At 65.7% G+C, this 112,168-nt stretch carries 102 protein-coding genes, 1 tRNA gene and 1 other RNA gene; 51 read left to right on the forward strand and 53 right to left on the reverse strand.

The features are described 5' to 3' along the window. The 3 genes from ASC78_RS08235 to ASC78_RS08245 all read left to right on the forward strand — a co-directional run. On the forward strand, positions 1–181 hold a 181-nt coding region (locus ASC78_RS08235), incomplete at its 5' end, for an aldehyde dehydrogenase family protein (protein WP_055799130.1). Between the two features lie 120 nt (positions 182–301). Further along, positions 302–1,087, forward strand: a complete 786-nt coding sequence (gene xth / locus ASC78_RS08240) for an exodeoxyribonuclease III (protein WP_055799134.1) — start codon at positions 302–304, stop codon at positions 1,085–1,087. A 5-nt stretch (positions 1,088–1,092) separates the two neighbouring features. Then, complete coding sequence (locus ASC78_RS08245; RefSeq protein ID WP_235505028.1) at positions 1,093–1,602, forward strand: hypothetical protein; 510 nt, start codon at positions 1,093–1,095, stop codon at positions 1,600–1,602. Positions 1,603–1,634: 32 nt separating this feature from the next. Here the strand turns inward: ASC78_RS08245 and ntrC are convergent, their stop codons facing one another. The 16 genes from ntrC to ompA all read right to left on the reverse strand — a co-directional run bounded on the left by ntrC (position 1,635) and on the right by ompA (position 18,048). Beyond that, positions 1,635–3,164: a nitrogen regulation protein NR(I) gene (gene ntrC / locus ASC78_RS08250; protein ID WP_055799141.1), complete on the reverse strand. Its 1,530-nt coding sequence runs from the start codon at positions 3,162–3,164 to the stop codon at positions 1,635–1,637. Between the two features lie 23 nt (positions 3,165–3,187). Further along, positions 3,188–4,267 (reverse strand): nitrogen regulation protein NR(II), encoded by a 1,080-nt coding sequence (gene glnL, locus ASC78_RS08255; RefSeq protein WP_028260054.1) that lies wholly within the window; start codon positions 4,265–4,267, stop codon positions 3,188–3,190. A 3-nt stretch (positions 4,268–4,270) separates the two neighbouring features. After that, entirely contained in the window at positions 4,271–4,774 is a 504-nt protein-coding gene (locus tag ASC78_RS08260) for a hypothetical protein (RefSeq protein ID WP_055799144.1), read from the reverse strand. A 134-nt stretch (positions 4,775–4,908) separates the two neighbouring features. Further along, positions 4,909–6,324: a type I glutamate--ammonia ligase gene (gene glnA / locus ASC78_RS08265; protein WP_055799147.1), complete on the reverse strand. Its 1,416-nt coding sequence runs from the start codon at positions 6,322–6,324 to the stop codon at positions 4,909–4,911. Between the two features lie 146 nt (positions 6,325–6,470). After that, positions 6,471–7,271, reverse strand: coding sequence for a competence/damage-inducible protein A (locus ASC78_RS08270; RefSeq protein WP_055799150.1), 801 nt, complete (start codon positions 7,269–7,271; stop codon positions 6,471–6,473). Beyond that, entirely contained in the window at positions 7,268–8,143 is an 876-nt protein-coding gene (locus tag ASC78_RS08275) for an EI24 domain-containing protein (RefSeq protein ID WP_055799153.1), read from the reverse strand. The genes ASC78_RS08270 and ASC78_RS08275 overlap by 4 nt, the downstream gene beginning before the upstream one ends. Before the next feature lie 39 nt (positions 8,144–8,182). Beyond that, entirely contained in the window at positions 8,183–9,157 is a 975-nt protein-coding gene (locus tag ASC78_RS08280) for a sterol desaturase family protein (RefSeq protein ID WP_055799156.1), read from the reverse strand. A 10-nt stretch (positions 9,158–9,167) separates the two neighbouring features. Next, the gene (locus ASC78_RS08285; protein ID WP_200934288.1) at positions 9,168–9,914 is read right to left on the reverse strand and encodes a polysaccharide deacetylase family protein; all 747 of its coding nucleotides are present in this window, start codon (positions 9,912–9,914) and stop codon (positions 9,168–9,170) included. Between the two features lie 70 nt (positions 9,915–9,984). After that, positions 9,985–10,992: a YncE family protein gene (locus ASC78_RS08290; protein WP_055799163.1), complete on the reverse strand. Its 1,008-nt coding sequence runs from the start codon at positions 10,990–10,992 to the stop codon at positions 9,985–9,987. A 45-nt stretch (positions 10,993–11,037) separates the two neighbouring features. After that, positions 11,038–11,805 (reverse strand): pseudouridine synthase, encoded by a 768-nt coding sequence (locus tag ASC78_RS08295; RefSeq protein WP_055799165.1) that lies wholly within the window; start codon positions 11,803–11,805, stop codon positions 11,038–11,040. A 140-nt stretch (positions 11,806–11,945) separates the two neighbouring features. After that, complete coding sequence (gene ggt / locus ASC78_RS08300; RefSeq protein ID WP_055799169.1) at positions 11,946–13,682, reverse strand: gamma-glutamyltransferase; 1,737 nt, start codon at positions 13,680–13,682, stop codon at positions 11,946–11,948. Positions 13,683–13,729: 47 nt separating this feature from the next. Further along, a complete protein-coding gene (locus ASC78_RS08305; protein WP_055799171.1) occupies positions 13,730–15,325 on the reverse strand; it encodes a methyltransferase regulatory domain-containing protein in 1,596 nt (531 codons plus the stop codon). 145 nt (positions 15,326–15,470) lie between these two features. After that, positions 15,471–15,855, reverse strand: a transfer-messenger RNA (tmRNA) gene (gene ssrA / locus ASC78_RS26970). Positions 15,856–15,867: 12 nt separating this feature from the next. Continuing rightward, positions 15,868–16,536, reverse strand: a complete 669-nt coding sequence (locus ASC78_RS08310; RefSeq protein ID WP_055799174.1) for an HAD-IA family hydrolase — start codon at positions 16,534–16,536, stop codon at positions 15,868–15,870. After that, positions 16,533–17,264, reverse strand: coding sequence for a bifunctional 2-polyprenyl-6-hydroxyphenol methylase/3-demethylubiquinol 3-O-methyltransferase UbiG (gene ubiG, locus ASC78_RS08315; RefSeq protein WP_055799177.1), 732 nt, complete (start codon positions 17,262–17,264; stop codon positions 16,533–16,535). The genes ASC78_RS08310 and ubiG overlap by 4 nt, the downstream gene beginning before the upstream one ends. A gap of 127 nt (positions 17,265–17,391) precedes the next feature. After that, complete coding sequence (gene ompA, locus ASC78_RS08320; RefSeq protein WP_055799178.1) at positions 17,392–18,048, reverse strand: outer membrane protein OmpA; 657 nt, start codon at positions 18,046–18,048, stop codon at positions 17,392–17,394. Between the two features lie 225 nt (positions 18,049–18,273). Between ompA and gyrA the strand changes: the two genes are divergently transcribed. The 21 genes from gyrA (at position 18,274) to mnhG (ending at position 40,763) form a co-directional block, all read left to right on the forward strand. Continuing rightward, positions 18,274–20,919 (forward strand): DNA gyrase subunit A, encoded by a 2,646-nt coding sequence (gene gyrA, locus ASC78_RS08325; protein WP_055799181.1) that lies wholly within the window; start codon positions 18,274–18,276, stop codon positions 20,917–20,919. A gap of 20 nt (positions 20,920–20,939) precedes the next feature. Then, entirely contained in the window at positions 20,940–21,506 is a 567-nt protein-coding gene (locus ASC78_RS08330) for a DUF2059 domain-containing protein (protein ID WP_235505029.1), read from the forward strand. A 1-nt stretch (position 21,507) separates the two neighbouring features. Beyond that, a complete protein-coding gene (gene serC / locus ASC78_RS08335) occupies positions 21,508–22,644 on the forward strand; it encodes a 3-phosphoserine/phosphohydroxythreonine transaminase (protein WP_055799187.1) in 1,137 nt (378 codons plus the stop codon). Between the two features lie 24 nt (positions 22,645–22,668). Next, positions 22,669–23,790, forward strand: coding sequence for a prephenate dehydratase (pheA, locus tag ASC78_RS08340; protein ID WP_055799190.1), 1,122 nt, complete (start codon positions 22,669–22,671; stop codon positions 23,788–23,790). 14 nt (positions 23,791–23,804) lie between these two features. Further along, entirely contained in the window at positions 23,805–24,686 is an 882-nt protein-coding gene (locus ASC78_RS08345; protein ID WP_055799193.1) for a prephenate dehydrogenase, read from the forward strand. A 1-nt stretch (position 24,687) separates the two neighbouring features. Continuing rightward, complete coding sequence (locus ASC78_RS08350; protein WP_055799196.1) at positions 24,688–26,700, forward strand: bifunctional 3-phosphoshikimate 1-carboxyvinyltransferase/cytidylate kinase; 2,013 nt, start codon at positions 24,688–24,690, stop codon at positions 26,698–26,700. Between the two features lie 229 nt (positions 26,701–26,929). Further along, positions 26,930–28,618: a 30S ribosomal protein S1 gene (gene rpsA / locus ASC78_RS08355; RefSeq protein ID WP_055799200.1), complete on the forward strand. Its 1,689-nt coding sequence runs from the start codon at positions 26,930–26,932 to the stop codon at positions 28,616–28,618. A 71-nt stretch (positions 28,619–28,689) separates the two neighbouring features. Further along, on the forward strand, positions 28,690–29,016 hold the full coding sequence (locus ASC78_RS08360; protein WP_019654766.1) for an integration host factor subunit beta: 327 nt from the start codon (positions 28,690–28,692) through the stop codon (positions 29,014–29,016). A gap of 52 nt (positions 29,017–29,068) precedes the next feature. Beyond that, positions 29,069–29,410 carry a LapA family protein gene (locus tag ASC78_RS08365; RefSeq protein ID WP_055799203.1) on the forward strand — a complete coding sequence of 114 codons (342 nt, stop codon included), beginning with the start codon at positions 29,069–29,071 and terminating at the stop codon, positions 29,408–29,410. Next, positions 29,400–30,578: a lipopolysaccharide assembly protein LapB gene (gene lapB / locus ASC78_RS08370; RefSeq protein WP_055799208.1), complete on the forward strand. Its 1,179-nt coding sequence runs from the start codon at positions 29,400–29,402 to the stop codon at positions 30,576–30,578. The genes ASC78_RS08365 and lapB overlap by 11 nt, the downstream gene beginning before the upstream one ends. Positions 30,579–30,724: 146 nt before the next feature. Further along, on the forward strand, positions 30,725–31,087 hold the full coding sequence (locus ASC78_RS08375; protein ID WP_055799211.1) for a ComEA family DNA-binding protein: 363 nt from the start codon (positions 30,725–30,727) through the stop codon (positions 31,085–31,087). A 211-nt stretch (positions 31,088–31,298) separates the two neighbouring features. Beyond that, positions 31,299–32,267, forward strand: a complete 969-nt coding sequence (locus ASC78_RS08380; protein WP_055799214.1) for a TRAP transporter substrate-binding protein — start codon at positions 31,299–31,301, stop codon at positions 32,265–32,267. A gap of 35 nt (positions 32,268–32,302) precedes the next feature. After that, on the forward strand, positions 32,303–32,836 hold the full coding sequence (locus ASC78_RS08385; RefSeq protein ID WP_055799217.1) for a TRAP transporter small permease: 534 nt from the start codon (positions 32,303–32,305) through the stop codon (positions 32,834–32,836). 21 nt (positions 32,837–32,857) lie between these two features. Beyond that, a complete protein-coding gene (locus ASC78_RS08390; protein ID WP_055799219.1) occupies positions 32,858–34,171 on the forward strand; it encodes a TRAP transporter large permease in 1,314 nt (437 codons plus the stop codon). A 23-nt stretch (positions 34,172–34,194) separates the two neighbouring features. Then, entirely contained in the window at positions 34,195–34,572 is a 378-nt protein-coding gene (gene crcB / locus ASC78_RS08395; RefSeq protein ID WP_055799221.1) for a fluoride efflux transporter CrcB, read from the forward strand. A 76-nt stretch (positions 34,573–34,648) separates the two neighbouring features. After that, positions 34,649–37,591, forward strand: a complete 2,943-nt coding sequence (locus ASC78_RS08400) for a monovalent cation/H+ antiporter subunit A (RefSeq protein ID WP_055799224.1) — start codon at positions 34,649–34,651, stop codon at positions 37,589–37,591. Beyond that, the gene (locus ASC78_RS08405; protein WP_055799227.1) at positions 37,591–37,944 is read left to right on the forward strand and encodes a Na+/H+ antiporter subunit C; all 354 of its coding nucleotides are present in this window, start codon (positions 37,591–37,593) and stop codon (positions 37,942–37,944) included. Before ASC78_RS08400 ends, ASC78_RS08405 begins: the two co-directional genes overlap by 1 nt. Before the next feature lie 41 nt (positions 37,945–37,985). Further along, positions 37,986–39,644 (forward strand): monovalent cation/H+ antiporter subunit D, encoded by a 1,659-nt coding sequence (locus tag ASC78_RS08410; RefSeq protein ID WP_055799671.1) that lies wholly within the window; start codon positions 37,986–37,988, stop codon positions 39,642–39,644. After that, positions 39,641–40,132 (forward strand): Na+/H+ antiporter subunit E, encoded by a 492-nt coding sequence (locus tag ASC78_RS08415; protein WP_055799230.1) that lies wholly within the window; start codon positions 39,641–39,643, stop codon positions 40,130–40,132. The genes ASC78_RS08410 and ASC78_RS08415 overlap by 4 nt, the downstream gene beginning before the upstream one ends. Beyond that, on the forward strand, positions 40,129–40,407 hold the full coding sequence (locus ASC78_RS08420; RefSeq protein ID WP_055799233.1) for a K+/H+ antiporter subunit F: 279 nt from the start codon (positions 40,129–40,131) through the stop codon (positions 40,405–40,407). The genes ASC78_RS08415 and ASC78_RS08420 overlap by 4 nt, the downstream gene beginning before the upstream one ends. Continuing rightward, positions 40,404–40,763 carry a monovalent cation/H(+) antiporter subunit G gene (mnhG, locus tag ASC78_RS08425; RefSeq protein ID WP_055799235.1) on the forward strand — a complete coding sequence of 120 codons (360 nt, stop codon included), beginning with the start codon at positions 40,404–40,406 and terminating at the stop codon, positions 40,761–40,763. Before ASC78_RS08420 ends, mnhG begins: the two co-directional genes overlap by 4 nt. Before the next feature lie 21 nt (positions 40,764–40,784). Here the strand turns inward: mnhG and ASC78_RS08430 are convergent, their stop codons facing one another. Genes ASC78_RS08430 through ASC78_RS08460 form a run of 7 tightly spaced genes read right to left on the reverse strand, consistent with a single transcriptional unit; the run spans position 40,785 to position 48,485 of the window. Next, on the reverse strand, positions 40,785–41,807 hold the full coding sequence (locus ASC78_RS08430; RefSeq protein WP_055799238.1) for an XdhC family protein: 1,023 nt from the start codon (positions 41,805–41,807) through the stop codon (positions 40,785–40,787). 16 nt (positions 41,808–41,823) lie between these two features. Further along, positions 41,824–42,477 carry a CoxG family protein gene (locus tag ASC78_RS08435; RefSeq protein ID WP_055799241.1) on the reverse strand — a complete coding sequence of 218 codons (654 nt, stop codon included), beginning with the start codon at positions 42,475–42,477 and terminating at the stop codon, positions 41,824–41,826. A 33-nt stretch (positions 42,478–42,510) separates the two neighbouring features. Continuing rightward, a complete protein-coding gene (locus ASC78_RS08440; protein WP_055799243.1) occupies positions 42,511–43,725 on the reverse strand; it encodes a vWA domain-containing protein in 1,215 nt (404 codons plus the stop codon). A 25-nt stretch (positions 43,726–43,750) separates the two neighbouring features. Next, on the reverse strand, positions 43,751–44,653 hold the full coding sequence (locus ASC78_RS08445; protein WP_055799247.1) for an AAA family ATPase: 903 nt from the start codon (positions 44,651–44,653) through the stop codon (positions 43,751–43,753). Positions 44,654–44,711: 58 nt separating this feature from the next. Next, entirely contained in the window at positions 44,712–45,503 is a 792-nt protein-coding gene (locus ASC78_RS08450; protein WP_055799250.1) for an FAD binding domain-containing protein, read from the reverse strand. A gap of 21 nt (positions 45,504–45,524) precedes the next feature. Then, positions 45,525–47,975: a xanthine dehydrogenase family protein molybdopterin-binding subunit gene (locus ASC78_RS08455; RefSeq protein WP_055799253.1), complete on the reverse strand. Its 2,451-nt coding sequence runs from the start codon at positions 47,973–47,975 to the stop codon at positions 45,525–45,527. A 12-nt stretch (positions 47,976–47,987) separates the two neighbouring features. Then, entirely contained in the window at positions 47,988–48,485 is a 498-nt protein-coding gene (locus ASC78_RS08460) for a (2Fe-2S)-binding protein (protein ID WP_055799257.1), read from the reverse strand. Between the two features lie 183 nt (positions 48,486–48,668). Between ASC78_RS08460 and ASC78_RS08465 the strand changes: the two genes are divergently transcribed. Beyond that, positions 48,669–49,811, forward strand: coding sequence for a helix-turn-helix domain-containing protein (locus ASC78_RS08465; RefSeq protein WP_082517484.1), 1,143 nt, complete (start codon positions 48,669–48,671; stop codon positions 49,809–49,811). A 4-nt stretch (positions 49,812–49,815) separates the two neighbouring features. On the opposite strand, the gene ASC78_RS08470 is transcribed toward ASC78_RS08465, so the two are convergent. From ASC78_RS08470 to ASC78_RS08520, 11 genes are all read right to left on the reverse strand, one after another. After that, positions 49,816–50,193 carry a nuclear transport factor 2 family protein gene (locus ASC78_RS08470; protein ID WP_055799676.1) on the reverse strand — a complete coding sequence of 126 codons (378 nt, stop codon included), beginning with the start codon at positions 50,191–50,193 and terminating at the stop codon, positions 49,816–49,818. Between the two features lie 122 nt (positions 50,194–50,315). Continuing rightward, complete coding sequence (locus ASC78_RS08475; RefSeq protein WP_055799261.1) at positions 50,316–51,173, reverse strand: extracellular solute-binding protein; 858 nt, start codon at positions 51,171–51,173, stop codon at positions 50,316–50,318. Then, the gene (locus ASC78_RS08480) at positions 51,170–51,889 is read right to left on the reverse strand and encodes an ABC transporter ATP-binding protein (RefSeq protein ID WP_055799264.1); all 720 of its coding nucleotides are present in this window, start codon (positions 51,887–51,889) and stop codon (positions 51,170–51,172) included. The genes ASC78_RS08475 and ASC78_RS08480 overlap by 4 nt, the downstream gene beginning before the upstream one ends. Next, positions 51,886–52,644 carry an ABC transporter permease gene (locus tag ASC78_RS08485; RefSeq protein ID WP_055799267.1) on the reverse strand — a complete coding sequence of 253 codons (759 nt, stop codon included), beginning with the start codon at positions 52,642–52,644 and terminating at the stop codon, positions 51,886–51,888. The genes ASC78_RS08480 and ASC78_RS08485 overlap by 4 nt, the downstream gene beginning before the upstream one ends. Positions 52,645–52,735: 91 nt before the next feature. After that, complete coding sequence (locus tag ASC78_RS08490; RefSeq protein WP_055799270.1) at positions 52,736–54,208, reverse strand: M81 family metallopeptidase; 1,473 nt, start codon at positions 54,206–54,208, stop codon at positions 52,736–52,738. After that, entirely contained in the window at positions 54,205–55,461 is a 1,257-nt protein-coding gene (locus tag ASC78_RS08495) for a Zn-dependent hydrolase (protein WP_055799272.1), read from the reverse strand. Before ASC78_RS08495 ends, ASC78_RS08490 begins: the two co-directional genes overlap by 4 nt. 33 nt (positions 55,462–55,494) lie before the next feature. Then, positions 55,495–56,205: an ABC transporter ATP-binding protein gene (locus ASC78_RS08500; RefSeq protein WP_055799276.1), complete on the reverse strand. Its 711-nt coding sequence runs from the start codon at positions 56,203–56,205 to the stop codon at positions 55,495–55,497. 87 nt (positions 56,206–56,292) lie between these two features. Then, the gene (locus tag ASC78_RS08505; RefSeq protein WP_055799278.1) at positions 56,293–57,063 is read right to left on the reverse strand and encodes an ABC transporter ATP-binding protein; all 771 of its coding nucleotides are present in this window, start codon (positions 57,061–57,063) and stop codon (positions 56,293–56,295) included. Beyond that, a complete protein-coding gene (locus ASC78_RS08510) occupies positions 57,060–58,022 on the reverse strand; it encodes a branched-chain amino acid ABC transporter permease (RefSeq protein ID WP_055799281.1) in 963 nt (320 codons plus the stop codon). Before ASC78_RS08510 ends, ASC78_RS08505 begins: the two co-directional genes overlap by 4 nt. A gap of 8 nt (positions 58,023–58,030) precedes the next feature. Then, positions 58,031–58,891, reverse strand: a complete 861-nt coding sequence (locus ASC78_RS08515; protein ID WP_055799286.1) for a branched-chain amino acid ABC transporter permease — start codon at positions 58,889–58,891, stop codon at positions 58,031–58,033. Between the two features lie 32 nt (positions 58,892–58,923). After that, positions 58,924–60,129 carry an ABC transporter substrate-binding protein gene (locus ASC78_RS08520; protein WP_055799287.1) on the reverse strand — a complete coding sequence of 402 codons (1,206 nt, stop codon included), beginning with the start codon at positions 60,127–60,129 and terminating at the stop codon, positions 58,924–58,926. Between the two features lie 187 nt (positions 60,130–60,316). On the opposite strand from ASC78_RS08520, the gene ASC78_RS08525 reads away from it, so the two are divergent. Next, entirely contained in the window at positions 60,317–61,102 is a 786-nt protein-coding gene (locus ASC78_RS08525) for a FadR/GntR family transcriptional regulator (protein WP_235505030.1), read from the forward strand. A gap of 154 nt (positions 61,103–61,256) precedes the next feature. Here ASC78_RS08525 and ASC78_RS08530 read toward each other — a convergent pair whose 3' ends face one another. After that, a complete protein-coding gene (locus ASC78_RS08530; RefSeq protein ID WP_055799290.1) occupies positions 61,257–62,225 on the reverse strand; it encodes a LysR family transcriptional regulator in 969 nt (322 codons plus the stop codon). A 108-nt stretch (positions 62,226–62,333) separates the two neighbouring features. Here ASC78_RS08530 and ASC78_RS08535 point away from each other — a divergent pair, with 108 nt between their 5' ends. The 3 genes from ASC78_RS08535 to ASC78_RS08545 all read left to right on the forward strand — a co-directional run bounded on the left by ASC78_RS08535 (position 62,334) and on the right by ASC78_RS08545 (position 66,341). Further along, positions 62,334–63,689, forward strand: a complete 1,356-nt coding sequence (locus ASC78_RS08535) for an aspartate aminotransferase family protein (RefSeq protein WP_055799293.1) — start codon at positions 62,334–62,336, stop codon at positions 63,687–63,689. A 71-nt stretch (positions 63,690–63,760) separates the two neighbouring features. Continuing rightward, positions 63,761–64,867 (forward strand): substrate-binding domain-containing protein, encoded by a 1,107-nt coding sequence (locus tag ASC78_RS08540; protein WP_055799296.1) that lies wholly within the window; start codon positions 63,761–63,763, stop codon positions 64,865–64,867. 34 nt (positions 64,868–64,901) lie between these two features. After that, positions 64,902–66,341, forward strand: coding sequence for an MFS transporter (locus ASC78_RS08545; RefSeq protein WP_055799299.1), 1,440 nt, complete (start codon positions 64,902–64,904; stop codon positions 66,339–66,341). Positions 66,342–66,357: 16 nt separating this feature from the next. Here ASC78_RS08545 and ASC78_RS08550 read toward each other — a convergent pair whose 3' ends face one another. After that, on the reverse strand, positions 66,358–67,632 hold the full coding sequence (locus ASC78_RS08550) for an SUMF1/EgtB/PvdO family nonheme iron enzyme (protein ID WP_055799302.1): 1,275 nt from the start codon (positions 67,630–67,632) through the stop codon (positions 66,358–66,360). Between the two features lie 134 nt (positions 67,633–67,766). On the opposite strand from ASC78_RS08550, the gene ASC78_RS08555 reads away from it, so the two are divergent. From ASC78_RS08555 to ASC78_RS08565, 3 genes are all read left to right on the forward strand, one after another. After that, a complete protein-coding gene (locus ASC78_RS08555; protein WP_055799306.1) occupies positions 67,767–68,306 on the forward strand; it encodes a TRAP transporter small permease subunit in 540 nt (179 codons plus the stop codon). An 87-nt stretch (positions 68,307–68,393) separates the two neighbouring features. Further along, positions 68,394–69,932 carry a TRAP transporter large permease gene (locus ASC78_RS08560; RefSeq protein WP_055799308.1) on the forward strand — a complete coding sequence of 513 codons (1,539 nt, stop codon included), beginning with the start codon at positions 68,394–68,396 and terminating at the stop codon, positions 69,930–69,932. A 6-nt stretch (positions 69,933–69,938) separates the two neighbouring features. Next, positions 69,939–70,409 carry a hypothetical protein gene (locus ASC78_RS08565; protein ID WP_055799309.1) on the forward strand — a complete coding sequence of 157 codons (471 nt, stop codon included), beginning with the start codon at positions 69,939–69,941 and terminating at the stop codon, positions 70,407–70,409. A gap of 94 nt (positions 70,410–70,503) precedes the next feature. Here the strand turns inward: ASC78_RS08565 and ASC78_RS08570 are convergent, their stop codons facing one another. The 4 genes from ASC78_RS08570 to ASC78_RS08585 all read right to left on the reverse strand — a co-directional run bounded on the left by ASC78_RS08570 (position 70,504) and on the right by ASC78_RS08585 (position 74,777). Further along, positions 70,504–71,586 (reverse strand): TRAP transporter substrate-binding protein, encoded by a 1,083-nt coding sequence (locus ASC78_RS08570; protein WP_055799312.1) that lies wholly within the window; start codon positions 71,584–71,586, stop codon positions 70,504–70,506. A gap of 112 nt (positions 71,587–71,698) precedes the next feature. Further along, positions 71,699–73,555: a 1-deoxy-D-xylulose-5-phosphate synthase gene (dxs, locus tag ASC78_RS08575; RefSeq protein ID WP_055799681.1), complete on the reverse strand. Its 1,857-nt coding sequence runs from the start codon at positions 73,553–73,555 to the stop codon at positions 71,699–71,701. 38 nt (positions 73,556–73,593) lie between these two features. Continuing rightward, on the reverse strand, positions 73,594–74,514 hold the full coding sequence (locus ASC78_RS08580) for a polyprenyl synthetase family protein (RefSeq protein ID WP_055799315.1): 921 nt from the start codon (positions 74,512–74,514) through the stop codon (positions 73,594–73,596). Beyond that, on the reverse strand, positions 74,511–74,777 hold the full coding sequence (locus ASC78_RS08585; RefSeq protein ID WP_012746712.1) for an exodeoxyribonuclease VII small subunit: 267 nt from the start codon (positions 74,775–74,777) through the stop codon (positions 74,511–74,513). Before ASC78_RS08585 ends, ASC78_RS08580 begins: the two co-directional genes overlap by 4 nt. A gap of 292 nt (positions 74,778–75,069) precedes the next feature. Between ASC78_RS08585 and ASC78_RS08590 the strand changes: the two genes are divergently transcribed. From ASC78_RS08590 to ASC78_RS08625, 8 genes are all read left to right on the forward strand, one after another. Beyond that, positions 75,070–76,209 (forward strand): aromatic ring-hydroxylating oxygenase subunit alpha, encoded by a 1,140-nt coding sequence (locus ASC78_RS08590; protein WP_055799318.1) that lies wholly within the window; start codon positions 75,070–75,072, stop codon positions 76,207–76,209. 22 nt (positions 76,210–76,231) lie between these two features. Beyond that, positions 76,232–77,149: a DMT family transporter gene (locus tag ASC78_RS08595; RefSeq protein WP_055799322.1), complete on the forward strand. Its 918-nt coding sequence runs from the start codon at positions 76,232–76,234 to the stop codon at positions 77,147–77,149. Positions 77,150–77,186: 37 nt separating this feature from the next. Beyond that, positions 77,187–78,095 carry a sulfurtransferase gene (locus ASC78_RS08600; RefSeq protein ID WP_055799325.1) on the forward strand — a complete coding sequence of 303 codons (909 nt, stop codon included), beginning with the start codon at positions 77,187–77,189 and terminating at the stop codon, positions 78,093–78,095. Next, on the forward strand, positions 78,092–78,676 hold the full coding sequence (locus tag ASC78_RS08605; protein ID WP_055799329.1) for a DUF2796 domain-containing protein: 585 nt from the start codon (positions 78,092–78,094) through the stop codon (positions 78,674–78,676). Before ASC78_RS08600 ends, ASC78_RS08605 begins: the two co-directional genes overlap by 4 nt. 4 nt (positions 78,677–78,680) lie before the next feature. Next, positions 78,681–79,427, forward strand: a complete 747-nt coding sequence (locus ASC78_RS08610; RefSeq protein WP_055799331.1) for an ABC transporter ATP-binding protein — start codon at positions 78,681–78,683, stop codon at positions 79,425–79,427. Between the two features lie 10 nt (positions 79,428–79,437). After that, positions 79,438–80,700: an ABC transporter permease gene (locus tag ASC78_RS08615; RefSeq protein ID WP_055799335.1), complete on the forward strand. Its 1,263-nt coding sequence runs from the start codon at positions 79,438–79,440 to the stop codon at positions 80,698–80,700. 4 nt (positions 80,701–80,704) lie between these two features. Continuing rightward, the gene (locus ASC78_RS08620) at positions 80,705–81,343 is read left to right on the forward strand and encodes a DUF3299 domain-containing protein (RefSeq protein WP_055799337.1); all 639 of its coding nucleotides are present in this window, start codon (positions 80,705–80,707) and stop codon (positions 81,341–81,343) included. A gap of 149 nt (positions 81,344–81,492) precedes the next feature. Next, positions 81,493–83,442, forward strand: coding sequence for a DUF3300 domain-containing protein (locus ASC78_RS08625; RefSeq protein WP_055799344.1), 1,950 nt, complete (start codon positions 81,493–81,495; stop codon positions 83,440–83,442). Positions 83,443–83,460: 18 nt separating this feature from the next. Here the strand turns inward: ASC78_RS08625 and ASC78_RS08630 are convergent, their stop codons facing one another. Further along, the gene (locus ASC78_RS08630; RefSeq protein ID WP_055799347.1) at positions 83,461–84,207 is read right to left on the reverse strand and encodes a helix-turn-helix domain-containing protein; all 747 of its coding nucleotides are present in this window, start codon (positions 84,205–84,207) and stop codon (positions 83,461–83,463) included. Positions 84,208–84,409: 202 nt separating this feature from the next. Here ASC78_RS08630 and ASC78_RS08635 point away from each other — a divergent pair, with 202 nt between their 5' ends. Continuing rightward, on the forward strand, positions 84,410–85,579 hold the full coding sequence (locus tag ASC78_RS08635; protein WP_055799350.1) for an NAD(P)/FAD-dependent oxidoreductase: 1,170 nt from the start codon (positions 84,410–84,412) through the stop codon (positions 85,577–85,579). Positions 85,580–85,593: 14 nt separating this feature from the next. On the opposite strand, the gene ASC78_RS08640 is transcribed toward ASC78_RS08635, so the two are convergent. The 5 genes from ASC78_RS08640 to ASC78_RS08660 all read right to left on the reverse strand — a co-directional run bounded on the left by ASC78_RS08640 (position 85,594) and on the right by ASC78_RS08660 (position 89,639). Further along, on the reverse strand, positions 85,594–85,809 hold the full coding sequence (locus ASC78_RS08640; RefSeq protein ID WP_055799353.1) for a hypothetical protein: 216 nt from the start codon (positions 85,807–85,809) through the stop codon (positions 85,594–85,596). A 124-nt stretch (positions 85,810–85,933) separates the two neighbouring features. Next, positions 85,934–86,872 carry a ZIP family metal transporter gene (locus tag ASC78_RS08645; RefSeq protein WP_055799684.1) on the reverse strand — a complete coding sequence of 313 codons (939 nt, stop codon included), beginning with the start codon at positions 86,870–86,872 and terminating at the stop codon, positions 85,934–85,936. Between the two features lie 99 nt (positions 86,873–86,971). Next, on the reverse strand, positions 86,972–87,871 hold the full coding sequence (locus tag ASC78_RS08650; protein WP_055799356.1) for a dienelactone hydrolase family protein: 900 nt from the start codon (positions 87,869–87,871) through the stop codon (positions 86,972–86,974). A 120-nt stretch (positions 87,872–87,991) separates the two neighbouring features. Next, positions 87,992–88,738 carry an aspartate/glutamate racemase family protein gene (locus ASC78_RS08655; RefSeq protein WP_055799359.1) on the reverse strand — a complete coding sequence of 249 codons (747 nt, stop codon included), beginning with the start codon at positions 88,736–88,738 and terminating at the stop codon, positions 87,992–87,994. A 13-nt stretch (positions 88,739–88,751) separates the two neighbouring features. Continuing rightward, complete coding sequence (locus ASC78_RS08660; protein ID WP_055799362.1) at positions 88,752–89,639, reverse strand: transporter substrate-binding domain-containing protein; 888 nt, start codon at positions 89,637–89,639, stop codon at positions 88,752–88,754. A 230-nt stretch (positions 89,640–89,869) separates the two neighbouring features. Here ASC78_RS08660 and ASC78_RS08665 point away from each other — a divergent pair, with 230 nt between their 5' ends. Continuing rightward, complete coding sequence (locus ASC78_RS08665; protein WP_055799365.1) at positions 89,870–91,090, forward strand: D-amino acid dehydrogenase; 1,221 nt, start codon at positions 89,870–89,872, stop codon at positions 91,088–91,090. Between the two features lie 14 nt (positions 91,091–91,104). Here ASC78_RS08665 and ASC78_RS08670 read toward each other — a convergent pair whose 3' ends face one another. The 3 genes from ASC78_RS08670 to polA are packed head-to-tail and all read right to left on the reverse strand — an operon-like array spanning position 91,105 to position 96,158. Further along, the gene (locus ASC78_RS08670) at positions 91,105–92,007 is read right to left on the reverse strand and encodes a LysR family transcriptional regulator (protein WP_055799367.1); all 903 of its coding nucleotides are present in this window, start codon (positions 92,005–92,007) and stop codon (positions 91,105–91,107) included. A 7-nt stretch (positions 92,008–92,014) separates the two neighbouring features. Next, positions 92,015–93,301 (reverse strand): M20/M25/M40 family metallo-hydrolase, encoded by a 1,287-nt coding sequence (locus ASC78_RS08675; RefSeq protein WP_055799370.1) that lies wholly within the window; start codon positions 93,299–93,301, stop codon positions 92,015–92,017. Positions 93,302–93,335: 34 nt separating this feature from the next. Continuing rightward, positions 93,336–96,158 carry a DNA polymerase I gene (polA, locus tag ASC78_RS08680; protein ID WP_055799687.1) on the reverse strand — a complete coding sequence of 941 codons (2,823 nt, stop codon included), beginning with the start codon at positions 96,156–96,158 and terminating at the stop codon, positions 93,336–93,338. 98 nt (positions 96,159–96,256) lie between these two features. On the opposite strand from polA, the gene ASC78_RS08685 reads away from it, so the two are divergent. The 3 genes from ASC78_RS08685 to ASC78_RS08695 are packed head-to-tail and all read left to right on the forward strand — an operon-like array spanning position 96,257 to position 98,556. Then, the gene (locus tag ASC78_RS08685) at positions 96,257–96,625 is read left to right on the forward strand and encodes a hypothetical protein (RefSeq protein WP_055799377.1); all 369 of its coding nucleotides are present in this window, start codon (positions 96,257–96,259) and stop codon (positions 96,623–96,625) included. Positions 96,626–96,668: 43 nt separating this feature from the next. Continuing rightward, the gene (locus ASC78_RS08690) at positions 96,669–97,715 is read left to right on the forward strand and encodes a homoserine kinase (RefSeq protein WP_055799380.1); all 1,047 of its coding nucleotides are present in this window, start codon (positions 96,669–96,671) and stop codon (positions 97,713–97,715) included. Positions 97,716–97,725: 10 nt separating this feature from the next. Beyond that, positions 97,726–98,556, forward strand: coding sequence for a BPSS1780 family membrane protein (locus ASC78_RS08695; RefSeq protein ID WP_055799383.1), 831 nt, complete (start codon positions 97,726–97,728; stop codon positions 98,554–98,556). 20 nt (positions 98,557–98,576) lie between these two features. Here the strand turns inward: ASC78_RS08695 and ASC78_RS08700 are convergent, their stop codons facing one another. The 3 genes from ASC78_RS08700 to ASC78_RS08710 all read right to left on the reverse strand — a co-directional run bounded on the left by ASC78_RS08700 (position 98,577) and on the right by ASC78_RS08710 (position 106,404). Then, complete coding sequence (locus ASC78_RS08700; protein ID WP_235505031.1) at positions 98,577–100,046, reverse strand: DUF3999 domain-containing protein; 1,470 nt, start codon at positions 100,044–100,046, stop codon at positions 98,577–98,579. A gap of 59 nt (positions 100,047–100,105) precedes the next feature. Continuing rightward, the gene (locus tag ASC78_RS08705) at positions 100,106–103,864 is read right to left on the reverse strand and encodes a DUF2339 domain-containing protein (protein ID WP_055799389.1); all 3,759 of its coding nucleotides are present in this window, start codon (positions 103,862–103,864) and stop codon (positions 100,106–100,108) included. Positions 103,865–103,995: 131 nt separating this feature from the next. After that, positions 103,996–106,404 carry a UvrD-helicase domain-containing protein gene (locus tag ASC78_RS08710; RefSeq protein ID WP_055799391.1) on the reverse strand — a complete coding sequence of 803 codons (2,409 nt, stop codon included), beginning with the start codon at positions 106,402–106,404 and terminating at the stop codon, positions 103,996–103,998. A 206-nt stretch (positions 106,405–106,610) separates the two neighbouring features. Here ASC78_RS08710 and ASC78_RS08715 point away from each other — a divergent pair, with 206 nt between their 5' ends. Further along, positions 106,611–107,588 (forward strand): GMP reductase, encoded by a 978-nt coding sequence (locus ASC78_RS08715; RefSeq protein WP_055799393.1) that lies wholly within the window; start codon positions 106,611–106,613, stop codon positions 107,586–107,588. 28 nt (positions 107,589–107,616) lie between these two features. Here ASC78_RS08715 and ASC78_RS08720 read toward each other — a convergent pair whose 3' ends face one another. After that, complete coding sequence (locus ASC78_RS08720) at positions 107,617–108,483, reverse strand: alpha/beta hydrolase (RefSeq protein WP_055799395.1); 867 nt, start codon at positions 108,481–108,483, stop codon at positions 107,617–107,619. A gap of 89 nt (positions 108,484–108,572) precedes the next feature. Here ASC78_RS08720 and ASC78_RS08725 point away from each other — a divergent pair. From ASC78_RS08725 to ASC78_RS27420, 5 genes are all read left to right on the forward strand, one after another. Beyond that, positions 108,573–108,648, forward strand: a tRNA-Ala gene (locus tag ASC78_RS08725). Between the two features lie 321 nt (positions 108,649–108,969). Beyond that, positions 108,970–110,658 carry a sensor histidine kinase gene (locus ASC78_RS08730; RefSeq protein ID WP_055799397.1) on the forward strand — a complete coding sequence of 563 codons (1,689 nt, stop codon included), beginning with the start codon at positions 108,970–108,972 and terminating at the stop codon, positions 110,656–110,658. 19 nt (positions 110,659–110,677) lie between these two features. Next, positions 110,678–111,370, forward strand: a complete 693-nt coding sequence (locus tag ASC78_RS08735; protein WP_055799400.1) for a LuxR C-terminal-related transcriptional regulator — start codon at positions 110,678–110,680, stop codon at positions 111,368–111,370. A 253-nt stretch (positions 111,371–111,623) separates the two neighbouring features. Further along, a partial coding sequence (locus tag ASC78_RS27935) for a response regulator transcription factor (RefSeq protein WP_268810388.1) occupies positions 111,624–111,847 on the forward strand: 224 nt, incomplete at its 3' end. 1 nt (position 111,848) lies between these two features. Continuing rightward, positions 111,849–112,052: a response regulator transcription factor gene (locus ASC78_RS27420; protein WP_268810389.1), complete on the forward strand. Its 204-nt coding sequence runs from the start codon at positions 111,849–111,851 to the stop codon at positions 112,050–112,052. Positions 112,053–112,168: the final 116 nt, after the last annotated feature.

The following is a 112,168-nucleotide window of genomic DNA, read 5'->3' on the forward strand; positions in this document are numbered from 1 at the left end:
TGCCACGCACTTCAAGCGCCACAGCCAGGCGGGCATGGTGATGGTGAACCTGCCCACGGCGGGGGTGGACTACCACGTGCCCTTTGGCGGGCGCAAGGGGTCGAGCTACGGGCCGCGCGAGCAGGGCAAGTATGCGCAGGAGTTCTTCACCACGGTGAAGACGGCGTATACGCTGGCTTGAGGCGTATCGCGACGGGGAGAGCGATCTCCTGCGGGCCTGGAGCGGGTGTAACCAGGTTTTTCGAATGCTTTTGCTAAGCTGGCGACCCTTCGCGGCCGATCGCCATCACTTTGCATCTTCATGAAAATAGCCACTTGGAACGTCAACTCCCTCACTGCACGCCTGCAGCATGTGCTCGACTGGCTGATCGCCAATCCGGTCGATGTGCTGTGCCTGCAGGAGCTCAAGATGAGCGACGACAAGTTCCCCCTCGACGTGCTCAAGTCCGCCGGTTACGAGGCGGCCGTGTTCGGCCAGAAAACCTATAACGGCGTGGCCATCCTGAGCCTCGCGCCAATGCATGACGTGGCCAGGAACATTGGCGGCTTTACCGACGACCAGTCGCGCGTGATTGCAGCCACCATCGAAACTCCGTCGGGTCCGCTGCGGGTCGTGAATGGCTACTTCGTCAACGGCCAGGCGCCCGGTACCGAGAAGTTCGAATACAAGATGGGTTGGCTGCGCGCCTTGCGCGAATGGCTGCGCGCTGAAATGGCGGCTCATCCGAACCTGGTTCTGCTGGGCGACTTCAACATCACGCCGGAAGACCGCGACAGTTTCGACCCGATCGGCCTGAAGGAGACGATTCATCACACGACCGAGGAGCGCGAGCATTTCAAGGCGCTGCTCCAGCTCGGCCTGGCGGACAGTTTTCGCCTCTTCGAGCAGCCAGAGAAAAGCTATTCGTGGTGGGACTACCGGATGCTCGGCTACCAGAAGAACCGCGGCCTGCGGATCGATCACATCCTGGTGAGCGAGCCCCTGGTGCCGCGCGCCAGGGGTTGCATCATTGACCGCGTGCCGCGCAAGTGGGAAAAACCAAGTGACCACGCCCCCGTGGTGCTGGAACTCGACCAAGGCGCCTGATGACCATGAACATACGCACACTCGCAACCCTTGCAGCCGCACTGGCGCTCGCCGCCTGTTCGGCGCTCAAACCGGCGGACAAGGCCGGCGACGGCAAGCCGGGCCCTTCTTCTGCACCCGACGAGGTGGCCAGCCCCAAAGCCGATGTCCCTAGCGTTCGCCTGATCACCGCGCAGACTCCCGTCGTGCGGGCCTATCGCAAGACGGGGGCTCGCCAGATCTACAACGCCTATCCGCAGCGCATCTACAAGGGGAAGATTCCTCCGCTTGTCTACGCGGTGGTGGTGGTCGAGACCGATCTGGACGCCAACGGCAACGTGAAGAACGTGACGTTCAGCCGCGTGCCGAGCCATGCACCCGAGGTGCCGCCCAAGATTGCGGAACTCATCAAGGCGGCCTCGCCGCTGCCGAGCCCCGGGCGCCTAGGCGGGCATACGTACGTCGACACGTGGCTCTGGGACAAGAGCGGGAACTTCCAGCTCGATTCGCTGACGCTGGGGCAGCGAAGCCGGTAACTAGGTTCGCCCCCAGTCTTCGCGCGAAGGCTTTACTCGATCCCCAGTTCCTGGATCTTCCGGGTGATGGTGTTGCGGCCGATGCCCAGCTTCTGGGCGGCTTCGATGCGGCGGCCGCGGGTGTTGGCGAGGGCGGTGAGGATCAGGCGCGATTCGAAGCGGCGGGAGAGCACGTCCCAGACGTCGGTGCGGCCGGCTGCGAGCAGCGCTTGAGCTTCGATCTCGAGTCCGCTTTCCCAGCTGCTTGCGCCGACGAGGCCTTCGGCGGGCTCTGAAAGGGCTGCTGCCGGCGCCGTTTCGCGCTCGGGGCTCATTGGTGAAAGCTGCGGGGCGGGTTGCGCGGTCGTGGCGACACCGGCTGCCTCCGGGGCTTGAACTTGCGTTCCGCCTGCCGCGGCCATGACTTCGGGCGGCAGGTCCTTGGCTTCGATGAGTTGGGCCGGGGCCATCACGGTCAGCCAGTGGCAGATGTTCTCCAGCTGGCGCACGTTGCCCGGGAAGCCGAAGGCGGCGAGCTTGGCCAATGCGGCGTCGGAGATGCGCTTGGGTTCGACGCCGAGCTGGCGCGCGCTCACCTGCAGGAAGTGGCGCGTGAGAGCGGGCACGTCCTCGCCGCGCTCGCGCAGGGCCGGCAGCCGCAGGCGGATCACGTTGAGGCGGTGGAACAGGTCTTCGCGGAAGCCGCCGAGCTTGACGCGCTGCTCCAGGTCCTGGTGCGTGGCCGCGATGACGCGCACGTTGGCCTTGACCGAGTTGTGGCCGCCCACGCGATAGAAATGGCCGTCGCTCAGCACGCGCAGCAAGCGCGTCTGCAGGTCGAACGGCATGTCGCCGATTTCGTCGAGAAAGAGCGTGCCGCCCTCGGCCTGTTCGAAGCGGCCGCGCCGCATCGTTTGCGCTCCGGTGAAGGCGCCGCGCTCGTGGCCGAACAGTTCGCTCTCCAGAAGGTCCTTGGGAATGGCCGCGGTGTTGATGGCCACGAAGGGGCCGTTGGCGCGCGGCGAATGCTTGTGCAGCGCGCGGGCCACCAGTTCCTTGCCCGAGCCCGATTCGCCGGTGATGAGCACCGTGACGTTGCTTTGCGAAAGGCGGCCGATGGCGCGGAACACGTCCTGCATGGCCGGTGCCTGGCCGAGCATTTCGGGCGCGGCGACCATGCGCTCCTCGGCCACTTCCTCGCGCTGGCTTTCGTCGACCGCGCGGCGGATGAGCTCGACCGCTCGCGGCAGGTCGAAAGGCTTGGGCAGGTATTCGAAGGCGCCGCCCTGGAATGCCGACACGGCGCTGTCGAGGTCGGAGAACGCCGTCATGATGATGACCGGCAGTCCGGGGTGCTTGGCCTTGATCTTGTCGAGCAGGTCGAGCCCGGAGCCGCCGGGCATGCGGATGTCGCTCACCAGGACCTGCGGGCCCTGCTGCTCGTCGTCTTCGGCGAGTTCGAGCGCGGCCAACACCTCGCGCGTGTTGGTGAAACTGCGCGTGGGCAAGTCTTCGCGCAGCAAGGCCTTCTCCAGCACGAAGCGGATCGATTGGTCGTCATCAACTATCCAGATCGGCTTCATGCATCTCCTTGTTGCCGTGGCTGCTAGGGCAGCGGTATCAATATCTTGAAATCGGTCCGGCCCGGGACGCTGTCGCACTCGATCACGCCGTGATGCTGTTGCACAAAGGTTTGTGCGAGCGTCAATCCAAGCCCTGTCCCGCCTTCCCGGCCCGATACGAGCGGATAGAAGATGCGGTCCTTGATCGTGTCCGGCACACCCGGTCCATTGTCGATGACATGCAATTCCAGTGCCAATCGATACCACTGCTTGTTGAATATCACTTGCCGGGCGATTCGCGTCCGGAAAGTGATCTGGGCATCGCCGGCGGCGCGGCGCTCCGCCAGGGCCTGCGCGGCGTTGTGCACGATGTTGAGCGTGGCCTGGATGAGTTGCTCGCGGTCGCCGCGAAACTCGGGAATCGACGGGTCGAAGTCGCGCTCGATGTGCAGGTCGCGCGGAAACTCCGCAAGGATGACGGAGCGCACGCGCTCGCACACTTCGTGGATGTTCACGTCGCCCACCACGTGCGGCCTGCGATGCGGCGCCAGCAGGCGGTCGACCAGCGTCTGCAGCCGATCGGCTTCATGGATGATGACTTGCGTGTACTCGATGAGGTCGCGCGACTCGACCTCCATCTGCAGCAACTGCGCCGCGCCGCGAATACCGCCCAGCGGGTTCTTGATTTCGTGCGCGAGGTTGCGGATGAGTTCCTTGTTGGCCTGCGCCTGATCGAGCAAGCGTTCTTCGCGGTCCTGGCGCACCTGCTGTTCGAGCGGCGACATCTCGATGATGAGTTCGCCCGTCTTGTCGCCCTGTGCGAGCGTGACCTGCACCGGCATCAGTTCGTGGTTGACCCGGCGCAGAAACGCCTCGTAGCGCAGCGTGGCGAAGTCGTTGCTGCGCGCGCCATCGATGGCGGTGCGCAGCACGTGCGGCTCGTGAAAGCAGGCTCCGAACTGCGAGCCTTCGAGCGTTCGGCGCGACGTGCCCAGCGCGTCTTCGAGCGCCGCGTTGGCAAATAGCACCGAGCCATTGGTGCTGACCACCGCAATCAGCGTCGACAGCAGGTCGAAGGACTGGAAGCGCAGGCCGGCGCCAGTCGCCTTCTTCCCGAACACCATGGCTTACTGCCGGGCCGGCAGGCGGCCGAGTTCGCGGCGGATACCGGCGATGTCGCTCTCGTTGCGCGCCAGTTCGGCTTTCATTCCAGCCACGCGATCGAGGTACTTCTGGTAGTTGCGGCCTTCGCTGCCCTGCTTTTCGGGCTCGCCGTTGTTGTATTCCTTCTGCAGCTCCGCCTGGCGGGCTTCGGCCTTCTTGAGCTCAGCCTCGAGCACGGAGCGGGCTTCGCCGTCGCGGGCGCGCTGGTCGACGCCCTCGACACGCGGGCTGCCGGCCGGCGCCCGGGTGGCGGCCGGCGCGGAACCGCTGCTCGCGGACCCGCCGCCCGAAGGCTTGGTGCCCTGCACGACGGTGACGTTGCCGCCTTCCAGGACCTTGCAGCCTTTTTGCTGCGCCACGGTCGCGTTGTTGGTGTACTCATTGCCGCAGCGCCATACGCGCTCCTGGGAGAGCGCGGGCAAGGCTGCGAGCGATGCGGCCAGAAAAATCAGTGAGGCAATCTTCATGAATATCAGTGGTGGCGCGACAAACGGCCATTTTCCTGCAATTCGACTCTGCCGGTGACAAGATGTTCCAGCCCAACAAAAAAGGACGGCCGAGGCCGTCCTTTCTGTCTTGATTCCCCCTCAGGGGTTCGCCCTTACAGCGAATAGTACATGTCGAATTCCACGGGGTGGGTCGCCATGCGGAAGCGCGTGACTTCCTGCATCTTCAGGTCGATGTACGCGTCGATGTAGGCATCGGTGAACACGCCGCCCTTGGTCAGGAACGCACGGTCCTTGTCGAGGTATTCCAGAGCCTGGTCGAGGCTGTGGCACACGGTCGGGATCAGCGCGTCTTCTTCCGGCGGCAGGTGGTACAGGTCCTTGCTGGCGGCTTCGCCCGGATGGATCTTGTTTTCCACGCCGTCGAGACCGGCCATCAGCAATGCAGCAAAGCCGAGGTACGGGTTCATCAGCGGATCGGGGAAACGCGCTTCGACGCGGCGGCCCTTCGGGTTGGCCACGAACGGGATGCGGATCGAGGCCGAGCGGTTCTTGGCCGAGTAGGCCAGCTTCACCGGGGCTTCGAAGCCGGGCACCAGGCGCTTGTAGCTGTTGGTGCCGGGGTTCGTGATGGCGTTCAGGGCACGGGCGTGCTTGATGATGCCGCCGATGTAGTGCAGCGCGAAGTCCGACAGGCCCGCATAGCCGTCGCCAGCGAACAGGTTCTTGCCGTCTTTCCAGACCGACTGGTGCACGTGCATGCCGGAGCCGTTGTCGCCAACGATGGGCTTGGGCATGAAGGTGGCAGTCTTGCCGTAGGCGTGGGCCACGTTGTGGATCACGTACTTCTGCAGCTGGACCCAGTCGGCGCGCTGGACCAGCGTGCTGAACTTGGTGCCGAGTTCCATCTGGCCGGCGTTGGCCACTTCATGGTGATGCACTTCGACCGGGATGCCGAGCGATTCGAGCACCAGGCACATTTCCGAGCGCATGTCCTGGAAGCTGTCGACCGGGGGAACCGGGAAATAGCCGCCCTTGACTGCGGGACGGTGGCCCGTGTTGCCGTGCTCGTATTCCTTGTCGGTGTTCCACGAGGCTTCTTCGGAGTCGATCTTGACGAAGCAGCCCGACATGTCGTTCTTCCAGCGAACGCCGTCGAACACGAAGAATTCGGGCTCCGGTCCGAAGTAGGCGGTGTCGCCCAGGCCCGAAGCCTTCATGTACGCCTCAGCGCGCTTGGCGAGCGAACGCGGATCGCGCTCGTAGGCCTTGCCGTCGGCGGGATCGATCACGTCGCAGGTCAGGATCAGCGTCGTTTCTTCGAAGAAGGGATCGATGTTGGCGGTGTTGGGGTCGGGCATGAGCTGCATGTCCGAGGCTTCGATTCCCTTCCAGCCAGCGATAGACGAGCCGTCGAAAGCATGGCCCGAGGTGAATTTGTCTTCATCGAAAGCCGAGACGGGCACGGTCACGTGCTGCTCTTTGCCGCGGGTGTCGGTGAAGCGGAAGTCGATGAACTTGACCTCGTTTTCCTTGACGAGCTTGAGTACATCGGCGACGGTCTTTGCCATCAGTTTCTCCTGAGTTGGATGGTGGTTAGGAATACAGGGACGAGGGATGCAGTTTCTGTGCCATTGTCGCCTCTCGGGAAGAGGCCCCGACGCGCGCCGCAAACCCCAAAAGGAGGCGACAAATCACTAATTTGGTGCATTGAAATTCAGCGCACCAGTTCCGGGCCAAGGCTTGCATCATAGGCGTGCAGGCCCTCGATCAACTGCGCATACGCGGCTTCCAGGCGGACGGGGTCGCCCTTGACGCCGAGTTCGATGTGGCGGCCGTACTCGGGATGATCGACGCTGGGCAGGCTGAACACCTTGATGCCGGCGTGGGCTGCTTCGATCGCCTGCATCAGCGGCGTGAGCGTTGCTTCCATGGCGCCAAAGACGATGACCGATTTTTCGGCCGACTGGCCGTTGGTGAATATGTCGGCATAGCGGCTGTCGAGCACCGATTCGATCATCGGCCAGGCCATGACGGGAAAGCCGGGCACGAAATGGACGTGATCGACGCTGAAGCCCGGAATCTTGTTGTAGGGGTTCCGGATGATCGTCGCGCCCTTCGGGAACACGCCCATGTTGAGGCGGTGGATGTTGTCCGGCCGGTCGGGCTCGTAGGCAATGCCCTGCTCGCGCGCGGTGCCCTGCATGCGCTCGCGGATCAGCAATTCAGCCTCGGGGTGCAGTTCGAGCGGCACGCGCAGGGCCGCGGCGGCGCATTGGCGGGTGTGATCGTCCGGCGTGGCGCCGATGCCGCCGGTCGAAAAAACGATGTCGCCCGAGGCAAAGGCCCGGCCAAGGGCGGCCGTGATGCGCGTGGGCTCGTCGCCGACATATTCGGCCCAGCCGAGCTGCAAGCCGCGGGCGGCGAGCAGCTCGATGACCTTGGGCATGTGCTTGTCGGCACGCTTGCCCGAGAGAATTTCATCGCCGACGACGATCAGTCCGAATGCGCGGGTCATGGGGATTTCCACTGTGAAAGAACGGCTTGGTCGGCCTCCAGGGCTGGCGCGCCTTCGGTCGGAGCGGCGGCGGCTCCACGCTGCGCACGCAACTGGGCCAGAGCATCGAGGCAGTAGTGGCCGAACCAAAGCGCCGAAAAGGCAAATACCAGCGTATAGATCCAGATGGCGAGGGGCACCAGCACGAAGAAGGCGGCGGCAAACAAAAGGCCCGAGGCCCAGACGATGCTGGGCGCTGCACCCAGGTACCCGCACAGCACGCCAATGCACAAGAGCGGCAGCCGATGCCCACGCAGGAGAGTGGCCCGCTCTTCAGGGCTCGCGTGTTCGGCGAGCGCATCGAAGCTCATGACACGGTAGGTGAGCCAGCCCCAGATCAGCGGCGGCAGCACCAGCACGAGCGGAGGAATGAGCCACAGCGGCATGGAGACCACGAGCGCCACCAGCGCCAGCATGGTCACACCAAGAGAGCGCACCGCGCTGCCGAAGAAGGAGGCGCCCTTCTTGCGCTCGAGCGTGGGAAAGCGGCGGTGCGCCACAAGTGCCGTGAGCGGCGGCGCCATGAGGCTTGCAACGATCAGGAGGGAAACCACCACGATCAACGGCGTGGCGGCCACCACGACCACCAGCGGCGCCAGCACGGCCGTCGCGTCGCCGGAAAAAAGGCGCCCGATCCAGCCCCAGAAGCTCGACAGCAAGGGCCACGCGTCGAGCGCTTCCCGGGTCCATGCCACGGTGGTGTCCCAGAAGAAATAGCCGAATCCTGCGGCCAGCAGCAGCATCAGCCCCAGGGGCAGCAGCGACAGCACAATCACGCGCGGCAGCATGCAATAGGCGACCGCGCGCCAGAAGGAGTCGAGGAGCAGACGCATTTGGGTGCGAAGGATAACCGGCTCGGTGTGTTCGGCCGCTCAGCCGCGGCCGAACATCCGCTTGAGGCCGAGCCACTGCTGGGCCCAGAAGCCACTCCCGTAGTCGCGCAACTGGCCATCGGCACCGCGCTCGACCTGGTCGCGGATTCCGGTCGGGTCGTAGCGCTGCTCGAAGTTGACGGTGCGAAAGAGCATGTCCCACCAGGGCAGCAGCACGCCGAAGTTGTGGCCGCCCAGCGTGTGGGCTCCACGCGACTCGTGGCCCAACCCGATGCTGTGGTGCAGCCGGTGAAAGCGCGGGCTGATCCAAAGCCGTTCGCCAATGGCGCCGAAGCCCAGCTTCAGGTTGGCGTGCTGCAGGCTTTCGCTGAGCTGCGTGAACGCGACGAATGCAATGAACTGGCCGGGCGGCACGCCGATCAACTGCGCGACGATGACGATGAGGGCGTCGTGCACGATGTCGTCGAGCAGGTGGTTGCGATCGTCGCTCCACATGGTCATCTGGCGCTGCGAGTGGTGCAGCGAATGCAGGCCCCACCACCAGTTGAGCTGGTGTTGGCCGCGATGGATCCAGTAGCCGACGAAATCCAGCACCACGAGGTAGATCGCAAACGCGATCCACGGCACGTCGGTGACGCCAGGCCAGGCTTCGTCGAGGTGAAACGTGCCCCAGCCCGCAGCGCGCAGGCTCCCGATGGCTTCGTCGAAGAAGGGCTCGAGCGTGAAGAACATGGCCAGGTGGAACAGGCCCAGGCGATGGATCAGCGTGTAGAGAACGTCGATGCGGATGGCGCGGCGGTCGGTGACCGGCTCGACGGCTCGCCAGCGCTGCAGGGGACCAATGACCGCGAGCAGCACCAGGACCTGGATCAGCCCGACCAGCAGCCAGCCAGTGGCATCGAAGGCGTCTTCCGTCAACCCGCCAAGGCCGACCGCAAAGACCAGGGGCTGGACCACTGTCTCGAAGAACCAGCCCTGTAGCGCGGAAAATGCGTCCGTCAACCAATCGATCACGGCAAATGCCTCAGGGGTGGGACGCGATCCAGGCGCGGTATTGCGGATGTTGGCGCAGGGTCTCGAAGCAGAAGCCCTTGGCCTTGAGCCCGATGATCAGCGGCTCGAGATTGGCCGGTGCCCACGCGTCCTTGCGCGACCAGATGCCCAGGTGCGCGAGCAGGATGTCACCGGGGCGGATGGTCTCCAGCGCCTGCGCCAGGAGCTTTTCATTGCTGAATTTCTCGCTCGGCAGCTCGTCGCCCAGGAACCCGGCGGGCGACCAGCCCACATGCTCGAAGCCGCAGGCCTTGGCTGCCGCGAGCAGCCGGGGCGAGGTCTTGCCGCCCGGCGCGCGGAACAAAGGCAGTGGCTTCTTGCCGGTGATGAGGGCCAGCCGCTCGGACGCCTTGCCGATGTTGGCGCAGTACTCGGCCGCCGTCCAGGTGAACTCGCGCCCCGCGAACGCGCCCGCCGATGGCTTGATACGGAAGCTCGGCTCCGCTCCTTTGATGTCGCCCCGCCAGTACGCGTGGTCGTAGGTGTGGGAGGCGAACTCGTGGCCTTCGGCCGCCCTCGCCTTCCACCACGGGGCCCAGTGGCTGTCGAGGCTGTCGCCGTCGGTCTGGGTGCGCTCGGCGGCGGCAAAGAAGGTGACGCGCACGTTCTGTCGCTTGAGCACGTCGGCCACCAGCGGCGCAACGCCCATGTGGCCTGTGTCGAGGGTCAGGTAGACCGGTTTTTCGCAGGAGGCGCCTTGCGCCCAGGTGGCAGGCATGGCTGCGCATGCGATGACGGCGGCAAGGACGAAGCCGTAGACCCCGCGGAGCCGGTTGCCGACGATCCGCTCAGATTCTTTTCGCATGTTCCAGCGTCCAGACGCCGTGCGGCGAACGGCCGACATTGATCTGGCGCACGACCTTCTGGCTCGCCAGATCGACCACGCTGAGCTTCTTGGCCCAGCGCGAAGTAACGTACAAGGTCTTGCCGTCAGCCGACACATCCATGCAGTCGGGGCCGCCGGGCACGGGATACGTTGCGCTGACCTTCAGGGTCGCCAGGTCGATCCGGCTGATTGTGTTGGCCACCCGGTTGCTCACGAAGACGCTCTTGCCGTCGCCGGCCGAACGGAAGGCATGTGCGCCCTTGCCGGTCAGGATCTTGCCGACCAGCTTGGGCTCGGCGCCCGCCACGTCGAACACTTGCACGCCGTCGCTGCCGGTGAGGCCCACGAGCAGGGTCTTGTCGCCGTGCACGCCGAAGATGTCGGCCGGCATGGGCCCTGTGGCCACGCGCCAGCGGATGGTCTGCGTGGGGAGGTCGACCGCGATGAGCTCGTCGCTGTCTTGCATGGTCACGTAGGCGATGGTGCTGGTACCGTCGATCCAGATGTGGCTGGGCGTCTTGCCGGTGGCAATGCGCTTGGCGAGCTTCAGGTCCTTTCCGTCCCAGCGATAGACGTCGACGTGATTGAGCCGGTTGGCGGCCGTGACGAACCACTTCATGTCGCGCGAGAACTGCAGCTGGTACGGATCGATGATGCCGTAGACCACGCGCTGCACTTCGGCTGTTCTGGGGTTGAGGAAAGTGAGGGAATCGCCCGCCGAATTGGCCACGATGACCGACTTTTCGTCCGGCGTCATGTAGATGTGGTGCGGCTCCTTGCCGGTCGCGATGCGCTGCTTCTCGGACCAGTCGACGGGGTTGATCACGCTGACGCTGGCATCCAGCGAATTGAGCACGAAGATCGGCGGAGCTTCGGGCGGTGCAGCAGTGGCGGCTTGCGCCACCCAGACCGTCAGGCAGGAGAACAGGAAGGCCGCAAAGCGGCCGTTCGGTCGGGCAAGGAATCGCAAGGGAGAAGTTCCGGAAGAGTGCTGTCGATTATCAACGTCCGGACCCTACGGCTGGCTGACCTCCGGGTTTCCGGTGGCCTTATCCGGTGTTTTTTCACGAAGCGCGGCAACCTGTCCGGCGTCGAGCCAGCGCCATTGGCCGGGCGCAAGGTCTGCCGGCAGTGCCAGTTGGCCGATGCGCGAGCGGTGCAGCCCCTCGACCCGGTTGCCGACCGCGGCCAGCATGCGCTTGACCTGGTGGTATTTGCCCTCGGTGAGCGTCAGCCGCAAGTGCAGCGGGCTGTCCGATTCGCAGGCGGCTGCGCGCACAGGCTTCGGATCGTCGTCGAGCACCACGCCAGCCAGCAGCTTGGCCATCTGCGCCTCGTCGACCGGGTGCTTGGCCGTGACCTCGTACACCTTGGGCACGTGGTGCTTGGGGGAGCCCATCCGGTGGATGAACTGGCCGTCGTCAGTCAGCAACAGCAGCCCGGTCGTGTCCTGGTCGAGCCGGCCGATGGCCTGCACGCCCTGCACTGCGCCCTTGTTGGGCCGCAACCGCAGCGGGGACGGCAGCAGGGTGTAGATGCTCGGATAAGTCGATGGCTTTTGCGAGCACTCGGTGCCCGCCGGCTTGTGGAGCATCAAGTAGGCCTTCTCGTGGTACGCCCACTCGATGCCCTGGACCGTGAAAAGGAGGCCTTCGGGATCGAGGTCGGCGAACGGGTCGTTCACGACCTTGCCCCCGATGGTCACGAGGCCCTGCTGGATCAGCCCCGCGCACACGCGCCGCGTGCCGAAGCCCTGGGAATAAAGAATGTCTTGAAGGTGCATGGCTCGCCCCCAGGCTTCGCGCACTTCGTGTCGCTGCGCCCACCCCCTACCGGGGGCAACACCAGTGGCCCGGCAAAGCCGGTTCCACGGTGTTCCGCGCATGCGAAAAAAGCTGAGCCGGGGTATTGGTATCTTGGAATTCAGTAGCCGAGTGCCAACCCGGTGTTGCGGCGGGGGTCGTTCGCGCCGTAGAAGCGGTTGGCACCGACAGGCTTGCCGCCCAGCGACGGCGCGCCGACGATGATCGCCGCCATGTGGTTGGCCGGCTGCGGCACACCCAGGTTGTGGCCCATGTCGGTCAGGATCTTGCGAGTGTCGGGGCTCAACGCAAGGGTTTCGACGTTGGTCACGTCGGGCAGCCATTGCTGGTGGAAGCGCGGCGCATCGACGGCCTCCTGCACGTTCATGCCGTAGTCGACCACGTTCAGGATGGTGTGCAGCACCGCGGTGATGATGCGGCTGCCGCCCGGCGTGCCGACCACGAACACCGGCTTGCCGTCCTTCGAGACGATGGTCGGGCTCATAGAGCTCAGAGGACGCTTGCCAGGGGCAATGGCATTGGCTTCGCCCTGCACCAGGCCGTACATGTTGGGCACGCCGATCTTGGCGGTGAAGTCGTCCATCTCGTTGTTCAGCAGTACGCCGGTCTTGTCGGCCGTGACCTTGGCGCCGAACCAGTCGTTGAGCGTGTAGGTCACCGCCACCGCATTGCCCTGCTGGTCGGTAATGGAGTAGTGGGTGGTGTTGCTGCCTTCGTGCGGCGCGACGCCGGGCTTGATGTCCTTGGAGACGCCGGCCTTCTTGGGGTCGATCGCGGCGCGGATCTTTTCGGCATAGCCCTTGTCGAGCAGACGGTCGAGCGGGTTCTTCACGAAGTCCGGGTCGCCCAGGTAGCTGTTGCGATCGACATAAGCATGGCGCATGGCCTCGATTTGATAGTGCACCGACTCGGCCGAGCGGAAGCCCAGGTCCTTGAGCGGATAGCCTTCAAGGATGTTGAGCATCTCGCAGATGATCACGCCACCCGAACTCGGCGGCGGCGCCGACACCACGCGATAGCCGCGGTAGTCGCACTCGACCGGCGCCAGTTCGCGCGTCTTGTATTGGTCCAGGTCGGCCTGGGTGATGATGCCCTTGCCGGCTTGGCTCGACGCCACGATGGCCTGTCCGACCCAGCCCTTGTAGAAGCCGTCGACACCCTTGGCGCTGACGGCGCGCAGCGTCTTGGCGAGGTCTTTCTGCACCAGCTTCTGGCCGGCTGCGAAGGGCTCGCCCTTGTTCAGGAAGATGGCGCCGGAGACCGGGTCCTTCTTGAAGTCGTTGGTGGCGGTGCGCAGCATGTCGATGTCGCCCTGCTCCAGCGCAAAGCCCTTCTCGGCCAGCTGGATAGAGGGGGCGATGAGGTCGGCACGCTTCATGGTGCCGTATTTTTCGCGCGCGTATTCCATGCCCGATACAGAGCCGGGCACGCCCACCGCAAGATGTCCGTTGGTGCTCAGGCCCTTGATGACGTTGCCGTCCTTGTCCAGGTACATGTTGGCGGTAGCGGCCAGTGGGGCTTTCTCGCGGAAGTCGAGAAAGGTCTTGCGGCCGTCGGCCAGTTGCACGGTCATGAAGCCGCCGCCGCCAAGGTTGCCCGCTGCCGGATACACCACCGCCAGCGCATAGCCCACGGCCACCGCCGCATCGACCGCGTTGCCGCCGCGCTTGAGCACGTCGACGCCCACCTTGGTGGCCAGGTGCTGCGCACTCACCACCATGCCGTGCTCGGCCGCGACTGGCGCCTGCGAGGCGGCGTTGGAAGCGCTAGCGCCCCCCAGTACGAGTGCGGCCACCACCGCGGCGCGCAGTGTTGGAGTCCAGTGGAGTTGCTGCATGGAGAAAGTCCCTCGTTGAGTTGGATGGTGGGAGGCGATAGATGGCGTCATGCGACCAACAGCGCCTTGCGCCGCAAATCGTTCAAGCCAAGCGCCACTTGATTCAGCGCGAATTCCTTCAACGCTGAAGTTTCTGCGAGCGGCTCGTCGTTGTGAATGAAGCGCAGGCGATCGGCACGTACCTCGTTCACCAAGTGGTCGGCCAGCATCTCGTGCGAATGCGCGCCATCGAGCAGTGGCAACAGGCAACGCTCGAGCGCGGTGAGTCCTACGGAATCGTGCCATTGGTTGCAGACACTCGCCGAGCTTCCGGCCAGCAACGCGAGGCCGGATGCGGTACGCACCGACGGCAGGGCACGCGGCCACGCCGATATCTCGGCGGCGACCTGTACCGGCGCGAGCCGGATACGCACGGCACCGAGGATGAGCAGCTCTTCGAGCATCGACAGCACGTACGGCTCGACGGAGGGGCGAGGTTCGGCCGTGGCAATCACCACCGCAGCGGCCAGCGCCTCGAACGACATGCTGGCCGGATAGCGGGAATCGAGCACCTGAGCCACGGCCTTGTGTACCGGCAGGCGCAGTGTCACGGAGAGATTGCGTAACGTCTTGCACGGCTGCTCTCGCGCATCGAGGGTCAACGCGCCGCCGTCCGCCGCCGCGAACACACCGGCGAATTCAAGACCGCGAATGCGGGCCTGATCGAGCTGATAGCGGATGTCGCCGCCACGGCCCTGCTTGACCAGCAAGGTCTGGCGAAAGGTGCGATTGACCAGAAAGTCGAGGTACTGCTCCATCAGGACCTGGCTGCCGCCGCACTCGCGCAGCAGCGGTTCGCGAACCTGGTCGCCGTAGTTCTGCACGAACATCGTCGAAGGCTCTGCATCCGCGAGGTAGGTAAGCCCATTCGCCTCGGCGCGCGCGGCAAACTCCTTGAAATAGCAAGGTGCGTTGCAGGGCTCGAGGAATTCGTGCAGCAGGTAATAGCTGCTGGCGCCACGCACGATCGGCATCGTTTCCTCGAGCGTCTTCTTGAGGACACTGTCGGAACGGGCCGACTGCTCCAGAAACTCGAGCATGCCGCGCGCATAGGACAACTGCTCTTCCGGTGTATCCCGAGGGCCACCGCGCAGGATCATCGCGTCGCGCACGATCTCCCTCGCCTTCCAGCCCGGGTACACGTTGTAGCTGACGTAGGCGACGCCGTCCGGCGCAAGGTTCTCGGAACAGATACGGAGGATCGCATCCTGCACCGGGCCCGGCACCCAGCTGTACACCCCGTGGCAGACGATGTAGTCGAACTGGCCGAACGATGCATCGACCTCCGAGAGGTCGAACACCCGCAGTTCCACATTCGACAGTGCCGCGCGGGAAATGGCGCCAGCGCCCTGCTCCACCTGTACCTTCGACAAGTCGAGCCCGAGGGCGCTGGCCTCTGGATGGCGTGCGGCGAACGGAATCAGGTTGCCGCCTGCCGCGCAGCCTAGCTCCAGCACCCTCGCCTGGGCGGGAGCGGGCGTCCGAAGACCGAACAGGAACGCGATGGCTTCGAGATGCTCGACTGCCGTTTGGGGGAACGGGTGCGATTCATAGGGCACCGTGTCGTAATAGCTCGTGAGCGTCGAAGTCAGTGAATCGGGCACGGCGTCCTTTTATGGCGGATCGAGGCGGGCAGCCGCGTCCCTTGCGAGACGCGGAGCCGGTGTGGCGTGACAGCGCCCGCTGACTATAGCCGTGCGTCAGACCAAAAAAAAGCCAACCGGCATGCGGTTGGCTTTTTGTGCTGGATGGTGGAGCTGGGGGGATTTGAACCCCCGTCCGCAAGCCTTCTTCGCGCAGTTCTACATGTTTAGTGATCTGATTTAAGTCTCGCTTCCGGAGTCGCGCAGTCACACGCTAAACCGGACGCCAGCACCCTATTTTCTCGCCCCGACCCAAGGTACCCGGATCGGAGCCAGCCCATGTAATTATCCTTGCAGCCGGGAGGTCAGGATTGCTCCAGACCCCCTTGCCCAGCCCATCGGCCAACTGTTGCAAGGCTCACTGGCAATTAAGCAGCGAGTGCGAAACGTTCGTCGTTTGCAGTTAGTTTGTTTGAATCTGTTTTACGAGCGCATTCAGCTCGACATGCCCCGCTGCGATTCCGAACCCACGTCGAAACCAGTGCAGCCCCAAGCTCACCATTTTAGGCCGGGTTGAGGTATTGCAAGAGCTCCAGGGGCGAAGTAATTGCGGCATCGGCCTCCCAGAGAGTGGCATCGGCCTGGGGGCCCATGTAACCATAAGTAGCGGCGACAGTGCGCATGCCCGCGGCCCGCCCCGCGATGATGTCGCGTTCGTCGTCTCCCACGTAGATGCAGGCGCTGGACGGAATTCCAAGTCGCCGCGCTGCTTCATGCAGGGGTTCGGGATGGGGCTTGGAGAACGGCGTCGTGTCGCCGCTCACAATGGCGCCGGCGCTGCTGAAAAGTGGAATGGCGCGCGTCAGCGGATCGGTGAAGCGGGCCGACTTGTTGGTGACCACTCCCCACGCCAGGCCGCGCGCACAAATGGCGTCGATGAGCGCCTGCACCCCGTCGAACACCTGCGTATTGAGCAGCATGCGGTTCTCGTAGGCAACAAAGAACTCTTCACGCAGTTCGGGGAACTCCGGCGCGTCGGGCGTGATGCCGAATGCGACGCCAAGCATGCCCCGTGCGCCCGCCCCGGCCATGAACCGATAGCGTTCCAATGGGTACGACTCGAGGCCGCGATCGGTGCGCATCTTGTCGGCCGCAGCGCCAAGATCGGGCGCGCTGTCGATCAGCGTGCCGTCCAGATCGAACAGCACGGCCTGGATTGCGGCGGCCGTCACGCTGGCGAACCCGTCGCCGAGGCTGGCTTCTGCGTGGCGAACATGTAGTTGACGCTGGTATCGGCACTGAGCCAATAGCGGCGCGTCAACGGGTTGTGCTCCATTCCCCGCGTATGCCGCAAGTCGAGTCCCGCTGCCCGGCAATGGGCCGCCAGCTCGCTGGGCCGGATCAGCTTGGCGTACTCGTGGGTGCCGCGAGGCAGCATGCCCAGCACGTATTCAGCGCCGACGATGGCCAACATGAACGATTTGAGGTTGCGGTTGATCGTGGAAAAGAACACCCATCCGCCGGGCTTTACGAGCGTGGCGCAAGCCCGGACGATCGATGCGGGCTCGGGCACGTGCTCGAGCATTTCCATGCAGGTGACGACGTCGAAACTGCCAGGCTCTTCCGCCGCAAGCGCCTCGGCGCTGATTTCACGGTATTTGACGCCGCTCGTGCCGGCTTCGAGCGCGTGCAGCCTCGCCACCTTGAGCGCCTTGCTGGCCAAATCGATGCCGAGCACGTCGGCACCCTTTCGGGCCATCGAATCGGCGAGGATGCCGCCGCCGCATCCGATATCGAGCACCTTGCGCTGCGAAATGGGCGCAATACCGTCAATCCAATCCAGCCTCAGCGGATTGATTTCATGGAGCGGACGGAATTCGCTGTCCAAATCCCACCAGCGATGTGCAAGTTCCGAAAACTTGGCGAGTTCTGCCGGATCGGCATTCACGTTATCTGTCATGACGCGATTATGAAACGGAGAATCTGCAGACGAACGGCCTCGGGGCATTCGTCCCGTACCCGGAAAGAATTCAAAAGGCATAAAAAAACCCCGCCGAAGCGGGGTTTCTTTTAGCGATTCAATCGAATCAGCGATTGGCGCGGGTGCCGACCACTTCGATTTCCACGCGGCGATTCTTGGCGCGGCCTTCCTTGGTGCGGTTGTCAGCCACTGGCTGCTTCTCGCCCTTGCCTTCGGTATAGACGCGGTTGCGTTCGATGCCCTTCGAGACCAGGAAGGCCTTGACGGCTTCGGCGCGGCGCACCGACAGACGCTGGTTGTAGGTGTCCGAACCGATGGAGTCGGTGTGGCCCACGGCGATGATCACTTCGAGGTTGACGTCACGGATCTTCGAGACCAGGTCGGTCAGCTTAGCGCGACCTTCAGGCTTGAGAACCGACTTGTCGAAGTCGAAGAATGCGTCAGCAGCGAAGGTCACCTTCGAAGCGGCGACTTGCGGTGCAGGCGCGGGAGCGGCCGGTGCAGCAGGAGTCGGGATAACTGCAGCAGGTGCTGCGGCGACCAAAGCACCGTCGCAACCGGCGGCGGCGGTAGCCGGCGTCCAGTTGGCATCGCGCCAGCACAGTTCGTTCGTGCCGTTCTTCCAAACCAGTTCGCCGGTGCCGTTCTGCCAGTTGTCGATCGTAGGACCGCCATTCGCAGCGGTGACACGGGTCTGCGCGCCGGCGGCAGTGGCGAGCGCAGCGACTGCAAACATCATCGCCACTTTATTCAGTTTCTTCATGGTTCTCCTCTTGGGGAAAAAGCCGCAGCCGCGCTGCGAATCAAGGACGCTTTAAGTGACCACCACCCAAAACGTTGAGGCGATTGTGCCATAGGGTCTTTGGCAAACAGGCCGCTGGACGGCCCGGAAGCGTAGGACGGAGGCGGAATAGCCGCCTTGTGTTGCGGCGGTGCGACACCCCTCACAGCGTAAAATTTCGCCTTCCTGCCGCCAGCCTCTCGCTCAATGACCTCCTTCGCCAAAGAAACCCTGCCCATCAGTCTCGAAGAGGAAATGCGCAGCAGCTATCTCGACTACGCCATGAGCGTGATCGTGGGCCGGGCGCTTCCCGACGCTCGCGACGGCCTCAAGCCTGTGCACCGGCGTGTGCTGTATGCCATGCACGAGCTCAACAACGACTGGAACCGGGCCTACAAGAAGTCCGCCCGTATCGTGGGCGACGTGATCGGCAAGTACCACCCGCACGGCGACCAGTCGGTCTACGACACCATCGTGCGGCTGGCGCAGGACTTTTCCATGCGCCATATGCTGGTCGACGGCCAAGGCAACTTCGGGTCGGTCGACGGAGACAACGCGGCTGCAATGCGGTATACGGAAATCCGGCTCGCCAAAATTGCGCACGAAATGCTGGGCGATATCGACAAGGAAACTGTCGATTTCCAAGACAATTACGACGGCTCCGAAAAAGAACCCAAGGTTTTGCCGAGCAAACTGCCCAATTTGCTGGTGAATGGGTCCGGCGGTATTGCGGTTGGCATGGCCACCAATATTCCACCGCACAATCTCAATGAAGTGGTGGACGCCTGCCTGCACTTGCTGCGCAATCCGGAGGCCTCCATCGACGAACTGATGGAAATCGTGCCCGCGCCCGACTTCCCCACCGCCGGCATCATTTACGGCATCAATGGCGTCCGGGACGGCTACCGCACCGGACGCGGCAAGGTGGTGATGCGCGCCAAGTGCCACTTCGAGGACATCGACCGCGGCCAGCGCCAGGCAATCATCGTGGACGAGCTCCCCTATCAGGTCAACAAGAAGACGCTGCAGGAGCGCATGGCCGAGCTGGTGCACGAGAAGAAGATCGAAGGCATCAGCCACATCCAGGACGAGTCCGACAAGTCGGGCATGCGCCTGGTGATCGAACTCAAACGCGGTGAAGTGCCCGAGGTGGTACTGAACAACCTCTATAAGCAGACACAGCTGCAGGACACCTTCGGCATCAACATGGTGGCGCTGGTCGACGGCCAGCCCAAGCTGTGCAATTTGAAGGACCTGATCCAGGTCTTCCTGCAGCACCGCCGAGAAGTGGTGACGCGCCGCACCGTCTTCACCCTGCGCAAGGCCCGCGAACGCGGCCACGTGCTCGAAGGCCTGGCGGTGGCGCTGGCCAACATCGACGAGTTCATCCGCATCATCCGCGAGTCGCCAACTCCCCCGGTCGCCAAGGCCGAGCTCATGACCCGCAGCTGGGACAGCAAGCTGGTGCGCGAGATGCTCACGCGCTCACGCGCGGACGGCGGCGTGGTCAATGCCGACGACTACCGCCCCGAAGGACTGGAGCGCGAGTTCGGCATGGGTTCGGACGGTCTCTACCGCCTGTCGGAAACCCAGGCCCAGGAAATCCTGCAGATGCGCCTGCAGCGCCTGACCGGGCTCGAGCAGGACAAGATCGTTGCCGAATACAAAGAGGTCATGGCAGAGATCGACGACCTGCTCGACATCCTGTCCAAGCCGGAACGGGTCTCGGTCATCATCGGCGACGAACTCGGCACCATCAAGCAGGAGTTCGGCCAATCGAAGCTCGGCGCGCGCCGCAGCCTGGTCGAACACAGCGCCTTCGATCTCTCGACCGAAGACCTGATCACCCCCACCGACATGGTGGTGACGCTCTCGCACAGCGGCTACATCAAGAGCCAGCCGCTGCATGAATACCGGGCGCAGAAGCGCGGCGGGCGCGGCAAGCAGGCCACGGTCACCAAGGAAGACGACTGGATCGACCAGCTCTTCATTGCCAACACGCACGACTACATCCTGTGCTTCTCCAACCGCGGCCGGCTGTACTGGCTCAAGGTGTGGGAAGTGCCGGCGGGTTCCCGCGGATCGCGCGGCCGACCGATCGTCAACATGTTCCCGCTGCAGGAAGGCGAGAAGATCAATGTCGCGCTCGCCCTGACTGGCGAGAAGCGCAACTTCCCGGCCGATCAGTATGTGTTCATGGCAACCTCCATGGGCACGGTCAAGAAGACCACGCTCGACGAGTTCAACAACCCCCGCAAGGGCGGCATCATTGCGGTGAACCTCGACGAGGGCGACTACCTCATCGGCGCCGCCCTTACCGACGGCAAGCACGACGTGATGCTGTTCAGCGACGGCGGCAAGGCTGTGCGCTTCGACGAAGAAGACGTGCGTCCGCTGGGCCGCAATGCGCGCGGCGTTCGCGGCATGTCGCTAGACCCGGGGCAAGGCGTAATTGCCATGCTGGTGGCCGAGGACGAGCAGCAAAGCGTGCTCACCGCCACCGAAAATGGTTACGGAAAGCGCACAAGCATTACCGAGTACACCCGTCATGGCCGGGGAACCAAAGGCATGATTGCGATTCAACAGAGCGAGCGCAACGGCAAAGTCGTTGCCGCCACCCTCGTGCATGCGGACGATGAGATCATGCTCATTACCGACAAGGGCGTGCTAGTGCGCACCCGGGTTGCCGAGATTCGTGAACTAGGTCGCGCAACGCAAGGCGTCACGCTGATCGGGCTCGACGAAGGCGCCAAACTCAGCGGGCTACAGCGTATCGTCGAAAACGACGCCAACGGCGAGACCGAGCCGGGCGCAGACGATACTTCCACATCTTCAACGGAGAATCCTCAGTGAAAAAATTCAAGCTCGCACTTATGACTGTCGCCCTGGCTGGCAGCTCGATGGCTGCCATGGCGCAGGACAAAGCCGCGCTTATCAAGCAGTTCGTGGACGTGCAGCGTCCTGGCATCGAATCCCTGGCACGCGGCCTGGTCGAGCAGTCGAGCGCGCCCATCGCGCAGGCTGGTTCGCAGTACCTGCAGACCCAGGTGCCCGAAGCCAAGCGCGAGTCGGCCGCCAAGGCCGCCGACGCCGAACTGAAGAAGTACTTCGACGATGCCTACCCGATCGTGCGCGACAAGGCGGTGCAGCTGGCGCCGGGCGCCCTCACCCCGCTGCTCGAACAGAACTTCAGCGAAGACGAACTCAAGCAGCTGCTGGCCTGGATCAACTCGCCGCTCAGCAAGAAGTACCAGGACCTGAATCCCAAGATGCAGACCGCCCTGACCGAGAAGCTCGTGGCCGAAACGCGCGGAAGCATCGAACCCAAGATGCGCGCACTCGACGAAAACGTGGCCAAGGCGCTGGGCGCTCCCACCGGCGGTGCGCAACAAGGTGCCGCTCCCGCCAAGGCCCCTGCCAAGGCTCCCGCCAAGAAGTGACGTGACACAGCAGCAGCAGCCCAAGCCAGTCGGCACACGCCCGTACAACTTTTCCGCAGGTCCGGCCGCTATGCCGGAGGCGGTGCTGCAACGCGCCGCCTCCGAAATGCTCGACTGGCAAGGCAGCGGAATGAGCGTGATGGAAATGAGCCATCGCGGCAAGGAGTTCGGCGCCATCTGCACCCAGGCTGAAGCCGACATCCGCACGCTGCTGGCTGTGCCCGAGAATTTCCACATCCTCTTCATGCAGGGTGGCGGGCTCGGTGAGAACGCCATCGTGCCGATGAACCTGTCGCGCGGCAAATCCGCCGACTTCGTCATCACCGGCAGCTGGAGCATCAAGTCGCAAAAAGAAGCGCAGCGCTACTGCATAGCGAACATCGCCGCCAGCAACGTCGGCGACCATCACACGCGGCTGCCCGACCCGTCGACCTGGCAACTGGCGCAAGACGCCTCGTACGTGCACCTGTGCACCAACGAAACCATCAACGGCATCGAGTTTCACCAACTGCCCGACCTGGCGGCTTTGGGCAGCAATGCGCCGCTGGTCATCGACTTTTCGTCGCACGTGGCCTCGCGCACAATCGACTGGCGCCGCGTCGGCCTGGCATTCGGCGGGGCCCAGAAGAACCTGGGACCGGCCGGACTCACGCTCGTGATCGTGCGCGACGACCTGCTCGGCCATGCGCTCGAAATATGCCCCAGCGCGTTCAACTACAAGATCGTTGCCGACAACAAGTCCATGTACAACACCCCCCCGACCTGGGGCATCTACATGGCGGGGCTGACTTTCCAGTGGCTGCTGCAACAGACCGAAGGCACGCTCACTGGCGTGGCCGCCATGGAGCAGCGCAACATCGCCAAGGCGAAGCTGCTGTACGACTTCATCGACGGCTCTTCCTTCTACGCCAACAAGATCGATCCAGGCTGCCGTTCGCGCATGAACGTGCCGTTTTTCCTCTCTGACGAAAGCCGGAACGACGCCTTCCTGGCTGGCGCGCGAGAGGCCGGGCTGCTGCAGCTCAAGGGCCACAAGTCGGTCGGCGGCATGCGCGCGAGCATCTACAACGCCATGCCGCTGGAAGGCGTACAGGCGCTTGTGAGCTACATGCGAGAATTCGAGCGATCGCATGCCTAGGCGCATGCCCAGCTGCTCGCACCGATGACCGCCTCCGCTCCAACTCCGCCCTCCTCCCCCGACAACTCCGAGAGCCTTGCCGATCTGCGCGTGCAGATCGATTCGCTCGACCAGCAATTGCTCAGCCTGCTCAATGAGCGGGCCCACGTGGCAGAGCTGGTCGGCGAGGTCAAGAAGCGCGAAGGTACGCCGTATTTCCGCCCCGACCGCGTGGCCCAGGTCATCGAAAAGATGCAAAAGAGCAATGGCGGTCCGCTCAAGGACCTGCATGTTGCGGCCATCTGGCGCGAGATCATGTCGGCCTGCCTGGCGCTCGAATCGCCTCAGCGCGTCGCCGTGCTGGGCCCCGAAGGCACCTTCTGCGAACAGGCCGCCATCGAATACTTCGGCGGCGCCGCCGACCTGATCTACTGCGCCAGCTTCGACGAGGTGTTTCACGCCACGGCGGCCGGTAGCGCCCAGTACGGCGTGGTGGGCGTCGAAAACTCGACCGAAGGCGTCGTGACGCGTTCGCTCGACCTGTTCCTGCACTCGCCCACTCACGTGGTCGGCGAGGTCAGCCTGCTGGTGCGCCACCATTTGCTGCGCAGCAGCAATACGCTCGACGGCGTCGAGGCGGTGCTGGCCCATCCGCAGGCGCTGGCCCAGTGCCAGACCTGGCTGTCCAAGCACCTGCCCAATGCCGAGCGGCGCGCCGTCTCGAGCAATGCCGAAGGCGCGCGGCTCGCGGCCACCAACCCGGCCTGGGCCGCCCTGGCCGGCGAACGTGCCGCCACCCGCTTCGGCCTGCACATCGTTGCTCACGCCATCCAGGACGACTCCTACAACCGCACCCGCTTCTCGGTCATCTGCCTGCCCCAGACGCTGGCCATGCCGCCGGCATCCGGGCGCGATTGCACGAGCCTGATCGTTTCCGTGCCCAACCGCCCCGGCGCCGTGCACGACCTGCTGGTGCCGCTGAAAGTCAACAACGTTTCCATGACCCGTTTCGAGTCGCGGCCCGCGCGTACCGGCCAGTGGGAGTACTACTTCTACATCGACCTGGACGGCCATCCCTCGCAGCCCAACGTGGCTGCGGCCCTGGCCGAGCTCCGCGGCCTCTGCGCGTTCTACAAGGTGCTTGGCGCCTACCCCGTCAAAGCCTGAGCCGGACAAGCACCATGTTCGAGCAATTGGGATTGATCGGCTGCGGCCTCATGGGCGGCTCCTTTGCGCTTGCGCTCAAGCGCGCAAAGCTGGTGAAACGCGTGGTCGGCTACAGCAAGTCGCCCTCCACCACCGAACGAGCGCGCCAGCTCGGCGTGATCGACGTCGTGGCGCCTTCCGCGCTGCTGGCGGTCTCGGGCTCCGACCTGGTGCTTCTGGCCGTGCCGGTGGCGGCCTCGGAAGCCACCTTCAAGGCCATTCGCCACGGCATTTCGAACGACACGCTGGTAATGGACGTGGGTTCGACCAAGGGCGACGTCATCGAAGCCGCGCGCATTGGCCTTCACGACCAGTTTGCCCACTTCGTTCCGGCCCACCCGATTGCCGGCAAGGAGGTGTCGGGCATCGAGCACGCCGACGCTTCGCTCTACGCCGGCCGCAAGGTCGTGCTGACTCCCGTCAAAGCCACGCTGCGCTCCAACGTGCAGCGCGCTTCCCAGGTCTGGAGCGGTATTGGCGCCAACGTGGTCACGATGACGCACGAGGAACACGACAGCGCCTTCGCGGCCGTGAGCCATCTGCCGCACCTTTTGGCCTTCGCCTACATCAACGCCCTCGTCGCGCAGCCGCAGGGCGACCGCTTCCTGGGCCTTGCCGGTCCGGGCTTCCGCGATTTTTCGCGTATTGCGGCCAGCGACCCGGTGATGTGGCGGGACGTGCTGCTTGCCAACAGAGAGCAGGTGCTGCTGCAATCGCAGGCCTTTCGCAAGGCGCTGCTGGAACTCGAGGCGCTGATGGCGGCCACCGACACGCAGGCGCTGGAGCATGCGATTGCCGCGGCGAGCAAGGTGCGCTCCGCCTGGCATTCCAACACCGACGCCTCGCAGGACGCCTGACATGTTTTCGACGGCCTTCCTGGACATTCCCCCGCTCGCGGCGGCTTCAGGCACCGTTCGGCTGCCCGGCTCCAAGAGCATCTCGAACCGCGTGCTGCTGCTGGCGGCGCTGGCAAGCGGCACCACCACCATCCACGACCTGCTCGACTCGGACGACACCCGCGTGATGCTCGACGCGTTGCGCGCGCTCGGATGCGGCATCGACGCGGCGGGCAGCACGCTGCGCATCACCGGCCTTGGCGGCCAATTGAAGCCCGGCGGCCCGCTGTTGCCGCTGTTCCTCGGCAACGCCGGCACCGCAATGCGGCCGCTGACCGCCGCCCTGTCGCTGCTGGGCGGCGAATTCGAACTGAGCGGCGTGCCGCGCATGCACGAACGGCCGATCGGCGACCTAGTCGATGCGTTGACTCAACTCGGCTGCCAGATCGACTATCTGGGTAATCCCGGCTATCCGCCGCTACGCATCCGGCCGGTTGATCACGGCGCGCTGGCGCTCGATGCACCCATCCGCGTGCGCGGCGACGTGTCGAGCCAGTTCCTCACGGCCTTGCTGCTGGCCTTGCCGCTGGCAGCCCGCAAAGACATCGTGATCGAGGTGGTCGGCGAGCTCATCTCCAAGCCCTACATCGAGATCACGCTGAATCTGCTCGCGCGCTTCGGCATTACGGTGCGCCGCGACGGCTGGGAGCGCTTCACCATTCCCGCCGGAAGCAGCTACCGCTCGCCGGGCGACATCCACGTCGAGGCCGATGCCTCCTCTGCCAGCTATTTCATCGCGCTGGGTGCCATAGCAACGGGCGCCGCCGGCCAGAAGAGCATCCGCATCGAAGGCGTGGGTGCTGATTCGATCCAGGGCGACATCCGATTCATCGACGCCGCGCGGCAGATGGGCGCAGAGATCGACAGCGGACCCAACTGGCTCGACGTGCGCCGCGGGGCTTGGCCTCTCAAGGGCATCGACCTCGACGCGAACCACATCCCCGATGCCGCCATGACGCTTGCCGTCATGGCGCTGTATGCCGACGGTCCGAGCACCCTGCGCAACATCGCCAGCTGGCGCGTCAAGGAAACCGACCGCATCGACGCCATGGCGAACGAGCTCCGAAAGCTCGGCGCCACGGTCGAATCCGGTCCCGATTTCATCCGGGTGCACCCGCTCGCGCAGGCCGACTGGCGGCCGGCCAGCATTCGCACATATGACGATCACCGCGTGGCCATGTGTTTTTCGCTCGCGGCGTTCAATCCAGCCCAGGTGCCGGTGCGCATTCTCGAGCCCCACTGCGTTGCCAAGACCTTTCCGGACTACTTCGAAACCCTGTTTTCGGTGGCCGAAGCGCACGAGGTCCCGGTGATCTGCATCGACGGCCCCACCGCCTCGGGCAAAGGCACGCTGGCGGCCGAAGTGGCCCGCCTGCTCGGCTACCACTACCTCGATTCAGGCTCGCTCTACCGCGTGACCGGCTTGGCCATGCGGCGCGCCGGGCTCAGCGCCGATCCGCAGCACGAAGCGCAGATCGCCGCCCTGGCAGCGTCCCTGCCGCTGCACTTCACCGAAGGCAAAGTCCTGCTGGCCGGCGAAGACGTGAGCGACGACATCCGTACCGAAGCCGCCGGCATGGACGCCTCCCGCGTCTCCACCCTGCCCGCGGTGCGCGCGGCGCTTTTGGCCCTCCAGCAGCGCTTTCGGCAGCTTCCGGGCCTGGTGGCCGATGGACGCGACATGGGCACCGTGATCTTCCCCGATGCGGCGCTGAAGGTCTTCCTGACGGCCAGTGCCGCGCAGAGGGCCGAACGCCGGCATAAGCAGTTGATTTCAAAGGGTATTTCGACTACACTTGACAGTCTTCGCTCCGACTTGGAAGCACGCGACGCCAGGGACTCGTCCCGCAATGTCGCTCCCCTCAAGCCGGCGCAGGATGCCCGCCACCTCGACAACTCTCAGCTGTCCATCGAGCAATCGATCGACCAGGTGTTGAACTGGTGGCAGGAAGTTCAGCCGTTCAAGCCCGCTTGAGCGGTTTGAAGTTACAGCCTTTCAGGTCCGCCCGAAAGGCTCGCGCCAACCGGATTCCGGGGTAGCGCATACCGCTCCAGCAGGCTCCTCTCGCGCGACAGCGCACTGGCCTGCTGGTTGTTCAACCAACCGGGCACCAGCCCACAAAACCGCCGTCTCCAGACTCACAGCAGCCGCACGCAATTTCGCAAGAGCGCCTGCCAACCCTGCCTGACGGAAGGAACCATAAATGTCTGAATCTTTTGCCGACCTATTCGAAGAGTCCCTGAAGCGTTCCGAAATGCGCACCGGCGAGGTCATCACGGCCGAAGTCGTGCGTGTCGAACACAACCACGTCGTCGTGAACGCCGGCCTCAAGTCCGAAGCGTACGTGCCGATCGAGGAGTTCAAGAACGACAAGGGCGAACTCGAAGTCCAGGCCGGCGACTTCGTTTCCGTTGCCATCGGCAGCGTTGAAAACGGCTACGGCGACACCATCCTCTCGCGCGACACCGCCAAGCGTCTGGCCTCGTGGCTCGCGCTCGAGAAGGCACTGGAATCCGGCGACTTCGTCACCGGCACCACCAGCGGCAAGGTCAAGGGCGGCCTTACCGTGCTCGTCAACGGCATCCGCGCTTTCCTGCCGGGTTCGCTGATCGATACGCGTCCGATCAAGGATCTGACGCCGTACGAAAACAAGACCATGGAATTCAAGGTCATCAAGCTCGACCGCAAGCGCAACAACGTCGTGTTGTCGCGCCGCGCAGTGGTCGAAGCCAGCATGGGCGAAGAGCGCGCCAAGCTGATGGAGACCTTGAAGGAAGGCGCCGTTGTCCGCGGCGTGGTCAAGAACATCACCGAATACGGTGCGTTCGTCGACCTCGGCGGCATCGACGGTCTGCTGCACATCACCGACATGGCATGGCGCCGCGTTCGCCATCCGAGCGAAGTGGTGCAAGCCGGCCAGGAAATCACCGCCAAGATCCTCAAGTTCGACACCGAAAAGAACCGTGTCTCGCTGGGTCTCAAGCAAATGGGCGACGACCCGTGGATGGGCGTTTCGCGCCGCTACCCGCAATCGACCCGCCTGTTCGGCAAGGTCACGAACATTGCCGACTACGGCGCGTTCGTCGAACTCGAACCCGGCATCGAAGGCCTGGTGCACGTCTCCGAAATGGACTGGACCAACAAGAACATCGCTCCGAACAAGATCGTCTCGCTGGGCGACGAAGTCGAAGTCATGGTCCTCGAAATCGACGAAGACAAGCGCCGCATCAGCCTGGGCATGAAGCAGTGCAAGGCCAACCCGTGGCAAGAGTTCGCGCAAAACACCAAGCGCGGCGACCGCGTCAAGGGCCCGATCAAGTCGATCACCGACTTCGGCGTGTTCGTGGGCCTGGCTGCCGGCATCGACGGCCTGGTGCACCTCTCGGACCTCTCGTGGAACGAAGCCGGCGAAACCGCCGTTCGCAACTACAAGAAGGGCCAGGAAGTCGAAGCAATCGTGCTGGCTGTGGACGTCGACCGCGAGCGCATCAGCCTGGGCATCAAGCAGCTCGACAGCGACCCGTTCACCACGTTCACCACCGTGAACGACAAGGGCCAGATCGTGACCGGCAAGGTCAAGACCGTGGACGCCCGCGGCGCTGAAATCGACCTCGGCGAAGACATCATCGGCTACCTCCGCGCCAGCGAAATCTCCCGCGACCGCGTGGAAGATGCACGCAACGTGCTGAAGGAAGGCGACGAAGTCACCGCCATCGTCGTGAATGTGGATCGCAAGACCCGCAACATCCAGCTGTCGATCAAGCAGAAGGACATGGTCGACGAGCAAGGCGCCATGGCCAACCTGAGCCAGCAGTCGGCGCGCGAAAACGCGGGCACGACCAGCCTGGGCGCCCTGCTGCGCGCCAAGCTGGACAACAACGACAGCAAGTAAGCTCGTCCGAAGACAGAGCAGGCCCCTGGGGCCGCTCTGTCTTTTTTTTCGTCTACGTTTTTGTTTGGCCTATGACCCGCTCTGACCTCGTCGAAGAACTTGCAGCGCGCTTTGCGCAGTTGACGCACCGCGATGCCGAATACGCCGTCAAGACCATCCTCGACGCGATGAGCGACGCGCTGGTGCGCGGGCATCGCATCGAGATCCGTGGTTTCGGCAGCTTCTCGGTCAACCGGCGTCCGCCGCGCATCGGCCGCAATCCGCGTTCGGGCGAAAGCGTTCAGATTCCCGAAAAACGGGTGCCGCATTTCAAGCCGGGCAAGGCGCTGCGCGAAGCCGTCGACGCCAAGACCGCCGAACTGGATGCAGGCAAGGAAGCCAAGGGCCGCAAGGCCTGATGATCCGCGTGGATGATGCAAACGTAGAATGCTCCCGGCAACGGGAATGGCTATGAAATACCTCCTGTGGCTGCTCAAGGCAGCCATTTTTTTTACGCTTTTTGCTTTCGCGCTGAACAACCAGCACGACGCGACGGTCTACTTCTTCTTTGGCACCCACTGGCGCGCGCCGCTGGTGCTCGTGGTGCTCGCGGCTTTTGCGGGGGGCATCGTCGTCGGTGCGCTCGGCATGCTGCCCGGATGGTGGAAGCACCGCGCCGCAGCAGCGGCCCAGCAGCCCTCCACGCCCGAGCAAACTCCGGCAACGAGCGGATCGACTGTCGCACCCGCGCCCACGCCGATACCGTCCATCACCGCCACCGACCTACCTGCCGTACGCCAACATGGACTTTGATCCCAGCTGGCTGCTGATCAGCCTGCCCATCGCCTTCGTTCTGGGCTGGCTCGCCTCGCGCTTCGACATCCGTCAGCTCAAGCTCGAAAACAGGCAAGCCCCCAAGGCCTATTTCCGCGGCCTCAACTTCCTGCTCAACGAGCAGCAGGACCAGGCCATCGATGCGTTCATCGAGGCCGTGCAGAACGACCCCGACACGCAGGAGCTGCACTTCGCCCTCGGCAACCTGTTCCGCCGCCGCGGCGAATACCAGCGTGCAGTGCGCGTGCACGAGCATCTGCTGGGCCGCGGCGATTTGAGCCGCGGCGACCGGGAGCGCGCCCAGCATGCGCTGGCGCAAGACTTCCTGCGCGCCGGCCTGCTCGACCGTGCTGAAGCCGCACTGCAAAAGCTCGAAGGCACGCGCTACGAGAACGAGGCGCGTCTTTCATTGTTGGCCATTTACGAGCGTTCGCGCGAATGGACCCAGGCCGCCGACGTGGCGCAAAAACTCGATGAGTCCGATCAGGCGAGCTACAGCACGCGACGGGCCCATCATCTGTGCGAGCAGGCGGCCGAACAGGTCGCGGCCGGCGACCTGGCCGCGGCCAACCGGCTGCTCTCGGAAGCCGTTGCACTGGCGCCGCAAGCGCCGCGCCCGGCTATCGACTCCGCCACGCTGCAGTTGCGCAATGGCGAGGCCACCACGGCATTCGACACGCTCATCGCACTGAGCGACACAGCGCCGCTTGCGCTACCGCTGTATGCCGCTGCGCTGCAGCAGGCCGCGGTGGCCGCCCACCGCGAGGGCGAGGCGCTCCAGCTGCTGCAGCGCCGCTATGCCGAGTCGCCGTCGATCGACGTGCTCGAGGCGCTGATGGCACTCGGCGGTTCTCCGGCGCGTGCGGTCGCCGCGGCAGAAGGTGCGCCGCTCGCCCCGCGCGACGGCTACATCGCTCATCTTGCGCAGCAGCCTTCGCTGGTGGCCGCTTCGCGCTGGTTGGCGGGCGAGCGCTTCGAGCACGAACAGTTCCACCCGCAGGTTCAGCGCGCGCTCGACCAGGCCACGCGCCCGCTGATGCGCTACCGCTGCGCGGCCTGCGGCTTCGAGGCGCACCAACACTTCTGGCACTGCCCCGGATGCCAGGCCTGGGACAGCTATCCGCCGCGCCGCGTCGAAGAACTCTGAGCAACGTTCCGAACATGTTTCGGAACAATGGTGACCAGCGTCGTTGCGGCATGCCGCGCCGTCAACGCCTCTTTCCCTGCACTCGTTGAACGCGAGCCGGCGACTTCGTCGGCAAGACGAAATCAACAATCAGGGAGTTTGAAATCATGCTGAAGAAAATTCTGGCCACGCTGGCCATGCTGTTTGCGGCTGCTTCGTTTGCCGCGGTCGACGTCAACAAGAGCACCGCCGCCGATCTCGATGGCATCAAGGGCATCGGCCCGGCCATGTCCAAGCGGATCCTCGATGCTCGAAAGACAGGCGAGTTCAAGGATTGGCCCGACTTCATGCAGCGCATCAAGGGCGTGAAGGAAAAGAAGGCCGAGAAGCTGTCCGCCGAAGGACTCACGATCAACGGCCAAGCCTTCGGTGGCCAAGCCAGCGCACCGGCAGCCGCCAAGGCAGACAAGGCCGCAAAGCCCGTGAAGGCAGCCCCCGTTGCTGCGGATGCGAAGCCAGCCAAGCCCTGACCGAAAGGCCACGACCCAGTTGCTCGGTCCCGCATGCGCGGACCGTTGGCAGCTCACGCAAAACCGCCCTCGAGGCGGTTTTTTTACGTGGGCCGCAGCACCAGACCGTGCTGCCGCGCGACGCCGCGTGGCAGGGAAATGCCTCAGGAGTGGCCCGGAATTTGCACGTATGCTCGTTTCCGTTTTCACTCTCATTCGTTCCGGAGCACTCATGAATCACAAGTTCGGTATTGCCCTGGCCGGCCTCACCCTCGGTGCCGCAGCCTTCGCGCAAACCAAGTGGGATCTGCCTACCGCCTATCCGGCGACCAACTACCACACCGAAAACATCACGCAGTTTGCAAAAGACGTGGACGCCGCCACCGGCGGCAAGGTCAAGATCACGGTGCATGCCAACGCGTCCCTGTTCAAGGCCCCTGAAATCAAGCGCGCCGTGCAAAGCGGCCAGGCCCAGGCCGGGGAGATCCTGCTGGCCAATTACGCGAACGAGAATCCGATTTACGCGCTCGACGGCGTTCCTTTCCTCGCCACCACCTACCCCGAAGCAAAGAAGCTCTACGAGGCCTCCAAGCCCGCCATGGAAAAGCTGCTTGCGGCGCAAGGCATCAAGGTGCTGTTCATGGTGCCATGGGCGCCGCAGGGCATCTATTCCAAGAAGGAGATCAGCTCGGTGGCCGACCTGCGCGGCATCAAGTGGCGCGCCTACAGCCCGGCCACCGCGAAGATCGCCGAGCTAATCGGCGCGCAGCCGGTGCAGATCCAGCAGGCCGAACTCAGCGCCGCCATGGCCACCGGCGTGATCGAGAGCTACATGAGTTCGGGCTCCACCGGCTACGACACCAAGACCTACGAGCACATCAAGAATTTCTACGACACCCAGGCCTGGATTCCGAAGAACGCGATCCTGGTCAACGCCAAGGCCTTTGATGCGCTCGACGCCACCACCAAGGCCGCCGTCACCAAGGCCGCGGCCGATGCCGAAGCCCGCGGCTGGAAAATCGCCCAGGAGAAGAACGACGAATACAAGCGCCTGCTCGCCGAGCGCGGCATGAAGGTTCACAAGCCCTCGCCCAAGCTCGACGCCGACATGCGCCAGGTCGGCGGCATCATGCAGGCCGACTGGCTGAAGGCCACCGGTGCAGAGGGCGCCGCGATCATCGACGCCTACAAGAAGAAGTGATGAAGCCTCCACGCTCATCGCGGGAGGTCTGAACCGTGCGCCGTTTCCTCGACCATTTGTACGACGGCGCAGGCGCGCTCGGCGCCTTTTGCGTGTTCCTGATCTTCGTGCTGATGATCCTGGCCGGCGTGGGCCGCCAGATGAACTGGCACGTGAGCGGGCTCAACGACGTAGTGGCGTGGCTGTGCGCCGCCGCCGCGTTCTTCGCGATGGCGCATGCCTTCCGGCACGGCGACTTCGTCCGCGTGACGCTGCTGCTCGACGCCGTGCCCGCCAAGGTGCGGCGCGTGCTCGACGTGGTGTGCCTGTTGATCGCCTCGGTATCGGTGGCCTACCTCACCTACTGGGCCACCAGCTTCACCTACGAGAGCTACGAGTTCGCCGAAATGGCGACCGGCCTCGTCGTCATCCCGATCTGGATTCCGCAATCGACCTTCGTGATCGGCTGCTGGTTGCTGCTGATCGCCATGATCGATGAAATGGTGGGCGTGGTGCGCGGCGAGAAGCCGAGCTACCAGCGCGCCATCGAAGAACGCCACGCCGCGGGCGATTTCTCTTCCGACGTCTGAACCACGACAACAAAGACACCGATGTTCGAGAACCTCTGGATGGGCGCCCTGCTGCTCGCCATCATGCTGTTGTTGCTGGCGGGAGGCGTGTGGATTGCCATGACGCTGGCCATCGTGGGCTGGGTCGGCCAGGCCTTCTTCACCAACACGCTGCCGGGGAAAAACCTGTTCTCGGCCTTCTGGGAAAGCAATGCGAGCTGGGAGCTCGCGGCCCTCCCCCTCTTCATCTGGATGGGCGAAATACTCTTTCGCACCAAGCTCAGCGAAGAGATGTTCGAGGGCCTGCGGCCCTGGCTCAACCGCGTGCCCGGCCGGCTGATGCACACCACCATTCTCGGCTGCGGCGTGTTCGGCTCGGTCTCGGGCTCATCGGCCGCCACATGCGCAACCATCGCGAAGGTGGCGCTGCCCGAACTCAAGCGCCGCGGCTACAACGAGAAGCTGGCCATCGGTTCTCTAGCCACCGCCGGCACGCTGGGCATCTTGATTCCGCCGTCAATCACGATGGTGGTGTATGCCGTGGCGGCCGATGCCTCGATCATCCGCATCTTCCTGGCCGGCTTCCTGCCGGGCTTCCTGCTGATGCTGCTGTTTTCGGGCTACATCGGCTGGTGGAGCCTGCGCAACCCGGACCAGGTACCGCCCGCCGACCCGCCGACCACCTTCAGGGAAAAGATCCGGCTCTCGGGCAACCTCATTCCTTGTGCACTGCTGATCGTCTTCATCGTCTGGGTGCTGGTGGCAGGCTGGGCCACGGCCACCGAATGCGCGGCCTTCGGCGTGCTGGGCGCGCTGGGCATCGCGGCGTGGGGCAAGAGCCTCACCTGGAAGAATTTCAAGGAGGGGATCATGGGTGCCACGCGCACCAGCTGCATGATCATGTTCATCCTGGCCGGCGCCGCCTTCCTCACCAAGACCATGGCCTTCACCGGCATTCCACGCGAGCTGGCCGAGTGGGTCGACAGCATGCATCTCTCGCCCTATGCGCTCATCGGAGCGCTGGTGGTGGTGTACCTGGTGCTGGGCACGGCGCTCGACGGCATCTCGATGATCGTGCTGACCAGCGCGGTTGTGTTGCCGATGATCCAGAAAGCCGGTTTCGACCTGATCTGGTTCGGCATCTTCATCGTGCTGCTGGTCGAGATCGCCGAGGTCACGCCGCCGGTGGGCTTCAACCTCTTCGTGCTGCAGAACATGACCGGCAAAGACAGCAACGTGATCGCCAAGGCGGCCATTCCGTTCTTCTTCTGCCTGGTGCTGTGCATCGTGCTGATCACGCTGTTCCCGAGCATCGTGACGATCCTGCCCGATGTCGTGATGGGCAAAGAGAAGTAGGCGGCCTGCGGATAATCACCGCCATGCTGCTGAACGCCTTCGTCATCTGCCTCGCCGCCTGCGTCGGCGCCCTCATGCGCTGGGGCTTCGCGCTCTGGCTCAACCCGGGCAGCGCGCTCCCCTGGGGCACGCTCGCAGTCAACCTCATCGGCGGCTACCTGATCGGCGTGGCCATCGGCGTCTTCAACGGACTGCCCGACATCGATCCCGCGTGGCGGCTCATGGTCATTACCGGGTTCCTTGGAACGCTCACCACCTTTTCCAGCTTCTCCGCAGAGGTCGTCGGAATGCTGATGAACGGAAGGCTCGGCCTCGCGCTGGGCACCGTGGCCCTGCACCTGGGCGGGTCGCTGTGCATGACATGGCTCGGCCTGCGCACCGTGCAGTCCTTCTCAGGCTGAAAGCCCCCGAAAACCGCCCATAAACTGCGGTATGACCCAGGGTCGACCAGGGGGCCGGTCGATAGAATCGATCGCAATGCCCCTGGTCCTCCTCGTCGCTCTTCCTTTCATTGCCAGCGTGCTGGCGGCGTTGATGCCGTCCAACGCGCGCAACCGGGAATCGACGCTCGCGGGACTCGTCGCGCTGGGCTGCGCACTACAGGTTGCATGGCTCTTTCCGCAGATCGCACACGGCAACGTGCTGCGCCAGGAGATCGAGTGGTTGCCGGAGCTCGGCCTGAACCTCGTGTTCCGCATGGACGGCTTCGCATGGCTGTTCTGCATGCTGGTGCTCGGCATCGGCGCACTGGTGGTGCTCTATGCGCGCTACTACATGTCGGCCTCCGACCCAGTGCCGCGCTTCTTCTCTTTCTTTCTTGCGTTCATGGGCGCGATGGTGGGCGTGGTGCTCTCGGGCAACCTGATCCAGATGGTGCTGTTCTGGGAGCTCACCAGCCTGTTCTCGTTCCTGCTGATCGGCTACTGGCATCACCGGCGTGATGCGCGGCGCGGCGCGCGCATGGCGCTCACCGTCACCGGTGCGGGCGGACTGTGCCTCCTGGCGGGCGTGCTGGTGCTGGGCCGCATTGCGGGCAGCTACGAGCTCGACGTGGTGCTGGCTTCGGGCGATGCCATTCGCGCTCATGCGCTCTATCCCGCCGCGCTGGTGCTGATCCTGCTGGGGGCGTTCACCAAGAGCGCGCAGTTCCCTTTTCACTTCTGGCTGCCGCGCGCCATGGCGGCACCGACCCCCGTTTCTGCCTACCTGCATTCAGCGACCATGGTGAAGCTCGGCGTGTTCCTGATGGCGCGGCTGTGGCCGGTGCTGTCGGGCACCGAGGAGTGGTTCTGGCTCGTCGGCGGCGCGGGCGCCCTCACGCTGCTGCTCGGGGGCTTTGTCGCCATGTTCCAGCGCGACCTGAAGGCGCTGCTTGCGTACTCGACCATCTCGCATCTCGGGCTCATCACGCTGCTGCTCGGGCTCAACAGCCCGCTCGCTGCGGTGGCGGCCGTATTCCACGTCATGAACCACGCCACCTTCAAGGCGTCGCTCTTCATGGCTGCCGGCATCATCGACCACGAGAGCGGTACGCGCGACATCCGCAAACTGAGCGGCCTGCTGCGGTTGATGCCGATCACGGGAACGCTCGCCATCATCGCAAGCGCCTCGATGGCGGGCGTGCCGCTGCTCAACGGCTTTCTCTCGAAGGAGATGTTCTTCGCCGAGACGGTGTTCATCAAGGCGACGCCATGGGTCAACGTGAGCCTGCCCATCATCGCAACCATCGCCGGCATCTTCAGCGTGGCGTACTCGGCGCGCTTCGTGTTCGACGTGTTCTTCGGTCCGCCGTGCGGGCCCGACGTGCCGCGGCAGCCGCATGAGCCGCCGCACTGGATGCGGGTGCCGGTCGAACTGCTGGTGCTCGTCTGCCTGGTGGTGGGTGTGGCGCCAGACTGGTCCGTGGGTGGGCTGCTCGCGGCCGCCGCCCTGCCGGTGGTGGGCGGTGTGCTGCCTGAATACAGCCTGGCTGTGTGGCACGGCTTCAACCTGCCGCTGGCCATGAGCTTCGTGGCGCTGGCGGGCGGCGTGGTGCTGTATCTGTCGCAGCGCCGCCGCCGCGCGCAAGGCGATCTCGCACACACGCCGCTGCTGCACCGTTTCGACGGCCAGGCCATCTTCGAGCATCTGCTCGCGCAGCTCAGCGAAGCCGGCCGGCGCAGCCGCCGCGTGCTGGGCACCCGGCGCATGCAGACGCAGTTGCTGCTGCTGATCGGGGTGGCGGGCGCGGGCGCCGCGGTTTCGCTCTGGACCGCACCCGTCACGCGCGGCACCCGCGAACTGCTGCCGTTCTCGACGATGTTCGCGATGACCTGGCTCATCGGCGGCGTCTGCGCACTGGCCGCGGCATGGCAGGCCAAGTTCCATCGGCTTGCCGCGTTGATGCTCGCTGCGGGCGCGGGCCTGGTGTGCTGCGTGACCTACATCTGGTTCTCGGCGCCCGACCTGGCGCTCACGCAATTGGTGGTCGAAGCCGTGACCACGGTGCTGATCCTGCTCGGCCTGCGCTGGCTGCCGATGCGCAGCAAGGACGCCGTGCAGTCTGCGCGCACCCGGCTGCGCCCCTGGGGCCGGCGCGGGCGTGACCTGCTGGTGGCGACAGCCGCCGGCAGTGGCATGGCGGCGCTGGCCTGGATGATGATGACGCGCCCGTTCCCGCAGAGCATCTCGCCCTTCTTTCTCGAGCGCGCGCTCACCGAGGGTGGCGGCACCAACGTGGTCAACGTGATGCTGGTCGACTTTCGCGCGTTCGACACCTTCGGCGAAATCACCGTGCTCGGCGTGGTCGCGCTCACCGTCTATGCGCTGCTGCGCCGCTTCCGGCCGGCGCGCGAATCGATGGCGCTGCCGGTGCAGCAGCGCGCACAGGCCGACGACGGAAGCAGCGACCTGCTGAACCCGCGCCTCGCCAAGGACACGGCCGTCGGCTACCTGATGGTGCCGGCGGTGCTGGTGCGGCTCCTGCTGCCGCTTGCAGTGCTGGTGTCGGTCTACTTCTTCATGCGCGGGCACAACGCGCCGGGCGGCGGCTTCGTCGCGGGGCTGGTGATGTCGGTGGCGCTCCTGCTGCAGTTCATCGTCTCCGGCACCGAATGGGTGGAGGAGCATCTGCGCATCTATCCGCGCCGCTGGATCGCCATCGGCCTGCTGCTCGCGCTGGCCACTGGCGGGGGCGCGGTGCTATTTGGCTATCCGTTCATGACCACGCACACCGCGCACCTGCACCTTCCGATCCTGGGCGAGTTGCACGTGCCGAGCGCGCTTTTCTTCGACATCGGCGTGTTCGCATTGGTGCTCGGCGCCACCATGCTGATCCTCACCGCGCTGGCGCACCAATCGGTACGCAGCCACCGCTGGGCCGACGAGCAGCGCGAGAAAGAGGCAATTGCGCAGGCCGAGGCGGTGGAGGGCGCGCACTGATGGAAATCGTGCTCGCACTCGCCATCGGCGTGCTCACCGGCTCGGGGGTGTACCTGCTGCTGCGTCCCCGAACCTTCCAGGTGATCATGGGCCTCACGCTCATCTCATACGGCGTCAACCTGTTCATCTTCAGCATGGGCCGGCTCAAGCTCGACAGCGAGCCCGTGCTGGTGAAGGGCTTTACCGCCACGCTGGCGAATACCGCCGACCCGATGCCGCAGGCCCTGGTGCTGACGGCCATCGTCATCGGCTTTGCGATGACCGCGCTGTTCCTCGTCGTGCTGCTGGCCTCGCGTGGCCTGGCCGGCACCGACCACGTGGACGGCGAAGAGCGGAAGGGGGCGGCGGAGTGACGGCGCTCATTCAACTCCTCGACCGGCTGCTCGACTTCAGCATGCCGCATCTCGTGGCGGTGCCGATCCTCGTGCCGCTGCTCACGGCCGCGTTGATGCTGCTGCTCGGCGAAAGGCGCCGCCGCACCAAGTCGGCCTTGAGCGTGGTCTCGGGGCTGGTGGGCTTGCTGGCGGCGCTGGCGCTGCTGCGCTGGGTGAATGCCCCCGGCACTGGCGACGGACCCGGTTCGATCGGCGTCTACCTGCCCGGTAACTGGCAAGCCCCCTTCGGCATCGTGCTGGTGGCCGATCGGCTGTCGACCATGATGGTGGCGCTTACCGGAGTCGTCGCCTTTGCGGCCTCGATCTATTCCACCTCGCGCTGGGACCGCGCAGGCGTGCATTTCCATCCGCTGCTGCAGCTGCAGCTCATGGGCCTGAACGGCGCCTTCCTGACCGGTGACCTGTTCAACCTGTTCGTCTTCTTCGAGGTGATGCTCGCGGCATCCTATGGCTTGCTGCTGCACGGGTCGGGGCGGCTGCGCGTGCAGGCCGGGCTGCATTACATCGCCATCAACCTGGCCGCTTCGTCTCTCTTTCTGATCGGCGCGGCGCTGCTCTATGGCGTGACCGGCACACTCAACATGGCCGACCTGAGCGTGCGCATTGCCGAGCTCGCGCCATCCGACCGCGGCTTGGTGCATGCGGCCGCGGCCATCCTCGCGACCGCGTTCTTCGCCAAGGCCGGCGCCTGGCCGCTCAACTTCTGGCTGGTGCCGGCATACAGCGCGGCGGTGTCGCCTGTGGGCGCCGTCTTCGCGCTCTTGACCAAGCTCGGCATCTATACGCTGCTGCGCCTGTGGACCCTGCTCTTCGCGCCCGATGCGGGCAGCTCAGCCGCGTTCGGGCAGTCGGTTCTCATCGCAATCGGCCTGGCAACACTGTTCGCGGGCGCCCTCGGCATCGTGGGCACGCAGCGGCTATCCAATCTTGCCGGCTTCAGCGTGCTGGTGTCGGCCGGCACGCTGATCGCGGCCATCGGCCTCGGGGAACCGGCCGTGTGGGCAGGAGCGCTCTACTACCTGCTGAGCTCTACGCTCGCCGTCAGCGCCTTCTTCCTGTTGGTCGACATGATCGAGCGCTGGCGCAACGCCGGCCTGAGCGTCGCGCCGCATGAACAGGCAGGCAACGCGCCGTTCCTGGCGGAAGACCTGCGCGTGCTCGACGACGTGAATCTCGACGACGAAGCGCAGGCGCTCTACGGGCGCGCCATCCCCGCGGGTGTGGCTTTCCTGGGCCTGAGCTTCATTGGCTGCACCTTGCTGCTCGCCGGCCTGCCCCCGCTCTCGGGCTTCGTCGGCAAGTTCGCGATGCTGTCGGGCGCCTTCGTGACCAGCGGCACCTCCACGGCCGCATGGATCTTCCTGGCCCTGCTGATCGCCTCGGGCTTCCTGGCGCTGACTGCACTGAGCCGCACCGGCATGCGCCATTTCTGGACTCAGCCGCATCCCACCATGCCTTCGCTACCTTTGCTCGAAGTGCTGCCGGTGGCCGGCCTGCTCGCGGCCTGCGTGGCACTGACGGTGTGGGCCGGCCCGGTCATGCGCCATGCGCTCCTCACCGCCGAAGGGCTGCATGCGCCCGCGGTGTACCGCAATGCCGTGATGAATGCGCGGCAGGTGCCCAATCCGGTGGCCCCGGCGATAGGCCTTGCCCCATGAAGCGCTGGGTTCCTTCGCTGCCGCTGTCGATCGCGCTGTTTGCCGTGTGGCTCCTGCTCAACCAGTCGCTCGACCCTGCCACGCTGGCATCCGCGCTGGTGCTGGCCATTGCCGTTCCGCTGCTCACCGAGGGCCTGCGGCCCGCCACCGTTCGCATGCGCAAGCCCTGGGTCGCGCTGCGGCTCGCGGGCCGGGCCTCGGCCGACATGCTGCATTCCGCGCTCTTCGTGGCGCGCCGCCTGCTCACACGCCGCACGTCGCGCATCGCGTCGAAGTTCGTGAACGTGCCGCTCGAGTTGCGCGATCCGAACGGGCTCGCGGTGCTGGCCATGATCATGTGCCTCACGCCCGGCACCGCCTGGGGCGAGATTTCGTTCGACAGCAGTGCGCTGCTGATCCATGTGTTCGACGTCGAAGACGAAGCCGCTTTCATCGCCACGATCAAAGAGCGCTACGAGCACCCCTTGATGGAGATCTTCGAATCATGACGCCTGTTCTTTTCTGGGCCTTGAGACTCGCGCTGCTGCTGCTGGCCGTGGCCATGATCTGCGCGCTCACCCGCCTTCTCGTCGGCCCGACCGCGCAAGACCGCGTAATGGCACTGGACTGCCTCTACATCAACGGCATGCTGATGATGCTGGTGCTCGGCATCGTCTATGCAAGCAACGTGTACTTCGAGGCAGCCATGCTCACGGCGCTGTTCGGCTTCGTGGGATCGACGGCCATGGCGAAGTTTCTCTTGCGTGGGGAGGTCATTGAATGAATGACTTCATCGTGGGGCCGCTGCCCCTGTGGGCGGAAGTTATCACGGCAGTATTCGCGGTGCTGGGCGCCGCTTTCGCCGCCATAGGCTCATTCGGCCTCGTGCGCTTGCCCACGTTCTTCCGCCGCATTCATGCGCCAACGCTCGGTGCCACGGCGGGCGTGTGGTGCATGACGATCGCCACCATCGTCTATTTCTCGGTGCAGGGCTACAGCCTGTTTCTGCACGCCGTGCTGATCGTTCTCTTCATTGCGCTCACCGCGCCCATCACCACCATCTTCCTGATGCGCGCCGCACTCTTTCGCGAACGGCAAAAGGGCGGCGACGTGCCGCCGGCGGCGAAGTCGGCTGACTGACGCGACCAGGCCGCGATTCATTCAGCTCATGGCGAGCTGCTGCATGCCCTTGGCGCGCGCCACTTCCATTTCGCGCGGCAGCGTCACCGCGTTCTTCACCGCAAGAATCTCGGCCATCACGCTCACCGCGATTTCAGGCGGCGTCTTGCTGCCGATATAGATGCCGATGGGGCCACGCAGGCGCGCGAGCGACTCGGCCGTCTGCCCGAAGTGCTCGATCATCCGGTCGCGCCGCGCCTCGGCGTTGCGGCGCGAGCCGATGGCTCCCACGTAAAAGGCCTCGCTCTGCAGGGCTTCGAGCAGCGCCAAGTCGTCGAGCTTGGGATCATGCGTGAGCGCGACCACGCAACTGCGCCGGTCGGGCTTGAAGGCCAGCACCGCGTCGTCGGGCATCTCGGTGGTGATCTCCACGCCCGGTAGCGACCACGCAGTGCGGTACTCGGCGCGCGGGTCGCACAGCGTCACTGCAAAGCCGCTGAACTTGGCCATCGTCGCAAGGTATTCGGCCAACTGCCCCGCGCCGATCAGCAGCATGCGGTACTCCGGGCCGAAGGTGTTGGTGAGCTCGGTGTCGTTCACCTTGAGTTCGTCGGGCGCGGTCGCTTCGGCCAGGCGCACGGCGCCGGTTGCGAGGGCGACGGTGCGCTGCATCAGCTTGCCTTGCTCGAGCTCGGCCACCAGCGTGTCCAGCGAGGCCGCTTCGGGGTCGTATTCGAGCAGCAGCTCCAGCGTGCCGCCGCAGGGGAGCCCGAAGCGATGCGCCTCGTCGGCCGTGATGCCGTACTTCACGAGGGCGGGCGGGGTGCCCGGCGGCACCTCTTCGCCGTTGCCGTGGGCGTGGCTGTAGCGGGCGATCAGGTCGTCCTCGATGCAGCCGCCGGAGACCGAGCCCACCACCGCACCGTCGTCCGCCAGCGCCATGATCGAGCCGACCGGCCGAGGCGACGAGCCCCAGGTGCGCACCACCGTGGTCAGCAGCGCGCGCTTGCCGGCCTGCCGCCAGTCGCGCAGCGTGCGCAGCACCATGACGTCGAGATTTTCCATGGCTTGTTTCGTGTCCTCAGCTCGCGTCGTCCGATCCGGCGGACGCGTCCTTGTCGTCCTTCTTGCCGAGGCCGATCTTCTTCATGAAGCCGGACATGACGCCCGCCTTCTCCGCGGGGGCCTCCGCCGTTTCTTCGGCGGCGGCAGGAGGCGGGCCGTAGCGGCTCTGCATTTCGGCCTCGAAGCGCTTGAAGAAATCGTCGGCGGTCGACTTGGCGGCGCCATCGATGAGACGCTGGCCCAGCTGGGCGATCTTGCCGCCGACCTGCGCCTGCACGGTGTAGTCGAGCTCGCAGCCGACAGGCGAAGGCACGGTGTCGGCGGAAGCGGCTTCAACGCCGTCGATGACTGGCGGCACCGCGGCGGCGCCGTCCAGCGGCCTGAGCGTCACGCTCGACGAGCCCTTGGCAAACCCCGCCACACCGCCCTGCCCCTCGAAGGTGAGCTTGTAGCCGTCGGGCGCGACGATGTCCGACAGCGCCACCTTGCCGCTGAACTTGGCCGACACCGGACCGATCTTGACCGCAAGCGCCACGCTGTACTGGTTGTCGCCCGTGAGCTCGAACTTGTCGCAGCCGGGAATGCACTTCTTGAGCGTCTCGGGATCGTTGAGCGCTTCCCACGCCTGTTGTTGCGTGATGCCGAGGCGGCGGTTACCGAGCATTTCCATGGTGGAGTTTCCTTTTGTCTTTTCTGTGAGCCGCTAGCGGCTGGACCGCATCAAGGCGGCAAGGCTGGCGGCCAGCTGTTCGAGGGCACTGAGATTGTGGACCGCCAGCATCGCGTCTGCATGGCGGTGCAGCACGCTGGCCCCACGCGCCAAAGGGGCGTAGCCCTCGAAGCGCAGCAGCGGGTTGAGCCACAGCAGCCGGCGCGAGTGGCGCTTGAGCCAGAGCAGTTCGTTCTCGAGCAGCGCCGGCTCTCCGGTGTCGAGCCCGTCGCTGATCACCAGCACCAGGGTGCGGCGGCCCGTCAGGCGGCGGGCATGCGCGCGGCGCAGTTCGGCGAGCGAACTGCCAAGCCGCGTGCCGCCCGCGAAATCGTCGATAGCAAGGCTGGCGGCGCCCAGCATGGCGTCGGTGTCGGCCAACCTGAAAGCGGGCGTCAGGTCGGTCAACCGGGTGCCGAACGCGAACACGTCGCGCCGGCCAGCGCGGCGGGTTGATGCGTGCAGAAACGCGAGCAGCAGCCGCGCATAGCGCTCCATCGAGCCCGACACGTCAACCAGCACGAGGAGCGGCAGCGGCTGCTCGCGGCGGCTCAGCTTGGGCAGGCGAAGTATTTCGCCGCCCGTGCGCGCCGCCTCGTGCAGAACGCCGGGCCAGTGCATGCGCGCATGCTGCGAACCCGCATCGTTGGCCGGGCGCAGCCGGCGTGACGGCAGCGAGGGAATGGGCAAGGAGATGTCGCGCGCAAGGCGCTCGACCAGCCGGTATTCCGAAGCGCCGAGCGCATTGAAGTCCGCATGCTGCAGCCGTTGCCGGTCACTCGACGTCATGGCGGCATCGAACTCGACCTCCTTGTCGGGCTTGGCGGCCACGGCTGGCTTGGCCGGATCGCGCGGCGCGGTGAGTGCCTCGCGCACGCGAGGGCGACGCTTGGAGGGCTCGGCCTTGCCCTCTGCACTCGGCAACATCTGCGCGAGCAGCTTGTTGGCCAGTTCAGGGTCGCGAAACCACGCATCGAAGAGTTCGCGGAACACCATGCGGTCTTGCTCGCGGCTCACCATGACAGCTTCCATCGCGGCACTCAGATCGAGACGGCTCTCCACACCCACCAGCGTGGCCGCTTCGGCAGCAAGCGCGATGCGCATGGCATCGGTGCGCACGCCGGCGCGGCGCAGCGCGCGGCCAAAAGCGGTGATGTTACCGGCCAGCTTGCCGCTGCGTACGTCGCCGAGTTGCTGGATGCCGGTCATGGGCGGCCGCTACCTTCGGCCGCGCTCAGGGCGCAACCGGTTCCTCGGGCTTCAGCAGGTCGGATGCGAGTTCACGCGTGAGCGCGGCCACGTCGTCGCGCTGCTTGAACAGGATGCCGGCCGTGTCGACCACCACTTCGGGATCGAGCTCGACGGTATCGAGCGCAATCAGCGCCCTCGCCCACTCGACGCTCTCCGCAATGCCGGGTGCGCGCTGGAACGCGTTGACGAAAGGTGCATCGCGCAGCCGTGCGACGAAAGCGGCCACCTGGGCCGAAAGCTTTTCGCCCGCCTCTGGCACTTGCGCGCGCACGATCGCCAGCTCGCGTTCGCGCTCGGGGTAGTCGAGCCAGTGATAAAGGCAGCGACGCTTGACCGCATCGTTGAGCTCGCGCGTGCGGTTGCTGGTGAGGATGGTGACCGGCGGCACCACGGCGCGCACGGTGCCGAGCTCGGGAATGCTGACCTGGTATTCACCGAGGTATTCGAGCAGGAAGGCCTCGAAGGGTTCGTCGGCGCGGTCGACCTCGTCGATCAGCAGCACGGCGCCGGGCGCGGGGGTCTGCAAGGCCTGCAACAGCGGCCGGCGGATCAGGTAGTGCGGCTGGTAAACCTCGGCTTCGACGTCGCGTGCCGCGCCCGTGGCCTCAGCCGCGCGCATATGCAAGAGCTGCGCGGCATAGTTCCATTCATAAAGCGCTTCGCGCTGCTCCAATCCGTCGTAGCACTGCAGGCGCAGCAGCTCGCGGTTGAGCGCTTTCGACAACGCCTTGGCCAGCTCGGTCTTGCCGACGCCGGGTTCGCCCTCGAGCAGCAGCGGGCGTTGCAGCTTGAGCGCAAGGAACACGGCCGTAGCCAGGCGGCGGTCGGCAAAGTAGCCGGCCTGCATCAAACCGGCGGAGAGGGAATCGATGGTCGGGAAGATCATGGCAAAGCGTAGCGGAAGACGCGAGGATGCCGCGCCTTCCGGTCGAAACCCGACTGTTTCAGCCCAGTGCCCTGGTCACCGCGCGCTGCGTCAGCACGCTGATCAGGTTGGCACGGTAGGCGGCCGACGCATGCAGGTCGCTGTTGAGGTCGCTCGCATCGATCTTCACCGCTGCGGCAGCTGCCGCCGTGAAGCTCTTGTTGAGCGCATCTTCGAGTCCCGCATGGCGGAACACGCCGTTGCCGGCTCCGGTGATCGCCACCCGCACGCCGCTGTCGTACTGCGCGAGGAACACGCCGACGAGCGGAAAGTTCGACGCCTTCTGGCGCAGCTTTTCATACACGGCGCGCTTGGGAATCGGAAACCGGATCGCGGTGATCAACTCGTCTTCTTCCAGGGCCGTGGTGAAGAGGCCCAGGAAGAAATCGTCAGCCGCGATCTCGCGCTTCGAGGTGATCACCGTGGCGCCGGAACCCAGCACCGCGCTGGGATAACACGCAGCCGGGTCGTTGTTGGCCACGGAGCCCCCGATGGTGCCCATCGCGCGCACCTGCCGGTCGCCGATGCGCGAGGCCAGATCAGCGAGCGCGGGGAAGGCGGCTTTCACGTCTGGGTTGTTGGCCACGTCGAGGTGGCGCGACATGGCACCGATGGTGATCGTGCCAGCGTCTTTCTTGATGCCGGTGAGCTCCTTGATGCCGCCAAGGTCCACGAGCCGCTCGGGCGCGGAGAGCCTGAGCTTCATGGAGGCGAGCAGCGTCTGGCCGCCGGCCAGCGGCTTGGCGCCGGCGGTGACCAGCTTGGCCGCGTCGGCCACGGTGGAGGGCCGTTCGAGTGTGAAGGGGTACATGGTGTGTGGTTCCTTCTGTGTTCAGGGGGCGGGACGGCCTTGGGTGCTGGCGGCCAGCGAGGGCTCTTGCGGCGGCGCAGTCTGCGCCTCGCTGCCGCTGCCTTTCTGCATGGCCTCCCAGACGCGGTTGGCCGATGCAGGCATGTCGAGATCCTTGACGCCGAGCGGCGACAGCGCGTCGAGCACGGCGTTGATCACCGCCGGTGGCGAGCCGATGGCGCCCGCCTCGCCGCAGCCCTTGGTGCCGAGCGGGTTGTGCGTGCATGGCGTGCACACGGTGTCGAGCTTGAACTGCGGAAAATCGGCTGCCCTGGGCATGGCGTAGTCCATGAAGCTGCCGGTGAGCAGCTGGCCGGTCTCGTTGTCGTACACGCAGTTTTCGAGCAGCGCCTGGCCGATGCCTTGCACCAGCCCGCCGTGCACCTGGCCCTCGACGATCATCGGATTGATGATGGTGCCGAAATCGTCCACCGCGGTGAAGCGGTCGACGCGGACCTCGCCGGTCTGCTTGTCGACCTCGACTTCGCAGATGTAGGTGCCACCCGGGAAGGTGAAGTTCGTCGGGTCGTAGAAGGCGGTTTCGTTCAGGCCAGGCTCGAGCTTATCAAGCGGGTAGTTATGCGGCACGTAGGCCGTGAGCGCCACCTGGCCGAACGGAATCTTCTTGTCGGTGCCCTTGACCGTGAACTCGCCGTTCGCAAACTCGATGTCGGCGTCGCTCGCCTCCATCAGGTGCGCGGCAATTTTCTTGGCCTTGGTCTCGATCTTGTCGAGCGCCTTCATGATGGCGGCGCCGCCGACCGAGATCGAGCGCGAGCCGTAGGTGCCCATGCCGAAGGGCACGCGGCCGGTGTCGCCGTGCACCACGTCGACGTTGTCGACCGGAATGCCCAGCCGCGCCGCCACCACCTGTGCAAAGGTGGTTTCGTGCCCCTGGCCGTGGCTGTGCGAGCCGGTGAACACCGTCACGCTGCCCGTGGGGTGCACGCGGATTTCGCCGCATTCGAACAAGCCCGCGCGCGCGCCCAGGGCACCCGCGATGTTCGACGGCGCAATGCCACAGGCCTCGATGTAGCTCGAGTAGCCGATGCCGCGCAGCTTGCCACTGGCCTCGGTCGCCGCCTTGCGCTGGGCAAAGCCTTCGACGTCGGCCAGCACCCGAGCCTTGTCCATGCAGGCATGGAAGTCGCCCGTGTCGTACTGCAGCGCCACCGGTGTCTGGTACGGAAAGGTGGTGATGAAGTTGCGCTTGCGGATCTCGTCCTGGCCCAGATTCATTTCCCAAGCGCAGCGCGAAACGAGGCGTTCGAGCAGGTAGGTGGCTTCGGGCCGCCCCGCCCCGCGGTAGGCGTCGACCGGCGCGGTGTTGGTGAACCACGCATCGACTTCGACGTAGATCTGAGGCGTGGTGTACTGGCCCGCGAGCAGCGTGGCGTAGAGGATGGTGGGTACCGCGGTCGAGAAGGTCGACAGGTAGGCGCCCAGGTTGGCGTCGGTGTGCACCCGCATCGCAAGGAACTTGCCATCCTTGTCCAGCGCCATCTCTGCATGGCTCACGTGGTCTCGGCCATGCGCATCGGACAGGAAACATTCCGAGCGTTCCGCCGTCCACTTGATGTTGCGGTTGAGCTGCTTGGCGGCCCAGGTCAGGCACACGTCTTCGGCATACAGAAAGATCTTGGAGCCGAAGCCGCCGCCCACGTCGGGCGCGATCACGCGCACCTTGTGCTCGGGCAACCCCAGCACGAAGGCCGTCATCAGCAAGCGCTCGACGTGCGGGTTCTGGTTGGACACGTAGAGCGTGTAGTCGTCGGTGCCGCGGCTGTAGCTGCCGATGGCCACGCGCGGCTCGATCGGATTGGGCACCAGCCGGTTGTTGACGAGGTCGAGCTTGGTCACGTGCGCAGCATTGGCAAACACCGCATCAACCGCGGCCTTGTCGCCCAGCGCCCACTTGTAGCACCGGTTGTCGGGTGCCTCGTCGTGCAGCGTGACGCCGCTGGCCGTTTTGGCCGCGTCGGCCACGCTCACCAGCGCGGGCAGCACGTCATAGTCGACCACCACGGCCTCGGCGGCGTTCTTGGCCTGCTCAACCGTTTCCGCTACCACCATGGCCACGTGGTCGCCCACGTAGCGCACCTTGTTGATCGCGAGGATCGGGTGCATCGGCTCCTTCATGGGGGTGCCGTCGGGGTTGTTGATGAGCCAGCCGCAAGGCAGCCCGCCCATCTTTCCTTCGATGTCCTTGCCGCTGAAGATGCCGACCACGCCGGGCATCTTGAGCGCCTCGGCAACGTCGACAGACTTGACGACCGCGTGGGCGTGCGGCGAGCGCACGAAGACCGCATGGCTCTGGTTGGCCAGCGTGATGTCGTCGGTGTAGTTGCCCGCGCCGGTCAGGAAGCGGTAGTCTTCCTTGCGCCGCAGCGCTTCGCCGATGTGGGGCAGATTAGAGAAGTCGGAAGCACCCATGATGTGGCTCCCTTAAACGGTGGCCGTGGTCTTGACCGGGGTGCCCGAGGCCATGGCCTCGCCGCCCATCTTCACGGCCTTGACGATGTTCTGGTAGCCCGTGCAGCGGCACAGGTTGCCGTCGAGCAGCTCGCGGATCTCGGCTTCGCTCGACTTGGGGTGGTGGGTGCACAGGTCGATGGCGCTCATGACCATGCCGGGGGTGCAGAACCCGCACTGCAGGCCGTGGCACTCCTTGAAAGCGGCTTGCATGGGGTGCATGGTGCCGTCCGGCTGGGCAACGCCCTCGATGGTGGTGATTTGCGCACCGGCCACCTGCCCGACCAATACGTTGCACGACTTGACGGCGCGCCCGTTCACGTGAACGGTGCAGGCGCCGCACTGGGCGGTGTCGCAGCCGACATGGGTGCCGGTGAGATGAAGATGCTCGCGGATGGCGTGCACCAGGAATGTGTTGGGGGGTGCGTCGACTGTGGCCGGTCGGCCGTTGACCGTGAAAGCTACCTGCATTTTGGCTGTCTCCGTTGAAGGTGATGGCTGGCTCAGCGAGTGGCATCTTGGATGCCTGCCCCGTGCACTATCCTAGGCAAAACCCTCGCCGCTTGCGCAGCATGCGCGAAATTCTCAAAATGAAACAACTTGCCGAGTGGCAAGAATCAAGAAAAAGACCTCTCGCCCGAGCCACCCGACCCCATGCCCGCTTCCCTCGTCCCGCCCCCGCCCGAGCGCTCGCTCACCATTGCGCAGGCCCGTCGGGAGCTGATCCACGGTGAAGGCTCGCACTCCCGCGGCAGCATGCGCATCGAACCATGGATCGCCCGGTCCTGGGAGCGCTGCATCCAAGCCGGGCGGCAGCCGCAGCAGCGGGTGGAGTTCGAACCGGTGGGCCGGTCGGCGGTTCGCCACGTGGCCGAGCGCAACCGGGCGCTGGTGGCGGCGGCCCGGCCTGTGATCGAGCGGCTGTCGCGCGCCATTGCCGACACGCGCTATTTCGCCGTATTGACCGATGCCGCTGGCATCGTGGTCGACGTGGGCCCCCTGCCCAACGGCACCGGCGCCGCCAGCCTCCATGTCCGCAACATCGCGCGCGTCGGCGTCGATTTGTCGGAGCGCGCGATCGGCACCAGCGCGATCAGCACCGCGCTGACCGAGCAGGAATCGGTGTGGCTGCACCGCGGCGAGCATTTCTTCGAAGACACCAGCGTCTACAGCTGCGCCGGGGCGCCGCTTTTCGGCCCGCGGGGCGACTGCATCGGCATGCTCGACCTGACCGGCGTCCAGGTGGTCGAGCGGCCGGAGCTGCGGCACCTGGCCACGCTCTCGGCGCGCAGCATCGAGAACATGCTGGTGCTGAAGGAGCCGTGCGAGCTGCGGCTGCATCTCTCGTGGCCCGGCTGCCCGCCGGGCAACGATGCCACCGAGGGCCTGCTGTGCATCGACGCTGAGGGCAAGGTCACGGGCGCCAATGCCGCAGCGCGGCAGATGCTGCACCAGCCGCTCGCAACGCGCGGCCCGAATACCCTGCATTGCAACGACTTGTTCGCGCTGCCGCTCGACATGCTGTTCGATGCGGCCCGGCGCGGCGAGGCCGTGCTCGAGGTGCCGCTCTGGTCCGGATTGCGCATCGAGGTGCGGCCGCGGCGCGGCGGCAAGAGCCCGGCGAGTGCGGCGCCCGAGACCCGGCCCCTGCTGCGAGACGTCGAGACCGCGCTCATTCGCAAGGCCGTGACCGACGCCCGCGGCAACGTGGCCGAAGCCGCGCGCACCCTCGGCATCAGCCGGGCTACCGTCTACCGCAAACTGTGGCGCGGCCGCGCCGCCGGGTCGACGGACTGAAGCTTCAGGCGCCCACCGGCACCTTGTCGAGGAAGCCGGTCACCGAGCGCAGCTTGCCCGCATCGAGCCGCGCGAAATCGGTCCCTTGGATCAGGTCTTCGGCGCCGCTCGGGCCCAGGATCCATGAAAAGCGCAGGTTGTCGCCGTGCACCTCGGCCTTGCCGAACAGGTTGAAGCGAAAACCCGGATAGCGTTGATGCACGGCACCGACCAGTGCGCTGATCTGCTCGCGGCCGCTGGCCTGTGCCATGGGATCGGCATAGTGCGCGTCGGCCGTCCAGTGGGCTTCGATCAGTGCGGCGCGGCGCGCGGCATCGGTTTCGTTCCAGACGGCGATGTAGCGTTGGGCAATGGCGGCGGCGTCGTGAGCGGCGGTGTTCATGATGACGATTCCTTCCGAGAGTGGAGCCCGCAACATCGCGGGGTGAAGGAATGGTCGCGCCGGGTGCGCGCGGCGTCGATGACCTCGCAGGTCATAAAGCGCGGCGGTGGCCGCCACGCATTTCAGTTGGCCAGCGCGTTGGGAAAGAACAGCTGCTCGCCGCCAATCTTGTAGTCCGCGATGGTCTGCTGTCCGGCCGGCGAGATCACCCAGTCGACGAACTTCTGCGCGCCCTTGCCGTTGAGCGAGGGAAATTTGGCCGGGCTCACCACCATCACGCCATATTGGTTGAAGAGCCGCTTGTCGCCTTCGACCAGCACTGCCAGGTCGGCGCGGTTCTTGAAGCTGAGCCAAGTGCCGCGGTCTGCCAGCACATAGGCGCCGGACGAGGCCGCGATGTTGAGCGCCGGCCCCATGCCGCAGCCGCACTCCCTGTAGCCCGTACCTTTGCGGTCGTTGGGCACGAGCTGTCCGGCTTCGGCCACGCCGGCCTGCGTCCAGAGGCGGCGCTCGGCCGCGTCGGTGCCGCTCTTGTCGCCGCGCGAAACGAACGGCGCATTGACCGTGGCGATCTTCTTCAGCGCGGCCGCGATGTCCTTGCCCTTGGTGCCCGCCGGGTCGGCCTTCGGCCCCACCAGCACGAAGTCGTTGTACATCACGGGGTAGCGCCTGGCACTGAAGCCCTCGGCCACGAACCTCTCCTCGGCGGCGGTGTCGTGCACAAAGAGCACGTCGGCATCGCCGCGCTTGGCCATGTCGATCGCCTGGCCCGTGCCCACCGCCACCACCTTGACGTCGATGTCGCTGGCTTTCTTGAAGGCTGGCAGCAGGTGCGAGAACAGGCCCGATTGCTCGGTGGACGTCGTCGAGGCCATGGTGATGGTCTCAGCGTGCACCGCACCCACGGCCAGGAAGAAAACCGCCGCCGCCAGCGAGGCGCGAATGCCCGCATTGCTGCGGCGCTTGAAAGACAGACTCATGCCAACTCTCCTTTGACGAACAGGCGGGCCTCTTCCGGCAGCGGCCCATGAAAGAAATCGTGCACGGGCAGGTCGGCCAGCACGCGACCTTGCTCCAGGTAGATCACGCGGCTGGCCAACCGTTTCACCTGACCGAGGTTGTGGCTTGCGAACACCAGCGTGCGGCCCGCGGCCGCTTCGGCGATGAGCGACTCGACCTCGCGCTTGGCAGTGGGGTCAAGGCTGGCGGTGGGCTCGTCGAGCAGCAGCACCGCCGGATGCAGCGCCCAGGCACGTGCCAGCGCCACCCGCTGTTGCTGGCCGCCCGACAAGGCGCGAGCGTTGCGGTTTGCCAGGTCTTCTAGCCCCACCCGCGCCAGTGCCGGAATGGCGGCGCGGCGGGCATCGCGCCAGCGCATTCCGCGCAGCCACAGCGCCATCGCCACGTTGACAGCCACCGACGTGCGCAGCATGTGCGGACGCTGGAACAGCATGGCTTGGTGGCGGCCCGGCGCGGCGCTGGTGAAACTCCCCGCCGCATGCGGCACCAGGCCATGCAGGAGCCGCAGCAGCGTGGTCTTGCCGCTGCCGTTGGCGCCGATCAGCGCCACGCGCTCGCCGGCCGCAATGGTCAGGGTCGCGCCCTGCAGGGCCGCCACGCGTCCCAGCCGCACGTCGACGCCGTAGAGCGCAAAGACGGTGTTGTCGGCGCTCGCCAGTTGCACGTGTTCGTTCATGGGCGCGCCTCGGGCCGCCACCAAGCCGTCATGCCGCCGCCTTCGCCGCCCCCGCCATCGACCCGCTCGCGCCACCCGCGGACCGCGGCAATGGCAAGGTTGAGCACCAGCACCACGCCCAGCAACACGATGCCCAGGGCCAGCGCCAGCGGCAGGTCGCCCTTGCTGGTTTCGAGCGCAATGGCGGTGGTCATCACGCGGGTGAAGCCGTCGATGTTGCCGCCCACCACCATCACCGCGCCCACTTCCGACACGGCGCGGCCGAACGCGGCGATGAGCACGGTGAGCAGCGCATAGCGCTCGTCCCACACCAAGAGAAGCGCCCGTACCAGCGGCCTGGCGCCCAGCGAGCGCAGCTGCTCGCCATGCGCGCGCTCGGCGTCCTCGATAGTCTGGCGCGTGAGCGCGGTCACCACCGGCAGCACCAGCACCGTCTGCGCCAGCACCATGGCCTTGAACGAAAAAAGCCAGCCCAAAAAGCCGAGCGGTCCGGAGCGCGACAGCAAAAGATAGATCACCAGCCCCACCACCACCGACGGCAGCGCCAACAGGGTGTTCAGCAGTGTGAGCAAGCCGGCGCGGCCGCGAAAGCGTGCCACGCCCAGCCACGCCCCCAGCAGCAGGCCCAGCCCGCAGGCCAGCGCGCAGGCGCTGGCGCTGACCGCGAGCGAGCGCCCGACGATCGCCAGCAGCACCGGATCGCCGGACACGAGCAACTGCCAGGCCGCGACGGCGCTCTGTGCAAAGGTGTTCACGCGGAGGGCTTCATGGGGTGAAGCGCCGCAGTATCGCGGTGTACTTCCAAATACCTATGCAATTTTTTGCATATGCAGCCCAACCGGACAGTCAGACGGCGTCGAGCGGATACACCGGCCTGCGCACCTTGGAAAACGGGAACAGGCCGTAGTCCGAACTGGTCACGCCCGGGCTGTCGCACTCCACCAGCGCGGCCGAGATCGGCTCGAAGACCGGCCGGCAGTACATGCGCGACTTGAGCAGCAGGAAGCGCTCCTTGCGCGGATCGAGCCCCGCGCATTCGAAAACGCCGAGGTCCCACGGCTCCTGCGTGCGCTCGGTCACCACGATGCGCGCCGCGCCGATATCGAACAGCACCGTGCGCCCCATGCTGCTGCGCTGGCCCGTGTAGGTGGGCCCGGTGATCACGTATTCGCCGTTGCAGATGGTGCGAACCGTGCCGGTCAGCATGACGGGCTTCTTGGAAAGACCGATGCCTTCGAGCGACACCTTGTTGCCCAGCGCCACCGTGACTGTGGCGCCCTCGCCCGCCGCGATGAGTTCGCCCACGGCCTCGGGGTCGCACAGCGGCCCCATGCCAATGCCGTCGAGGCCCTGCGCCAGGGCTTCCTGCAGCACGTCCATGGTGTCGCAACTGCCGCCGGACATGCAGTTGTCGCCGTGGTCGAGCAGCAGCACAGGGCGCGTCGCGCCGTGGGCGATCGCCTTCGCGCGCGCCACTGATTCGGCCAGCGGCTCGCTGCGGTAGATGAAGGCTTCGCGCTCGGCCCACATCTGGGCCGCAATGCGGTCTGCCGTGGCCTGCGCCCGCTCGGGAGATTGCGCATCGACCACCACCACGCTCATGCAAGGCGCCTCAATGTCCGACAACGAGAAACCGGCAAAGATCGACACCGCGAGCGATTCCGATTTTTCGGCCTCGCGCGCCGCCTCGATGGCCCGCTGCATCGCGCCGGTGAACGACGCGCTGCGCAGCGTGTGCGCCATCAACGGCAGCTGGTGCCAGCGCATCGCGGGCTTGTTGCGCCCCGCGAGCAGATCGAACAGCAGCCGGCCCGCATGCTCGCCCGTCTCGTACATGTCGATGTGCGGATAGGTCTTGAAGCCGACGATCACGTCCGCATTGCCAACCATCGCGGGCGTGACGTTGGCGTGCAAGTCGAGCGCCACGCCAATGGGCACGCCGGGCGCCGCAGCACGCAGCCGAAGCAGCAGATCGCCCTCGCCGTCCGCGCTGTTCTGCGCCACCATGGCGCCGTGCAGGTCGAGCAGGATGGCATCGCAGCCGGGCGCGGCATCGACGATGCACTGCGTGAGCGTGGTGTAGGCCTTCGCATCGACCGGCCCGCTCGGATTGGCCGAGGCCGAAACCGGCGTGATCAGCGTCGCACCGGCCTGTTCGGCCAGGTCGATGAAGGCCGACATGGCAGTGCGCATGCCCTTGTTGTCCTTGTAGGCCTGCGCTCCGAACGTGGGTCCGTCGGGCCCGAAGGCCGCCAGCGGCGTGGGCACCGGCGAAAAGGTGTTGGTCTCGTGGTTGAGCCTTGCGATCAGCACCTTCATTGGGCCGCCACTCCTGCGCTTTGCAGCATCGCCTGCAGCAGCACATTGCAGCCGGCCTCGAGGTGGCCGGGCTGCGCGTCCTCAATCTCGTTGTGGCTGATGCCATCGAGGCAAGGGACGAAGATCATCGCTGTCGGGCACACGCGCGCCAGGTACACCGCATCGTGCCCCGCGCCGCTGATCACGTTCATCCAGGTCATGCCCTGCGCCTGTGCGGCCTCGCGAATGGCGGACACCAGCGTGGGCGTGAAAGGCTGCGGCGGAAAGTAGACGACCTGCTCCACCGTGGCCTCGACCTTGGCCTTGGCGGCGATGCGCTGCACCGCTTCTTTCAGCTCGGCGTCCATGGCCGACAGCACCACGTCGTCCGCCGCGCGCAGGTCGACGCTGAGCTTCACGCGGCCTGGAATCACGTTGCGCGAATTGGGATAGTTCTCGATCCAGCCGACCGTGCCGCGGCCATGCGGCGCGTGCGCCAGCGCGATGCGGTTGACCTCCAGCACCAGTTCGGAGGCCGCAAGCAGCGCATCCTTGCGCAGCTCCATCGGCGTGGGGCCGGCGTGGGCCTCCATGCCCTGCAGCACCACGTCGTACCAGCGCTGGCCGAGGGCGCCCTCGACCACGCCGATGACGCGCTCGTTGGCCTCGAGCACCGGGCCCTGCTCGATGTGCGCCTCGAAGTACGCGCCCACGGGCGATGCCGCGGCCGAGGCCGGTGCGGCGCCCGCATAGCCGATCGACGCGAGCGCCTCGGCCACGCTAATGCCGTCGTTGTCGCGCTGCGCCAGTGCATGCTCGAGCGTAAAGGCGTCGGCGAACACGCCCGAGCCCATCATCACGGGCACGAAGCGCGAGCCCTCTTCATTGGTCCACACGGCGATCTCCAGCGGCGCCTCGGTGACGATGCCGGCGTCGTTCAGGCTGCGGATCACCTCCAGCCCGGCCAGCACGCCATAGTTGCCGTCGAACTTTCCGCCCGTGGGCTGGGTGTCGATATGGCTGCCCGTGACCACCGGGGGCAGTGTGTTGTCACGGCCGGCGCGGCGCGCAAAGATGTTGCCGATCTGGTCGACGCGCACCTCGCAACCGGCCTCGCGCGCCCAATGGGTGAAGAGATCGCGGCCCTGCCGGTCGAGGTCGGTCAGTGCGATGCGGCAGACGCCGCCTTTCTCGGTCGCGCCGAGCTTCGCCAGTTCCATCAGCGAGTTCCAGAGGCGATCGCCGTTGATGCGGAGTTGGGTGGATGAGTTCATGGCTTTGCAAAAAGAAGAAGGGGTGCGCAGGCACTAAGCAAGGCCCACGCCCAGATAGCGGTCTTTCACTTCATGGTCGGCCATGAAGGCGGCGTTGCCGGCCTCATGCACGATCACGCCCTGCTCCAGGATGTAGTGGCGGTCGGCCAATTGCACGCAGACTTCCAGGTTCTGCTCCACCAGCAGAATGGCCACGCCGGCCGCCTTGATGAGCTTGAGTTGCGCGACGATCTCTTCGACGATGACCGGCGCGAGGCCTTCTACGGGTTCGTCAAGAATCAGCAGCCGCGGATGATTCATCAACGCACGGCCGATCGCCAGCATCTGCTGCTCGCCGCCCGAGAGCTGGCCGCCGCCGTTGCGGCGACGCTCCCTCAGGCGCGGGAAGATGCGGTAGATGTCGTCCAGCTGCCACGGCGAATCGCGCCGCTGGCCGAGCAACAGGTTCTCTTCCACCGTCAGCAGCTTGAAGACGCCGCGGTGTTCGGGCACCAGGCACACGCCCCGCGTAGCTATGCGGTGCGGCGGCATGCCCGCGATGTCCGCGCCCTGAAAGCGCACGCGGCCGCCGCTGGGCGTGACGGCGCCGGCAATGCTCTTGAGCGTGGTCGACTTGCCCGCGCCGTTGCGACCGAGGAGCGTGACGAGCTCGGCATCGCCCACCGTCATCGACACGCCCTGCAGCACGTGGCTCTTGCCATAGTGGGCGTGCAGGCCTTCGACTTCAAGGATGTTCGCGCTCATAGGGGCGCCTCCGTTCTCTGAGAGCCGGCCATGGCCCGGCAGTTGCCCCCTCTCCCCKMGGGGAGAGGGAGGAAGGAACAGTGCCCCTCATGCCTTGCCCCCGGTGATCATGTTGCCGAGATAAGCCGTGCGCACGCGCGCATCGGCCCGGATGTCACCCGGCAGCCCTTCGGCCAGCACGCGGCCCAGCTGCATCACCGTCACGGTGTCGGAAATGTCCATCACGATGTTCATGTTGTGCTCGATCAGCACCACGGTGTGCGCATCGCGCAGGCCGCGGATCAGCCGCTTCATGTCGTCCAGGTCATCGATGCCCATGCCCGAAGTCGGCTCGTCCAGGAAGATGGCCTTGGGTTTCGCGGCCAGCGCCATGCCCACTTCGAGGCGGCGCTGCTGGCCGTGCGAGAGCTCGCTGGCGGGCACGTCGGCCAGCCGCTGGAGGCCCACGCGTTCCAGCACCTCGGCGACCGTTTCGGCGCAGGCACGTTCGCCGACCGGCGCACGCCAGCAGTTCATGGCCTGGCGCGGCGCGATGCCCTGTGCCGCGACGCGCAGGTTCTCGCGCACCGACAGGCTCGCGAACAGGCTGGTGACCTGGAACGAGCGTGCCATGCCGCGCTGCACGCGCTTGTAGTCGGGCTCGTGCGTCACGTCGTGGCCGTCGAACAGGATGCGGCCGCCCGTCGTGGTCCCGGTGCCCGTGAGCATGTGGAACAGCGTGGTCTTGCCGGCGCCGTTCGGGCCGATCACCGAGTGCACGGTGTTGCGCTTGATCTTCAGGTCGACCCCGCCGAGCGCGGCGAACTTGCCGTAGTGCTTGGTAACGCCGATGGCCTCGATGAGTACCGGTTGCGTCATGCTTTTTCTCCCTGCGCATGAGGCACGGCCGGCGTCGAAGGCGGCGTCTTACGGAACACGCGGCGCCACGCGCTTTCGCCCAGGCCCCAGAGGCCGCGCTGCATGCCGATGCTCACGCCGATCAGCAACAGCCCCAACAGCAGCAGCCATCGCGGCCACAGCGTGGACAGCCAGTCGGCCAGCAGCACATAGAAGGCCGAGCCCAGCACCGAGGCGAACAGATTGCCGGTGCCGCCGATCACGGTGATGACCAGGATCATCTCGCTCGTGTGGTACTCGGCATTCGACAGCGGCGCGATGCCGGTCATCATTGCGTGCAGGCCGCCTGCAAGGCCGGTCACGGCGCCGGAGATCACGAAGGCCAGCAGCTTGAAGCGCTTGAGGTTGTAGCCCACCGCGGCGGCACGATCCTCGTTGTCGCGAATGGCGAGCAGCGTGCGGCCGAACACCGAATCCGTCACGCGCAGCAACAGGCCGAAGGCGATGAGGAACATCACGGCCACGAAGGCGTAGTACTTCCAGGGCGTGTCCATGAAGGCGGGGCGCGGCACGTCGAGCAGCCCGTTGTCGCCGCCCGTGAGCCCCGAGGCCGTGTACGCGACAAAGTAGAACATCTGCGCAAAGGCCAGCGTGAGCATCACGAAGTAAGTGCCGCGCTGGCGGATGGCGACCCAGCCGACCACCGCCGCGCCCAGTGCGCCCATGGCAATGGCGGCAAGCAGCGCGAGCGGCATCGGCAGCTGCAACCGTGTGAGCAGGATCGCGATGGTGTAGCTGCCGAGCCCGAAGAAGATGCCCTGCCCGAACGACAGAAGCCCCGTGTAGCCCAGCAGCAGGTTGCAGCCCAGTGCGGCAAGTGCATAGATCAGCACCTCGCTCGCGAGCGAACCCGAGCGCAGCACCAGCGGCAGACCCAGCGCGACGATCAGCGCGAGGAGGAAAGTGATTTTTCTTGGCATGGGGTGTTTCATGTGCTCCGGCCAAGCAGGCCATGCGGGCGCAGCAGCAGCACGGCCGCCATCGCGATGTAGATCATCAAGCTCGCCCCCGGCGGCCAGATGGTGCTCATGAGGCTTTGCACGATGCCGATCAGCAAGCCGCCGACCAGCGCGCCGCCAAAACTGCCTAGCCCGCCAATCACCACCACCACGAAGGCGACGCCGAGTGCCTCGACGCCCATGAAAGGCTCCGCCCCGCGGATCGGCGCCGCCAGCACACCGGCCAGCGCCGCCGTGGCCGCACCCAGTGCGAACACCAGGCTGAACACGCGGAACACGTTGATGCCGAGTAGCGACACCATCTCCGTCGATTCGCTGCCCGCGCGCACCGCGCTGCCCAAGCGCGTGCCTTCGAGCACCCACCACAGGAGCACCGCGAGCACGGCGGTAAGACCGATCACGAACAGCCGGTACTTGGGATAGATGAAGCTGCCCCACATCACCACGCCCTGCAGCAGGTCGGGGGTCGCCACGCTGTTGCCCAGCGGCCCCCAGAACACGATGACGATCTCTTGCACCGCGAGCGCGAGCCCCACGGTCACGAGGATGTGGAACTCGTGCGCCTTGGCATACACGCGGCGCAGCAGCAGCTTCTCCGCGAGCCAACCCAGCCCGCCCACGAACAGCGGCACCAGCACCAGTGCGGCCCAGAAGTCGAGCCCCCACTGCATGGCCTGAAAGCACAGGTAGGCACCCAGCAGATAGAAAGCCCCGTGCGCAAAATTCACGAAGCGCAGCAGGCCGAACACGATGGACAAGCCAACGGCCAGCAGGAAATACAGCATGCCGATGCCGATTCCGTTGATGGTCTGGAGCAGGTAGACGGTCATGGGTGGGCGCGCCGGAGTCCTTGTCGGCGTGCTCAGGCCAGCTTGCAGCCGGTCTTGTCCACTGCGAGGAAGGACTTGCCGGAACTCACCACGTCCACATAGTCGGCCGCGTTCTTCATCTTCGACTTGGCCTTGCCCTTGAGCAGGTAGTAGTCCTTGATGACCTGGTGGTCGGCCTTGCGGATTTCTTCGGCGCCCGTGAGGCCTTCGTACTTCATCCCTTCGAGCGCCGCAATCACGGCCTTCTGGTCGACGGTGCCGGCCTTGACGATGCCGTCGATGAGGATCTTGGTGCAGACATACGAGCCTGCGAGGCTGTAGTTGGGAACGATCTTCAGCTTGCCGGCTGTGAGCTTCACCAGGTCCTTGTTGAGCGGGGTGTCGGCCGTGTGCCAGTACTGCGCGCCAAAGTAGACGCCGTCGCACAGGTCGGCGCCCAGTTCGTCGAACTGCTCCAGCCCCGAGGCCCAGGCAATGAGGATCGTCATGTTCTTGTGCATGCCGAAGCTCACCGCCTGGCGCAGCGCCGCCGACGACTGCGCGCCGAAGTTCAGCAGCAGCAGCACGTCGGGCTTGGCGGCCATCGCGTTGGTGAGGTAGCCGCTGAACTCCTTCTCGTTGAGCGAGTGGTAGCTGTTGCCCACGTGCTCGATGCCCTTCTCCTGGAAGATGTTCTTGGCCGCGCCCAACAGGCCTTCGCCGAAGACGTACTGCGGCGTGATGGTGTACCAGCGCTTGGCCTTGGGCATGGTGGCGATCAGCGGGCGCACCGTCTGCTCCACGGCGCCGAAGGTGGGCACCGACCAGCGGAAGGTGGCGGGGTTGCAGTCCTTCCCCGTGATCTCGTCCGCACCCGCGGTGGTGATGAAGATGCCGCCGGCCTTCTCGGCCTCCTTGCCCATGGCCAAAGCTTCCGACGACAGGATGCCGCCCGCGAAGAACTTCGCGCCCTGCTGCTGCGAGGCTTCCTGCACCTTGCGAACGGCGGTGGCCGGCTTGCCTTCGGTGTCGAGCACCGTGTAGGCCAGCGGGCGCTTGAGAACGCTGCCGTATTGCTCGATGGCCAGCTTCATGCCCAGGTCCGCGAACTTGCCGTTGGCTGCGAAGGCGCCCGACATCGGAACCGGGCAGCCGAAGCGGATCGCGTCGGCCGATTGGGCAAAGGCGGCGCGGCCGGCCAGGAGCGATGCGGGAGCGGCCGACAGGGCGGCGAGCTGAAGAAGGTGTCTGCGTTGCATGAAATTCTCCGGACGTGGTTGGGAGGTAGAGAAAGGGTGCGGCCTGGGTCGGCAGCGAATTTAAGCGGATAAATAGGATTAATATGCTGGTAAAAACCCGCTAGCAATGGCCGTGCCAAAATCCTGGACGACCCGGGCCCGATATCTGCTCCAAGTGCCTCATCACTCTTGAAATGACTCTTCACGCATGAAATCGCCGCAGGACGCCATGGCCTTTGGGCAGAACCGCCCCAGGCGGCAAAAGCTCTCCGACGTCATCGTCGAGGACGTCAAGCGCTGGATCGTTGCCGAGCGCAAGCAGCCAGGCGACCGGCTGCCCAATGAGAAGGAACTGATCGAGCTTTTCGGCTACTCGAAGAGCACGGTGCGCGAAGCGCTGAAGGCGCTGGAAGTGCGCGGGCTGATCTCCATCCGCACGGGGCCGGGCGGCGGGGCGTATCTGCAGCAGGTGTCGGTCGACCACGCGTCGGAGCCGCTACGCAACTTTCTGCACTTTCATCACCTGGATGGGCACCACATCTACCAGCTGCGCAAGGTGTTGGAGCCCGAATTGGCAGTGAGCGTGGTCGGCAAACTGACGCCCGAACATTTCGAGCGCCTGGAAGCGAACGTGCGCCTTTGCACTCTCGAGCCCACCAACGAGGACGAGTTGCGCACGCAGCGCGAGGCCGAGCTCGCGTTTCACACGTTGCTGGCGGAGGCCTGCCCCAATCCGGTGCTGTCCTTCATGTGCCGCTTCTTGAATGATTTGCTGCGCGACCTGGTGGTCTACAAGAAGGCGCTGGACCATCACCACTTTGGCGAGGCCAATGTCGACTATCACACGCAGTTGCTGTCGGCCTACCGGCGGGAAGATGCGAAGGAAGTCCGTCGGTTGATGGCCGAGCACATGGTCGATGCCGAGGCGCACATGCATGAGATGGAGGCGCATATCGGGGCCAAGCATCTGTTGTTGCCCAGCGGGCAGCGGTGACCGGCTGGGTGTTATCCCCTCTCCCCTTGGGGAGAGGGTTAGGGTGAGGGCCGCGGGCCTTCACACCCGCACGCCCTTTGCCATCGCCGAAACCCTCACCCCAGCCCTCTCCCGCAAGCGGGAGAGGGAGCAAGAGCGAGGTCGCGCACAGGCTTTACTTGTGCGCCTTCTCCAGACACTCCTGAAACGCCAGCACGGCCCGTGACGGCTTAGGCGAACGCCGCAGCAAGCTCACGAACCGGCACACATAGTTGAATCGCGCCGGCAACACCGCCTTCATCAGCCCACGCTCCTCGAACACCTGCGCGTAGTGGTCGGGCAAAAAACCGAGAAAACGCCCCGAAAGAATCAGCGTGGCAATCGCCTCCTGGTCGAAGCCCGTCGCCTTGCGCGAGAGCTTGGCCCGGTGGCTCAACTCCATGTTGGGAGAGTGGTAGCCAAGGCCCGCGAAGTGGTGCTCCCGCAGCTTGGTCCATGTCAGCTTTGCGTTGTTGCTCTCGAAGAGCGGATGTCCCTTGCCGCAGTAAAGCAGCATCGTCTCGTCGAACAGGTCCGCGTACACCAGGCTCTTCGAGGCGCGGTGCGCCGGGATGATGCCGATCTGGAAGTTGCCTTCCAGCACGCCCTGCTCGATGGCATTGATCGACCCCACGTGCACCGCCAGGTTCACCTCGGGCGCAATCTCCGTGAAGCGCGCAATCGCCTCGCCAATGCGCGCCTTCGAGTTGGTGGCCGTCTTGTCGAACAGCGCCACCTCCAGCTGCCCGCCCATGCGGTTGTGAATGTCGTCGATGCTGCCGCGAAACGCATCCACCGAGGCCAGCAGCCGCAGCGTCTCGTCGTACACGCGCTGGCCTTCGGCCGTGAGCGCAAAGCCCGCCCGGCCGCGCCGGCACAGCACCAGGCCGAGCCGCGTTTCCAGGTCTTTCACGTGCCGGCTCACGGTGGAGGTGCCGATGTTCAGCTCCAGCTCCGCCGCCGCCATGCCACCGCAGTCGACCACGCTCTTGAACACCTTGAGCAGGCGCAGGTCCATGTCGCTGAGCTGCCCCAGCACGGCGCGGTTGCGCGTGCTCGACGCACCGTTTTGGGCGTCGCTTCGGGTCCTGGTCTTTACTTGCATGAAGTGTCAAGTGAACATTGATATTGCGCCATTCTCCACACTGAAGGCTGTGCCAACAATCTGCACACCTCATTACCCTTTTGGAGCCCGCCCTGCGCGGGAAGCGCCATGACCCTTGCAACACCCGCCATCGAACCGACGCCCGCCCTCCGCACCGACGCCGCCTGGCTCGACGCGCACTGGATGCCCTACACCGGCAACCGCAACTTCAAAGCCGATCCGCGCATGATCGTGGAGGCCAAGGGCGCCTACTTCACCGACGGCGACGGCCGCAAGATCTTCGACGGCCTCTCGGGCCTCTGGTGCTCGGGCCTCGGCCACGGCCGCCCCGAAATCACCGAGGCGGTGAGCCGCCAGATCGCCAAGCTCGACTACTCGCCGGCCTTCCAGTTTGGCCACCCGCTCTCGTTCGAGCTGGCCAACAAGATCAAGGACCTGACGCCCGCGGGCCTGGACTATGTGTTCTTCACCGGCTCGGGCTCCGAGGCCGCCGACACCTCGCTCAAGATGGCGCGTGCTTACTGGCGCACCAAGGGCCTTGCCAGCAAGACACGCCTGATCGGCCGTGAGAAGGGCTACCACGGCGTCAACTTCGGCGGCATTTCGGTGGGCGGCATCGCGGCCAACCGCAAGCTCTTTGGCCAGGGCGTCGAAGCCGACCACCTGCCGCACACGCAGATTGCAGCCAACGCCTTCACGCGCGGCATGTCGGAAAACGGCGCCGAACTGGCCGACCGCCTGCTCGACCTGATCGCGCTGCACGATGCATCGAACATCGCGGCCGTGATCGTGGAGCCCTTCGCGGGCTCGGCCGGCGTGGTGATTCCGCCCAAGGGCTACCTGAAGCGGCTGCGCGACATCTGCACCGCAAACAACATCCTGTTGATCTTCGACGAGGTCATTACCGGTTTCGGCCGCTGCGGCGCGCTCACGGGCGCCGAAGCCTTCGACGTGACGCCCGACATCATGAACATCGCCAAGCAGGTGACCAACGGCGCGCAGCCGCTGGGCGCGGTGATTGCCAGCAAGGAGATCTACGACACCTTCATGGCGGCCGGCGGTCCCGACTACATGCTCGAATTTCCGCACGGCTACACCTACGGCGCACACCCGGTGGCCTGCGCCGCCGGCATCGCGGCGCTCGACGTGCTCCAGAAGGAAGACATGGTCGGCCGCGTGAAAACGCTCGCTCCGCATTTCGAGAACGCGGTGCACAGCCTCAAGGGCAGCAAGCACGTGGCGGACATCCGTAACTACGGCCTGGCCGCGGGGCTGACCATTTCGGCGCTCCCGGGCGAACCGGCGCGCCGCCCTTACGAGATCGCGATGAACTGCTGGAAGAAGGGCTTCTACGTGCGCTACGGCGGCGACACGATCCAGATTGCACCGCCCTTCATTTCCGAGAAGGCCGAGATCGACCGACTGGTCAACGCCTTGGGCGACGCGCTCGCAGAAACGGCCTGACGCACGGCAGCAGGCGGGCAATGGGCGGCTCTGCATAATGAGCCGGCCTCCATTCCCGCCCGCCAGCCCCCGTGCATCAGATCGACCTTTCCTACGCGATCCGTCCCCGCCGCAGCGGTTCGCGGCAGGTCCGCAATCCGCTGATGCAGATGCTGCAGGCGGTGCGCGAGCACGGCTCCATCTCGGCCGCCGCGCGCGCACTCGGCCTTTCCTACCGCCATGTGTGGGGTGAACTCAAGCACTGGGAACACACGCTCGGCCGCCCGCTGATACAGGGTGAACAGGGCCAGCGCGCCCAGCTTTCCGAATTCGGCGACAAGCTGCTGTGGGCCGAGCGCCAGGCCCAGGCCCGGCTGGCGCCGCAGATCGAGGCACTGCACGCCGAACTGGAGCGCGCCTTCGCCCTCGCCTTCGATGACCGCACCCACGTACTGAGCCTGCACGCGAGCCACGACGATGCGCTGGCGCTGCTGCGCACCCATGCCGCGGGCACAGCCCAGCTGCATCTGGACATTCACTTCACCGGCAGCGTCGATGCGATCCGTGCGCTCAACCAGGGCCGCTGCGTGATGGCGGGCTTTCACACGGTAGAGCATCCGCCGCGCGGTTCGCTGGTCCAGCGCACCTATCAGCCGCTGCTCAAACCCGGGCAGCACAAGATCATCGGCTTTGCGCGGCGCACGCAGGGCCTCATCGTGGCACCGGGCAACCCGCTGCGCTTGCGCTCGCTGGCCGACGTGGTTCGGCTGCGGGCGCGCTACGTCAACCGGGCGATCGGCAGCGGCACGCGCGTGCTGCTCGATGAACTGCTGGCGCAGGCCGGGCTCGATGCCTCGGCGCTCGCGGGCTACGGACGCTCTGAAACCTCGCACGCCGCCGTGGCGTATGCAGTAGCGTCGGGCCAAGCCGATGCCGGGCTCGGGCTCGAATCGGCGGCCCACGCCGTGGGGTTGGGCTTCGTGCCCCTGGTGCACGAGCGCTACCACCTCGCCTGCCTCAAGTCGGCGCTCGAGCAGCCGGCGATGCAGGCGCTGGTGGCCGTGCTGCGCAGCGAAACCTGGCAGCACCTGCTGGGCACGCTGCCCGGCTACGAAACCGCAGCCAGCGGCGAAGTGCAGTCGCTGCGCGCGCTGCTGCCCTGGTGGACCTTCCCCCGCGAGAAGAAGCACAGCCACTAAAGGCCGCAAAAGCACATGGGTTAAGGTTGAGCCCATGACGACAGCTGCAGTGCACAGCGACATTCCTGCCCGTCTCGACCGCCTGCCCTGGTCGCGTTGGCACTGGCGCGTGGTGATCGCACTCGGCGTGGCCTGGGTGCTCGACGGACTCGAGGTGACGCTGGTCGGCTCGATCGGCGCCGTGCTGGAGCGGCCCGACACGCTGGGGCTCAGCGCCGGCCAGATCGGCTGGTCGGGTTCGATCTACATCGGGGGCGCGGTCATAGGCGCCCTGCTCTTCGGCCGCCTGACCGACCGGCTCGGGCGAAAGAAATTGTTCCTGGTCACGCTGGTGGTCTACACCCTGGGCACGCTGGCCACTGCGTTCTCGCCGGACTTCGCCTTCTTCGCGTTCTGCCGCTTTGTCACGGGCCTGGGCATCGGCGGCGAATACGCGGCCATCAACTCCGCCATTGACGAGCTCATTCCTGCGCGTGTGCGCGGCCGCGTCAACCTGGCGATCAACGGCAGCTTCTGGATTGGCGCGGCGCTGGGCGCCGGGCTTAGTCTGGTGCTGCTCGATGCGCGCGTGATCGGGCCCGTGTGGGGCTGGCGCGCAGGCTTCGCATTGGGCGCGGTGCTGGCGGTGGCCATCCTGCTGGTGCGGCGCAACGTACCCGAAAGCCCGCGCTGGCTCATGGCGCACGGCCGCGCCGACGAGGCGCTGCGCATCATCGAGGACATCGAGGCCCAGGTGCGCGCGCAGCACGGCCCGCTGCCGGTGGCCGAAGGCCGCGTGGCCTACGCCAGCGGGCGCCACCGCAGCCCGTCCATGCGCGAAGTGGCGCACGTGCTGCTGCGCCGCTACCGCGAGCGCAGCGTGGTCGCCGTAGCGCTGATGGTCTCTCAGGCCTTCTTCTACAACGCGATCTTCTTCACCTACGCGCTGGTGCTCACGCGCTTCTACGGCGTGGCCGAAGACAACGTGGCGCTCTACATTTTTCCGTTCGCGCTTGGCAATGTGCTCGGGCCGCTGCTGCTGGGCCCGCTGTTCGACAGCGTGGGCCGGCGCAAGATGATCGCGCTCACCTACGTGCTCGCAGGCGTCGGGCTTGCGCTCACCGGCTGGGCCTTCATGATGGGCTGGCTCGATGCGCGCAGCCAGGCGCTGTGCTGGTCGGCGGTGTTCTTCCTGGCCTCGGCCGCCGCAAGCTCGGCCTATCTCACCGTCAGCGAAGTGTTCCCGCTCGAGATGCGGGCCATGGCAATTGCGGTCTTCTACGCCATAGGCACAGGCGCGGGCGGCTTCGTGGCGCCGGTGCTGTTCGGCATGCTGATCGAAACAGGCAGCCGCGGCGCGGTGATGGTGGGCTATGCGATCGGCGCGACGCTGGTCATCGTCGCGGGATTGCTGGCCTTGCGCTATGCGGCCGATGCGGAGTGCAAGCCGCTCGAGGAAGTGGCGCCGCCGCTCTCGTCAGGCGGCATTCCTTAGCGACGCCGAAGGCGAGTCACAGGCTGCAGGTTCGAAAGCCGAAGAAGCCATCGTCGCGGCCCGGCAGTGCAAATCCGCGACGGTGCGCCGAACGCAGCCTGGCGCGGGTCGCGAAGGAGCCGCCGCGCAGCACGCGCGCCTTGCCGAATGCGGCGGTGGGATCGAACTCGCCGCCCGCGCTCCAGGGATCGGCGCGAAAGCCGGGCCAGGGCCGCAGCGTGTTGGCCGTCCATTCGTGCACGTCGGCCCACCGAAAACCGCGCCGTGCCGCGGTCAGCGCAGCGATCTCCCATTCGACCTCGGTCGCGATGCGACGGCCGGCCCACCGGGCCCAGGCATCGGCCTCCCACCAGCTCAAGTGCACCGCGCTGTGGTGGCCGGCCGCTCGCACCGTGGCGCCGAATCGCTGCTGCAGCACGGAGCCGCCGGTGCCATGGCGTGCGGCGCCGATCTGCTCGACGTGGCGCGGCCCGCGCCGCCCCTCGACCTGCGAAGCCAGCCAGCGCCAGCCTTCCGGGTGCCAGAGTTCCTCGCGGTCGTAGCCGCCTTCGTCGACAAATTCGATGTACTGGTTCCACGTGACGGGTTGGGCATCGATCTCGAACTCGGGCACGTCGACACGGTGCGCGCCGCACTCCTGCGCAAAGGCAAAGCCGCAGCCCTCGGACAGGCCCATCTCCCATCGGGTGGCGGGCAGCAGCAGCGGCTCGCGCGTGACGGCGGCGGGCGTCGGCTCGATGCCGAGCGGCAGCCCCAGGGTCTGTGCCATCACGATGAACTGCTCGCCGCGCAGGTCTTCGTGGAACAAGGCAAGGCGATAGAAGTACAGCCCCGGATCGGTCTCGGCCGCATGCTCGAGCAGTTCGAGCGTGCTCTCCAGCGTCTCGAGCAGATAGGCCTTGGTTTGGCCGAGGTCCGGCAGGCCGGGCAACCAGAGCTGCGCACGCGACGCTTGCGTCGGGTTCCACCAGTCGTCAGCGTTGGGATCGATGGCGGCCAGCCGGGTCGGACGCACCGGACACTCGGCACCGAAGGCCCGCTGCGTGTTGCGCCCGATCCACCATTCGGCGAACCAGCCGATGTGCCCGGCCAGCCAGATCGGCGGCACCACGCTGGCGTCGTCCGTGCGTGCGATGTCCAGCGCGGCCGAACCCAGCGCCTGCTCGTAGAGCGACAAAAGGTGGAGTGTGTGGTTGCGCGCGTCGATGAGCGCCAGCGACAACAGTTCGCGGCCCGCCCGCTGCATGTCGGGCGAATCGATCGAGTGCGATAGGGAAAGCGGCGCAGCCATTGCCTCATTATGGTGCTCAGGGAAACCCCCCGATGAGCATCAGCGGCCACTCAGCATAGCCGCGTTAACATCGCAGGCTTTGTGCCGATTGCTCACAAGGCAACGCACTTTTGTCATCTGGCCGGGAGACCCCCTTGTCCGCACTTCTCAAGTTTTCGTTCTGGATGGACTGGATCAGCAGCCAACTCGGCAAGGTTGCCGCGTTCACGGTGCTCTCCGCGGCGCTGATTTCCGCCGGCAACGCCTTCGTCCGCTTCGGCCTCAACACGAGTTCCAACGCGTGGCTCGAAATCCAGTGGTACCTGTTCGCCGCCACGGTCATGCTTGGCGCGCCGGTGGTGCTCAAGCTCAACGAGCATGTGCGCGTGGACATCATCTACGGCAAGCTCAAGGGCCATGGGCCAGTCTACGTGGACTTGTTCGGCCTGCTCTGCTTTCTGCTGCCGGTGATGGGCATCATCGCCTGGCTCAGCTGGCCGCTTTTCTACAGCATGCTGCTGTCCGGCGAAATGTCGAACAATTCGGGCGGACTGATCCGCTGGCCCGCCATGCTGCTGCTGCCGCTGGGCTTTGCCTTGATGTTCCTGCAGGGCGTGTCGGAAGTGATCAAGCGCGTGGCCTACCTGATGGGCCGGATCGAGATGGACACGCACTACGAGAAGCCGGTCCAGTGACCGCCGCTCTTCCCGTTTCGGCTCACCGCGTGAAGCCGCACACCTCGCTCGCCGCGCACGGCCAACACAGCTGAACACGAGATAACTATGCAGATGGAAAACTTTGCGCCGATCATGTTCGGCGGGCTGGTGCTGATCATGCTGATCGGCTTCCCGGTGGCGTTCTCGCTGGCTGCGCTGGGCATGGCGTCCGGCTTCTTCGCAATCCAGATGGGCTGGTTCCCGGCGGTGTTCATGGAGAACCTGCCGATCAACATCTTCGGCATTTTGTCGAACGACCTGCTGCTGGCGATCCCGTTCTTCACCTTCATGGGCGCCATCCTCGAGAAGTGCGGGCTTGCCGAAGACATGCTCGACTCGATGGGCCAGCTGTTCGGCACCGTGCGGGGCGGCCTCGGCTACTCGGTGATCATCGTGGGCTTCATCCTCGGCGCCATCACCGGCACCGTGGCAGGCCAGGTGATTGCCATGGCACTGATCTCGCTGCCCGTGATGATCCGCTACGGCTACAACATGCGCTATGCCACCGGCGTGCTGGCGGCGTCGGGCACCATCACGCAGCTGGTGCCGCCTTCGCTGGTGCTGATCGTCATGGCCGACCAGCTGGGACGCTCGGTGGGCGACATGTACCGCGGCGCCTGGGGCCCGTCGATTCTCCAGGTGCTGATCTTCGCGGGCTACACCTTCATGCTCGGCATGATCAAGCCGCATCACATTCCGGGCATTCCCAAGAGCGCCCGCACGCTGAGCGGCGCCAAGCTGTGGGCCAAGTGCCTGCGGGGCATCATTCCGTCGGCCATCCTGATCTTCGCCGTGCTGGGTTCGATGGGCGGCCTGCCGGGCATCGACACCGCCATCGCAACGCCCACCGAAGCGGGTGCCATGGGCGTGGTCGGCGCGCTGATCCTCGCGGCCATCCACAAGCGGCTGACGCTGTCGCTCATCTGGGAAGCCATGGTCGGCACCATGCGGCTCACCGCCATGGTGGTGTTCATCCTGATCGGCGCGCGCGTGTTCTCGCTGGTGTTCCAGGGCGTGGACGGCGCCAAGTGGGTCGAGCACCTGCTGACGGGCCTGCCGGGCGGACAGATCGGCTTCCTGATCGTGGTCAACCTGTTCATCTTCTTCCTGGCCTTCTTCCTCGACTTCTTCGAGATCGCCTTCATCATCTTGCCGATGCTGGGTCCGGTCGCGGCCAAGCTGGGCATCGACCTGGTGTGGTTCGGCGTGCTGCTGTGCGTGAACATGCAAACCAGCTTCATGCATCCGCCGTTCGGCTTTGCGCTGTTCTATTTGCGAGGGATAGCCGACACGCTGTTCAAAGAGAAGCGGATTGCCAAGCCTGTGTTGTCGAGCGACATCTACATGGGCGCGATCCCCTGGGTGCTGATGCAGCTAATCCTGGTCGCAATCGTGATCTTCGTGCCGCAGACGGTGACCATGTTCCTACCCAAGGAAGAAACGATCGATACCGACAAGGTGCAGATCGAGGTGCCAATCGACGACATGACCCCGAACTCCGGCGCGGAGAGCGGCGGCGGTGGTGAAAATCCATTTGGCGATGCGCCCAAGGAAGAGGCCCCGGCCGCTCCTGGCGCGGGCAGCACCGAGCCCGAGAAGAAGTAGGCACCTTTGGGTCCCGCACCGTTTCGTTTCGAACCGTCCGGTGGCGATGCAGTCGAGGGCCAGGCGTTTTCGCTGCCCTTCAGGCTGCTGGCCACAGTGATCGTAGGCGGCTGTGCCTTCTGGCTGGCACAGCTCTGGTCGGTTGGGGCGCTGGGCAGCGCCAAGACGGGCGGCCTCGGCTGGTTCCTCGCAGGCATTGCACTGATGGGCTGGACCTGGTTCCACATCATGACCAGCCGCACCCGCATCGACCGGCAAGGCCTGCACCAGCGCTGGATCTGGGACAAGCACATGGCGTTCGACGATCTCGCGTTCGGCAAGCTGATACGCGTGCGGGGGCTCGACTGGCTGATTGCACCGCGGCTCTACGTGCGCACACTGGTGGGCAAGTTCGCAGTGTTCTATGCGGCCACACCCGAACTCCTCGCTGACTTCGAGCGGCTGGTGGCCGAACTCAAGCAGGCACGCAGGCTCTGATTGCGCGGCTGTCCATGCAGCCGTCACCAAGTCGTCACCAAGTGCCCATAAAAAAACCGCGCATCGCGCGGTTTTTTTATGGCTGCCTTGAAGCTCAGAGCTTCATGGACTGCATGTAGTTGTCGAAGCGGCCTTCGGCAACGCGGAACCATGCCACCTGATCGCGCTGGAAGGCCAGGAAGTCAGCGTAGATCTTCTTCCATTCCGGGCTCTTGGCGCTGTTTTCTTCGTAGACCTGCAGCGAAGCCTTGTACGAAGCGTCGAGGATTTCCTTGCTGAACGGCAGCAGCTTGGTCTTGGCGCCGATCAGTTGCTTGAGCGCGGTGGGGTTGCGGGCATCGTACTTGGCCAGCATGTCCTGCGCGGCCATTGCGGAAGCTGCCGCGATGATGGCCTTGTTCTCGGGCGACAGGGCGTCGAAGGCCTTCTTGTTGATGAAGAAGTCGACCTCTGGGCCGCCTTCCCACCAGCCGGGGTAGTAATAGTTTGGAGCCACCTTGTTGAAGCCGAGCTTCTGGTCGTCATAGGGGCCCACCCATTCGGCGGCGTCGATCGTGCCCTTTTCCAGTGCCTGGTAGATCTCACCGCCCGGAATGCTTTGCGGCACCACGCCAAGCTTGGTCATCACGTCGCCAACCAGGCCGCCGCCCAGGCGCATCTTCAGGCCCTTGAGGTCGGCCGGGGTCTTGATTTCCTTGCGGAACCAACCGCCCATCTGGGTGCCGGTGTTGCCACCGTTGAAGCTCACCATGCCGTAGGTGCCATAGAACTCGTCCATCAGCTTGCGGCCGTTGCCATGCATCATCCATGCATTCATCTGGCGCGCGTTCATGCCGAAGGGAATGGCCGAACCGAGCGCGAAGGCGGGATTCTTGCCGTAGAAATAGTAGGGCACCGTGTGGGCAGCTTCGACCGAACCCTGCTGCACACCGTCAACCACGCCGAAAGCCGGCATCAGCTCGCCAGCCGCATGCACCGAGATCTCGAACTTGCCACCCGACATGGCCTTGACTGCGTTCGAGAAAACTTCGGCCCCCCCGTAGATCGTGTCGAGCGGCTTGGGAAAGCTCGATGCCAGGCGCCAGCGGACAGCGGCTTGCGCATGGACTGCGGGCGCAATGCCGGCGGCCAGAACGCCGGCGATGCCTGCGTTTTTGATGAGGGAACGACGATCCATTGAATTCACTCCGAGTGCATTGGAAAAAACGAAACGCGGCTTGTGGCCGCGTCGACGACTTTTGTGAGTCGCAACGATTGTAAAAACGCGCTTACAGGCGATCCGCCGGGGTTTACCCTGCGACAGCGCCGAAGCGACGCGCGATCGAAGCTTGGATGCCCGCGGCATCGAGGCCGATGGATGCCAGCAGCTTGCCCGGATCGCCGTGTTCGATGAAGCGGTCGGGCAGGCCCAGCTGCAGCACCGGCTTCAGCAGGTCTGCGGCCTGCAGTGCCTCGAGCACCGCACTGCCCGCGCCGCCCATGACGGAGCCTTCTTCGAGCGTGACGATGGCATCGTGCGTGCCTGCCACCTGCAGCAGCAGGTCGACGTCGAGCGGCTTGGCCCATCGCATGTTGACGACCGTGGCGTCGAGCGGTTCTGCGGCGGTGAGTGCCGGGTACAGCAAGCTGCCGAATGCGAGGATGGCGATGCGCTTGCCTTCGCGGCGCACCTCGCCCTTGCCGAAGGGCAGCGCGTCGAGCGCGAGATGCGGCGTCACACCGGCGCCCGCGCCGCGCGGATAGCGCACGGCCACCGGGTGGTTCTGCTCGTAGGCGCTCGACAACAGCTGCCGGCATTCGCGCTCGTCGGCCGGGCAGGCAATGCTCATGTTGGGGATGCAGCGCAGGAACGAGATGTCGTACGCGCCCGCGTGCGTGGCGCCATCGGCGCCCACAAGGCCCGCGCGGTCGAGTGCGAACACCACCGGCAGGTTCTGGATCGCGACGTCGTGAATGAGCTGGTCATACGCGCGCTGCAGAAAGGTCGAGTAGATTGCAACCACCGGCTTCAGGCCCTCGCAGGCCAGGCCGGCTGCGAACGTCACGGCGTGCTGCTCGGCAATGCCGACGTCGTAGTAGCGGTCCGGGAAGCGCTTTTCGAATTCGACCAGGCCCGAGCCTTCGCGCATCGCGGGCGTGATGCCCACCAGCCGGCCATCGTGCGCCGCCATGTCGCACAGCCACTGGCCGAAGACCTGCGTGAAAGTCTGCTTGGCAACCGCGGCGGACTTGACCAGCCCGACCTGCGGATCGAACTTGCCGGGACCGTGGTAGGCCACGGGGTCGGCCTCGGCGAGCTTGTAGCCCTGCCCCTTCTTGGTGACCACGTGCAAGAACTGCGGGCCCTCGAGATGCTTGAGGTTCTCGAGCGTGGGCACCAGCGAATCGATGTCGTGGCCGTCGATCGGCCCGACGTAATTGAAGCCGAACTGCTCGAACAGCGTGGCCGGAACCACCATGCCCTTGGCATGCTGCTCCAAGCGCTTGGCCAGTTCGAACAGCGGCGGGGCCGCGCGCAGCACGCTCTTGCCGACGTTCTTGGCGGCAGCGTAGAAGTTGCCGCTCATCAATTGCGCGAGATAACGGTTGAGCGCGCCCACGGGCGGGCTGATCGACATGTCGTTGTCGTTCAGGATCACCAGCAGCTTGCAGTCGCACACGCCCGCGTTGTTGAGCGCCTCGAAGGCCATGCCGGCCGTGAGCGCGCCGTCGCCGATGATGGCCACGGTGTGGCGGCCTTCGCCCTTTTGCTTGGCTGCCATGGCCATGCCGAGCGCGGCCGAGATGCTGGTCGACGAATGCGCGGTGCCGAAGGTGTCGTACTCGCTTTCACTGCGCTGCGGAAAGCCCGAGATGCCGCCGATCTGCCGCAGCGTGGGCATGCGTTCGCGCCGGCCGGTGAGTATCTTGTGCGGGTAGGTCTGGTGGCCCACGTCCCACACCAGCCGGTCGTGCGGTGTGTTGAATACGTGGTGCAGCGCAACCGTGAGCTCGACCGTACCAAGGTTGGAGCTCAGGTGGCCGCCGGTGCGCGAAACGTTGTCGAGCACGCAGGCGCGCACCTCGTCGGACAGCTGCTTGAGCTGTGCGCGGTCGTAGTGGCGGATCGGCGACGGATCGTGAAGCGTGGGAAGCAGCGGTGCCATGGAATCGTCGTGGTTCTTCTTATCCATCTATGAACAGTTCATCGGTCGCGGTCGACGACCATGTGGGCCAGTGCGCGCAGTGCCGCGGTGTCGGCAAGGCCGCTGCGGTCCAGCGCCGCAAGCGCTTCGGCAAGCAGCTGACGTGCCTGTGCAAGCGCACCGTCGAGGCCCCATAGCGAAACGTAGGTGGGCTTGTCGGCCGCGGCATCCTTGCCAGCCGTCTTGCCCAGGGTTTGCGAATCGGCCGTGACGTCGAGGATGTCGTCGACCACCTGGAATGCCAGGCCGATGGCGGCGCCGTAGTCGCGCAGCGCATCCAGTGCGGCAGGCGCGATGGCGCCAGCGCAGGCCGCGCCCATCTCGACGCTGCCCTGCAGCAGTGCGCCAGTCTTCAGGCGGTGCATTTCGCGCAACTGCGCTTCGCTGAGCGCCATGCCGACGCTGGCAAGATCGATCGCCTGGCCGCCCGCCATGCCCTGGCTGCCCGCGGCGCGCGCCAGCAGGCGGCACAGCGTGGCCTGGATGGAGGCCGGAATTTCATCGCCGTCGGGCGTGAGCAGCTCGAAGGCCAGGGCCTGCAGTGCATCGCCGGCCAAGAGCGCATCGGCCTCGCCGAACTTGACATGCACCGTGGGCTTGCCACGCCGCAGCACGTCGTTGTCCATGCTGGGCAGGTCGTCGTGCACCAGCGAGTAGGCGTGGATCAGTTCCGTTGCGCAGGCCGCGCGCAAAGCCGCGGCCGCATTGCCGCCGACTGCTTCACTCGCGGCCAGCACCAGAAGCGGACGCAGCCGCTTGCCGCCGTCGAGCACAGCGTAGCGCATGGCATCGCCAAGCAGCACCGGCGCATCGACACCGACCCAGCGCGAAAGCGCCGCCTCGACACGCGCTAGATGCGGCTCGCTCCAGTTGGCCAGCCGCAGCGCGTCCCAATGGCTCACGTTAACTACCCCGCTCATTCGGCAGTCCAGGGCTTGAGGCTCCCCGCGTCGAGCACCTTGATCTGGTCTTCGACCGCCTGCAGCTTTTCGCGGCAGAAGGCGAGCAGTGCGGCGCCGCGCTGGTAGCTGCCGAGCAGCTGATCGAGCGGCAGTTGGCCGGACTCGAGTTCTGCAACCAATTGTTCCAACTCCTGGAGCCCGGCTTCGTAGCTGGCCGGCAGCGGCCCGGTGTCGGGCGTGGCGGCCGGGCTGGACGTGGCGGAAGAAGGAACCTTGGGCATGCGAACGAACGAGTGTGAAATCAAGCATTTTAGGTCGGGGAACCAAAGGGCCGCCGGCCGCCCCGAAGCACGCGGCGGATGGCGGCCGAACGGGCCACGGGCGTCGGCCACGGCGGTTCGGCGCGGGCATGTGAAAAGCCACGGGCGCTGCGGTGCCCCCTTGGGTACAATCCGAGCTTCCCTTGCCGGCCACCCCGGCACAACTCTTCGGGCCGTCGCCCCTTCGGACTCCAGACGGCGCCTTCCGTTTTTTCTCTTTTTTCTCCCTGTGGGGAGCTTGGTCAGGTCCTCCATGTCTGATTTAAGTCTTCAACTGCAGCAGGCCGCGAGCCAACTTCCAGTTTCCGCGTACTTCGACGAGTCGCTCTACGCGCGCGAAATGCAAACGCTGTTCGCGCAAGGGCCGCGCTACGTGGGCCACCGCCTCGCGGTGCCCGAGTTGGGCAACTTCCACACCCTGCCGCAGGAGCATCAGGGCCGCGCGCTGGTGCACACGCCCAAGGGTGTCGAACTCATTTCGAACGTCTGCCGGCACCGGCAGGCGCTCATCCTGCAAGGCCGCGGCCAGCTCGACAACCAGACCGGCGGCAACATCGTCTGCCCGCTGCACCGCTGGACCTACGCGGCCGCCGACCCGCGCGCCACGGGCACGCTCATTGGCGCGCCGCATTTCGACCAGGACCCCTGCCTCAACCTGCACAACTATCCGCTCACCGAGTGGAACGGCCTGCTGTTCGAGGGCGGCCCGAACGGCGTGGGCCGCGACGTGGCGGCCGACATGGCCGAACTCGGCCCGCGCGCCGATCTGGACTTCACGGGCTACGCGCTCGACCGGGTCGAACTGCACGAGTGCAACTACAACTGGAAGACCTTCATCGAGGTCTATCTCGAGGACTACCACGTCGGCCCGTTCCACCCGGGCCTTGGCAGCTTCGTCACCTGCGACGACCTGCGCTGGGAGTTCAACCGCAACTTCTCGGTGCAAACGGTGGGCGTGGCCAACCGGCTCGGCCGCGCGGGCAGCCCCATCTACCAGAAGTGGCAGGAGCAGCTCCTCAAGTACCGCGAGGGCAAGCCGCCCAAGTACGGCGCCATCTGGCTCACCTACTACCCGCACGTGATGGTCGAGTGGTATCCGCACGTGCTCACGGTGTCGACGCTGCATCCAGTGAGCCCCACCAAGACCCTCAACATGGTGGAGTTCTTCTACCCCGAGGAAATCGTCGCGTTCGAGCGCGAGTTTGTCGAGGCCCAGCAGGCCGCCTACATGGAAACCTGCGTGGAAGACGACGAGATCGCCGAGCGCATGGATGCCGGCCGCCGCGCTCTCATGCTGCGCGGCGACGACGAGAGCGGCCCCTACCAGAGCCCGATGGAAGACGGCATGCAGCAGTTCCACGAGTGGTACCGCAGCGCAATGCAGAACGCTTGAACACATAGTGCAAGCACTCTGGATGGTGCTGGGCGCCTTCTTGTTCGCCACCATGAGCGTGGTGGTCAAGGTGGCATCGGCCTGGTTCAACAGCGGCGAGATGGTGCTCGGACGCGGACTGATCGGCATCGTGTTCCTGTGGCTCCTGTCGCGCAATCGCGGTGTCTCGTTGGCCACCCGCTACCCCGGCATGCACGCCTGGCGCAGCACCATCGGCGTGGTGTCGCTGGGTGCATGGTTCTACGCCATCGCCCACATGCCGCTGGCCACCGCGGTCACGCTCAACTACATGAGCAGCGTATGGATCGCGGCCTTCCTGGTCGGCGGCACGCTGCTCGCGTGGGTGCCTGTGCCCGGGCGCGATGGCCGCGTGCAGCGCCCGCCGCTGCAGGGCCCGCTGGTGCTGACGGTGCTCGCGGGTTTCGTGGGCGTGGTGCTGATGCTCAAGCCTTCGGTCAACGCGAACGAAGGTTTTGCGGGCCTGCTGGGCCTGCTCTCGGGCCTCACCGCGGCGTTTGCCTACATGCAAGTGGTCGCGCTGTCGCGCATCGGCGAACCCGAACTTCGCACCGTTTTCTACTTTGCAGTGGGCTCGGCCGTAGCGGGTGCCTTTGCCACCGCCGCCACCGGGTTTTCGGGCGGAGATTCGTGGACGTGGCAGCATGCGCTGTGGCTGCTGCCGATCGGCCTCTTGGCCGCCCTCGGGCAGCTTTGCATGACGCGCGCCTACGCCACAGCCAAGACACAGGCCGGCACGCTGGTGGTGGCAAATCTGCAGTATTCCGGCATTGTCTTTGCGGCGTTCTACAGTGTGGTGCTGTTCGACGATCGCATCGACGCCGCCGGCTGGGCCGGCATGGCGCTCATCATCGTGAGCGGGATCGCAGCCACCGTGCTGCGCCAGCGCGCAGTACCCAAGGCGCCAGCCGAAGAACACTGAACCGTATCGTATTCAGCGACAACGAAGGAGCCGCACCATGTACACCACCCTCGTCAGCGTCGAACAACTCCAGCAGCTGCAGTCCGGCAGCGTGCCTCTGATGGTCTTCGACTGCAGCTTCGATCTCATGAAGCCCGAGGCGGGCGCGCAGCAATATGCCGCCGCGCACATTCCGGGTGCCGTGTATGCGAACTTGGACACCGACCTCAGCGCGAAACATGGCCTGCCTGGCGCACAGGGCGACGTGGTCGTCGCGCGGGATGACGGCGTGCCGGCCTCGGGCGGGCGCCATCCGCTGCCCAGCCGCGAGAAGTTCGCGGCCTGGTTGTCGAGCGTCGGTTTTTCCAACGACATGCAGGCCGTGGTGTACGACCGCAACGGCGCCAACTACTGCGGCCGCCTCTGGTGGATGCTCAAGTGGATGGGGCACGACGCGGTCGCCGTGCTCGATGGCGGCCTGCAGGCATGGCAGGCCGCGGGCGGCGAAGTCACGAACCGCGAAGAGCCGACGCACTTCCAGTCGAACTTCGTGCCGGGCGAGCCGCTGGCAAAGCTCGCGACCACCGACGCCGTGGTGCGCCGGCTCGGCCAGCCTGACCAGAACCTGATCGACGCGAGAGCCGCCGCACGATATCGCGGCGAGGTGGAACCTCTGGACCCGATCGCGGGTCACATCCCCGGGGCTATCAATCGGCCCTTCGCCGAAAACCTCGGCCCCGACGGCAAGTTCAAGCCGGCATCGCAATTGCGTGCCGAGTTCGAAGCGCTGCTCGCGGGACGCGATCCGGCGACGGTCGTCCACCAATGCGGCAGCGGCGTGAGTGCTGTGCCCAACCTGCTTGCAATGCAGATCGCCGGACTGGGGACCACTGCGCTCTATGCCGGCAGCTGGAGCGAATGGAGCAACACGCCGGGGCTGCCGACCCGGCAAGGCGCAGAACCATGAATCAGACCCGACTTCGACGACGCATTTCATCCGGCTTTGCAATTGCCGCGGCATTCCTCGCAGCCGCCCCATTTCTTTCAGCACAGGCCCAGCAGCAGCATGCGCACGTGCACGGTCAGCTCAAGCTCGACGTGGCCATTGACGGCCCCACGGTCGTGATCAGCATGGAATCGCCGCTCGACAACATCGTAGGCTTCGAACGAGCACCAAAGACCGATGCCGAGAAAAAGACCGCCGAAGACGCAATCGCCCAGCTGCGCGCGGCGGACAAGCTCTTTGCGATCGACCCGGCAGCCAACTGCAAGCTCGGTCCGGTCGACCTGCGCTCCAGCGCGCTCGGCCTCGGCAAGCCGGATGCGAGCGAGCCCGAGGGCCATGCAGACCTCGATGCGGCCTTCTCGTTCAATTGCACCAATGCGGCCGCGGCAAAATTCATCGACGTGAATCTTTTCGCCGCCTTCAAGGGCACGCGCCAGATCGATGCACAGATCGCGTCGGCGCAAGGCCAGTTCAAGCGCCAGCTCAAGCGCCCCGCCGGTGCGCAGGCCGCGCAGCCGGTGCGCTTGAGTTGGGGCAAGTAAGGCCGTGAGCACCGCCCCCCAGGGCGAGTCGTCTGCACTGCGCGTGGTGCTCGCCGTCGAAGCACTGCGCTTCGCGTGGCCCGGCATGAAGGCGCCGTGTATCGACATCGAGGCCTTTCGCATCACGGCCGGCGAGTCGGTCTTTCTGCACGGACCGAGCGGCTGCGGCAAGAGCACGCTGCTGTCCCTCCTGGCCGGCGTGCTGGTGGCCGATGAAGGCCGGGTCACGCTGCTGGGGCACGACTGGTCCAAGCTTTCCGGCGCCGCGCGCGACCGCAGCCGCGTGGCGCACGTGGGATACATCTTTCAGCAGTTCAACCTGCTGCCATACCTGAGCGTGCTCGACAACGTGCTGCTGCCGTGCCGCTTCTCGCAGCGGCGCGAGTCGCAGGCTGCGCGCGGCGGCAGCTCGCGTGAACAAGCAGAACACCTGCTCGACCAGATGGGACTCGACCGACATCTGTGGAAACGACAGGCCATGCAGCTCTCGGTCGGCCAGCAGCAGCGCGTGGCCGCGGCGCGCGCGCTCATCGGCCAGCCCGAAGTGGTGATTGCCGATGAGCCCACTTCAGCGCTCGACGAAGACAGGCGCGAAGCCTTCCTCGACGTGCTGCTGACGGCCTGCTTGGTGAACCACAGTGCGCTGGTGTTCGTGAGCCACGACCAGCGCATCGCGCAGCGCTTTGCGCGGCATGTGCTGCTGCCCGAAATCAACCGCGCGGCTTCGGCTGCGATGGCGGTGGACGCATGAAGGCCTGCCGATGAGAGCACTTTTTTCGATCGCCTGGCACAGCGCCTGGAACCGGCGCTTCACGCTGGCGCTCACGGTGTTCTCGATTGCGCTGTCGACCTTTCTGCTGCTCGGCGTCGAACGCATACGCACCGAGCTGCGCGAGAACTTCGCATCGTCCGTATCGGGCACCGACCTGATCGTGGGCGCACGCACGGGCTCCACGCAGCTGCTGCTGTATTCGGTGTTCCGCATCGGCGCGGCCACCAACAACATCTCGTGGAAGAGCGTGCAGGCGCTGGCCGCGCACCAGGGCGTCGACTGGGTGGTGCCACTCTCGCTCGGCGACTCGCACCGCGGCTTCGCGGTGCTCGCCACCTCGCCCGAATACTTCAGCCGTTTTCGCTATGGCGACCGCCAGCAGTTGAAGCTGCGTGAAGGCAAGCCCTTCAGCGAACTGTTCGACGCGGTGGTGGGCGCCGAAGTGGCCGACAAGCTCGGATACCACGTCGGCCAAAGGATCACACTCGCGCACGGCAGCGGCGAGCTCAACACGGCCGAACATGCCGACAAGCCCTTCACGGTGGTCGGCGTGCTCGCGCGCACCGGCACGCCGGTCGACCGCACGGTGCACATCGGGCTCGAAGCAATGGAAGCCATTCACCTCGAATGGGTGGGCGGCGCGCCGATGCCGGGCGTCAAGATTCCGGCCGAACAGGTGCGCAAGTTCGACCTCACGCCCAAGAACGTGACGGCCGCACTCGTGGGCCTGAAAAATCGCGCCGCCGTGTTCGGCGTTCAACGCTGGATTTCCACCTACACCGGCGAACCGCTGATGGCCATCCTGCCGGGCGTGGCGCTCGACGAACTCTGGAGCGTGATCGGCATCGGCGAGAACGCCTTGCTGCTCATGTCGGCGCTGGTTGCGCTGGTCAGCCTTGCGGGCCTTGTCTCCGTGGTGATGGCGGGGCTGAACGAAAGACGTCGCGAACTGGCCGTGCTGCGTGCCGTTGGCGCCAGCCTGCGCCATGTGCTGGCACTGCTTGCGCTCGAAGGGGCCATGGTGACCGTGCTGGGCGTGGCCTTTGGGGTGGTGATGGCCGTGCTCGGCATCGCCCTGCTCGCGCCATGGCTGCAGTCGCAGTTCGGACTGACATTGAGCCTTTCAGAACCTACACTGAATGAATGGCTGCTGATGGGAAGCCTACTGGTGGCGGGTTGGTTCGCAAGCCTTTTGCCCGGCATCCGCGCCTACCGGCTTTCTCTTGCCGACGGCCTCTCTCCGAGGATTTGAAACCATGCGCATCGCAAAGAAGACACCTACGCTCCGAGCTTTTTCCCGGCTTTCGATGCTGCTCGCCGGCGCCGGCCTCGCTGCTGCCACATGGGCCGCCGAACCCGCGCCCAAGGACACGACCGCATCGAACCCGCTCGGCGGCAAGGCTGCGCCGCCTGCTGTGGCCAAGGCCGCTCCGGGCCAGCCCCGACAGATCACCTGGGAAGAGCTGGTGCCCAAGGACTGGGATCCGGCCAAGGAATTCAAGGGCATGGACCTGAGCGCACTCAACGACGGCGACCCGCGCGCCAACGAGCTGCTCATGAAGATGCAGGAGGTGTCGAACAACGCGCCGACCAACCCGGCCATGAACGGCGCGGACATCAAGATCCCGGGATTCATCGTGCCGCTTGAAGAGGCCAAGGGCGAGGTGACCGAGTTCCTGCTCGTGCCGTACTTCGGTGCCTGCATCCACACGCCGCCGCCGCCGGCCAACCAGATCCTGCACGTGGTCACGCCAAAGGGCGCCAAGTTCCGCGCCATGGACACGGTGTGGGTCACCGGCAAGCTGAAGACGCTGCGCAACGATTCGATGATGGGCGTGAGCGGCTATCACGTGGACGCGACCAGCGTCACCAAGTACACAGGCGGCGCCAAGTAGCCCTGTCCTGTGGTTCTGCGCCGACAAGGCGGGCGGCGCAGCACCGACACAGACCGTTGCATCGTCGATGCAAGCTGGCGTCGTCGCCACCGGTGGCGCGCCGTTGAAGAGTTTCGAGGGCGTGACCTCTACGCCCACAGGAACTTTAGATGACAACATCATTCCGCCGCACGCCCACCGCGCGGCTCCTGACGATCTCGCTGTGCATCAGCGCGCTCGCCATCGCCGGCTGCAACAAGACCGACACCACGCCTGCCGTCCAGGCACCTGCGCCTCCAGCGGCCGTTGCACCCGCACCCGTACCTGCACCCGCCGCTCCAGCGCCTGCAGCCTACACGCCGCCTTCGGCCGAGCAGCTCTACCAGCTTGTCGCTCCCATCGCGCTGTATCCCGACAAGCTGGTGGCGCAGGTGCTGGCCGGCGCCACCTATCCGGACCAGGTTACCGCCGCGCATGGCTGGCTCGCGCAGAACACTTCACTCAAGGGCGGACCGCTCGCTGACGCAGCCAACCAGCAGCCCTGGGATCCGAGCGTCAAGTCGCTCACGGCATTCCGCCCGGTGCTGGACCAGATGGCCGGCAACATCGCGTGGACCGAGGCGCTCGGCCAGGCCTACTACAACGATCCGGCCGATGTGATGAACGCCATCCAGGTGATGCGCCAGCGCGCATCGGCGGCGGGGCGGCTCAAGAACAACGACAAGCTGCGCGTGGCGCGCGCCGCGGCACCGCAGAACTACACACCGGCGCCCGACGTGCAGCCCATCTACGCCGGCCCCGCCGTGATCGAGCCACCGCCGCAGTTCATCACCATCGAGCCTGCGCGGCCGGACGTGGTGTATGTGCCGAGCTATGACCCACAGCGGATCTACGGCGAGCCGGTGCCCGTGTACCCCGGCTATGCGTATGCCCCGCCGGTCGAGGTTGCGCCCGGCTACAGCCGCGGCCAGGTGGCGGCGGCCGGGGCATTCACCTTCGGGCTCGGCGTGGTCGTGGGGGCCGCGCTCGAACGCCACGACTGGGGCTGGCGTTCATGGGACGTGAACTGGGGCGCGCCGCGCTACCGCGACAGCGACCGGAACCGCGCGGTGCAACCGGCCTACGCCCGGCCTGCCGTGGTCTACAACAACAGCACGTACATCTCGCGTTCGACGACGGTGGTCAACAACGTGCGGAATGTCTACAACATCAACAACAACGCGCCGCGCGGCGTGCCGCCTGGCACTCCCGCGGCCAATTTCGCGGGCGCTCCGGGCTTGGTTCAGCAACGAAACGCGCAACTGGCGCAGCAAGAGCAACAACAGCAAGCCCGGCAGCAGCAGCCACAACAGGCCTTCATGCGCCAGCAGCAGGAGCAGCAACAAGCCGGGCAGCAGGCGCAGCAGTTGCAGGCACGCCAACGCCAGCAGGAACAACAGGAGCGACAGGCTCGTCTTCAACAGCAACAGCAGCAAGACCGGCTGCAGCGCCAGCAAGCGCAACGGACGCAGCAGGCTCAGCAACAAGCACAACAACAACAGGAGCGGCAGGCCCGGCAGCAGGCGCGCAACGGTCCTCCGCAAGCACCGCAGGCCCTGCTTCAACAACAACAACAACAACAAAAGCAACAGGACCAGGCGCGACGGCAACAGGCCCAGGAGCAACAGGCGCGCGCTGCCAGTCAGCAGGCTCAACGGCAACAGCACCAACAGGCCATGCAGGAGCGCCAGCAACAAAGGCAGTCGGCGCAGCAGGAGCAAGCACGGCGGCAGCAGATGCAGCAGCAACAGCAAGCCCAGCAGCAGGCCCGCGTGGCCCAGCAACAGCAGGCTCAACAGCAACAGATGCAGCGGCAACAGGCGCAGCAGCAGGCCCGACAACAGCAGCAGCAAGAGCAGATGCAGCGGCAGCAGCAACAGGCGCAGGCCGCGCGCCAGCAACAGCAACAACAGTTGGCGGTGCAGCAACAGCATCAGCAACGCCAGCAGCAGGCGCAGCAGCAGCAGATCCGCCAGCAACAACAACAGCAACAGGCCCAGCAGCATGCGGCCGCCGCCGCCGCGGCAGCCCATCGCCGTCCGCCCGGCCGACCGGGCGAACCGCCTAAGGACCAGCCCTGACGCGCGGGGCGCGAACCCTCAGCCCGCGCGGCCGCGTGCGGTTTTCTTCGTTGCGACTGCCGGCCTGGATTTAGGCTTGGGCTGGGGCCGCACCTTGCCTGCCGGCCGGGACGCGGGCGCCTCGCGCGCAGATGTCATGTGCCCGCTCTCCGCGGTGGTCATGCCCACGATCTTCGCGAGCTGCCGGCTCACACTCACGTAGGCGTGGCCGATGCGGCTGTCGAAATACAGCGAGTCGCCGCGCGCAAGGCGCACGACCTTGCCGTTGTCGAAGTGCACCTCGATCTCGCCGGACAGCACGTAGGCGAATTCTTCGCCGGAGTGCCGCACGAAATCTTCCGGGCCATGGATGCGGCGCGCATGCACGGTGCCAACGATGGGGCTCATCTGCTTGCCGGCAGCCGTGGTGCCGAGGAATTCATACGCGATGGACAGGCCGCGGTACACGACGCCCTTTCCGGCGCGCGTGACGACCGGCCCGCCCAGTTTCGCGGGCTTGACGCCGGCGCCCGCGAACATGGCGTTCATGTCCATCTCTAACGCGCGGCCCAGGGCGGTGAAGTTCTCGTAGCCCAGCGCCAGCTGCCCGCGCTCGGCGCGGGAGATGGTGGTGATCGACACGCCCGAGCGCTCGGCCAGCTGCGCCAGCGTCCAGCCGAAACGCTTGCGCGCCGTGCGCAGGCGATGGCCGAAGGTGGTGCGGTCCAGCGTGGGCGCCTCGTCCTTCGGCCTTGTTCCCGGCTTGGTCCCAGTGTGTGGATTCACGCTTGGCTTTCTCTTGTAGTGCGTTGCAATTCTGCCAGCCCGGTGCCCGGCCATCCGCGCGGGCCTGCCTGGAGGCGACACGGAATTTGCGAATACGCAATTTGCGTCAACGCAAATGCCGCCAATGCTACGAAGCCTTCCTTAACTGGCATCGTATGGTGATTTTTTGCGTATCCGCAAATTTTCACCTACACTTTCGCCGATGACTTCCAACTCTTCAGCACCCACGATGGCCGACTACCTCGTGATCGGCGGCGGCATTGCCGGCGCTTCCGTGGCCCATTGGCTCGCGCCCCACGCCCGCGTGATCCTGCTCGAACGCGAAGCCCAGCCGGGCTATCACTCCACGGGCCGATCGGCCGCACTCTTCATGGAAAGCTACGGCACGGCGCAGGTGCGCGCCCTCACCATGGCGAGCCGCGCCTTTCTCGAGCATCCTCCCGAAGGCTTCTCAGAGCATCCGCTGCTCACGCCGCGCGGCGCGATGATGGTCGCGAGCAAGGAGCATCTGCCGGAGCTCGAAGCCCACTGGGACGTGCTGCGCGCCATGGACAGGGGCGCCGAGCGACTCAGCGGTGAAGAGGCGATCAAGAGGGTGCCGGTGCTGCGGCCGGACCATGTGGCGGGCGCCGTCTACGAGCCCGACGCCGCCGACATGGACGTGCATGCCATCCACCAGGGCTACCTGCGCGGCATGCGGCAAGCCGGCGGCAAGCTGGTGTGCGATGCCGGCGTGACGGCCATCGAGCGCGTTGGCGACCACTGGCGCGTGACGGCCGGCGGCGTGGCCTATGAAGCGCCGGTGGTGCTCAACGCAGCGGGCGCCTGGGTCGACACCATTGCGCAGATGGCCGGCGTGCAGCCGATCGGCATCGAGCCGCGCCGGCGCTCGGCCTTCATCTTCGCGCCGCCCGAAGGCGGCAGCGTCGCGCACTGGCCCATGGTTTTCGGCGCCGACGAAGGCTGGTACATCAAGCCCGATGCCGGCATGCTGCTCGGCTCGCCGGCCAACGCCGATCCGGTCGAGCCGCAGGACGTGCAACCCGAGGAGCTGGACATCGCCTTCGCGATCCACCGCATCGAGGAAGCGACCACCCTCGCCATCCGCCGGCCCACGCGCACCTGGGCGGGCCTGCGTTCCTTCGTGGCCGACGGCGATCTGGTGGGCGGCTTTGACCCGGACGCGCCGGGCTTCTTCTGGGTGGCGGCGCAGGGCGGCTACGGCATCCAGACGTCGGCGGCCATGGGCGAGGCCTGCGCGGCGCTGGCGCGCGGACTGCCTCTGCCCGAGCGCATCGCGGGCTTCGGGCTCACGGCGCAGATGCTCGGGCCAGCGCGGCTGCGAGCGGCGGCTGGCACGGCCGCGGACTGACCAAAAAAGAGGGCTTAGTCCGGCGCGTTCATCACCCGGTCGAATTCTTCGTCCGCGGGAACGTTGTCGGCATCGAGTTCGCTGGCATCCGTCAGGTCGATGCCGGTTTCGTCCGACAGGTCGTCGGTGACTTCGGATTCCGATTCTTCGAAATCATCGACAGGCGAGTCGTCGTCCTCATCCTCTATCGATGGCGGAGCAGAACGCTTCTTGGCGTCGACGTTGTTCATGATCGGTTCCTCGGCAATGGCTTGGGCGAGACATTCGTCATACCCCCAATGGTGCACCTCTTTCGGGTGCCTGACTCATTCCGCTCAACAGTGTCGGTTTCGGAAAGTATCCATCCGGCGCTGTTCAGTCCTTGTGCGCCGGGGCACCTTCGCCTTCGTGCGCATGGCTGTGCTCGGCGTGGCCGTGTTCCGCATGGCCGTGGTCGTGCTCGCCGTGCGCCAGCCGGCTCACCAGCGTGACGAGCGCAATGCCGACGATCAGCCATGCGATCTGCGCGGCGGTCTGCCGCGCGGGCAGGCGCTTCTGCAATTGCGGAATCAGGTCGGCCAGGGCCACGTAGACGAAGCTGCTGGCGGCCAGCACCAGGAAGTACGGCAGGAGGCCGTGCAGCCGGTCGACCAGCCACCAGCCGGCGACGCCGCCGAGCATGGTCATGGTGCCGGCCAGCGACACCTTGATCAGCGCCGCGCGCTGGTTGACCGAACTCTGGCGCAGCACCACCAGGTCGCCGATGTGGTGCGGAATTTCGTGCGCGAGCACGGCGACGGCCGCCACCAGCCCGAGGCGGATGTCCGCGATGAAGGCCGACGCAATCAGGATGCCGTCGCCGAAGCAGTGCACGCTGTCGCCGGTGAGCACGGCCCAGCCGCCGCCCGCGCGGGGTGCGTGGCCGTGATGCGCATGGCCGTGGCCGTGATCGCCGTGATCATGGCCATGCGCATGTTCGCCCGACGTGTGGCCGACCGGTCCCGGCACGGGGTCGTCGTGGTGATGCTCGTGTCCGTGGTGCCAGAGCTCCGCCTTGTCGAGCAAGAAGAAGAACACCAGGCCGAACAGCAGCACGCCGAACAGCATCGCGGGTTCGATGCGGCTCTCGAAGGCTTCGGGCAGCAGGTGCATGAAGGCCGTGGCGAGCAGCGCTCCCGCGGCCAGGCTCAGCAGGTGCTGCGGATTCACGCCGCCCGAGCCGCTGCGCACACCCACGCGCAAGAGCAAGGCCGCCAGCCATACGCTTCCGATGCCGGCAACCAGGGTCGCCGCGATGATCACTATCAAATTCATAGCTGCAATGTCGATGGGCATGGATGCCCGATACCGTTCATAAAAACAGAAAGGCCGTCACGGGGACGGCCTTCGGCGGTGGGTGGCTACAGGCCGTCGTCAGACGACGCCATTGGCTTTGAACCAGGCGGTGGCGCGCTGCCATCCGTCTTCGGCCGCGCTCTTTACATAGCTCGGGCGGTAGTCGGCATGGAACGCGTGGCCTGCTTCGGGATACACGACGAAGCTCGAAGCCTTGGCAGCCGGGGTCCCATTTGCCAACGCTGCTTTCATCTTATCAATCGTGTCAAGGGGGATGCCCTGATCCTTGCCGCCGTAGAGGCCGAGCACGGGCGCCTGCAGGTTGGCGGCAACGTCGACCGGGTGCCGCGGCGTGAGCTCGCTAGGCTGGCCAACCAGCCGCCCGTACCAGGCCACGCCGGCCTTGACCTTGCCGGTGGCTGCATAGAGCCACACGTGGCGCCCGCCCCAGCAGAAACCGGTAATGCCGGCCTTGGCCACGTTGCCGCCGTTGGCCGATGCATACGAAAGTGCGCCATCGAGGTCGGCCAGCACCTGCGCATCGGGCACCTTGCTCACGATGTCAGCCTGCAGCTTGGGGATGTCGGTGTAGCCGCGCGGATCGCCCTGTCGCGCATACAGCTCGGGCGCAATGGCCAGATAGCCGAGCTGCGCGAAGCGGCGGCAGGTGTCGGCGATGTACTCGTGCACGCCAAAGATCTCCTGGAGCACCAGGATCACCGGCAGACCGGTCTTGCCGGCCGGCGCGGCCGCATAGGCCGGCACCTCGAAACCGTTGACGGTGTACTTGATCGGCCCGGCCTTCAGCCCTTCGGCCGAGGTGGTGATCGCGGTCTGCGCCATGACCGGCATGACGGCGGCCGCGTAGCCGACGCCGATGGCGGCCTTCAGTGCGGTGCGGCGCGTGGCGCCCTGTTCTGTGCTCTCGCCGGGGCGAAGCGAATCGAAATCGGAACGGCTGTCGTCGCGAAGGGACATGGGTAGGGGCTCCAGTTGAATCGTCGAACAAAGAGGCATGCGTTGCGCCGAAACGCACGCCGCAATGTAGGCGAAATCGACCCGGCGCGTTTGTTGCCAGGGTCGATGCCCGCGGGCCGGCTAACCGCAATGGGCGCGATAGGCGCGGCGGGCCAGTGCGGCGGCCAAAACCTGCGCCGGGTCGACCAGGCTGAGCCCGGCCACCGCGGCCGAACCCTGCAGCCCGAGTGGCACCTCGGTGCAGCCCATGATGATGGTGACCGGGCCGTGGCGTTCCGCGAGCCGCAGCGCCACCTCTGAAAAACATTCTTCGGCAAGCCGCATGTTGCCCGCTTTCACACCATCGAAGATGCCGCGCGTGATGATGCGTCGTTCGTCCGCCAGCGGCACATGGCAATCGAGTCCCGCCTCGGCCAGTGCCTGTTCGTAGAGCCGGACGCGGTAGGTGCCTTCGGTGGCCATCAGCGCCACGTTGCCCGCATTTTGCGCCGCAAGATGCTGTGCCACCTCGCGCGCCATGTGCAGCAGCTCGACTTGTGGAAAACGTTCCTGCAGCCGGCCATGCCAGGCATGGGCGGTGTTGCAGGCGATGGCCACCGCACGGCTACCGAGCGCGGCAAGGCGCCCCAGCGCCTGCAGCATCGGTTCGAGCGGCTGGTGCGCGCCGTTCTCGGCCGAGCCGAGCGCATCCGTGCGGTCGGGCACCGGCACCTGCGCCAGCCAGTGCTCCGGAAAAGACTGGTCCCGCACCGGCTCCCCGCGCGCCCGCATCTGCTGGGCACAGGCCTGCACGAAGAGCCGGACGAAGTCGGCCCCCGCCGCAGGGCCCATGCCACCCAGAATGCCAACTACGTTCGTGGAAACCATTGCGTATTGCGGGTCAGGTCGCCGGTTTGTCCGAAGGCGTCTTGATGTTGTCCTTGAGCTGCTGGCTCATGGGCAGATTCAGCGGCACGTTCTTCGGCGGGATGGGGGACATGAACCACTTGGTGTAGAGCTTCTCGAACTCGCCGCTCTTCATCATGCCGATGAAGGTGTCGTCCACCAGCTTCTTGAAGGCCGGGTCGTCCTTGGGCAGCATGCAGGCATAGGGCTCGACCTGCAGCGCCTCGCCCACCACTTCGTAATCGGCCGGGTTCTTGGCGTTGGCGATCAGGCCATACAGCAGGATGTCGTCCATGGCGAAGGCCACGGCGCGGTCGCTTTCCACGAGCAGGAACGCGTCGGCGTGGTCCTTGCCGAGCACGATGTCCATGTCGAGGTTCTTCTCGGTGTTGTACTTGCGCATGACCAGCGCGTTGGTGGTGCCGGTGGTGCTGGCCACCGTCTTCTTGGCCAGGTCCGCGTAGTCCTTGATCTTGGACGACTTCTTGGTCAAGAGGCGCGTGCCGGTGTAGAAATGGTTGACGGCAAAGGCCACGTCCTTGCCGCGCGCGCTGTTGTTGGTGGTGGAGCCGCACTCCAGGTCCACGGTGCCGTTGGTGATCAGCGGAATGCGGTTCTGCGAAGTGACGGGCATCAGCTGCACCTGCAGGTTGGGCTTGTTGAGCTTCTTCTTTACGGCGTCGACCACGGCGTTGGAGAGTTCGACCGAGAAGCCGATCGGCTTGTTGGGGCCGTCCAGGTAGCTGAAGGGCACCGACGACTCGCGGTAGGCGAGCGTGATCTTGCCGGACTCGGCAATCTTGGCCAGCGTGTCGGCGGCCTGGACGCCGGTGGCGGAAAGCAGCACCACGGCGGCGGCGGCCATCAATGCGGAGATTTTCATGCGAGCCTTCTTCAGAATGGTTGAACAGAACGGCCAGTGTAAGAAGGAGTGACACACAACGACAATTCCAATTGAACCCTAGGCCATACCCAAAGGTTATGGGTCCGGACACCCAGTTCGGCGGGGCATGCGCTTTGGCTATGGGGCACGGCGCTTTTGGCATTTCCGGCCGGCATGGCGCGCCCCTACAGTCGACGCTGTCCCTTCTTCACTCCCGGAAAGTTGCCTCCATGCATGTGTGTGTGCTCGGTGCCGGCATCGTGGGCCTGGCCACTGCCTGGCAATTCGATCGTCTGGGCCATCAAGTCACGGTGATCGACCGCGCGGCCCCCGGTGCGGGCGCGAGCGGCGGCAACGGCGCACAGCTGAGCTACTCGTACGTGCAGCCGCTGGCCGATCCGTCGATCTGGCGCCAGTTGCCCAAGCTGCTGCTCTCGCCCAGTTCCCCGCTCAAGCTGCAGCCGCAACTCGACCCCTTGCAGTGGCGCTGGGGCCTGGCCTTTCTTGCGGCCTGCAATGCACAAACCTCGCGCGACACCACAAAGCAGCTGCTCGCGTTGGCCGCGCTGAGCCGCACCGAATTCGAAGCAATGCAGGCCGACGTTGCGCCCGACTGCGATTTTTCCGCCACCGGCAAGCTGGTGCTCTACGCCAGCCCGGCATCGCTCGAAGGCGCGCGTGCGCAGGTTGAACTCCAGCGCACCATGGGCAGCGAGCAGCGCATCGTGTCGCCCGACGAGTGCGTCGCCATCGAGCCCGCGCTCATCGACTACCGCAGCCAGATGGCCGGTGCGGTCTACACGCCGAGCGAATGCGCGGCAGACTGTCTCAAGGTCTGCGCCGAATTGATGCGCGTGCTCAGCGGACGCAGCGTGCGCTTTCTGCTCGGCGCCGACGTGCACGGCTTCGCGCGTAGCGAAGGCCGCGTGGCCGCGGTAAAAACGAGCGATGGCGACGTGGAGGCCGATGCCTTCGTGATGGCACTGGGCTCGGCCTCGCATAAGCTGGGCCGAGCGCTGGGCGCGTACTTGCCGGTGTATCCCCTCAAGGGGTACAGCATCACGGTCGAGGTCGATCCTTCGCCCGGCGCAGCGCCCCGCGTGAACGTGACCGACAGCGCACGCAAGGTGGTGTTCGCGCGCATCGGCTCGCGGCTTCGCGTGGCCGGCATGGCCGAACTGGTGGGGCATGACGCGAGCATTCCGGCCACCCGCATCGAGACGCTGGCGGCCGCCACGCGCGCCCTCTTTCCGCATGCAAGCCGGCTGGAAGAGCTGCACCCGTGGACCGGCATGCGACCAGCCACGCCCAAAGGCCTGCCGATCATCGGACGCCTGCCGCGAGCCCCGTCGAACATGCTCTTCAACACCGGCCATGGCGCGCTGGGCTTCACGCTTGCGTTTGGCTCCGCGAGGCGGATCGCCGACGCGCTGGAGCCCGCAAGCGCCTGAGCGACAGCGCAGCGTCAGGCCGCCTGCTCTATGGCCTCGCGCATGCAGCGCGTGATGCCGCGCACCGCCACCGAATCGGGCTTACCCGCAAAACGCAGCGCGCGCACCGGCACCGGAATGTGCGGCTCCAGCGCCAGCACGTCGACCTTGCTGCTGTCCGCTGAACGGGCCGTGCAACCATCGACCAGCGCCACGCCCAGCCCGTGGTGCGCCATCGACAGCGCGGCGTGATAGGTCTGCACCGTGACCACCGCCTGCTGGAAGCCCACGCCCGCCTGGCGGCAGGCCTGGCTCAAGCTGGTGCCCACCGGGTCTCGGCTGTCCAGCCCGATGACGGGCCGGTCGACCAGGTCGTGCAGCGCCACCGAACCGTTGCGCACCAGCGCGCGCGGCAGCATTCCCTTGGGCGCGATGCACACCATGCGCGTGTCGGCCAGCGTTTCTTGCGTGAGCGAGGGATGCACCGCGGGGCTGAAGACAAAGCCCACGTCGGCCTCCTGCAGCAGCAGCGCCGACATGATCTGCGGCGAGTGCAGCGATTCCACGGTGATCGAATAGCCCGGGTGCTTTTCGCGGAAGGCCTTGAGCGCGCGCGGCAGCACCTCGTAGCTCAGCGCCAGCACGCTCAGGATGCGCAGTTCGCCGGTGTCGCTGCCCGCGCGCAGGTTGGCGGCAAGGCGCTGCACCTCGTCGAGTTGCGCGAACAGCCGCTCGATGTGCGGATACAGCGTGAGCGCCTCGGTGGTCGGCGTGAGCCGGCCCTTGGCGCGCTGGAACAGCGGAAAGCCCAACTGCAGCTCGGCATGCTGCAGTGTGCGGCTCACCGCCGGCTGCGTGATGTTGATGAGCCGCGCCGCCGCGCTCACGCTGCCCGTGAGCATGATCGCGTTGAAGACCTCGATGTGGCGCAGGCGCATGGCGAGGTCAGTTGCCTGCGACCTTGCTGCGCGAAAGGTCCATCACCATGCGGGTTGCCAGGTAGAGCCTCGGCTCGATGGAATCGACCAGCACGTATTCGGCGTCGGCCGAATGCGCGCCAAAGCCCTGCAGGCCAAAGCGCTCGACCACTGGTGCCTTGGTCTTGAGCGCTGCAAAGGCCGCATCGGTGCCGCCACCGGCCACCGCGTCGTCGGCGCCCAGCGGCTTGCCGAGCTCGTCCTTGTAGATCTGCTGCGCATGCTTTGCGAGCGCGCGCGAGGCATCGGTGGCCTCAAGTGGCGGACGGCGGCGCTCGAACTTCATCTCGACCTTGGCCTCCGGAATCAGCTGCTTCTTCACCCGCTCCTGCACCTGCTGCTCGATGCGGTCGTAGTCGCTCACCTTGAGCACGCGCACGTCGGCGCCCGCGCTGGCGCTGGCCGGAATCACGTTGCGGTTGCTGCCCGACTTCGAAATGGTCCAGTTCATCTTGAGCCCCGTGGCCGGGTCGGACAGGTCGCGCATCTGCAGGATCTGGTGCGAGAGCTCGTAGAGCGCGTTCACACCCTGCTCCGGCGCCGAACCCGCATGCGAGGCCTTGCCCGTCACGTTCAATGCCACCGAGGCAATGCCCGCGGTCGCGAGCGAGAGCTTGTCTTCCTTGACCGATGCACCTTCGAACGACAGCACCGCGTCATGCTCGCCGCCCAGCCGCGTGATGAGCGTGCGAGAGCCGGGCGAGCTGATTTCCTCGTCGCCGTTGATCAGCACCGTGAGCGTGCCGTAGTCCTTGAACTTGAGCGCCTGCAGCATCGCGACCGTGTGCGTGATGACCGCGACACCCTGCTTGTCGTCGGCAATGCCCAAGCCGTAGGCCTTGTCGCCGTCGACGCGGAAAGGCTGCTTGTTGAGCATGCCCACGGTGTAGACCGTGTCCATGTGCGCGATGAGCATGATCTTCTTCTTGCCCGTGCCCTTGAAGGTGGCGCGCACGACGCGCCCGAGCTTCTCGGGCGTGTCTTCCATGCGGTAGGCGTCGGCACTCGGGTCGATGAGCTCGACCTCGCCGCCCATGGCCTTGAACTTTGCGGCAATGAGGTCGGAGATTTTTTCCAGGCCTTCAAGATCGCGGCTGCCGGATTCGATCGAGACCAGCTCCTTCAGCGTTTCGAGAAGCGCGGGCTTTTCCTTGGCAGCGAGCGTGGCGATGCGCGCATCGGGTGCGGCAAAAGCGCTGCCGAGCCATGCGGCGCAGACGGCGGCGAGCAGGAACTTGCGAGGCTGGATTTTCATGGGCTTGGTTCTTCCTTCTTGTTCGGACGGGGGGTCAGTGCGCCTTGTCCCAGTTGGGACCGATGCCGATCTCAGCGAGCAGCGGCACCTTGAGTTCGGCCACGCTGGCCATCAGGCGCGGAATTTCGGTGCGCACCCATTCGACCTCGGCCTCGGGCACTTCGAACACCAGTTCGTCGTGCACCTGCATGATCATCTTGGTGGCGCGTTTCTCGTCGTCAAGCACGTTCTGTACCTTGATCATGCTCAGCTTGATCAGGTCGGCCGCCGTGCCTTGCATCGGCGCATTGATGGCCGCGCGCTCGGCACCGCCGCGGCGCGGGCCGTTGGGCGAATTGATCTCGGGCAGGTACAGGCGCCGTCCGAACACGGTCTCGACATAGCCCTTCTCCTTGGCAAGCGCCTTGGTCTCGTCCATGTAAGCCTTCACCCCCGGGTAACGTGCGAAGTAGCGCTCGATGTAGGAGGCCGCGGCCTTGGTCTCGATGCCCAGGTTGCGTGCAAGCCCGAAGCTGCTCATGCCGTAGATGAGCCCGAAGTTGATCACCTTCGCATATCGGCGCTGCTCGCTCGACACCTGGTCGGGCGTGGAGCCGAACACTTCGGCCGCCGTGGCGCGGTGCACGTCGATGCCTTCGCGGAAGGCGCGCAGCAGCGATTCGTCGCCGCTGATGTGCGCCATGATGCGCAGCTCGATCTGCGAGTAGTCGGCGCTGGCAATCACGCTGCCAGCCGGCGCAATGAAGGCTTCGCGCACGCGGCGGCCTTCGGGCGTGCGGATCGGAATGTTCTGCAGGTTGGGGTCGTTGCTCGACAGGCGACCCGTGACCGCCACCGCCTGCGCATAGTGCGTGTGGACGCGGCCAGTGCGCGGATTGGCCAGCTGGCCGAGCTTGTCGGTGTAGGTGCCCTTGAGCTTGGACAGGCCGCGGTGCTCCAGGATCTTGGCCGGCAGCGGGAAATCCTCCGCCAGTTTCTCGAGCACTTCTTCGTCCGTGCTGGGTGCGCCGCTCGGCGTCTTCTTGACCACCGGCAGGCCCAGCTTGGTGAAGAACACCTCGCCGATCTGCTTGGGCGACCCCAGGTTGAACGGCTGGCCGGCCAGCTCGTAGGCCTCCTGCTCCAGCGCCATGATGCGTGTGCCGAGTTCATGGCTTTGCGCCGCGAGCGTGGGCGCGTCGATCATCACGCCGTTGCGTTCGACGCGATAGAGCGCCTCGCTCGAATCCATCTCAAGCTGGTAAATGAAGCGCAGCTTCTCGTCGCGCTCGATCTGCGGCCACAGCGCCAGGTGGACGTCCAGCGTCTGGTCGCTGTCCTCGCACGAATACTCGGCGGCCTTGGCGATCTCGACCTGGCTGAACGGAATCTGGTGCGCGCCCTTGCCGCACAGGTCTTCGTACGAGATGCCGCTGCGGCCCAGGTGCCGTTCGGCCAGGCTTGCCAAGCCGTGCGGCCGGTGCGCCTCGAGCACGTAGCTCTGCAGCATGGTGTCGTGCGCATAGCCCTGCACCTCGATGCCGTGGTTGGCGAACACGTGGCGGTCGTACTTGATGTGCTGGCCGAGCTTTTTCTTCTCGGGGTTTTCGAGCCAGGGCTTGAGCTTGGCCAGCACTTCGTCGATGGGCAGCTGCGCGGGCGCGTCGGCGTAGTTGTGCGCAAGCGGAATGTAGGCCGCCGCGCCGGGCTCGACGCTGAAGCTCAGGCCGACGATTTGCGCGACCATTTCATCGAGCGAAGTGGTCTCGGTGTCGATGGCGGCCAGCTCCGTGGCCTCAAGCTTGGCGAGCCAGGAATCGAACTGCTCCCAGGTCGTGAGGGTCTCGTATTCCAGGTTGCTCGCGGGAGATGCCGCCTCGATCGCGCCGAGGTTGGTCGAATCGTCGAACAAGCCCGCCTGGTCGCTGCTTGCCGCACCGCCGCGGGCCAGCTGCTTCTTGTTGTTTTCCTTGATCAGCTCGGGCGGCACTTCCATGGCTTCGAGCGACTTGACCAGGCTCTTGAAGCCGAACCTCTCGTAGAAGGGCTTGAGCTCGGCGGTTTGCGGCGCGCCCACGGGCAAGCCTTCGAGAGACGGCAGGCCGGTGACGTGCCCGTCCAGGTCGCAATCGGTGCGGATGGTGACGAGGTTCTTGCTCAACGGCAGCTTGTCCAGGGCCTTGCGCAGGTTCTCGCCAGCCTGGCCTTTGACCTCGGCGGCGCGTTCGATCAGCGCATCGAGCGAACCGTATTCGAGCAGCCATTTGGCTGCTGTCTTCGGGCCGACCTTCTCGACGCCGGGCACGTTGTCGACCGCATCGCCGACCAGCGTCTGGTAGTCGATCATCAAATTGGGCGGCACGCCGAATTCGGCCGTCACCCCGGCCACGTCGCGCCTCTTGCCGTTCATCGTGTCGATGATCGTGATGTGCTCGTCCACCAGCTGGCTCAGGTCCTTGTCGCCACTGGAGACGATGACCTCGACGCCCTGCTGCGCCGCCGTCCGGGCGAGCGTGCCGATCACGTCGTCGGCCTCGATGTCGGGCACGCAGAGCACCGGCCAGCCCATCAGCTTCACCACCTCGTGGATGGGTTCGATCTGGCTGCGCAGATCGTCGGGCATGGGGGAACGGTTGGCCTTGTATTCGGGATACAGGTCGTCGCGGAAGGTCTTGCCGGGTGCGTCGAAGATGCAGGCCGCGTAGTCGGCGCGGACCTCGCGGCGCAGCGCGGTCATCATGTTGATCATGCCGCGGATGGCGCCGGTCGCGGGGCTTTTCGGATCGCCGGGCACGGCCCGCAGGTCGGGCATGGCATGGAAGGCGCGGTAAAGATAGCTCGAGCCATCGACGAGCAGCAGCGTTTTCTTGTCGGTCATCGCGCCCATTTTGCCGTGCCCGGACCGGGCTTCCGAACCACGGCGGCAAGCGCCGCCCGCCGACACGCCAGAGGCGGGCCCGAGCCTACAATCCTTGCATGCCTAGCCCCACACTCCTGGTCGCCCGCCGCATCCTGCTGGCGCTGGCCTTTGCCGCCCCTTTTGCCGCCGTCCAGGCGCAGCCCGCACCCGCCGGAGCCTCTGCGCCGCCCGCACCGCTACAAAATCAGGAGCAGCAGGCCGAAGGACGACGTAACCAGAAGGTCGAGCACATCCACACGGAAGACAGCGGCGCCTCGGTCGACGAGGTGCGCTACGGCGGCCGCACGCAGAGCATCAACGTGAAGCCCAAGGCCAACGTGCCGGGCTACGAGGTGCGGCCGAACGATCCAGGCGCGCGAACGGGTTCCGGCGAGGCCAACTCGAACGGCAACGGCGCCCGGGTCTGGAACGTGATGAAGTTCTGACCGTGCCGCGCATTCAATCCGCAGCGCCCCGCTGAGCACCGCCATGGCAGTTTTTACCGAAGTCGATTTCGGCGAGGCCGACGCGCTCGTGCAGCGCCTGGGCCTGGGCCCTCTGCGCGAGCTTCGCGGCATCGAGGGCGGCATCGAGAACACCAACTACTTTGCGACCACCGAGAGCGGCGAGTTCGTGCTGACGCTGTTCGAGCGCCTTGGCGCCGAGCAGCTTCCCTACTACCTTTGTCTCATGAAGCACCTGGCGGGCCGCGGCCTGCCGGTGCCAGAGCCCGTTGCCGATCCGGCCATCCAGCCGCCTTCGGGGCACGCGCTGACAATCCCTGCGAACGCCCCGTGCGAACTGCTGCTCAAGGTGGCAGGCAAGCCGGCGGCGCTGGTGCAGCGGCTCTCGGGCCGGAGCGAACTCGCACCCCGTGCCGCGCATTGCACCGAACTGGGCGCCCTGCTTGCGCGCATGCACCTGGCGGCGCTCGACTTCCCGCGCATCCAGCCCAACCTGCGCGGGCTGGCGTGGTGGAACGACACTATGCCGGTGGTGCTGCCTTACGTGGACGAATCGCAGGCCGGGCTGCTGCGCGCCGAACTGGCCTACCAGAACCACGTGGCCGAGTCGTCGGCTTATGCGGCGCTGCCGCGCGGGCCGGTGCATGCCGACATGTTCCGCGACAACGTGATGTTCGCAACCGGCGAAGACGCCGGCGCGGCACCCCGCCTGACCGGCGTGTTCGACTTCTACTTTGCCGGCACCGACACCTGGCTGTTCGACCTGGCCGTGTGCCTGAACGACTGGGCCATCGACCTTGCGACCGGCCAGCACGACGCTGAACGCGCCGACGCGCTGCTGTCGGCCTACGAAACCGTGCGACCGCTGAACGCAGCCGAGCGCGCCCTGCTGCCCGCCATGCTGCGCGCCGCGGCGCTGCGCTTCTGGATTTCACGCCTCTGGGACTTTCACCTGCCGCGCGAAGCCAGCATGCTGAAGCCGCACGACCCGGCGCACTTCGAGCGCGTGCTGCGCGAGCGCGCCGCCCATCCGCACGCCATGGCGCAGTCGCTCGAGCCGCTGGCCGCCTGATCCTCAAAAAATGAAACTCCACCTCGTGCCGGCGCGAACCGGCGCCGAATGGGTCCGCCTCGGGCTCAAGACTTTCTGGCGCCAGCCGCTCGCCTTCATCTCGCTGTTCTTCCTGCTGATGGCGCTGATCTCGACGGTGTCGCTGCTGCCGCTCGTCGGCAGCGTGCTGGCGCCGGTGCTGCTGCCCTTCATGACGCTGGGCCTGATGGTGGCCACGTCGGTGGCGTACACCGACAACGCCGAAGGCATTGGCACCGAAGGTCACGCGCAGCGCCCCACCGGCTCCGCCATGTTCGTTGCCGTGGCCGGCGCCATGCGCGCCGAGTGGCGCTCGCTGGTCAAGCTCGGCGCGATCTCCGCGCTGTATTTCGTGGTGGCCGTGCTGCTGACCACGTTCGTCGACGGCGGCCAGCTTGCCAAGGCCTACCTGCTCGACGAAGTGCTGACGCCAGAGGTGATGGCGAGCAGCGACTTCCAAGTGGCACGCATGCTCCTTATGTGCCTGAACCTGCCGCTCTCGCTCGCCATGTGGCATGCGCCTGCGCTCGTGCACTGGCACCGCGTGGAGCCGGTGAAGAGCGTGTTCTTCAGCGTGGTCGCCCTGTTTCGCAACTTCGGCGCCTATGCGCTGTTCGGCCTGGCATGGCTCGGCGTGTTCCTGCTCGCCGGCATCGGCATCGGCCTGATCGCCACCGTGGTGATCGGCTTTGGTGCGGTGGGCGGAGGCGCCGGCGCGGCGGCCATCGGCAACGTGTTGATCGTCGGCACGGCGCTGGTGCTCGCGGCCATGTCGATGAGCTCCACCTGGTTCACCTTCCGCGACAGCTTCGACCCGAATTGAAGGCACCCCGGCCGACCGGTTCAATCGGCCAGTGCCCTGTCCTTGCGAAGGCTCGCGAAAAGCGACCAAGCCATGCCAGCCAGCAACAGCAGGCCGACGCCCAGCGCACCCCACAGCCACCACTTGCGGAAGGGGTCGGGCTGCACGGGAACGGGCAATTGCGCGGCCGCGGCCACCACGGCTTCAACCGCTGCCACCGGCGCCGGCGGCAGCGTGACGGAGGCTTCGCCCGCCGCCACGGGCTTGCTGGCCGAATAGCCCGGCAACAGCGTGGCCAGCGACAGCGCGGCCCCGGGCGAAGCGCCTTGCACGACGTTCTTTTCGGGCGCCACATTCCAGGCCAGCGAATACGGCGCGGCACCCTGGGCCAGGAACACCAGCGTGCGCGGCGTGGCGCCCACCGCGATCGCCGGAGGCGTGGGGCCCAGCACGCTCACCGGTCCCGCCGTGCGCAGCCGCACATGCGAGTAGCTCCTGCCGTCGAGCGCCAGCAACGGCGAACGCGCCTCGCCGCCCGCTTGTGCGAGGCGGTACACCACGGTGTCGAGCAGCGGCACTTCACCTGGGCTGCTTGCCGCGGGCGCCGGCCGGCGTTGCTGGTGCCGCAGCGCATACAGCGGATTGCGTGGAACGAATGCCGGCTCGGCCGCCGCCGGCGTGGCCGCAAGCAGGCCTGAAACACCGACCTGTGCCAGCGTGTTGACGTCGGCCAGGTCGATGCGCAGGCTTTCCACCGGAAGGCCGCGCGGCAGCGCATAGTCGCAATGGTCGGTGCCGCAACGCTCCGGCATCAGGGCGCCCGTCCATTGAAGCGGCGCCACGGGTTCGACCTCCTGCACGCTGTCGATGGCGACACCCGTCAGCGGTGCTCCGTTCTGCGGATCGCTCCAGCGCAGGCGCAGGAAGCGCGCATGCACGCCGCCCAGCTCGACCGCCAGGCGTTCGATGGTCTGGCCGCCGTGCGCCAGCCGCACCAACTGCTCTTCGCTGCCAACCGGCAGCCACTTCCGCAGGTCGTCGCTGGCCTCGAGCCTGAAGGCGAACAGGCCGCGCGCCTCGGGCGCCACGTCGAAGCGCGCCTGCAGCAGGCCGCCCTTGAGCTGGCTCGCATCGATCAGCCACTGCGCTGCTTCGGCCGGCTTGCGCGCCGGCTTGCGAGCCAGGGCCAGCGACCCGTCGGGCCGCACCCTGAAGCCCAGCGATGCGTCTTCGGCCGAGTCCGCGGTGCCCGAAGCACTTGCGGGCAGCGCGAAGATCGGCACGTCCTTGGACGTGAATTGCGGCGCAGCGGCTTCGTTGCGCAGCCACGCATAGGGTACGGCGTTGCCGGCGGCATTGCGCATGCGGAGGTCGCGCAGATCGCCGTACGCGGCATGGGCATAGATGCCGAGCGGCAGCGCGAGCCGGTAGTAGGGGCCGTCGCCTTGCAAGGCGATGGGAGCCGTCGCGGTGGCCGGCGGCTGCGCCACGGCCACACCCAGCCAGGCCATGGCCCCAACCGCGGCAAAACAAACGCACATCGTTCGGCGAAATGCCTTCACACCCTGCTTCACGCGACACCTCCTTCGGGCAACACATCTTTCTCCATGTCCCTGCGCGTTGGCGGCACCGGCGCGAAATAGCCCACCAGCAGCAGCAATGCGCCCACAGCGATGAACGACACGATGCGGAACAAGCCGCCTCGGTCGGCCAATTCGACGAAGAACAGTTTCAACACCACAACGCCGAGCAGCGCGGCGCCGCCGACCCACAGCGTGCGCACCCCGCGTCCGTGACCCAGCACCATCGCGACCACACCGCAGATGGCCCATGTGATGGAGAGCGCCGCCTGCGTGAGCCACGAGGCGTAGAGCGCATCGAAACGCCACTCGACACCCGCATAGTGATGGCAGCTGCGCAACACCATGCCGGTCAGCAGCGCAAGCCCAGTGAGGCCGAGCACGCCCTTGGCAACCATGGGCTGCACGCGCGCGAACGATGCTTCTGGCAAGGCACGCCACCAGAGCACCAGCGCAAAGAGCACCAGCCATTGCGCAAGCTCCAGCGGGTTCAGCAGCGGCACGTAAGGCAGCGGCGATGCGTTGCCCGGGCTTGTGGCATTGGTGACCCAGACCCACGCGAGCACGTAGGCCGCCACCGGCATCGCCGCGACTTCGAGGTACGCGGTCCGGTACTCCGCCACGGGCCAACGCTGCAGCAGCGCGCGCGAACGCAGCATCCACAGCGCAACCGCGGGCACGATGGCCCAGCCCAGCAACTGCCAGCTCGACCATTCCGCGCCCACGCTTCCGAGCTGCCATTGGCATTCGCGCGCTGCCAACAGCACAAAGAACCAGAAGCCCGCCACGTGCCAAGGCGCCAGCGCCGACGGGGCCAGCCAGCGCTTCTGTGCATGCAGGAGCCGCAGGTGCCAGAGCAGCGCGAGCGGCCAGGCGATCCAGCCCAGCGCGCTCGACGGCACATACACCGCGGGCGCCGCCAACGCAGCCCCATGGGCGGCAATCAGCACCAGGCCCGGCAGGGTGGCCAGGGTGGCGCGCCCCAGCTGCGGCCAGCCGCGCCGGTGCGCCACGACCGCCGACAGGACGGAGCTCACGAGCACGATCGCCAAGGCGGCTGCGGCCACATGGCCAGCCAGCCCGTTGCGGCGCAGCACCGCGCCGGATTCGTCCAGCCAGCCGAAGAGCCACCAGGCCAGGCCCCAGATCACCGGCACCCACAGCACGACCGGATTGGCGCACCAGTCGTTGATCCAGCGCGTGCGCTTGGCCGTGGTGGTGCCTTCGGTGTCGCGCCGCCATGACTCGCCGCTGATCCAGCTGCCAGCCAGCAACGCCGCAAGCCCCAGCACCACCGGCGTCCAGAAACCCAGGTGCGCAAATGCCGGCGGCGGATTGTTGCCGTAGTAGATCCAGATCTGGCCAAAGACGTAGAGCAGCGCCGAAATGACCTGCAGTGCGCCCGCCAGCGCCGCGAGCGGCTTGTGCGCCATGCGCAGCGCCACCCAGAGCACGACCGTGGCCGTGAAAGGCCACAGTAAGGCAGCCTGCGCAAGGCTCACCTGGAACAGCATCGCGAGATGCAGCAGGCTCACGCCCGCAATCACCGCGACAGCGTTGCCCGCCGACCACACCGGCTGAATGCCGCGTGCCAATGCGGCGCGGTGCGCCTGCAGCATCGACCAGGCGGCGCTGCCGAGCAGGCTCAGCGCGATCAGGCTAGCCGCCACCGCGCCCTGCCAGCCGGTTGCAAGCACCTCGTCGCCGGCACGGGCATCGGCCACGCGATGCAGCGTGGTGATAAACCCGGCCACCGACAGCGCCTGCATGCCATACGTCACGAAGGCCAGCAGCCGCAGCTCGAAGCGCACCGCCAGCGCAAAGGTGGCGGATGCCAGCACCGCCGTTGCAGCCGCCGCCCACGGCGGCGTGAACCACTGCCACAGCAGCAGCGTGAGCGCGCCCATGCCGAGCCACGGCAACGCGGTGCCCACCAGCGCTTCCCAGCCGTTGCCTTCGTCCAGCTTTGCGCGGCGGTGAATGGTCCACATCGCAAAGGCGCTCACCGCCACCAGCAGTGGGCCGATCACGGAGCCCTGCAAAAGCGGATGCCCCGCCGCTGCGTCGAGCTGCGTGGCTTCGAGGAGCTTCCACACCGCACCAGCAAACACCAGGAAAGAGAAGGCGCGCGCATACACGCGCCCCTGCCGCGCACCCAGCCAGTACATGCCGGCCGCTTCCACGGCCCAGGCCGCACCCGTCCACCGGCCTTCGAAGCCGAGCGGAATGGCGAGCGTGCCGAAGATCACGCCGACGATCGCGTAGGCTTCCGCCAGCAGTGCCAGGCCTTTCGGCTGCGTGGCGAAAACCAGGCGGCCCATCACCAGGTAGAAGGCTGCGAGCGCCATTGCCGAGAACGCGGCGCCGTATTCCCACGGCTGCATCAGCAGCACTTGCATGCCGAACGCGACCATGGGCGTGCCGAACACGAGCGAGCTGTCGACCCGGCCCGCGCGGCGCAAGGTATCGAGCGCGCGCGCGGCCAGCGGCTGCGCGGGCTGAACGGGTGCATCGAACAGCGTACGGCGCGCGAACAGCAGGCCGATGGCCACGAACAGCAGGAAGAACACCAGGAGGAAGGGCTGCACGATGCCGTATTGGTCATCGGTGTAGTACTTGTGCGCCCAGCCCGCGGCCAGCGTGAAGGTGCCGACGAAGCCGATCAGGTTCAGCACCCGCCAGGCCTTGAACCAGGCGATCAGCACGATGCCGACATCGAGCACCAGCAGGTAGGTGAAGAGCCCCACCGGCCGGTTCTGCCCCGTAGAGGCCAGCACCGGCGCCGCAAAGCCTTCGAGCACCGCCACGATGGCCAGCGCCGGCGCGTTCTGCAGCACCGCCAGCACCGCGCTCAATGCGGCCACGCCGAACAGGAAAACGAAGCCCGCAGTCGGCGGCAGCAGTTCGTGCACCTTCATGGCCGCCAGCGTCGTCAGGTAGAAGACGCCGATGCCGGCGCCCTGCAGGATCAGCGCGTAGCCGGTGCGCTTGCGGCGTAGAAACCAGCCCAGGGCCAGCAGCCCCGCGCCCACGAGCGCGACCGCCGCATAGCGCAACTCGACCGGCACGGTGACGCGTTCGGCCGTGTAGCGCAGCAGGAAGGCAAGCCCCAGGAAGAGGATCAGCACGCCGAGCTTTACCAGCATGTTGCCGCCGAAGATCAGGTTGGCGATGGGCGCCGGCAGGCGGTCGCGCAGCGGGACCGCGGGAGGTGGCGGCGGAGGCGGCGGGCGCCGGGGCGGCGCGGGCATGGTTATGGGCGGCTTGGCGGCCACGGGTGCGGCTGGCTCGGGATGAGCCTTCGCGGCCGCGGCGCTGCCGGCCGGCGCATGAACATGCGCCGCAGCCGCTGCCGCCGGGCGCGCGACGGGCGTGGGTACAGGTAAAGGTACCGGTATGGGTAGAGGCTGCGCGGCCTGGACTTCTGGCCTGGCAGGCCCAGGCACAGCCAAAGGCATGGGCTCAACCGCCGTGCCTGCTGCGCCGTGCCCCAGCCGCTGTTCAAGCATGCTCACGCGCTGTTCGAGTTCGGCGACCCGCTGCTGCAGCTTCAACACGCCGCCCGCGGGCGCAGCGGTGGAAGGTGGCGCCGTGCTTTCAGCCTCGGTGCGTGAAGGCTCGGCGGCGGTTTTCTTGCCGACGATCTTCGGCAGTGCAAACGCGCCGACGACCGCGAGGATCAGAGCGGCCGGAACCGACTCGGCCAAGGCCCCTATGAAGAGCCCGGCAATCATTCCAAGGAACCACATCCCAACTCCCCTTATTTTTGGCGAGCAAGGAGTGTACGGCGATTGCTTCTCAAGAAGCGGCTGAAACGCCCGTGGTTATTACGGCCTAAGCTATTTGTTTAATAGCAAATTTGCCCAGGGCATGGCAGCCCTCAAACCGGAGTGAGCTTGGCGACCGACAGCGCGAGCCACTTCACGCCGTGCCGCGTGAACTTGACCTGAGCGCGCGCGTCGTCGCCCGTGCCCTCCAGCGACAGCACCGTGCCTTCGCCGAACTTGTTGTGGAACACCTGCATGCCTGAGCGCAGGCCGTGCGAGGGCGCGGTTTTCTGCGGCGGCACCGGCGGGCTTGCATAGGTGTCCTTGTTGCCGCCGTAGCTGCTGCCGCCGCCGCTGTAGCCGCCACCGCCGCCGCGCGTGCTCGCATAGCCGCCGCCATAGCCGAAGGCCGAGGGCGTGAAGGCCTGGTTCTTCGGCGTGAGCCACTTGAGTGCGCCTTCGGGCAGCTCTTCGAAAAAGCGGCTCTTTACGTTGTAACGGGTCTGACCATGCAGCATGCGCGTTTGCGAATGGCTCAGGTACAGGCGCTTGCGCGCCCTCGTGATCGCCACGTACATCAGGCGGCGCTCTTCCTCGAGGCTTTCGAAATCGCTCATCGAGTTCTCGTGCGGGAACAGGCCTTCTTCCATGCCGGTGATGAACACGCAGTCGAACTCCAGGCCCTTGGCGGCGTGAACGGTCATCAGTTGCACCGCGTCCTGCCCGGCCTGCGCCTGGTTGTCGCCCGACTCCAACGCGGCATGCGTGAGGAACGCGGCCAGCGGGCTGAGCGTTTCGCCCGTCTCGGCATCGGGCGCGAGCGGCTCGTCCATCAGCGGCCGGTTCGGATCGATGCCCTGGCTCGCAAGCGACTGGCGCAGTTCGTCGATGGGAAGCGCCACCGCGTCGCGGCCGAAGCCTTCCTGCGTGACGAAGCTCTCGGCCGCGTTCACCAGTTCTTCCAGATTCTCGATCCGGTCAGCGCCTTCGCGGTCGGCCTTGTAATGTTCGACGAGGCCGCTGTGATCGAGCACCAGTTCAATGATCTCGCGCAGGCTCGCGCCCTGCGTCTGCTCGCGTAGCACGTCGATCTTGGCAACGAAGGCCGTGAGATTCGAACCCGCCTTGCCGCCCACGGCATGCACCGCGTCGTGCAGCGAGCGCCCGGCCGTGCGCGCCGCGTCTTGCAGTTGCTCGAGCGTGCGCGCGCCAATGCCGCGCGGCGGAAAGTTGACCACGCGCAGGAAGCTGGTGTCGTCGTCCTTGTTCTCGAGCAGGCGCAAATAGGCCAGCGCGTGCTTGATTTCGGCACGCTCGAAGAAGCGCAGGCCGCCGTACACGCGGTACGGCACCGACGCATTGAAAAGCGCCGTTTCGATCACCCGGCTCTGCGCATTGCTGCGGTAGAGCACGGCCATTTCCTTGCGGTCGAAGCCGTCGCGCACGAGCTGGCGCATTTCCTCGACCATCCACTGCGCCTCGGCCAGGTCGGTGGGCGACTCGTACACGCGCACGGGTTCGCCCGGTCCCTGGTCGGTGCGCAGGTTCTTGCCGAGCCGCTTCTTGTTGTGGCTGATGAGCTCGTTGGCCGAATCGAGGATGTTGCTGTAGCTGCGGTAGTTCTGCTCCAGCTTGATCTGATGCTGCACTTCGAACTCGCGTACGAAGTCGGCCATGTTGCCCACGCGTGCGCCGCGAAAGGCGTAAATGCTTTGGTCGTCGTCGCCCACGGCAATCACGCTGCTCTGGCCCGGCGTGAACTGGCCGGCCGCGGTGACCCCCGAAAGCATCTTGATCCACGCGTACTGCAGGCGGTTGGTGTCCTGGAACTCGTCGATCAGGATGTGGCGGAAGCGCCGCTGGTAGTGCTCGCGCACCGGATCGTTGTCGCGCAGCAGTTCATAGCTGCGCAGCATGAGTTCGCCGAAGTCGACCACGCCTTCACGCTGGCACTGCTCTTCGTAGAGTTGGTAGAGCTCGACCTTTTTCCGGTCGTCCTCGGTGCGGATCTCCACGTCTTTCGGGCGCAGGCCGTCTTCCTTGGCGCCGGCAATGAACCACTGCGTCTGCTTGGCCGGAAAGCGCTCGTCGTCGACGTTGAACTGCTTCATCAGCCGCTTGATGGCCGAAAGCTGGTCTTGCGTGTCGAGAATCTGGAAGGTGGAAGGCAGGTTGGCCAGCTTCCAGTGCGCGCGCAGAAGGCGGTTGCACAGGCCGTGGAAGGTGCCGATCCACATGCCGCGCACGTTGACGGGCAGCATCGCCGTCAGCCGCGTCATCATTTCCTTGGCGGCCTTGTTGGTGAAGGTCACTGCCAGGATGCCGCCGGCGGAAACCTGGCCCGTCTGCAGCAGCCAGGCGATGCGGGTGGTCAGCACCCGCGTCTTGCCCGAGCCGGCACCGGCCAGAATGAGGGCATTGCCCGCAGGCAGGGTGACCGCGGCGCGCTGCTCCGGGTTCAGGTTCTGCAGCAGTGGCAGTTCCAAGGGGGTGGCATCAGCCGCAGGTTCGTTAAACAACATCCGTCGATTGTAGAAACCAACCCGTATGCGGGTTATATGAAGAACCGGAAGACCCGCCGCCGGCAGACTGCGTAAAATCAATCACCGGGCCCAAGTTTCTTGCGTCCGGTTTTTTGTGCCCGTTTCCTTTTCGAAAGCGGCACCGGAACCGGCCGGACCAAGCGCTCATTCGTTCTTCTCAACGATTCCTCTTCAGGAGCCTGGTCATGCAAATTTTCGATTACGACAACATCCTTTTGCTTCCGCGCAAGTGCCGCGTGGAAAGCCGCTCGGAGTGCGACGCCAGCGTGACGCTGGGGGCGCGAAGCTTCCGCCTGCCGGTGGTGCCGGCCAACATGAAGACCGTGGTCGACGAGCCAATCTGCCTCTGGCTGGCCCAGAACGGTTACTTCTACGTGATGCACCGCTTCGATCTGGACAACGTGAAGTTCGTCAGGGAGATGCACGGCAAGGGCGTGTTCGCCTCGATTTCACTCGGCGTGAAGAAGCCCGACTACGACACCGTCGACCAGCTGGCGGCCGAGGGCTTGGTGCCCGAATACATCACCATCGACATTGCGCACGGCCACGCCGACAGCGTGAAGAACATGATCGGCTACCTGAAGCAGAAGCTGCCGGCTTCCTTCGTGATTGCCGGCAACGTGGGCACGCCTGAAGCCGTGATCGACCTGGAGAACTGGGGCGCCGACGCAACCAAGGTCGGCATCGGTCCGGGCAAGGTCTGCATCACCAAGCTCAAGACCGGCTTCGGCACCGGCGGCTGGCAGCTCAGCGCGCTCAAGTGGTGTGCGCGCGTGGCCACCAAGCCGATCATTGCGGACGGCGGCATTCGCGACCACGGCGACATTGCCAAGAGCGTGCGCTTCGGCGCCTCGATGGTGATGATCGGATCGCTCTTCGCGGGGCACGAGGAGTCGCCGGGCCGCACGGTCGAAGTCGACGGCACGCTCTTCAAGGAGTACTACGGCTCGGCCAGCGACTTCAACAAGGGAGAATACAAGCACGTGGAAGGCAAGCGCATCCTCGAGCCCATCAAGGGCAAGCTGGCGGACACGCTGGTCGAGATGGAGCAGGACGTGCAAAGCTCCATCAGCTACGCGGGCGGCCGCACGCTGATGGACATTCGCAAGGTCAATTACGTCACGCTGGGCGGCGACAACGCGGGCGAACACCTGCTGATGTAGGCGCCCTCCCCGGCTCCGCCGGGCTGGATCAGGCTTCCAGCAGCTGCACCGCGTGCCGGTGCAGCGTGTGGGCGGGGTCGGCCAATGCATCGACGACGCTGAAGTGATTCAGGCCGTCCAAGGTCTCGCACACGGGCACGCTGTTGCGACCCCAGGCCTCGCGGATCGACGAGTTCTGTCGAATGAATTCCTCGCTCTCGTCGCCTCCCACCATCGCGTGCAGCTGGCCACGCGCAGGCGCGGGCCAAAGCGCCGGACTGGCGCGCAGTGCATCCGCGTCGGTGAGCTTCAGCGCGTGTTCGAGAAACGGCGTGCGCTGCAACGGCCGAAGATCGTAGAGGCCGGAGATCGAAAGCGCATTGCGCACCAGCTGCGCCGGCAACTCGGGCGATACGGCCTTCCAGGCGCAGGCGAGCAGCGCCGCCGCCATGTGGCCGCCGGCCGAGTGCCCTGCCACTGTGATGCGGGTGGGGTCGGCACCAAAACTCGCGGCATTGCGCCAAGTCCATTCGAGCGCGCGCACCATCTGCATGACGATGTCGGGCACCGTTACGGGCTGCTCCGCCGTTCCGGGGCACAACGCATAGTTGGGCATCACCACGCACACGCCGCGATCATTGAACGCGGGCGCAATGAACGAGTGGTCCCGCTTGTCCATGGCGCGCCAGTAGCCGCCATGAATGAAGACCAGCACCGGCGCATCGGCCACGGGCGCGGGAAAGATGTCGAGCGTTTCGTTCACGCCCGGGCCATAGGGTACGTCGATGCGGCCGGGAAGCGTTTCGCGCGCCACTGCCGAATCACCGGCCCAGCGCGCGAAGTACGCGGGGTGATCCTTCACCCGCGCAAGATTGTTGTACATGCCTTCCAGCCAGGCGGGTTCGTACGAGGCCATGCGGTTTTTGCTCCTTCTTTTTGAAGGCGCGAATCTTGTCACGCCCCCTGCGCCCAAAGGCATGTTCTGGTTAAAATTCGGCCTGTGTTGGGGGGGTAGCTCAGCTGGGAGAGCGCCGCGTTCGCAATGCGGAGGTCGTGAGTTCGATCCTCATCCTCTCCACCATCACCTATTCAAGGGCTCGGATGCTTCCGAGCCCTTTTTTCTTGCCTGTTTCAGCCGCATTCCCGGGTAGATACATCTACCGGGTGACTCTCGCACTTCGCATCAATTGGTAACAAAAGTACACACTGACCTAGGGATTTAACAAAAAGTATTGCTTTCGACTACAAAAGTAGTAATGTGAATTCCTCACACAATATTAATTTTGGCGCAAAAGTGAACCAAGGTGTTACGTCCCGCAGATCCCTTCCCAGGGGTATGGGCGTCTCGTTGTTCTTGACAACCGGTGAGGTATGAGCCTCTCCGCGTATCAGAAAACCAGCGATGCCTGCCACTTCCATCGACCCGGATTTCGGGACCGACTCCACCCTGACAGCCGACGCGCTGATGGTGGCGCGCATGCGGCTGGTGCTGTCGGTTTCAGCCCTGCTGGCGGTTGGCGTTGACGCCGGCGAGGTAGAACAGGACATCGGCAGGACCGTCTGGATCGTCTTCTCGGGCTTCTTGGCTTACAGCCTCGGTGTTTACATCTGCACACGAACCGGCCAGCCGTATTTTCAGGGCAAGGCCATCCACTGGGTGGATGTCCTGTGGTTCACGCTGATGGTCCTGGTGACAGGCGGCGGCGTCAGCCTCTACTTTCTCTTCTACTTCTTCGCCATTCTCACCTCGTCGTTCCGGTGGGGTTACGAAGAAGGCGCCCGCATGACCATGGCCTCGGTGGTGTCGTTCGCCGTCTGCGGGCTGGGAACAGGCACGGGAAACGACACGCCGCAATTGCTCATGCGCACTACCTTCCTCCTGGCGCTGGGACACATGATCGGGCATTGGGGCGGCTCAAAGGTCGAATTGCGCCGGCGCCTTGCGTTGCTGAGCCAGGTGAGCCGCCTGTCCAACCCGCGGTTCGGCGTCAGCCGCACGATTGCCAGCACGATGGAAAAAACGCTGGCCTTCTTCGATGCAAGCCACTGCATCCTGCTGATGCGAGACACCGATACCAGCAACTGGGTGATGCGCTCTCTGGGGAAAAGCGACACAGGCGAATCCGTCAGTGTCGAGACGATCGAACACGTTTCCGAGTCGCCGCTGATGGCGCTGGGCACCGAGGAAGTCGTGCTGAGCAGCCGACTGCCCTGGCTGATGAGCCTGATGCGTGCCCACGGACATGCTTGCGACCCTCGCACGCACCGCTGGCATCCCCAGGACGAGCAGGGTTTGCGGCGCAGTGCCGCGGTGGCCGCCATGCTGGAGGCTCGCAGCTTCATGACCGCGCCGCTGCCAATGCGCCAGGGAGAGGGACGAATCTACGTGTCTTCCCAGGAAGGACTGTTCCGCAAGTCCGACGCGCTGTTTCTGGACCACCTCATCAGCCAGGTCTTTCCGGTCATCGAGACCATCAAGGTGCTCGACGGCATGGCCTCGGAAGCCGCCTCCAAAGAGCGCCTGAAGTTTTCGCTGGACCTGCACGACACCGCGATCCAGCCCTATATCGGCCTCAAGCTGGGACTGTGCGCGCTTCGCAAGAAGGCAGCCGCCGACAACCCACTCATCGACGACCTGGACAGGCTGGCCGCAATGGCCGAGAGCGTGGTGGCTGATCTGCGCCACTTTGCCGGCACCGTGAAGCACGGCGCCGACAGCCGCTGCGAATTCATTCTTCCCCACCTGCACCGCCAGGCGGCGCGCATCAAGACGCTCTATGGCATCGATATCCAGATCGTCGTCGACGGCGACGTCCACCTGGACGACCGGATGACGGCCGAAGTGCTGCAGCTGGTGCGCGAAGGGCTCAACAACATCTGCAAGCACACGCATGCCCACCGCGGCCGCATCCGCATTGGCTGCACGGACGGCAAGCTGCAGATCCGGATCGAGAACGAGGCCTGCGGCGCTGATTTCTCGAACTTCCGCCCGCGCTCGATCAGCGAACGCGCGGCAGCACTCGGGGGAAGCGCGGAGGTTACCCAAGGCATGGGTGGCGCTACCGCGGTCCTGGTCGAAATACCCATCTGAAAAGATAAAAGGGGCAGACATGCAACCCATCACTGCGGATCATCCCATCGGCGTCATGCTGGTCGACGACCACCAGACCATGTTGTGGGGGCTCTCGAGGCTGATCGATGGCGAACAGCCGCGCATGAAGGTGGTCGCCACCGCAAGCTGCTTCGAGCAGGCGCTGGAACACACCGTGCACTACGTGCCCGACGTCATCGTGCTCGACCTCGACCTAGCCGGGCAGTGCTCGCTCGACATCCTGCCAAAGCTGCTGTCGAACGACATTTCACGTGCCCTCGTTCTCACCGCGGAGCGCCGGCAGCAAACGCTGGACCTCGCCGTGCTGCGCGGTGCCAGGGGCGTGCTGGGCAAGGATGCTTCGGCGGAACAGGTCCTGGATGCGATTCAACGCGTCCACAAGGGCGAGCTGTGCATCGACGCGCAGGCGATGGGCCGCGTGTTCTCCGAGCTGACCTCGCCCAAGAAGCCGGCGAAGGCGAATCCCGAAGAAGCCAAGCTGGCCAGCCTGACGCAGAAGGAACGGCAGGTCATTCGTGCCGTGGTCGAGGGCAGCGGCGCTCCGAACAAGACGCTTGCGTCACGGCTGTTCGTGACCGAGCACACGTTCCGCAATCACCTCACGGCGATCTACCAGAAGCTTGGTGTGGCGAACCGGCTTGAGCTGTATATCTACGCGATCAAGCACCAGCTGGACGTGGTGCCTCACTGAACGCGAGGCAGGTGAAGCCGCCGGGTTGACTGCCCGGCTCAGTGGCCGGTGAGCATCGGCAAGTTGGGTCCGAGAACACTCGCAGCGATTCGCAAATGCTGGTTATGTGGCCGCGNGCCGCCGGGTTGACTGCCCGGCTCAGTGGCCGGTGAGCATCGGCAAGTTGGGTCCGAGAACACTCGCAGCGATTCGCAAATGCTGGTTATGTGGCCGCGTATTCTCCGAGCTGACCTCGCCTAAGAAGCCGGCGAAGGTGAATCCCGAAGAAGCCAAGCTGGCCAGCCTGACGCAGAAGGAACGGCAGGTCATCCGTGCCGTGGTCGAGGGCAACGACGCTCCGAACAAGACGCTTGCGTCACGGCTGTTCGTGACCGAGCACACGTTCCGCAATCACCTCACGGCGATCTACCGGAAGCTGGGTGTGGCGAACCGGCTGGAGCTGTATATCTACGCTATCAAGCACCAACTGGATGTGGTNCTGACGCAGAAGGAACGGCAGGTCATCCGTGCCGTGGTCGAGGGCAACGACGCTCCGAACAAGACGCTTGCGTCACGGCTGTTCGTGACCGAGCACACGTTCCGCAATCACCTCACGGCGATCTACCAGAAGCTGGGCGTGGCGAACCGGCTCGAGCTGTATATCTACGCGATCAAGCACCAGCTGGACGTGGTGCCTCACTGAACGCGAGGCAGGTGACGCCGCCGGGTTGACTGCCCGGCTCAGTGGCCGGTGAGCATCGGCAAGTTGGGTCCGAGAACACTCGCAGCGATTCGCAAATGCTGGTTATGTGGCCGCGT

This window comes from Variovorax sp. Root318D1, assembly GCF_001424835.1.
Taxonomy (GTDB): Bacteria; Pseudomonadota; Gammaproteobacteria; order Burkholderiales; family Burkholderiaceae_C; genus Variovorax.

What these genes read in the sequence shown, in the direction of transcription:
- xth (WP_055799134.1), top strand. Translation starts at nt 302, where the DNA reads ATGAAAATAGCCACTTGGAACGTCAACTCCCTCACTGCACGCCTGCAG.
- ASC78_RS08245 (WP_235505028.1), top strand. Translation starts at nt 1,093, where the DNA reads ATGAACATACGCACACTCGCAACCCTTGCAGCCGCACTGGCGCTCGCC.
- ntrC (WP_055799141.1), bottom strand. Translation starts at nt 3,164, where the DNA reads ATGAAGCCGATCTGGATAGTTGATGACGACCAATCGATCCGCTTCGTG.
- glnL (WP_028260054.1), bottom strand. Translation starts at nt 4,267, where the DNA reads ATGGTGTTCGGGAAGAAGGCGACTGGCGCCGGCCTGCGCTTCCAGTCC.
- ASC78_RS08260 (WP_055799144.1), bottom strand. Translation starts at nt 4,774, where the DNA reads ATGAAGATTGCCTCACTGATTTTTCTGGCCGCATCGCTCGCAGCCTTG.
- glnA (WP_055799147.1), bottom strand. Translation starts at nt 6,324, where the DNA reads ATGGCAAAGACCGTCGCCGATGTACTCAAGCTCGTCAAGGAAAACGAG.
- ASC78_RS08270 (WP_055799150.1), bottom strand. Translation starts at nt 7,271, where the DNA reads ATGACCCGCGCATTCGGACTGATCGTCGTCGGCGATGAAATTCTCTCG.
- ASC78_RS08275 (WP_055799153.1), bottom strand. Translation starts at nt 8,143, where the DNA reads ATGCGTCTGCTCCTCGACTCCTTCTGGCGCGCGGTCGCCTATTGCATG.
- ASC78_RS08285 (WP_200934288.1), bottom strand. Translation starts at nt 9,914, where the DNA reads ATGCCTGCCACCTGGGCGCAAGGCGCCTCCTGCGAAAAACCGGTCTAC.
- ASC78_RS08295 (WP_055799165.1), bottom strand. Translation starts at nt 11,805, where the DNA reads ATGCACCTTCAAGACATTCTTTATTCCCAGGGCTTCGGCACGCGGCGC.
- ggt (WP_055799169.1), bottom strand. Translation starts at nt 13,682, where the DNA reads ATGCAGCAACTCCACTGGACTCCAACACTGCGCGCCGCGGTGGTGGCC.
- ubiG (WP_055799177.1), bottom strand. Translation starts at nt 17,264, where the DNA reads ATGACAGATAACGTGAATGCCGATCCGGCAGAACTCGCCAAGTTTTCG.
- ompA (WP_055799178.1), bottom strand. Translation starts at nt 18,048, where the DNA reads ATGAAGAAACTGAATAAAGTGGCGATGATGTTTGCAGTCGCTGCGCTC.
- gyrA (WP_055799181.1), top strand. Translation starts at nt 18,274, where the DNA reads ATGACCTCCTTCGCCAAAGAAACCCTGCCCATCAGTCTCGAAGAGGAA.
- ASC78_RS08330 (WP_235505029.1), top strand. Translation starts at nt 20,940, where the DNA reads ATGACTGTCGCCCTGGCTGGCAGCTCGATGGCTGCCATGGCGCAGGAC.
- pheA (WP_055799190.1), top strand. Translation starts at nt 22,669, where the DNA reads ATGACCGCCTCCGCTCCAACTCCGCCCTCCTCCCCCGACAACTCCGAG.
- ASC78_RS08345 (WP_055799193.1), top strand. Translation starts at nt 23,805, where the DNA reads ATGTTCGAGCAATTGGGATTGATCGGCTGCGGCCTCATGGGCGGCTCC.
- ASC78_RS08350 (WP_055799196.1), top strand. Translation starts at nt 24,688, where the DNA reads ATGTTTTCGACGGCCTTCCTGGACATTCCCCCGCTCGCGGCGGCTTCA.
- rpsA (WP_055799200.1), top strand. Translation starts at nt 26,930, where the DNA reads ATGTCTGAATCTTTTGCCGACCTATTCGAAGAGTCCCTGAAGCGTTCC.
- ASC78_RS08360 (WP_019654766.1), top strand. Translation starts at nt 28,690, where the DNA reads ATGACCCGCTCTGACCTCGTCGAAGAACTTGCAGCGCGCTTTGCGCAG.
- ASC78_RS08365 (WP_055799203.1), top strand. Translation starts at nt 29,069, where the DNA reads ATGAAATACCTCCTGTGGCTGCTCAAGGCAGCCATTTTTTTTACGCTT.
- lapB (WP_055799208.1), top strand. Translation starts at nt 29,400, where the DNA reads ATGGACTTTGATCCCAGCTGGCTGCTGATCAGCCTGCCCATCGCCTTC.
- ASC78_RS08375 (WP_055799211.1), top strand. Translation starts at nt 30,725, where the DNA reads ATGCTGAAGAAAATTCTGGCCACGCTGGCCATGCTGTTTGCGGCTGCT.
- ASC78_RS08380 (WP_055799214.1), top strand. Translation starts at nt 31,299, where the DNA reads ATGAATCACAAGTTCGGTATTGCCCTGGCCGGCCTCACCCTCGGTGCC.
- ASC78_RS08390 (WP_055799219.1), top strand. Translation starts at nt 32,858, where the DNA reads ATGTTCGAGAACCTCTGGATGGGCGCCCTGCTGCTCGCCATCATGCTG.
- crcB (WP_055799221.1), top strand. Translation starts at nt 34,195, where the DNA reads ATGCTGCTGAACGCCTTCGTCATCTGCCTCGCCGCCTGCGTCGGCGCC.
- ASC78_RS08400 (WP_055799224.1), top strand. Translation starts at nt 34,649, where the DNA reads ATGCCCCTGGTCCTCCTCGTCGCTCTTCCTTTCATTGCCAGCGTGCTG.
- ASC78_RS08405 (WP_055799227.1), top strand. Translation starts at nt 37,591, where the DNA reads ATGGAAATCGTGCTCGCACTCGCCATCGGCGTGCTCACCGGCTCGGGG.
- ASC78_RS08410 (WP_055799671.1), top strand. Translation starts at nt 37,986, where the DNA reads ATGCCGCATCTCGTGGCGGTGCCGATCCTCGTGCCGCTGCTCACGGCC.
- ASC78_RS08415 (WP_055799230.1), top strand. Translation starts at nt 39,641, where the DNA reads ATGAAGCGCTGGGTTCCTTCGCTGCCGCTGTCGATCGCGCTGTTTGCC.
- ASC78_RS08420 (WP_055799233.1), top strand. Translation starts at nt 40,129, where the DNA reads ATGACGCCTGTTCTTTTCTGGGCCTTGAGACTCGCGCTGCTGCTGCTG.
- mnhG (WP_055799235.1), top strand. Translation starts at nt 40,404, where the DNA reads ATGAATGACTTCATCGTGGGGCCGCTGCCCCTGTGGGCGGAAGTTATC.
- ASC78_RS08430 (WP_055799238.1), bottom strand. Translation starts at nt 41,807, where the DNA reads ATGGAAAATCTCGACGTCATGGTGCTGCGCACGCTGCGCGACTGGCGG.
- ASC78_RS08435 (WP_055799241.1), bottom strand. Translation starts at nt 42,477, where the DNA reads ATGGAAATGCTCGGTAACCGCCGCCTCGGCATCACGCAACAACAGGCG.
- ASC78_RS08440 (WP_055799243.1), bottom strand. Translation starts at nt 43,725, where the DNA reads ATGACCGGCATCCAGCAACTCGGCGACGTACGCAGCGGCAAGCTGGCC.
- ASC78_RS08445 (WP_055799247.1), bottom strand. Translation starts at nt 44,653, where the DNA reads ATGATCTTCCCGACCATCGATTCCCTCTCCGCCGGTTTGATGCAGGCC.
- ASC78_RS08450 (WP_055799250.1), bottom strand. Translation starts at nt 45,503, where the DNA reads ATGTACCCCTTCACACTCGAACGGCCCTCCACCGTGGCCGACGCGGCC.
- ASC78_RS08455 (WP_055799253.1), bottom strand. Translation starts at nt 47,975, where the DNA reads ATGGGTGCTTCCGACTTCTCTAATCTGCCCCACATCGGCGAAGCGCTG.
- ASC78_RS08460 (WP_055799257.1), bottom strand. Translation starts at nt 48,485, where the DNA reads ATGCAGGTAGCTTTCACGGTCAACGGCCGACCGGCCACAGTCGACGCA.
- ASC78_RS08465 (WP_082517484.1), top strand. Translation starts at nt 48,669, where the DNA reads ATGCCCGCTTCCCTCGTCCCGCCCCCGCCCGAGCGCTCGCTCACCATT.
- ASC78_RS08470 (WP_055799676.1), bottom strand. Translation starts at nt 50,193, where the DNA reads ATGAACACCGCCGCTCACGACGCCGCCGCCATTGCCCAACGCTACATC.
- ASC78_RS08475 (WP_055799261.1), bottom strand. Translation starts at nt 51,173, where the DNA reads ATGAGTCTGTCTTTCAAGCGCCGCAGCAATGCGGGCATTCGCGCCTCG.
- ASC78_RS08480 (WP_055799264.1), bottom strand. Translation starts at nt 51,889, where the DNA reads ATGAACGAACACGTGCAACTGGCGAGCGCCGACAACACCGTCTTTGCG.
- ASC78_RS08490 (WP_055799270.1), bottom strand. Translation starts at nt 54,208, where the DNA reads ATGAAGGTGCTGATCGCAAGGCTCAACCACGAGACCAACACCTTTTCG.
- ASC78_RS08495 (WP_055799272.1), bottom strand. Translation starts at nt 55,461, where the DNA reads ATGAACTCATCCACCCAACTCCGCATCAACGGCGATCGCCTCTGGAAC.
- ASC78_RS08500 (WP_055799276.1), bottom strand. Translation starts at nt 56,205, where the DNA reads ATGAGCGCGAACATCCTTGAAGTCGAAGGCCTGCACGCCCACTATGGC.
- ASC78_RS08505 (WP_055799278.1), bottom strand. Translation starts at nt 57,063, where the DNA reads ATGACGCAACCGGTACTCATCGAGGCCATCGGCGTTACCAAGCACTAC.
- ASC78_RS08510 (WP_055799281.1), bottom strand. Translation starts at nt 58,022, where the DNA reads ATGCCAAGAAAAATCACTTTCCTCCTCGCGCTGATCGTCGCGCTGGGT.
- ASC78_RS08515 (WP_055799286.1), bottom strand. Translation starts at nt 58,891, where the DNA reads ATGACCGTCTACCTGCTCCAGACCATCAACGGAATCGGCATCGGCATG.
- ASC78_RS08520 (WP_055799287.1), bottom strand. Translation starts at nt 60,129, where the DNA reads ATGCAACGCAGACACCTTCTTCAGCTCGCCGCCCTGTCGGCCGCTCCC.
- ASC78_RS08525 (WP_235505030.1), top strand. Translation starts at nt 60,317, where the DNA reads ATGAAATCGCCGCAGGACGCCATGGCCTTTGGGCAGAACCGCCCCAGG.
- ASC78_RS08530 (WP_055799290.1), bottom strand. Translation starts at nt 62,225, where the DNA reads ATGCAAGTAAAGACCAGGACCCGAAGCGACGCCCAAAACGGTGCGTCG.
- ASC78_RS08535 (WP_055799293.1), top strand. Translation starts at nt 62,334, where the DNA reads ATGACCCTTGCAACACCCGCCATCGAACCGACGCCCGCCCTCCGCACC.
- ASC78_RS08545 (WP_055799299.1), top strand. Translation starts at nt 64,902, where the DNA reads ATGACGACAGCTGCAGTGCACAGCGACATTCCTGCCCGTCTCGACCGC.
- ASC78_RS08550 (WP_055799302.1), bottom strand. Translation starts at nt 67,632, where the DNA reads ATGGCTGCGCCGCTTTCCCTATCGCACTCGATCGATTCGCCCGACATG.
- ASC78_RS08560 (WP_055799308.1), top strand. Translation starts at nt 68,394, where the DNA reads ATGCAGATGGAAAACTTTGCGCCGATCATGTTCGGCGGGCTGGTGCTG.
- ASC78_RS08570 (WP_055799312.1), bottom strand. Translation starts at nt 71,586, where the DNA reads ATGGATCGTCGTTCCCTCATCAAAAACGCAGGCATCGCCGGCGTTCTG.
- dxs (WP_055799681.1), bottom strand. Translation starts at nt 73,555, where the DNA reads ATGGCACCGCTGCTTCCCACGCTTCACGATCCGTCGCCGATCCGCCAC.
- ASC78_RS08580 (WP_055799315.1), bottom strand. Translation starts at nt 74,514, where the DNA reads ATGAGCGGGGTAGTTAACGTGAGCCATTGGGACGCGCTGCGGCTGGCC.
- ASC78_RS08585 (WP_012746712.1), bottom strand. Translation starts at nt 74,777, where the DNA reads ATGCCCAAGGTTCCTTCTTCCGCCACGTCCAGCCCGGCCGCCACGCCC.
- ASC78_RS08590 (WP_055799318.1), top strand. Translation starts at nt 75,070, where the DNA reads ATGTCTGATTTAAGTCTTCAACTGCAGCAGGCCGCGAGCCAACTTCCA.
- ASC78_RS08595 (WP_055799322.1), top strand. Translation starts at nt 76,232, where the DNA reads ATGGTGCTGGGCGCCTTCTTGTTCGCCACCATGAGCGTGGTGGTCAAG.
- ASC78_RS08600 (WP_055799325.1), top strand. Translation starts at nt 77,187, where the DNA reads ATGTACACCACCCTCGTCAGCGTCGAACAACTCCAGCAGCTGCAGTCC.
- ASC78_RS08605 (WP_055799329.1), top strand. Translation starts at nt 78,092, where the DNA reads ATGAATCAGACCCGACTTCGACGACGCATTTCATCCGGCTTTGCAATT.
- ASC78_RS08615 (WP_055799335.1), top strand. Translation starts at nt 79,438, where the DNA reads ATGAGAGCACTTTTTTCGATCGCCTGGCACAGCGCCTGGAACCGGCGC.
- ASC78_RS08620 (WP_055799337.1), top strand. Translation starts at nt 80,705, where the DNA reads ATGCGCATCGCAAAGAAGACACCTACGCTCCGAGCTTTTTCCCGGCTT.
- ASC78_RS08625 (WP_055799344.1), top strand. Translation starts at nt 81,493, where the DNA reads ATGACAACATCATTCCGCCGCACGCCCACCGCGCGGCTCCTGACGATC.
- ASC78_RS08635 (WP_055799350.1), top strand. Translation starts at nt 84,410, where the DNA reads ATGACTTCCAACTCTTCAGCACCCACGATGGCCGACTACCTCGTGATC.
- ASC78_RS08640 (WP_055799353.1), bottom strand. Translation starts at nt 85,809, where the DNA reads ATGAACAACGTCGACGCCAAGAAGCGTTCTGCTCCGCCATCGATAGAG.
- ASC78_RS08645 (WP_055799684.1), bottom strand. Translation starts at nt 86,872, where the DNA reads ATGAATTTGATAGTGATCATCGCGGCGACCCTGGTTGCCGGCATCGGA.
- ASC78_RS08650 (WP_055799356.1), bottom strand. Translation starts at nt 87,871, where the DNA reads ATGTCCCTTCGCGACGACAGCCGTTCCGATTTCGATTCGCTTCGCCCC.
- ASC78_RS08655 (WP_055799359.1), bottom strand. Translation starts at nt 88,738, where the DNA reads ATGGTTTCCACGAACGTAGTTGGCATTCTGGGTGGCATGGGCCCTGCG.
- ASC78_RS08660 (WP_055799362.1), bottom strand. Translation starts at nt 89,639, where the DNA reads ATGAAAATCTCCGCATTGATGGCCGCCGCCGCCGTGGTGCTGCTTTCC.
- ASC78_RS08665 (WP_055799365.1), top strand. Translation starts at nt 89,870, where the DNA reads ATGCATGTGTGTGTGCTCGGTGCCGGCATCGTGGGCCTGGCCACTGCC.
- ASC78_RS08670 (WP_055799367.1), bottom strand. Translation starts at nt 92,007, where the DNA reads ATGCGCCTGCGCCACATCGAGGTCTTCAACGCGATCATGCTCACGGGC.
- ASC78_RS08675 (WP_055799370.1), bottom strand. Translation starts at nt 93,301, where the DNA reads ATGAAAATCCAGCCTCGCAAGTTCCTGCTCGCCGCCGTCTGCGCCGCA.
- polA (WP_055799687.1), bottom strand. Translation starts at nt 96,158, where the DNA reads ATGACCGACAAGAAAACGCTGCTGCTCGTCGATGGCTCGAGCTATCTT.
- ASC78_RS08685 (WP_055799377.1), top strand. Translation starts at nt 96,257, where the DNA reads ATGCCTAGCCCCACACTCCTGGTCGCCCGCCGCATCCTGCTGGCGCTG.
- ASC78_RS08690 (WP_055799380.1), top strand. Translation starts at nt 96,669, where the DNA reads ATGGCAGTTTTTACCGAAGTCGATTTCGGCGAGGCCGACGCGCTCGTG.
- ASC78_RS08695 (WP_055799383.1), top strand. Translation starts at nt 97,726, where the DNA reads ATGAAACTCCACCTCGTGCCGGCGCGAACCGGCGCCGAATGGGTCCGC.
- ASC78_RS08700 (WP_235505031.1), bottom strand. Translation starts at nt 100,046, where the DNA reads ATGGCCTGGCTGGGTGTGGCCGTGGCGCAGCCGCCGGCCACCGCGACG.
- ASC78_RS08705 (WP_055799389.1), bottom strand. Translation starts at nt 103,864, where the DNA reads ATGTGGTTCCTTGGAATGATTGCCGGGCTCTTCATAGGGGCCTTGGCC.
- ASC78_RS08710 (WP_055799391.1), bottom strand. Translation starts at nt 106,404, where the DNA reads ATGTTGTTTAACGAACCTGCGGCTGATGCCACCCCCTTGGAACTGCCA.
- ASC78_RS08715 (WP_055799393.1), top strand. Translation starts at nt 106,611, where the DNA reads ATGCAAATTTTCGATTACGACAACATCCTTTTGCTTCCGCGCAAGTGC.
- ASC78_RS08720 (WP_055799395.1), bottom strand. Translation starts at nt 108,483, where the DNA reads ATGGCCTCGTACGAACCCGCCTGGCTGGAAGGCATGTACAACAATCTT.
- ASC78_RS08730 (WP_055799397.1), top strand. Translation starts at nt 108,970, where the DNA reads ATGCCTGCCACTTCCATCGACCCGGATTTCGGGACCGACTCCACCCTG.
- ASC78_RS08735 (WP_055799400.1), top strand. Translation starts at nt 110,678, where the DNA reads ATGCAACCCATCACTGCGGATCATCCCATCGGCGTCATGCTGGTCGAC.